At 38.9% G+C, this 109,085-nt stretch carries 103 protein-coding genes, 1 riboswitch and 2 other annotated features; of the genes, 67 read left to right on the top strand and 36 right to left on the bottom strand.

Going from position 1 to position 109,085, the window contains the following annotated elements; all coding sequences use genetic code 11:
* The first annotated feature begins 292 nt into the window (after positions 1 to 292).
* Entirely contained in the window at positions 293 to 841 is a 549-nt protein-coding gene (locus tag LQ50_RS13080; RefSeq protein ID WP_034630001.1) for a GNAT family N-acetyltransferase, read from the top strand.
* 41 nt (positions 842 to 882) lie between these two features.
* Here LQ50_RS13080 and LQ50_RS13075 read toward each other — a convergent pair whose 3' ends face one another.
* Positions 883 to 1,314, bottom strand: a complete 432-nt coding sequence (locus LQ50_RS13075) for a GNAT family N-acetyltransferase (protein WP_034629997.1) — start codon at positions 1,312 to 1,314, stop codon at positions 883 to 885.
* Between the two features lie 363 nt (positions 1,315 to 1,677).
* Positions 1,678 to 2,721 (bottom strand): lactonase family protein, encoded by a 1,044-nt coding sequence (locus LQ50_RS13070; RefSeq protein ID WP_034629995.1) that lies wholly within the window; start codon positions 2,719 to 2,721, stop codon positions 1,678 to 1,680.
* 182 nt (positions 2,722 to 2,903) lie between these two features.
* Here LQ50_RS13070 and LQ50_RS13065 point away from each other — a divergent pair, with 182 nt between their 5' ends.
* Positions 2,904 to 3,737 carry a tyrosine-type recombinase/integrase gene (locus tag LQ50_RS13065; RefSeq protein WP_084138780.1) on the top strand — a complete coding sequence of 278 codons (834 nt, stop codon included), beginning with the start codon at positions 2,904 to 2,906 and terminating at the stop codon, positions 3,735 to 3,737.
* Positions 3,738 to 3,811: 74 nt separating this feature from the next.
* Complete coding sequence (locus LQ50_RS13060) at positions 3,812 to 4,678, top strand: hypothetical protein (RefSeq protein WP_034629992.1); 867 nt, start codon at positions 3,812 to 3,814, stop codon at positions 4,676 to 4,678.
* 43 nt (positions 4,679 to 4,721) lie between these two features.
* Here LQ50_RS13060 and LQ50_RS24355 read toward each other — a convergent pair whose 3' ends face one another.
* The gene (locus tag LQ50_RS24355; RefSeq protein ID WP_052144739.1) at positions 4,722 to 5,351 is read right to left on the bottom strand and encodes a restriction endonuclease; all 630 of its coding nucleotides are present in this window, start codon (positions 5,349 to 5,351) and stop codon (positions 4,722 to 4,724) included.
* A 132-nt stretch (positions 5,352 to 5,483) separates the two neighbouring features.
* Between LQ50_RS24355 and LQ50_RS13050 the strand changes: the two genes are divergently transcribed.
* Both LQ50_RS13050 and LQ50_RS13045 read left to right on the top strand, forming a co-directional pair.
* Positions 5,484 to 6,941: a GAF domain-containing sensor histidine kinase gene (locus LQ50_RS13050; RefSeq protein WP_052144738.1), complete on the top strand. Its 1,458-nt coding sequence runs from the start codon at positions 5,484 to 5,486 to the stop codon at positions 6,939 to 6,941.
* Between the two features lie 9 nt (positions 6,942 to 6,950).
* A complete protein-coding gene (locus LQ50_RS13045; protein WP_034629989.1) occupies positions 6,951 to 7,595 on the top strand; it encodes a response regulator in 645 nt (214 codons plus the stop codon).
* A 50-nt stretch (positions 7,596 to 7,645) separates the two neighbouring features.
* Here the strand turns inward: LQ50_RS13045 and LQ50_RS13040 are convergent, their stop codons facing one another.
* The 3 genes from LQ50_RS13040 to LQ50_RS13030 are packed head-to-tail and all read right to left on the bottom strand — an operon-like array spanning position 7,646 to position 9,736.
* Positions 7,646 to 7,987 (bottom strand): VOC family protein, encoded by a 342-nt coding sequence (locus LQ50_RS13040; RefSeq protein WP_034629987.1) that lies wholly within the window; start codon positions 7,985 to 7,987, stop codon positions 7,646 to 7,648.
* Position 7,988: 1 nt separating this feature from the next.
* Positions 7,989 to 9,008, bottom strand: a complete 1,020-nt coding sequence (locus LQ50_RS13035; RefSeq protein WP_034629985.1) for an S-adenosylmethionine:tRNA ribosyltransferase-isomerase — start codon at positions 9,006 to 9,008, stop codon at positions 7,989 to 7,991.
* Positions 9,005 to 9,736, bottom strand: a complete 732-nt coding sequence (locus LQ50_RS13030; RefSeq protein ID WP_034629983.1) for an SDR family NAD(P)-dependent oxidoreductase — start codon at positions 9,734 to 9,736, stop codon at positions 9,005 to 9,007. Before LQ50_RS13030 ends, LQ50_RS13035 begins: the two co-directional genes overlap by 4 nt.
* A 440-nt stretch (positions 9,737 to 10,176) precedes the next feature.
* On the opposite strand from LQ50_RS13030, the gene LQ50_RS13025 reads away from it, so the two are divergent.
* Complete coding sequence (locus LQ50_RS13025; protein WP_034629981.1) at positions 10,177 to 10,818, top strand: restriction endonuclease; 642 nt, start codon at positions 10,177 to 10,179, stop codon at positions 10,816 to 10,818.
* A 53-nt stretch (positions 10,819 to 10,871) separates the two neighbouring features.
* Positions 10,872 to 11,015, top strand: coding sequence for a hypothetical protein (locus LQ50_RS25780; RefSeq protein ID WP_202595378.1), 144 nt, complete (start codon positions 10,872 to 10,874; stop codon positions 11,013 to 11,015).
* A 27-nt stretch (positions 11,016 to 11,042) separates the two neighbouring features.
* Here LQ50_RS25780 and LQ50_RS13020 read toward each other — a convergent pair whose 3' ends face one another.
* The 3 genes from LQ50_RS13020 to LQ50_RS13010 are packed head-to-tail and all read right to left on the bottom strand — an operon-like array spanning position 11,043 to position 13,956.
* Positions 11,043 to 11,705: a deoxynucleoside kinase gene (locus LQ50_RS13020; protein ID WP_034629978.1), complete on the bottom strand. Its 663-nt coding sequence runs from the start codon at positions 11,703 to 11,705 to the stop codon at positions 11,043 to 11,045.
* Positions 11,689 to 12,342 carry a deoxynucleoside kinase gene (locus LQ50_RS13015; RefSeq protein ID WP_034629977.1) on the bottom strand — a complete coding sequence of 218 codons (654 nt, stop codon included), beginning with the start codon at positions 12,340 to 12,342 and terminating at the stop codon, positions 11,689 to 11,691. The genes LQ50_RS13020 and LQ50_RS13015 overlap by 17 nt, the downstream gene beginning before the upstream one ends.
* Before the next feature lie 60 nt (positions 12,343 to 12,402).
* A complete protein-coding gene (locus tag LQ50_RS13010; protein ID WP_034629975.1) occupies positions 12,403 to 13,956 on the bottom strand; it encodes an ABC-F family ATP-binding cassette domain-containing protein in 1,554 nt (517 codons plus the stop codon).
* A gap of 271 nt (positions 13,957 to 14,227) precedes the next feature.
* Between LQ50_RS13010 and LQ50_RS13005 the strand changes: the two genes are divergently transcribed.
* The 5 genes from LQ50_RS13005 (at position 14,228) to ytkD (ending at position 18,340) form a co-directional block, all read left to right on the top strand.
* Entirely contained in the window at positions 14,228 to 15,406 is a 1,179-nt protein-coding gene (locus tag LQ50_RS13005; RefSeq protein WP_034629974.1) for a MalY/PatB family protein, read from the top strand.
* Positions 15,407 to 15,437: 31 nt separating this feature from the next.
* Positions 15,438 to 15,590, top strand: coding sequence for a sporulation histidine kinase inhibitor Sda (sda, locus tag LQ50_RS24955; protein WP_084138776.1), 153 nt, complete (start codon positions 15,438 to 15,440; stop codon positions 15,588 to 15,590).
* A 356-nt stretch (positions 15,591 to 15,946) separates the two neighbouring features.
* Complete coding sequence (locus LQ50_RS13000) at positions 15,947 to 16,438, top strand: YwpF-like family protein (protein WP_034629973.1); 492 nt, start codon at positions 15,947 to 15,949, stop codon at positions 16,436 to 16,438.
* 132 nt (positions 16,439 to 16,570) lie between these two features.
* The gene (gene bcbE / locus LQ50_RS12995) at positions 16,571 to 17,782 is read left to right on the top strand and encodes a bacillibactin exporter BcbE (RefSeq protein WP_034629971.1); all 1,212 of its coding nucleotides are present in this window, start codon (positions 16,571 to 16,573) and stop codon (positions 17,780 to 17,782) included.
* A gap of 90 nt (positions 17,783 to 17,872) precedes the next feature.
* Positions 17,873 to 18,340, top strand: a complete 468-nt coding sequence (gene ytkD, locus LQ50_RS12990; RefSeq protein ID WP_034629968.1) for an RNA deprotection pyrophosphohydrolase — start codon at positions 17,873 to 17,875, stop codon at positions 18,338 to 18,340.
* A gap of 398 nt (positions 18,341 to 18,738) precedes the next feature.
* Here ytkD and LQ50_RS12985 read toward each other — a convergent pair whose 3' ends face one another.
* Genes LQ50_RS12985 through LQ50_RS12975 form a run of 3 tightly spaced genes read right to left on the bottom strand, consistent with a single transcriptional unit; the run spans position 18,739 to position 21,302 of the window.
* Complete coding sequence (locus LQ50_RS12985) at positions 18,739 to 19,539, bottom strand: ABC transporter permease (RefSeq protein WP_034629966.1); 801 nt, start codon at positions 19,537 to 19,539, stop codon at positions 18,739 to 18,741.
* Positions 19,523 to 20,293: an ABC transporter ATP-binding protein gene (locus tag LQ50_RS12980; protein ID WP_237563707.1), complete on the bottom strand. Its 771-nt coding sequence runs from the start codon at positions 20,291 to 20,293 to the stop codon at positions 19,523 to 19,525. The genes LQ50_RS12985 and LQ50_RS12980 overlap by 17 nt, the downstream gene beginning before the upstream one ends.
* A 13-nt stretch (positions 20,294 to 20,306) precedes the next feature.
* On the bottom strand, positions 20,307 to 21,302 hold the full coding sequence (locus LQ50_RS12975) for an ABC transporter substrate-binding protein (RefSeq protein ID WP_034629964.1): 996 nt from the start codon (positions 21,300 to 21,302) through the stop codon (positions 20,307 to 20,309).
* A gap of 163 nt (positions 21,303 to 21,465) precedes the next feature.
* Between LQ50_RS12975 and LQ50_RS12970 the strand changes: the two genes are divergently transcribed.
* Positions 21,466 to 22,245, top strand: a complete 780-nt coding sequence (locus LQ50_RS12970; protein ID WP_034629963.1) for an alpha/beta hydrolase family protein — start codon at positions 21,466 to 21,468, stop codon at positions 22,243 to 22,245.
* 71 nt (positions 22,246 to 22,316) lie between these two features.
* Entirely contained in the window at positions 22,317 to 23,132 is an 816-nt protein-coding gene (locus LQ50_RS12965; RefSeq protein WP_034630030.1) for an alpha/beta fold hydrolase, read from the top strand.
* Positions 23,133 to 23,188: 56 nt separating this feature from the next.
* Here the strand turns inward: LQ50_RS12965 and LQ50_RS12960 are convergent, their stop codons facing one another.
* Positions 23,189 to 23,719 carry a phosphatase PAP2 family protein gene (locus LQ50_RS12960; protein WP_034629961.1) on the bottom strand — a complete coding sequence of 177 codons (531 nt, stop codon included), beginning with the start codon at positions 23,717 to 23,719 and terminating at the stop codon, positions 23,189 to 23,191.
* A gap of 187 nt (positions 23,720 to 23,906) precedes the next feature.
* Here LQ50_RS12960 and LQ50_RS12955 point away from each other — a divergent pair, with 187 nt between their 5' ends.
* The 3 genes from LQ50_RS12955 to LQ50_RS12945 all read left to right on the top strand — a co-directional run bounded on the left by LQ50_RS12955 (position 23,907) and on the right by LQ50_RS12945 (position 27,940).
* Positions 23,907 to 25,058 (top strand): glycosyltransferase family 4 protein, encoded by a 1,152-nt coding sequence (locus tag LQ50_RS12955; RefSeq protein ID WP_034629959.1) that lies wholly within the window; start codon positions 23,907 to 23,909, stop codon positions 25,056 to 25,058.
* 119 nt (positions 25,059 to 25,177) lie between these two features.
* Positions 25,178 to 27,130: a di-heme oxidoredictase family protein gene (locus LQ50_RS12950; RefSeq protein WP_237563706.1), complete on the top strand. Its 1,953-nt coding sequence runs from the start codon at positions 25,178 to 25,180 to the stop codon at positions 27,128 to 27,130.
* 210 nt (positions 27,131 to 27,340) lie between these two features.
* Entirely contained in the window at positions 27,341 to 27,940 is a 600-nt protein-coding gene (locus tag LQ50_RS12945; RefSeq protein ID WP_034629956.1) for a class I SAM-dependent methyltransferase, read from the top strand.
* Positions 27,941 to 28,113: 173 nt separating this feature from the next.
* On the opposite strand, the gene pckA is transcribed toward LQ50_RS12945, so the two are convergent.
* A complete protein-coding gene (pckA, locus tag LQ50_RS12940) occupies positions 28,114 to 29,694 on the bottom strand; it encodes a phosphoenolpyruvate carboxykinase (ATP) (RefSeq protein ID WP_034630028.1) in 1,581 nt (526 codons plus the stop codon).
* Positions 29,695 to 29,940: 246 nt separating this feature from the next.
* Here pckA and LQ50_RS24350 point away from each other — a divergent pair, with 246 nt between their 5' ends.
* From LQ50_RS24350 to LQ50_RS24660, 3 genes are all read left to right on the top strand, one after another.
* Positions 29,941 to 30,315, top strand: a complete 375-nt coding sequence (locus LQ50_RS24350) for a hypothetical protein (RefSeq protein ID WP_052144735.1) — start codon at positions 29,941 to 29,943, stop codon at positions 30,313 to 30,315.
* A 343-nt stretch (positions 30,316 to 30,658) separates the two neighbouring features.
* Positions 30,659 to 30,770: riboswitch (SAM riboswitch) on the top strand.
* 163 nt (positions 30,771 to 30,933) lie between these two features.
* Entirely contained in the window at positions 30,934 to 32,139 is a 1,206-nt protein-coding gene (gene metK / locus LQ50_RS12930) for a methionine adenosyltransferase (RefSeq protein WP_034629953.1), read from the top strand.
* Between the two features lie 287 nt (positions 32,140 to 32,426).
* Positions 32,427 to 32,582: a DUF1540 domain-containing protein gene (locus LQ50_RS24660; RefSeq protein ID WP_070808142.1), complete on the top strand. Its 156-nt coding sequence runs from the start codon at positions 32,427 to 32,429 to the stop codon at positions 32,580 to 32,582.
* 92 nt (positions 32,583 to 32,674) lie between these two features.
* Here the strand turns inward: LQ50_RS24660 and LQ50_RS12925 are convergent, their stop codons facing one another.
* Complete coding sequence (locus LQ50_RS12925) at positions 32,675 to 33,202, bottom strand: gamma carbonic anhydrase (RefSeq protein ID WP_034629950.1); 528 nt, start codon at positions 33,200 to 33,202, stop codon at positions 32,675 to 32,677.
* A gap of 153 nt (positions 33,203 to 33,355) precedes the next feature.
* On the opposite strand from LQ50_RS12925, the gene LQ50_RS12920 reads away from it, so the two are divergent.
* Both LQ50_RS12920 and LQ50_RS12915 read left to right on the top strand, forming a co-directional pair.
* Positions 33,356 to 34,138: an alpha/beta hydrolase gene (locus tag LQ50_RS12920; RefSeq protein WP_034629946.1), complete on the top strand. Its 783-nt coding sequence runs from the start codon at positions 33,356 to 33,358 to the stop codon at positions 34,136 to 34,138.
* A gap of 79 nt (positions 34,139 to 34,217) precedes the next feature.
* On the top strand, positions 34,218 to 35,273 hold the full coding sequence (locus tag LQ50_RS12915; protein ID WP_152608212.1) for a tetraprenyl-beta-curcumene synthase family protein: 1,056 nt from the start codon (positions 34,218 to 34,220) through the stop codon (positions 35,271 to 35,273).
* Between the two features lie 37 nt (positions 35,274 to 35,310).
* On the opposite strand, the gene LQ50_RS12910 is transcribed toward LQ50_RS12915, so the two are convergent.
* From LQ50_RS12910 to mnmL, 3 genes are all read right to left on the bottom strand, one after another.
* The gene (locus LQ50_RS12910; RefSeq protein ID WP_034629943.1) at positions 35,311 to 35,907 is read right to left on the bottom strand and encodes a beta-class carbonic anhydrase; all 597 of its coding nucleotides are present in this window, start codon (positions 35,905 to 35,907) and stop codon (positions 35,311 to 35,313) included.
* 64 nt (positions 35,908 to 35,971) lie between these two features.
* Positions 35,972 to 36,544, bottom strand: coding sequence for a tRNA 5-(aminomethyl)-2-thiouridylate-methyltransferase MnmM (mnmM, locus tag LQ50_RS12905; protein WP_034629942.1), 573 nt, complete (start codon positions 36,542 to 36,544; stop codon positions 35,972 to 35,974).
* Positions 36,544 to 37,491 (bottom strand): tRNA modification radical SAM protein MnmL/YtqA, encoded by a 948-nt coding sequence (mnmL, locus tag LQ50_RS12900; RefSeq protein ID WP_034629939.1) that lies wholly within the window; start codon positions 37,489 to 37,491, stop codon positions 36,544 to 36,546. The genes mnmM and mnmL overlap by 1 nt, the downstream gene beginning before the upstream one ends.
* A 165-nt stretch (positions 37,492 to 37,656) precedes the next feature.
* Between mnmL and LQ50_RS12895 the strand changes: the two genes are divergently transcribed.
* The 3 genes from LQ50_RS12895 to LQ50_RS24950 all read left to right on the top strand — a co-directional run bounded on the left by LQ50_RS12895 (position 37,657) and on the right by LQ50_RS24950 (position 42,289).
* A complete protein-coding gene (locus LQ50_RS12895; protein WP_034629936.1) occupies positions 37,657 to 38,865 on the top strand; it encodes an MDR family MFS transporter in 1,209 nt (402 codons plus the stop codon).
* Positions 38,866 to 38,921: 56 nt separating this feature from the next.
* Positions 38,922 to 39,146 (top strand) — a binding site (T-box leader).
* Between the two features lie 122 nt (positions 39,147 to 39,268).
* Positions 39,269 to 41,692, top strand: coding sequence for a leucine--tRNA ligase (leuS, locus tag LQ50_RS12890; protein WP_034629933.1), 2,424 nt, complete (start codon positions 39,269 to 39,271; stop codon positions 41,690 to 41,692).
* Between the two features lie 153 nt (positions 41,693 to 41,845).
* Positions 41,846 to 42,289 (top strand): hypothetical protein, encoded by a 444-nt coding sequence (locus LQ50_RS24950; RefSeq protein ID WP_052144734.1) that lies wholly within the window; start codon positions 41,846 to 41,848, stop codon positions 42,287 to 42,289.
* 279 nt (positions 42,290 to 42,568) lie between these two features.
* Here the strand turns inward: LQ50_RS24950 and LQ50_RS12880 are convergent, their stop codons facing one another.
* Together LQ50_RS12880 and LQ50_RS12875 are read right to left on the bottom strand one after the other, a co-directional pair.
* A complete protein-coding gene (locus tag LQ50_RS12880) occupies positions 42,569 to 42,745 on the bottom strand; it encodes an H-type small acid-soluble spore protein (protein WP_034629930.1) in 177 nt (58 codons plus the stop codon).
* Positions 42,746 to 43,083: 338 nt separating this feature from the next.
* Positions 43,084 to 44,355 (bottom strand): BaiN/RdsA family NAD(P)/FAD-dependent oxidoreductase, encoded by a 1,272-nt coding sequence (locus tag LQ50_RS12875; RefSeq protein WP_034629927.1) that lies wholly within the window; start codon positions 44,353 to 44,355, stop codon positions 43,084 to 43,086.
* Positions 44,356 to 44,512: 157 nt separating this feature from the next.
* Between LQ50_RS12875 and LQ50_RS12870 the strand changes: the two genes are divergently transcribed.
* From LQ50_RS12870 to LQ50_RS12850, 5 genes are all read left to right on the top strand, one after another.
* Entirely contained in the window at positions 44,513 to 46,153 is a 1,641-nt protein-coding gene (locus tag LQ50_RS12870) for a putative polysaccharide biosynthesis protein (protein WP_034629924.1), read from the top strand.
* 624 nt (positions 46,154 to 46,777) lie between these two features.
* On the top strand, positions 46,778 to 47,932 hold the full coding sequence (gene ftsW, locus LQ50_RS12865) for a putative lipid II flippase FtsW (RefSeq protein ID WP_034629920.1): 1,155 nt from the start codon (positions 46,778 to 46,780) through the stop codon (positions 47,930 to 47,932).
* A 39-nt stretch (positions 47,933 to 47,971) separates the two neighbouring features.
* Positions 47,972 to 49,156, top strand: coding sequence for a rod shape-determining protein RodA (gene rodA / locus LQ50_RS12860; RefSeq protein ID WP_034629917.1), 1,185 nt, complete (start codon positions 47,972 to 47,974; stop codon positions 49,154 to 49,156).
* Between the two features lie 73 nt (positions 49,157 to 49,229).
* Entirely contained in the window at positions 49,230 to 49,919 is a 690-nt protein-coding gene (locus tag LQ50_RS12855) for an NAD(P)-binding domain-containing protein (RefSeq protein ID WP_034629913.1), read from the top strand.
* Positions 49,906 to 50,616 (top strand): pseudouridine synthase, encoded by a 711-nt coding sequence (locus LQ50_RS12850; RefSeq protein ID WP_034629908.1) that lies wholly within the window; start codon positions 49,906 to 49,908, stop codon positions 50,614 to 50,616. The genes LQ50_RS12855 and LQ50_RS12850 overlap by 14 nt, the downstream gene beginning before the upstream one ends.
* A 109-nt stretch (positions 50,617 to 50,725) precedes the next feature.
* Here LQ50_RS12850 and LQ50_RS12845 read toward each other — a convergent pair whose 3' ends face one another.
* A complete protein-coding gene (locus LQ50_RS12845; protein WP_034629907.1) occupies positions 50,726 to 50,944 on the bottom strand; it encodes a DeoR family transcriptional regulator in 219 nt (72 codons plus the stop codon).
* 280 nt (positions 50,945 to 51,224) lie between these two features.
* Between LQ50_RS12845 and pepV the strand changes: the two genes are divergently transcribed.
* Complete coding sequence (pepV, locus tag LQ50_RS12840; protein ID WP_034629905.1) at positions 51,225 to 52,643, top strand: dipeptidase PepV; 1,419 nt, start codon at positions 51,225 to 51,227, stop codon at positions 52,641 to 52,643.
* 98 nt (positions 52,644 to 52,741) lie between these two features.
* Here the strand turns inward: pepV and cysK are convergent, their stop codons facing one another.
* Positions 52,742 to 53,677, bottom strand: coding sequence for a cysteine synthase A (cysK, locus tag LQ50_RS12835; RefSeq protein ID WP_034629904.1), 936 nt, complete (start codon positions 53,675 to 53,677; stop codon positions 52,742 to 52,744).
* Positions 53,678 to 53,833: 156 nt separating this feature from the next.
* Between cysK and thpR the strand changes: the two genes are divergently transcribed.
* From thpR to LQ50_RS12810, 5 genes are all read left to right on the top strand, one after another.
* The gene (gene thpR / locus LQ50_RS12830; RefSeq protein ID WP_034629903.1) at positions 53,834 to 54,379 is read left to right on the top strand and encodes an RNA 2',3'-cyclic phosphodiesterase; all 546 of its coding nucleotides are present in this window, start codon (positions 53,834 to 53,836) and stop codon (positions 54,377 to 54,379) included.
* Positions 54,376 to 54,747, top strand: a complete 372-nt coding sequence (locus tag LQ50_RS12825) for a CidA/LrgA family protein (RefSeq protein ID WP_034629902.1) — start codon at positions 54,376 to 54,378, stop codon at positions 54,745 to 54,747. Before thpR ends, LQ50_RS12825 begins: the two co-directional genes overlap by 4 nt.
* Complete coding sequence (locus LQ50_RS12820) at positions 54,744 to 55,430, top strand: LrgB family protein (RefSeq protein ID WP_034629901.1); 687 nt, start codon at positions 54,744 to 54,746, stop codon at positions 55,428 to 55,430. The genes LQ50_RS12825 and LQ50_RS12820 overlap by 4 nt, the downstream gene beginning before the upstream one ends.
* A 57-nt stretch (positions 55,431 to 55,487) precedes the next feature.
* Positions 55,488 to 56,432 carry a nuclease-related domain-containing protein gene (locus LQ50_RS12815; protein ID WP_034629900.1) on the top strand — a complete coding sequence of 315 codons (945 nt, stop codon included), beginning with the start codon at positions 55,488 to 55,490 and terminating at the stop codon, positions 56,430 to 56,432.
* 77 nt (positions 56,433 to 56,509) lie between these two features.
* Positions 56,510 to 56,848 carry a type II toxin-antitoxin system HicB family antitoxin gene (locus tag LQ50_RS12810; protein WP_034629899.1) on the top strand — a complete coding sequence of 113 codons (339 nt, stop codon included), beginning with the start codon at positions 56,510 to 56,512 and terminating at the stop codon, positions 56,846 to 56,848.
* A gap of 410 nt (positions 56,849 to 57,258) precedes the next feature.
* On the opposite strand, the gene purU is transcribed toward LQ50_RS12810, so the two are convergent.
* Entirely contained in the window at positions 57,259 to 58,128 is an 870-nt protein-coding gene (gene purU / locus LQ50_RS12805; protein WP_034629894.1) for a formyltetrahydrofolate deformylase, read from the bottom strand.
* A 187-nt stretch (positions 58,129 to 58,315) separates the two neighbouring features.
* Between purU and pulA the strand changes: the two genes are divergently transcribed.
* Both pulA and LQ50_RS12795 read left to right on the top strand, forming a co-directional pair.
* Positions 58,316 to 60,469, top strand: coding sequence for a type I pullulanase (gene pulA, locus LQ50_RS12800; protein WP_052144733.1), 2,154 nt, complete (start codon positions 58,316 to 58,318; stop codon positions 60,467 to 60,469).
* Between the two features lie 133 nt (positions 60,470 to 60,602).
* Positions 60,603 to 61,397, top strand: a complete 795-nt coding sequence (locus LQ50_RS12795) for a phosphotransferase family protein (RefSeq protein WP_034630014.1) — start codon at positions 60,603 to 60,605, stop codon at positions 61,395 to 61,397.
* 110 nt (positions 61,398 to 61,507) lie between these two features.
* Here the strand turns inward: LQ50_RS12795 and LQ50_RS12790 are convergent, their stop codons facing one another.
* Positions 61,508 to 61,759 (bottom strand): YtzH-like family protein, encoded by a 252-nt coding sequence (locus tag LQ50_RS12790; protein WP_034629893.1) that lies wholly within the window; start codon positions 61,757 to 61,759, stop codon positions 61,508 to 61,510.
* A 147-nt stretch (positions 61,760 to 61,906) separates the two neighbouring features.
* Here LQ50_RS12790 and trmB point away from each other — a divergent pair, with 147 nt between their 5' ends.
* A complete protein-coding gene (trmB, locus tag LQ50_RS12785) occupies positions 61,907 to 62,548 on the top strand; it encodes a tRNA (guanosine(46)-N7)-methyltransferase TrmB (protein ID WP_034629891.1) in 642 nt (213 codons plus the stop codon).
* Between the two features lie 120 nt (positions 62,549 to 62,668).
* Positions 62,669 to 63,520 (top strand): YtnP family quorum-quenching lactonase, encoded by an 852-nt coding sequence (locus LQ50_RS12780; protein WP_034629889.1) that lies wholly within the window; start codon positions 62,669 to 62,671, stop codon positions 63,518 to 63,520.
* Positions 63,521 to 63,674: 154 nt separating this feature from the next.
* Here the strand turns inward: LQ50_RS12780 and LQ50_RS12775 are convergent, their stop codons facing one another.
* A complete protein-coding gene (locus tag LQ50_RS12775; protein WP_034629887.1) occupies positions 63,675 to 63,980 on the bottom strand; it encodes a PepSY domain-containing protein in 306 nt (101 codons plus the stop codon).
* A gap of 179 nt (positions 63,981 to 64,159) precedes the next feature.
* On the opposite strand from LQ50_RS12775, the gene LQ50_RS12770 reads away from it, so the two are divergent.
* Together LQ50_RS12770 and LQ50_RS12765 are read left to right on the top strand one after the other, a co-directional pair.
* On the top strand, positions 64,160 to 65,233 hold the full coding sequence (locus tag LQ50_RS12770; protein ID WP_034629885.1) for a M42 family metallopeptidase: 1,074 nt from the start codon (positions 64,160 to 64,162) through the stop codon (positions 65,231 to 65,233).
* A gap of 105 nt (positions 65,234 to 65,338) precedes the next feature.
* A complete protein-coding gene (locus tag LQ50_RS12765) occupies positions 65,339 to 65,860 on the top strand; it encodes a DUF84 family protein (RefSeq protein ID WP_034629883.1) in 522 nt (173 codons plus the stop codon).
* 518 nt (positions 65,861 to 66,378) lie between these two features.
* Here LQ50_RS12765 and LQ50_RS12760 read toward each other — a convergent pair.
* Positions 66,379 to 66,819 carry a YtoQ family protein gene (locus LQ50_RS12760; protein WP_034629882.1) on the bottom strand — a complete coding sequence of 147 codons (441 nt, stop codon included), beginning with the start codon at positions 66,817 to 66,819 and terminating at the stop codon, positions 66,379 to 66,381.
* 133 nt (positions 66,820 to 66,952) lie between these two features.
* Between LQ50_RS12760 and LQ50_RS12755 the strand changes: the two genes are divergently transcribed.
* The 7 genes from LQ50_RS12755 (at position 66,953) to murC (ending at position 76,133) form a co-directional block, all read left to right on the top strand.
* Positions 66,953 to 67,462: a hypothetical protein gene (locus LQ50_RS12755; RefSeq protein ID WP_034629879.1), complete on the top strand. Its 510-nt coding sequence runs from the start codon at positions 66,953 to 66,955 to the stop codon at positions 67,460 to 67,462.
* 31 nt (positions 67,463 to 67,493) lie between these two features.
* Positions 67,494 to 68,525, top strand: coding sequence for a PTS sugar transporter subunit IIC (locus LQ50_RS12750; RefSeq protein WP_152608211.1), 1,032 nt, complete (start codon positions 67,494 to 67,496; stop codon positions 68,523 to 68,525).
* A 20-nt stretch (positions 68,526 to 68,545) separates the two neighbouring features.
* The gene (locus tag LQ50_RS12745) at positions 68,546 to 68,869 is read left to right on the top strand and encodes a thioredoxin family protein (protein WP_034629876.1); all 324 of its coding nucleotides are present in this window, start codon (positions 68,546 to 68,548) and stop codon (positions 68,867 to 68,869) included.
* 485 nt (positions 68,870 to 69,354) lie between these two features.
* Complete coding sequence (locus tag LQ50_RS12740) at positions 69,355 to 70,149, top strand: DUF1444 domain-containing protein (protein ID WP_034629871.1); 795 nt, start codon at positions 69,355 to 69,357, stop codon at positions 70,147 to 70,149.
* A 339-nt stretch (positions 70,150 to 70,488) separates the two neighbouring features.
* Positions 70,489 to 73,299, top strand: coding sequence for a DNA translocase FtsK (locus tag LQ50_RS12735; protein WP_034629869.1), 2,811 nt, complete (start codon positions 70,489 to 70,491; stop codon positions 73,297 to 73,299).
* A 112-nt stretch (positions 73,300 to 73,411) separates the two neighbouring features.
* Positions 73,412 to 74,509 (top strand): nicotinate phosphoribosyltransferase, encoded by a 1,098-nt coding sequence (locus tag LQ50_RS12730; protein WP_034629862.1) that lies wholly within the window; start codon positions 73,412 to 73,414, stop codon positions 74,507 to 74,509.
* A gap of 322 nt (positions 74,510 to 74,831) precedes the next feature.
* Positions 74,832 to 76,133 (top strand): UDP-N-acetylmuramate--L-alanine ligase, encoded by a 1,302-nt coding sequence (gene murC / locus LQ50_RS12725; protein WP_034629860.1) that lies wholly within the window; start codon positions 74,832 to 74,834, stop codon positions 76,131 to 76,133.
* Between the two features lie 45 nt (positions 76,134 to 76,178).
* Here murC and LQ50_RS12720 read toward each other — a convergent pair whose 3' ends face one another.
* Positions 76,179 to 77,294 (bottom strand): aminopeptidase, encoded by a 1,116-nt coding sequence (locus LQ50_RS12720; protein WP_034629859.1) that lies wholly within the window; start codon positions 77,292 to 77,294, stop codon positions 76,179 to 76,181.
* A 186-nt stretch (positions 77,295 to 77,480) separates the two neighbouring features.
* Between LQ50_RS12720 and LQ50_RS12715 the strand changes: the two genes are divergently transcribed.
* Together LQ50_RS12715 and LQ50_RS12710 are read left to right on the top strand one after the other, a co-directional pair.
* Entirely contained in the window at positions 77,481 to 77,930 is a 450-nt protein-coding gene (locus LQ50_RS12715) for a DUF948 domain-containing protein (protein WP_034629857.1), read from the top strand.
* Positions 77,920 to 78,384, top strand: coding sequence for a YtxH domain-containing protein (locus LQ50_RS12710; RefSeq protein ID WP_034629855.1), 465 nt, complete (start codon positions 77,920 to 77,922; stop codon positions 78,382 to 78,384). Before LQ50_RS12715 ends, LQ50_RS12710 begins: the two co-directional genes overlap by 11 nt.
* Before the next feature lie 555 nt (positions 78,385 to 78,939).
* Here the strand turns inward: LQ50_RS12710 and LQ50_RS12705 are convergent.
* Entirely contained in the window at positions 78,940 to 81,087 is a 2,148-nt protein-coding gene (locus tag LQ50_RS12705; protein ID WP_034629853.1) for a cell division protein FtsA, read from the bottom strand.
* Between the two features lie 237 nt (positions 81,088 to 81,324).
* On the opposite strand from LQ50_RS12705, the gene LQ50_RS12700 reads away from it, so the two are divergent.
* The 5 genes from LQ50_RS12700 (at position 81,325) to LQ50_RS12680 (ending at position 86,313) form a co-directional block, all read left to right on the top strand.
* On the top strand, positions 81,325 to 82,401 hold the full coding sequence (locus LQ50_RS12700) for a bifunctional 3-deoxy-7-phosphoheptulonate synthase/chorismate mutase (RefSeq protein ID WP_034629851.1): 1,077 nt from the start codon (positions 81,325 to 81,327) through the stop codon (positions 82,399 to 82,401).
* Between the two features lie 357 nt (positions 82,402 to 82,758).
* Positions 82,759 to 83,760: a catabolite control protein A gene (gene ccpA / locus LQ50_RS12695; RefSeq protein ID WP_034629849.1), complete on the top strand. Its 1,002-nt coding sequence runs from the start codon at positions 82,759 to 82,761 to the stop codon at positions 83,758 to 83,760.
* Positions 83,761 to 83,866: 106 nt separating this feature from the next.
* On the top strand, positions 83,867 to 84,679 hold the full coding sequence (gene motP / locus LQ50_RS12690; RefSeq protein WP_034629847.1) for a flagellar motor protein MotP: 813 nt from the start codon (positions 83,867 to 83,869) through the stop codon (positions 84,677 to 84,679).
* Complete coding sequence (motS, locus tag LQ50_RS12685; protein WP_034629846.1) at positions 84,666 to 85,433, top strand: flagellar motor protein MotS; 768 nt, start codon at positions 84,666 to 84,668, stop codon at positions 85,431 to 85,433. The genes motP and motS overlap by 14 nt, the downstream gene beginning before the upstream one ends.
* Before the next feature lie 178 nt (positions 85,434 to 85,611).
* Positions 85,612 to 86,313 (top strand): 5'-methylthioadenosine/adenosylhomocysteine nucleosidase, encoded by a 702-nt coding sequence (locus LQ50_RS12680; RefSeq protein ID WP_034629844.1) that lies wholly within the window; start codon positions 85,612 to 85,614, stop codon positions 86,311 to 86,313.
* Positions 86,314 to 86,375: 62 nt separating this feature from the next.
* Here the strand turns inward: LQ50_RS12680 and LQ50_RS12675 are convergent, their stop codons facing one another.
* The 3 genes from LQ50_RS12675 to LQ50_RS12665 are packed head-to-tail and all read right to left on the bottom strand — an operon-like array spanning position 86,376 to position 88,827.
* The gene (locus LQ50_RS12675; RefSeq protein WP_034629837.1) at positions 86,376 to 87,539 is read right to left on the bottom strand and encodes an acetoin utilization protein AcuC; all 1,164 of its coding nucleotides are present in this window, start codon (positions 87,537 to 87,539) and stop codon (positions 86,376 to 86,378) included.
* Positions 87,539 to 88,180 (bottom strand): acetoin utilization AcuB family protein, encoded by a 642-nt coding sequence (locus tag LQ50_RS12670; protein ID WP_034629835.1) that lies wholly within the window; start codon positions 88,178 to 88,180, stop codon positions 87,539 to 87,541. The genes LQ50_RS12675 and LQ50_RS12670 overlap by 1 nt, the downstream gene beginning before the upstream one ends.
* Before the next feature lie 14 nt (positions 88,181 to 88,194).
* The gene (locus LQ50_RS12665; protein WP_034629833.1) at positions 88,195 to 88,827 is read right to left on the bottom strand and encodes a GNAT family N-acetyltransferase; all 633 of its coding nucleotides are present in this window, start codon (positions 88,825 to 88,827) and stop codon (positions 88,195 to 88,197) included.
* Between the two features lie 208 nt (positions 88,828 to 89,035).
* Between LQ50_RS12665 and acsA the strand changes: the two genes are divergently transcribed.
* Positions 89,036 to 90,751: an acetate--CoA ligase gene (gene acsA / locus LQ50_RS12660; RefSeq protein WP_034629831.1), complete on the top strand. Its 1,716-nt coding sequence runs from the start codon at positions 89,036 to 89,038 to the stop codon at positions 90,749 to 90,751.
* Between the two features lie 45 nt (positions 90,752 to 90,796).
* Here acsA and LQ50_RS24340 read toward each other — a convergent pair whose 3' ends face one another.
* Positions 90,797 to 91,426, bottom strand: coding sequence for a hypothetical protein (locus LQ50_RS24340; RefSeq protein WP_052144732.1), 630 nt, complete (start codon positions 91,424 to 91,426; stop codon positions 90,797 to 90,799).
* A 147-nt stretch (positions 91,427 to 91,573) separates the two neighbouring features.
* On the bottom strand, positions 91,574 to 94,360 hold the full coding sequence (locus LQ50_RS12650; protein WP_052144731.1) for a transglycosylase domain-containing protein: 2,787 nt from the start codon (positions 94,358 to 94,360) through the stop codon (positions 91,574 to 91,576).
* A gap of 120 nt (positions 94,361 to 94,480) precedes the next feature.
* Positions 94,481 to 94,715: a binding site (T-box leader), on the top strand.
* Positions 94,716 to 94,765: 50 nt separating this feature from the next.
* Here LQ50_RS12650 and tyrS point away from each other — a divergent pair.
* The 7 genes from tyrS to LQ50_RS12615 all read left to right on the top strand — a co-directional run bounded on the left by tyrS (position 94,766) and on the right by LQ50_RS12615 (position 101,374).
* Positions 94,766 to 96,007: a tyrosine--tRNA ligase gene (gene tyrS / locus LQ50_RS12645; protein ID WP_034629830.1), complete on the top strand. Its 1,242-nt coding sequence runs from the start codon at positions 94,766 to 94,768 to the stop codon at positions 96,005 to 96,007.
* Positions 96,008 to 96,380: 373 nt separating this feature from the next.
* Positions 96,381 to 96,827 carry a DUF4181 domain-containing protein gene (locus LQ50_RS12640; RefSeq protein ID WP_034629827.1) on the top strand — a complete coding sequence of 149 codons (447 nt, stop codon included), beginning with the start codon at positions 96,381 to 96,383 and terminating at the stop codon, positions 96,825 to 96,827.
* Between the two features lie 32 nt (positions 96,828 to 96,859).
* Entirely contained in the window at positions 96,860 to 97,558 is a 699-nt protein-coding gene (locus tag LQ50_RS12635; protein WP_034629826.1) for a response regulator transcription factor, read from the top strand.
* Between the two features lie 4 nt (positions 97,559 to 97,562).
* Positions 97,563 to 98,582 (top strand): sensor histidine kinase, encoded by a 1,020-nt coding sequence (locus LQ50_RS12630; protein WP_034629825.1) that lies wholly within the window; start codon positions 97,563 to 97,565, stop codon positions 98,580 to 98,582.
* 68 nt (positions 98,583 to 98,650) lie between these two features.
* Positions 98,651 to 99,412, top strand: a complete 762-nt coding sequence (locus tag LQ50_RS12625) for an ABC transporter ATP-binding protein (RefSeq protein WP_034629824.1) — start codon at positions 98,651 to 98,653, stop codon at positions 99,410 to 99,412.
* Positions 99,402 to 100,271, top strand: a complete 870-nt coding sequence (locus LQ50_RS12620) for an FtsX-like permease family protein (RefSeq protein WP_034629821.1) — start codon at positions 99,402 to 99,404, stop codon at positions 100,269 to 100,271. Before LQ50_RS12625 ends, LQ50_RS12620 begins: the two co-directional genes overlap by 11 nt.
* Positions 100,272 to 100,276: 5 nt before the next feature.
* On the top strand, positions 100,277 to 101,374 hold the full coding sequence (locus tag LQ50_RS12615) for an ABC transporter permease (protein WP_034629816.1): 1,098 nt from the start codon (positions 100,277 to 100,279) through the stop codon (positions 101,372 to 101,374).
* 215 nt (positions 101,375 to 101,589) lie between these two features.
* On the opposite strand, the gene rpsD is transcribed toward LQ50_RS12615, so the two are convergent.
* A complete protein-coding gene (gene rpsD, locus LQ50_RS12610; protein ID WP_034629813.1) occupies positions 101,590 to 102,192 on the bottom strand; it encodes a 30S ribosomal protein S4 in 603 nt (200 codons plus the stop codon).
* 468 nt (positions 102,193 to 102,660) lie between these two features.
* Between rpsD and LQ50_RS24945 the strand changes: the two genes are divergently transcribed.
* Positions 102,661 to 104,892 carry a sensor domain-containing diguanylate cyclase gene (locus LQ50_RS24945; protein ID WP_052144729.1) on the top strand — a complete coding sequence of 744 codons (2,232 nt, stop codon included), beginning with the start codon at positions 102,661 to 102,663 and terminating at the stop codon, positions 104,890 to 104,892.
* Positions 104,893 to 104,950: 58 nt separating this feature from the next.
* On the opposite strand, the gene msrC is transcribed toward LQ50_RS24945, so the two are convergent.
* Positions 104,951 to 105,433, bottom strand: coding sequence for a free L-methionine (R)-S-oxide reductase MsrC (gene msrC, locus LQ50_RS12600; RefSeq protein ID WP_034630003.1), 483 nt, complete (start codon positions 105,431 to 105,433; stop codon positions 104,951 to 104,953).
* A gap of 210 nt (positions 105,434 to 105,643) precedes the next feature.
* Here msrC and refZ point away from each other — a divergent pair, with 210 nt between their 5' ends.
* Positions 105,644 to 106,297, top strand: a complete 654-nt coding sequence (refZ, locus tag LQ50_RS12595) for a forespore capture DNA-binding protein RefZ (RefSeq protein ID WP_034629806.1) — start codon at positions 105,644 to 105,646, stop codon at positions 106,295 to 106,297.
* On the opposite strand, the gene hisJ is transcribed toward refZ, so the two are convergent.
* Complete coding sequence (gene hisJ / locus LQ50_RS12590) at positions 106,292 to 107,116, bottom strand: histidinol-phosphatase HisJ (protein WP_034629797.1); 825 nt, start codon at positions 107,114 to 107,116, stop codon at positions 106,292 to 106,294. The two genes, refZ and hisJ, sit on opposite strands and share 6 nt — an antisense overlap.
* 234 nt (positions 107,117 to 107,350) lie before the next feature.
* On the opposite strand from hisJ, the gene ezrA reads away from it, so the two are divergent.
* On the top strand, positions 107,351 to 109,042 hold the full coding sequence (gene ezrA, locus LQ50_RS12585; protein ID WP_034629793.1) for a septation ring formation regulator EzrA: 1,692 nt from the start codon (positions 107,351 to 107,353) through the stop codon (positions 109,040 to 109,042).
* The last annotated feature ends 43 nt before the right edge of the window (positions 109,043 to 109,085 follow it).

Raw genomic sequence — 109,085 nt, 5'->3', positions numbered from 1 at the left:
TTTTTTTATGCGCATAAACAGAGTAAGGAAGGAGCAAAAGCTACTTCGAATGACCCGATGGTTACTAGGTGAGTAAGCTTCTAGAAAGACTCCATGTCCCCCTGTGATGTTCGGATAGCAAAAAGCCAAGTTTCGATTGAATGTCTCCAACTTTGGATAGCAAATCCCTCACTTTCGACAGAATGCCATCCAATTTGGACAGCAAGCATATGACATATTCTAAAAATATACAGCTGTATATATGGTAAGATGATTAATATAATCAAATCCCATAACTATTTGGGGGCGGGAAATGTTTACACATAAAATAAATGATGATTTATCGTTAAAATTAATAGAAATAAGAGACGCAGAAAAAATATTCGAACTAACGGATAAGTCAAGAGGCTATTTAAGAGAATGGTTACCTTGGTTGGATCATACAACCAAACTCGAAGATACCATAGAGTTTATCAAAATTTGTTTAAAAGATTTTGCAGAAAATAAGAGATTTAATACGGTTATCCTATATAAAGGAAAAATGGTTGGTATTGCAGGTTACAATCATATAAATTGGTCAAATAAAACAGCATATATTGGCTATTGGCTTGGTGAAGAATTCCAAGGCATAGGAATAATGACTGAGGTAGCAAAAGCATTGACCAATTATGCAATTCATGAGTTAAATCTAAATAAAGTAGAGATTAGAGCTGCGGTGGAGAATACAAAAAGCAGGAGTATTCCTGAGAGGCTAGGCTTTGTAAATGAAGGATGTATTAGGCAAGCTGAATGGTTATACGACCATTATGTAGACCACGTTGTATATGGAATATTAGCAGAGGAATGGAACAAAAGCCGTTAACGTAGATTAGTTCAATGAAACATCCCTTAATAGTAAGATTATTACGTTTTATTCCATTCCATCAGATATTCTTCTTGATTTGTATTTTCATCTAAAAGAGTTTCCTTTATAATAAAGTCATTTTTTTTATAAAACGCAACTGCTGATTTATTTTTCGTATAGACTTTTAAAGAAATATTTGATTTTTTCCTTTTTATGAAGTTTATTAGCTCTTTTCCATACCCATTTCTTTGATAAGGTGTATCGATAAAAAGGGCTGCTAAATAGTTATCTACCATAGAAACAAACCCAACTACTTTTGATTGATGGTAAATAACGTACGTCTCAGACATGGGAATGTATTTATTTCTCATTTCATATTTTTGAGAGTACCAATAGTGTTTACTAATAAAATGATGAGATTGAATAGAACCTTGATACCAAATGTCTATTAAGGCATCAATCTCATTGTGATTACATACCTCTATTTTCATTTGTTTCACCTTGTTTCATAATTTTTTTATGGATTATATAGGAAGCCTAACACAACGATTCACTAAAAATATTACAATAGTAGGTAAACTTCTTTTCGTTTCAGTTTACCATGATTATTACTATTGCATGAAATGAAGTATGAATGGAAGACGTGATTTCGCATGAATTATGAACAAGCATTATAGTGATATATAGAAGCAACAAATTCTCATGACTTTAACAATGTGAATGGCAGTTAATACATGAACACTTGAGTAATCTATAATTTCAGATCTGCACCTCCTGCATTCAGACTGAAGCTTAGAAAATATTAAAGCAGAAAAAAAGACTATCAAGCAAGCCGATAGCCCTTTTTTAAACCTTTAGTTAGTAAAAACCACACATACAGGATTAGGTACTGCAACAGAAATACCTGTAGGAGTTAGCTTACCAGTTGAAGAATCAATCATATATTGAACGATATTGCTTGTGTTTTGATTAGCGGCTAAAAGAAACGTTCCCGTAGGATCAATAGTAAAATCTCGTGGAAAAGAACCTTCCGTTGGTGTATGGTCAACTAGCGTAAGGTGACCTGTCTCTCCATCAATTTCAAAAACAGCAATGCTATCATGACCACGGTTTGATGCGTATAAAAATTTTCCATCAGCAGATAGCTTAATCGCACCCCCGATACTTTCTTCTTCAAAATCAGCAGGTAGAGAAGATATGTATTGAAGTTCGTTAAATGTACCTGTCTTAGAGTCATAACTTAAAGCAATCACTTCTGAACTAAGTTCACCATTAACGTATGCAAACTTTTCATTTGGATGGAATTGAATATGTCTAGGGCCTGTACCTGGTTTGAATGTTTGTGTGCAATGGTTCGTTAATGTACCATTATCAATAGAATAGACACCCATCTCATCTGTCCCTAAATCTACAACACATAGATAATTTTCATCAGGAGTTAATCCAGCATAGTGAGCATGAGGCTTTTCTTGTCTTTCGTGTGGCCCGCTTCCAGCATGTGTAACGGTTGATGTAACTGTTGCAATCTCTCCGTTATCAGTTAGCTTATAGGCGATTCCTGTACCTTGATGGTAGTTAGCTGAGAATAGCAAATCGTTATGATGATTAAGGCTAACGTGACAAGGTGGGCTTCCGGCAGCTACTTCATAATTTAATAACGATAATTGTCCATCTGATTTGATCGAATAGGCGCCAACACCACCTTCTTCTTCCACCTTCATAACCGAATATAAATATTTTTGATCATTACTAATGGCAAGATAAGTTGGATTTTCTAGCTCTGCAGCGACCTGAACATCATCAATTGCACCTGATGAAACATCCATTGATAGCTGATAAATCCCTTTGCTTTCTCCCTTTGTATATGTCCCAACATAGGCTGTTAACTTTTTAGTCATGATTCTTCCTCCTTATGAAAGTACTCCCATTAACTATATCACAGGAAAAAGAGACACGCATTTATGTAGGTTATAATACTAGAAACGGTAAACAGAATTAACAATTTAAACCAATATATTGCGCAGAACTTGACAAATTGTCAAAATCATTTTATAGTTGTGGAAGTTAGGGGGAATTCATTTTGGATAAAAAATGCGCTGGAACCACAAAAGACATCATAGATTCTTTTGCTGTCTATCTCTCTCAAAAAGGAAGGTCAGAAAATACAATAAAAACGTATTGTGGTGTAATCCATACATTTTCTAGTTGGTTAGAGACCAAAGACAAGAATTTACATGAACTTACGCAACAAAATGTACAAGAGTATATTGATTTTTTAGAGTCAGAAAAACGTAGTGTGTCAACGATTAATAAAATATTCAATACGATTAATACCTTTGCTAAATCACAAGATCGTATAGAAATAACTGAAAATATAAAAAGGTCAAAGATAAAAATTGATTACGTGGCCCCGGATTTTTTAACTGAAGAAGAAGTGAGTGCGCTTTTAAAGAAAGCCAAAGCGGATGCAAGTAAACGTAATACAGCAATTGTGTTTGCTCTGCTGTATACAGGTGTACGCGTTTCTGAATTGTGTTTGTTAAATCGAGATGATATTAAGTTAAATCACAAAAGCCAAACAGGACAAATGGTTGTGAGGAATGAACAGGAAAATGAACGAATCATTCCATTATCTAAAGAGCTTGTTCATAAGCTTCACGAATATCTTACGTCTAGAAACGACGAGCATGAAGCACTATTTGTATCAAATTATCAAAAACGAATTGCCGCTCGTACGGTTCAGCATATGTTAAAAGAAGAATACGGTGTTTATCCACATAAGCTCCGTCATACTTTTTGTTATGACTTAGTACGTAAAGGTGTGGACCTGTCAATTGTGGCCCAGCTATCAGGACACTCAGATGTAAATGTAACTAGACAATATTTACAAGCAATTGAAGATATCGTAAGTTAATCAATAGTTAACAACGCCTAGTCCTCACTCTGAATTATCAGAAGGAGGGCTAGGCGTTGTTGTAGGGGGACCATATGAGAAAGAGCGTGTACTTAATTATCTTGCTGGGGGTTATTAGTACCATTATGATGGCTTTTTATGAAAGAGAAACAAAGATTGAATCTACATGGATATGGGATACGCAACGATTTATAGATAATAAGGAGCCGTATTTTCAATTTCTTGAACAGAACAATATAACGAAATTATATGTTCAGATCGATCCTGGTATAGCCTATGAAAAATATGAGTCGATGATAGGTGAGGCAACAGCCAGAGGCATGGTTGTTTTTGCAATTGATGGAGCTAAGGATTGGGTTTATAGTACGGAAGAGCTTCGTTACAAACTGGGCTGGTTACATACGTATCACCTCCAAGTAGGTGAAGCTAGTCAATTTTCAGGGCTGTTAGTAGATGTCGAACCATACTTATTACCTGAATGGGAAAAAGAACAGCTTACATTATTAACAGGGTATGTAAAGCTTATAGATGAAGCAGCTGATTTTACGAGAAAACACAATCTTCCCTTTGAGGTAGCCATCCCTTTTTGGTTTCATGAGCTGGAATTAAGAGGACAACGATTTCTTGATGTGCTTGGCTCGTCTATAGATACATTCGTTATTATGTCATATCGAACGGATGTAGAAGGTGAAAATGGTTTATTTGCGCTCGTTTCTCCTTATTTTGAAAATGATATTGAGGTCGATATTGTTTTAACAGTTGAAACAGAACGATTACAAGGGGAAGAGAAGTATATTTCATTTTCAGAGAAAAGCGAGCAGGAAATGTTTCGTTTTATAAACCAATTAAACAAACATTACCGAGACGATAATCGATTTCAAGGAGTATCGGTGCATCATGTCGACTCATGGATGGATTTGAGTTTAAAAAATGAAGAATAGAAGGGGTCCCAAAAAAGGTCAAGGCACCCCTTTCATGTAAAGGTTACTCCTGTGCTTCTTTTTTTGTTTCCTCTTTAATAAGGAGGCTTCGAACACGTTGGATAAACCGATGTGTTCTTTTTTGCTCTAAGTACATATCACACATCGCATCGAGTGAATCTCGGTCAATAAGGGTTATTTTATTGGCGCGAGCAACGCGTTTTGCAGAGTTTGTAAAGTGGCTGTTTGTTACGATGATGACTTGTTTGGCTTGAAAATTTGGTTTTAGAGTAAGTACATCTTGGACAAAAGCTGCAGGCACTTGATTTGCCTGACGTTTGGCTACAACGATTGCTTTTAAGCCTTTTTTTCGCAAAATCAAATCTGGTTGTGCTTTACGATTCACTCTTGTTTTACTCACAGAGTAACCTTGTTTTTGAAAAAGTGGGACTAATAGTTGTTGAAATTCCTTGTCTGGTAGCTCATCAATATTTAATAGCTCAGAAGAGAGATGGCGAGAGATCCACTTTGATGTTTTTAATAAATGTGTGATTCCTAATGCAGAAAGAATCGCGGCTAATACAAATCCAAACACAGTAAAACTGTAATTATATAATTGAACGAGAATATATGTCGCTAAAAAAAGATAGATAGGTAACAGGGCATTTCGGTTATGTCCTTTAGGAGCTTTCATTGGTCTCACTTCCTTTGGATCGTTTTCTTCCTTAGTCTATCCAATGTTTGGATTTCTATGTCATAGATTTCTCTTCTCTGTTTCTATCTTGTACGGTACGATAAGAGTAACAAATGTAAGTGAGGGTTGAGGATGGAACAACAAAACGATTTCGTTCATGCTAAGTCAGTTGGGGAAACGTTACGGATCATTTCGATGACATTAAATGAAGGCAATGATCTAAGAGACATGTTGCAATCGGTATTAGAACGTTTACTTAAAGCAGTACAATTAGAATGTGGTTGGATCTTTCTCATTCAAGAGAAGGGTGAGCACTCTTTGTTTGCCTCATATGGATTGCCAAATGGGCTTACATACAAGGATTCGTTGCCCCTTTGTGAAGGTGGGTGCTGGTGCAAGGATAAATATTTAGATGGTCAGCTAAAGAAAGCTGTGAATATTATGGAATGTAGACGTCTTGAGCGTGTGAAAGTTGGCAACCTAGGTGAGACAAATGGAATAAGCCATCATGCGACGATTCCTATTTTTGCGGGGGAGGAATCGTTTGGCTTAATGAATGTTGCTTCTCCTAATAAGACACATTTTACCGAAGAAGAGTTAGACTTGCTTGAAACTGTGGCCTATCAAATTGGAGCAACGGTTAAGCGCTTTAAATTATTCGAACAGGAAAAGCGGCGCTCAAGGATGCTAGCAGCACTAGGTACATGTTTGTCCATGATCCAAAAAAATGAACAAGAACCTTCTGAAATAGCTGACATGATCTTACAGCTTTTTAACTGGAGTGGGCTTTCAATAATGCTCAATGGGCAATTGAGTGAAGTAGGGCAGTGTGAGGATATACAAGAGCTTGTACAAGAGGCTATTTTTGGCGAGACCAGTTTGAAAATAACAATCTATCATGAAGTGTGCAATGAAGTCGATCATTATCTTGTCGAACAGCTTACTCATTATCTTTGTTTGCACTTTGAGAAAGAACGATTGACCGAACAAAGAAAGGAACTGGCTCGAATCGATGAACGCAATCGGTTAGCTCGAGATTTGCATGACTCGGTAAACCAAATGCTCTTTTCATTGTCTCTCACAGCCAAAGGGGCACAATTACGGACAAAGGAAGAAAAGACGAAAGAAACACTAGGACAAATCCAAACGTTATCACAAGAAGCATTAAAAGAATTAAAGCAATTGATTTATCAGCTTAGGTCAGAAGAGTTACAAGAAGGAATGAATTCGGCCATTACGCGTTATGCTCATTTACTTGGTTTAACGGTCCAAGTAAGGTTAAATGGCATGTTGACTCTTTCTAAGAAGGGAGAGGAGTGCTTATGGAGAATTGCTCAAGAAGCGCTCAATAATGTGAAAAAGCATAGTGGTGTCCAGGAGGCAAGGGTTACAATTGAGGCAACAAAAGACACAGTGACAATGCAAATTGAAGATCATGGGATGGGGACTGTGGAGGGGGAATATATCCATCCAAGTTCGACCGGAATAAATGGAATGAGAGCTCGAGCTGAAGCATTAAATGGGTGGTTTACATTTCGGAGTATTAAAGGAAAAGGAACGACACTTCAAGTAGTCATTCCAAACCAGTAGGGGGATCTGATGGCTATACGAATAATGATTGTAGATGATCATCATGTTGTCAGAAGAGGGTTAGTCTACTTCCTTGAGACGATGGAAGATTTAAAAGTAGTTGCAGAAGCTTGTGACGGCATGGAAGCGATTGAATTATTTAAAAAAGAGCGGCCAGATGTCGTGATTATGGATTTAGATATGCCGAAAATGGATGGGATGGAATGTACAAAGAAGTTAAAAGAAATCGATGAAGAGGCAATCATCCTTGTATTAACTAGTTTTACAGATCAAGATCACGTTATTCCAGCATTAGAAGCTGGAGCTTCTGGCTACCAATTAAAAGATATCGAACCAGAGCAATTAGCAGAAACGATTCGAGCTGTGTTTCATGGAGAAAGTAGATTACATGAAAAAGTAACAAAGCATGTATTAACGCGTGTTTCAACGAGCTTTGTTAGTGAACAAGATCGATTGCAGAAATTGACGGGACGGGAACGCGATGTGTTAATAGAAGTGACAAAAGGGCGTAGCAATAAAGAAATTGCAAAGGAGCTTTTCATTTCGGAAAAGACGGTCAAAACACATATGTCTAACATTTTAGCTAAGCTCGAGCTAGCGGATCGTACACAGGCTGCTGTTTTTGCTATCAAGCATAAATTGAGAAAAAGATGAAAAGAACGGATCTAGTCGTTTCCTCTAGATCCGTTCTTTTCATATATGGCTTATGTTGCTTCAATAAATTCAATGTAATCTTCATGGTGGGAATAGAAAACGGTCTTCCAACCATTTTCCAAAACAAATGGTCCACAAGGTTTATAGGAAGCTGGCGGCTTCCATGTTTGCATGTGCGTTTCTAAGTTCGGCACTTGGTAGGCAATGTGAAAAGGATAGGGAGTGGGGTCTCCCTCTATAAATTCTATAATAAGCGAATGTGTCTGTACGAAAAGGAGTTTTTCCCCCATAAAAGAAAACTCTGATTCTACTTTCCACTCGGGCAGCAAGGGGATAAAAGCTTTAAGTGCTTCGATATTTGAAACAACTATTCCAATATGATGAATATCCATGCTAGTTCTCCATTGGTAATAGAAGGTTCACATCTCCAAACTCGTGCCATAAATACTCTTGTCTTATAGCCTCTTCATAAGCAGCAAGCAAATGGTTTTTATCAATAAAAGCTGAAAGCATATCAAGATGGCTCGCTTCAGGTTCATGAAACCCTGTAAGTAACCCATCAACAACTTGGAGAGCGGAGTTTGATTTTATATGAAGAGTCGTTTCTCCTGCAGTTGCTTGAAGGTTGTGGTTGGTATCGACGGCGCTTTCTAGTGCGCGGACTACCGTTGTTCCAACAGCGATGACATTTGAACGTTCGTTCTTAGCGGTCTGAATAAGCTTAACTGTTTCAACAGGAACAGAGAATGGCTCTGGCTGAAAGATCGGGTCGGGCCAGCGGTCATCTTCAAAGTAACTTAATCCGGAATGAAGAGAAACAAAGCCAATTTTTATCCCTTTATTCTGGAGTGCAGCAAGCATTCTCCAGGTTAAAGCACGACCAGCTGAAGGCATCTCAATAGAACCAGGTACTGAACTATAGACCGTTTGAAAGGCTTGTAGCGGCCAATGATCTTGTAAATATTCATAGTGAATGGGTGTGCCGTTAATATAAAGAAAGTTATAGAACTCATCCCCTTTAATCGAAAAACGTATGGAGATAAGAGGTGTCTTTTTACTTTTATCTATCACTGTGGCGCGCACGTTATTTGTAAAATGCAGAGTATCTCCTATCTCACTTTGATCAGAAGAAAGGACTTCCCAAATATCAGTTGAGCATTTCCGCGCAAGGCGAACTTCAATGTGATCAGTTGTATAAAGGACGGCAGGAATTGTACGGCTCTTATTTAAAATGAGTACATCTCCCTTTTTTAAATAATTGCTAAGGTGTGCAAATGTGTCGTGAGTCACGTGACCTGTTTGGCGATTTTGAACGAGCAGTCTTACGGCTTCTCTTTGATGAGAACGGACTTCTGCTGGCAAAGACGCATGTAAGTGTTGTGGGATGACAAATGGATAAGATGCTAATGTCATGTTCGTGTCTCCTTTCTTGAAAATGATTGAGCTTCGAAACGTTGACCTGTCACCATTTGTGATTCGCTTGACGCTAAATAATCAAATACATCTAGGACATCATGCGGATTAGCTAGTTCATAATCGCAAGTTGGTACGGCAATTTGATGCATCGTTGTATCCATTTCCCCTGGATCGACGAGGTTAATTCGAACGCCTGTATCGGTTAATTCATCAGCCCATATTTGAGTCATCCCTTCTACAGCAAATTTCGAGATTGAATAAGCTCCCCATTCGGCATACCCGGTCTTGCCTACTTCAGAGGTGAGGTTAATAATGCTGCCACTTTTACGAGCAAGCATGCCGGGTAATACTCGTTTCGTCATAAAGAATGGATTAAGAGTATTGACTTCGAGGACATCTTTAAAAGCTTGATCTGGATAATCCGCTAAATAAAGGGGACCAGGTCCAAAAATTGATGCGTTGTTAATCAGTGTATCGATTCGCCCAAAATGATTCTCTGTGATTGAAACTAATCGCTCAACATCATTGGGTACTGAAACATCGGCTGTAACAGCAACGATCTCACCCCCGTATTGCTTTAATTCATGTTGAACAGCATGTAGATCAGCTTCGCTTCTTGAGCATATCGCTAGATTCGCTCCCTTTTTAGCAAAGTGGTGAGCGAGTGCATAACCAAGACCGCGTGTGGCACCTGTTATCATAATCATTTGTTTTTGATTAAACATTTGTTTACTCCCTTCGTTCTTTGATTACTCTCATTTTATGAAAACTAGCGACAGCCAACATCGAGAAGAAGGCTGAAAAAACCTACAACTTTTGGAGTAGTTGGGGGCAGTCTTCCGATCAAACAAGTGTTTGCATTTTTTTATTTCACCGCTTAAGATAAGGGGAAGGCACTGAAGAAGTCCTTTTAGAAGTAAAGGCCACTGAAAATGGTGAGAACCCACTGAAAAAGCACTTGAAAGATATTCAAGGAAGCGCCAATGGCTTCACACGTTGCTCTCGTCAGTTGAGAGAACTCACTCTTATCAGGCTTAAAACAAAGCAACGGTTCCGCTCATTGCTTCGAGGGAACTGAAAAAATGAAAAACCGCCCTTATTCAGTTCCTCGAAAATCCTGCCTTTTTCAGTAGCCTCAGATAAGGACGAAGGGAGTTGGACGAGTATGATTGAAGTGCCAACGTGGTTTGGAGTAGCAACGTTTATTACTCTGTTATTGCTCATTGTAGTTATAGCAGGAATTGTACATAATCGAAAAAAGAAACGTTTTGATGTAACCAAGATTTCCATTTCTGATATTGATCGGATGTCTGGTCATGATTTTGAAGACTATTTATATGTTTTATTTGTAGCCCTTGGGTATGAGGAAACATTTTTAACGAAGAAGAGTCGTGATTTTGGGGCAGATTTGCTTTTTCGGGATCGTTTAGAGGCTCAAACGGTTGTCCAAGCGAAACGGATTGCCGATAAGATCGGGCTAGAAGCTGTACAGGAAATTTATGCGGCCCAAGCTTATTACGGTGCCGATCAAGCATTAATCGTTACATCTGCGGGTGATATTTCGGAGCCTTGTAGAAAACTAGCAACAGCTACGAAAGTAAGAATTGTAACAAGAGAGGACTTGATAGAGATCATTCGCTTGTTTAAAAAAGGAAAAAAAACAGAGGCGCAAGCGGTGATCGAGCTACCTTATGAAGAAGCTGACTATAATGCAGAAGATAGCATACATGATTTGGATCATCAGCGTGGGCTAGTTAAAGCGGGTGAATATTTCTATAAATTAACAAAATCAAGACAAAGCATGTAAGCGAATAAGACAACTTCCTCTCGGCATAAAGTTCGATATGGGGGGATGTGCTTATGTTAAAAGGCGTTGATTGGCAAATGATCGCATTTGTGGGAGGATCATTACTGCAAGATTATTTCCGCTTTCCATATGTACCACGTATTTATTATTTTTTAGAAAAAAAAGAAGATGACGAAGAGGATGACCGGGTGGCATAACAACTCGGTCATCCTCTTTCCTCAACATTAAATGGAAACTTTCGGATGAATTGTATGAGCAATCCGTTCGATAATCGATTCAACAGCTTGTTCATCGTTCAATAAATCATATTCATTAATATTTAACCGTAAGACAGGGCAAGACGTGAAGGTGTTAATCCATTCTTCATAACGTCCATGCATTTCTTCCCAATAGGATATTGGAGTCTTTTGTTCCATTTCACGACCACGTTGTTGAATTCGATTGATGATATCATCGAGGTCTCCCTCGAGGTAGATAAGCACGTTCGGATGTGGAAAATAAGGTGTCATCACCATCGCATCAAACAGACTTGTGTACGTTTCATAATCGACATTCGTCATGGTTCCTTTGTCTGAATGCATTTTTGCAAAAATGCCTGTATCCTCATAAATAGAACGGTCTTGGATAAAGCCGCCCCCTTGTTCGAACATTCTTTTTTGCTCTTTAAATCGTTCTGCAAGAAAATAAATTTGTAAATGAAAGCTCCAACGTTCAAAATCGGCATAAAACTTGTCTAAGTAAGGATTATGGTCCACATTTTCAAATGAAGTGTGAAAGCCAAGGGCTTTTGCGAGTGATTTTGTCATCGTTGATTTCCCGACCCCAACGGTACCAGCAATGGTAATAATGGCATTTTCGGGGATGTTGTATTTAGCGCGTAGGTTCAAAGCAAGTCGCTCCTTTTTGCAGTGCTTGATCTAGTTTCATAAGTATAGCCTGTAAATCTTCTGGATGATTGACAAAGTCGACCTCATCACCGTTAATGTCTATTATCGGTGTATCAGGGTAAAGAGAAGCCCAGTTTGCCATTGCTGTCTCATAATCCTCTGATAGTTGACGGAGGTACTGTGGATCCAATTTTTGTTCCATTTCTCTTCCTCTCCTTTCAATACGAGATAAAAGGGTGGGAAGGCTAGCGTGTAAGTATATGATTAAATTGGGCTTTGGCATGTCAGCTGTTAAAATGTCATAAATGCTTTTGTATTTCATGTATTGTTCTTTCGTTAATGTGCGTTTGGCAAATATAATATTTTTATAAATGTGATAATCAGCGACAACCGGGATGTTCTTTTCAATAAAGTTTTGTTTGATTTCTTCTAGTTGCTTGTAGCGATTGCAGAGGAAAAACATTTCCGTTTGAAAGCTCCACTCTTCAATATTTTCATAGAATTTGCTAAGAAATGGGTTTTCGTCAACAATCTCTTTTAATAAGTGATATTGATACCTGGCAGAAATGGCCTTTGCGAGCGAGGTTTTTCCAACTCCAATTGGCCCTTCAATCGCAATAAAGGGGATATGATTCATTACGAGCCTCCTCAATGGAGAGTCAGCCCCCTCTTTAGTGTGTAAAGAGGGGGCTGACCCCTATACTAATTTTGTTGTCCAGGATTCGCAGTTCCAAACATCTGTAGCGACATCTTGATAGAACTCTGGTTCATGGCTAATCAGCAAAATGCTTCCTTTATATGCTTTTAATGCGCGTTTTAACTCTTCTTTGGCGTCGACGTCTAAATGGTTAGTCGGCTCATCAAGAACGAGAATATTCGTTTCACGATTAATCAATTTACAAAGACGGACTTTTGCTTTTTCTCCACCACTTAACACGACTACCTTGCTTTCAATATGCTTTGTCGTTAATCCGCATTTGGCTAGAGCTGCCCGTACTTCAGCTTGTGTGAAAGAAGGGAAGTCCTGCCACACTTCATCAATACACGTTTTATCAGGGTCTTTTGCTTCTTGCTCAAAATAGCCAATTTCTTGGTAATCTCCACGCTCAACCTGACCAGAAACGGGTTTAATTAAGCCAAGGATACTTTTAAGCAGCGTCGTTTTCCCAATCCCATTCGCACCAACTAAAGCAACCTTTTGTCCACGTTCCATTTTTAGGTTAAGAGGGCGAGAAAGGGGTTCATCATATCCAATTACAAGATCCTTTGTCTCAAAGATTAGTTTGCTTGTTGTTCTGGCTTCTTTGAAGTTGAACTGTGGCTTAGGCTTTTCTTGAGCAAGTTCAATCATATCCATCTTATCAAGCTTCTTTTGACGGGACATCGCCATGTTTCGTGTAGAAACACGCGCTTTGTTTCTGGCAACAAAGTCTTTTAATTGAGCGACTTCTTGCTGCTGTCTCTTGTAAGCTGCCTCAAGCTGCTGTTTCTTCATTTCATGTACTTCTTTAAAATGCTCATAGTCTCCTACATAACGATTAAGTTCTTGATTTTCCATGTGATATATCAAATTAATAACGCTATTTAAAAATGGAATATCATGTGATATCAAAATAAACGCGTTTTCGTATTCCTGCAAGTAGCGTTTTAACCACTCGATATGCTGCTCATCTAAATAGTTGGTTGGCTCGTCCAATAGGAGAATATCAGGCTTCTCGAGTAGAAGCTTTGCAAGTAGTACCTTTGTTCGTTGCCCCCCACTAAGGTCAGTGACATCACGTTCTAAGCCGACATCATCAAGACCAAGCCCTCGAGCTATTTCTTCTACCTTCGCATCTATCGTATAAAAATCATTATTTGTTAACGTATCTTGAATAATACCGACTTCTTCAAGCATCTTCTCGAGCTGATCAGGAGTTGCTTCTCCCATTTTGTCATACATTTGATTCATTTCAGTTTCCATGTCAAACATATATTGGAACGCGCTTTTTAACACATCACGCATAGTCATACCACGTTCTAGTACCGAATGCTGATCCAAATAGCCGACGCGTACTTTTTTTGACCACTCAACTTTACCAGCGTCAGGCATAAGCTTTCCTGTGATGATATTCATAAACGTCGATTTACCTTCACCATTGGCACCAATTAAGCCAATATGCTCCCCCTTGAGTAAACGGAAGGACACATCATGAAAAATTGCGCGATCGCCAAATCCATGGCTTAAGTTTTTAACTGTTAACACACTCATTCAAAAACACCTATCCTTTAAGAAATACGTACTTTTTTGCTTTTACCATCTTATCATAAGAGAGGGTGAATGTCTGTTTGGAATTAGACTTTCTAACTGAATGTATTTACCAAAATAACCAGCCGTTTTGATAAGACGGTCCATGAAAATTTTAATAAATGAAAATTTTTAAAAGGAATTGGCTGAAATTCGTTGAATAGTAAATATTGACCTAATTGAAGAAAAAATATTTAATGGAGGTATGTGTGTTAATAGGAAGGAAGTGTCAGTTGTGAATATACAATTCGATGAAGTAATTGAACGTCGTGGAACTAATTCAATGAAGTGGGATATGACCAAGCAGCGTTTTGGTGAGGAGAATCTATTACCAATGTGGGTAGCTGATATGGATTTTCGAGCACCAAAAGAAGTGTTAGATGCCTTACATGCAACGGTTGAACATGGGATTTTTGGCTATCCGGCTCATTCAAAAACAGTAGATCAAGCTGTTCAAAGCTGGCTAAGTAGAAGGTATAATTGGTCGGTTGAAGCAGATTCGCTTATATATACATCAGGCATTGTGCCTACGATTAGTCACATTATTCAAGCGTTTACTGAACCTGGTGAAGACGTCATTATTCAAACACCTGTTTACTATCCGTTTTATGATGTGGTGAAAAAAAATAATCGTGAATTAATCAAAAATCCACTCTCTTTTGATGGAGATCACTATAATATCGATTTCAATCAATTGGAGTCGGTCATTACAGATCATACAAAAATGCTAGTACTTTGTCATCCACATAACCCAGTTGGGCGTGTTTGGAAAAGAGATGAACTAGAAAAGCTCGCTGAGATTTGTCAAAAGCATAACTTGTTCGTTGTCTCAGATGAGATCCATGCGGATTTACTCTTTAAAGGCCAAAAACATATTCCGTTTGCGTCCATTAGTGAAGATGCTGCAGCTCGAACGTTCACTTGTTTAGCTCCGAGTAAAACCTTTAACCTAGCTGGAATTCAAACGTCTTATGTAGTAGTAGAGAATCAACAATTGCGCCGTAAATTAACGAATCATTTAGCGAATTCGTTTGCCAATTCAGTTAATTCATTTGCGGAGGTAGCTACGGAAGCAGCCTATACTCATGGTGAACCGTGGTTAGAACAGTTAATGACATATGTTGAAGCGAATTATGATTTTGTCCGAGAGTATATCTCTTTAAACATGCCTAAATTGCGAGTAATGGATTCTGAAGGTACTTATTTACTATGGTTAGAGTGTTCGAACCTCCCATTATCCGCATCAGAAAGGAAAAAATGGCTCATTGAGGAAGCGAAAGTTGCCTTAAACCATGGTCCTATTTTTGGTGATGAAGGAAAAGATTTTGAGCGGATTAATTTAGCTTGCCCTAGAGGAACATTAAAACAAGGGTTAGATCAAATGAAAGAGGCCTATAATAAGCGTGGTTTTTAATTATAATTTTTTATAAGAGCGGTGAAAGGAAATGGATAGGTTAGAATATCGAGTATTATTAGAAGCTTATGAGCGTGCAATTCGCTTGGAATTAGAGGAAGATTTCATTGAGTTGTTGCGTGAGGAAATAAACGGTAGAAAAAAGAAAATGATTGTAAGCAAACAATCGAAAGTTTTCATTTGAAGTAGAGAAAATTGCATTTTTTTGTTGTAACACAGAAAAAGTTAACATATTTTGCGATTGTATGAATAAAATTGTCAGAGCGCACCATTGATATCAGTTTTAGAATATCGACAAAAGGAGACATTTGCTATATGTTACAAGAAAATCTTTACCAAGAACTGATCGACGATTGTAAGTGTAAGTTAAGGAGAGACCTCACTAAAGAAGAGGTTCAACTAATTAAGTGGATCCAAGAAAGGCAATATGAGTTGTGCTTTCATCGGTTAAAAAGTTCGTAATAGGGAAAGGGGCTTATGTTAGCCCCTTTGTTTGTCATAGCGATTTATGATTTAATGGAATGAAAGGAGGGAACGACCTTGAAAACATTTAAACTTTATTCGCTTAGCTTGCTTGAAGGTAAAGGTGAATGTGTTGACCAAAGATTAATTCCAATTCATGATGGGTTAATTATCAATATGGAAAACAGTAATCAGACTTGGTATATTGAAGCCGTGATTAGCAAGGATTATTGTGAATATTTTAAAGAAATAAAAGAGAATAAAGGCCACATCTTAGTAGATGTCATTATTACAAGCAAAGATAATCATCCGGCTGCTATGATAACAAACGTACAAACGATTACGGAATTATCGGAACACATTAGTGTTTTATTAGAGGCAAAGCTCGCATTAAAAAGAGATGTGATCATTGAAGACGTCCTGAAAGATCTTGTAAAAGAAGGCTACTCAGAAGAACAATTATTAACCGAATTTCGTAATAAAATGGAAAATCTAGCGGCGCATCCTCAAAGTGCTTTAAATACCATTTATCGTTCCATTAAAGAAAGTGGAGAATATAACCTTCAATAAAGACAAGCATCTATTCAGTCGAATGGGTGTTTTTTTTGCTTTTTCTTCCTGTACTGTAACGTGTATAGAACATTTCGTCTTCCTCATACTAACAAGGTAATTATTTTGAGTTAGGAACGGGGGAGCCTTGCGATGCAAGAAAAAGATAAATGGGCTATTTTCTCGATTTCATCAATCCCACTCGTCATGACATTAGGGAATTCAATGCTAATTCCAGTATTGCCTCAAATCGAGAAAGAACTTGGCATTAGTTCATTCCAAGTCAGTATGCTCATCACGGTCTACTCTATTGTGGCTATCGTTTGTATCCCTATAGCCGGGTATATATCAGATCACATTGGTAGAAAAAAGGTCATCATTCCTAGTTTAATTATTGCAGGGGTAGGTGGATTTATTTCAGGATTTGCAGGGTGGCAAATGGAAAATCCATACGGTATGTTGATTTTTGGTCGTTTCTTGCAAGGAATCGGAGCAGCAGGAGCAATGCCTATTGTGCTGCCATTAGTGGGTGATTTGTATACAAATCAAAAGGATGTAAGTAAAGGCTTAGGTATGATTGAAACAGCCAATACATTAGGGAAAGTGTTAAGCCCGATTTTAGGTGCGGCATTAGCACTAATTGTTTGGTACATGCCTCTCCTTTCCATTCCTGTGTTATGTTTTATTTCGATATTATCTATGATTTTTTTAGTGAAAGTCCCTCCAATGAGTGGGGAAGCTGTCGGTTTCAAGGCTTTTGTAAAAACAACAAAGGTCATTTTTAAGCGTGAAGGTCGATGGCTGTACGCTGTATTTGCCATTGGGGGAATTTTAATGTTTGTTATTTTTGGTGTTCTTTTTTATTTATCAACCATGCTTGAAGATGAGTTTCAAATAGATGGTATAAAAAAAGGGATTATTTTAGCCATTCCATTAGCAGCATTATGCTTTTCTTCTTTTGCAACGGGAAAAGTGATTGGACAAGATAAACAAAAAATGAAGTGGTTTACGGTCGCAGGTCTCATTATTTTGACCTTGGCTATTTTTACGGTTTCGTTTTCTAAAGATATTTATTTGTTGTTAACTTGTCTTTTCGCAAGTGGCGTGGGGATCGGTATTGCTCTTCCTTGTCTTGACGCTTTAGTGACAGAGGGCATTGAAATGGAACAAAGAGGAACGATTTCTTCATTGTATAGTAGCATGCGATTTGTTGGTGTTGCTCTTGGGCCACCGGTTTTCGCTGTACTGATGAAAACCTCACATTCCTTTATGTTTCTGTCGAATACGCTTTTATGTGTGATGACCGTTCTTATTGTTTTGTTTGCGATTAAGCCAGATGATCCTGTCAAACCAACATGGGGATAAGGGGAAAAAGGACGTAGACGTTTTTTCCCCTATCCTATCTCTTTTTTCATCTGTATACTTGAAGGAAGAATACAAAAAGAGGCGAGAGTTATGTATCAGTTTCAGGATCAAAATGGCTGTCAAGTCAGACTAACATTTGAAGAATCCGGTTTTGGAGAGAATGCTAAGCATATATGGGTTGTATGTCGTTACAAAGATAGTTGGTTGCTAACGAGACATCGGACTAGAGGTCTTGAGTTTCCAGGTGGGAAAGTGGAAATAGGGGAAACGTTAGTTGAAGCTGCCAAAAGAGAGGTACGTGAAGAGACAGGTGCAGAGGTAGATGCTTTGCACTATATTGGACAGTATGAGGTGAATTGTGAGCAATCGGTTATGTATAAAACGATCTTTTTTGCTGAGGTTTCTATAGTCATAAAAAAAGACCATTATTACGAAACAAATGGTCCAGTATTAGTAGGAGATCTGCCTGTAGAGTTATCTTCAGAGTTCAGTTTTATTATGAAGGACCAAGTACTTACGTATACGATGGAGCAAATTAAACATTTGCAATTGATTTAGAGCAACAGCAAAAAGGAAGTTCGCCTTTTTGCGATAATAGAGCGAAGAAGTGGCAATGGCTCCACGCGCCGTGCGCCTTTTGAGAAGTTCGCTCAAAAGGCTTAAAAGATAACGGCGGCTCCGCTATGAAACCTACTTTTATTCCATAATAGAGCGAACAAATGGCAATGGCTCCGCACGCCGTGCGCCTTTTGAGAAGTTCGCTCAAAAGGCTTAAAAGATAACGGCGGCTCCGCTATGAAACCTACTTTTATTCCATAATAGAGCGAACAAATGGCAATGGCTCCGCACGCCGTGCGCCTTTTGAGAAGTGCACTCAAAAGGCTTAAAAGATAACGGCGGCTCCGCTCATTGCTTAGAGCAACAGCAAAAAGGAAGTTCGCCTTTTTGCTGTTGCTCTAAAATTGTTTCATTAGTTTTTGTTCGATGAATTCGACGATTTTGTACATGATGGTTGCGAGGATGGCGATGATGAGTAGGCTCATGATGACGAGTGTAAAGTTGAATACTTGGAATCCGTAAATAATCAAATAGCCGAGTCCTTGTTTTGAGACTAAGAATTCTCCGACGATTACTCCGACCCAGGCTAGGCCTACGTTGACTTTTAATGTTGAGATAATGGTTGGGAGAGAGGCTGGGAAAATGACGTATCGAAATGTTTGGTGTTTGGATGCGCCAAACGTATTCATCACTTTTAAGTAATTGGCATCGACTTCACGAAAGGCAGTAAAGACGACCATAGTGGTGATGACGACAGAAACGAGTGCTCCCATGGCAATAATGGATGTGAAGCCTGGACCGAGTCCTACAATGAGAATAGGTCCTAGTGCGACTTTGGGCATTGAGTTTAAAACGACTAAATATGGATCGAGCACTTTTGAGATGAATCGTGACCACCAAAGAATTGCAGCAAGCAATGTGCCAATACCAGTACCAAGTACAAAGCCAAAGACTGTTTCAAACATCGTCACAGACGCATGAGTAAACAAAGAACCATCACTGACTCGTGTTACAAGTAAGTTCCAAATCCTTGACGGCATGCTAAACAGTAACGGGTCAATCCAGCGTTGTCTTGCTGCTACTTCCCAAAAAACAAAAAAGGAAATGAGAATACTCAGCTGGACCATGAGCACTTTTGTATTTTCCCTTTTTAGGGAGGCAAGATATTTCTTGTGTAAGGAATCAAGATGTTGATGCAAGGCTCTCCATCTCCTTCCAAATCATTTGGAATTGATCATTAAACGACTTATGCTGCCTTGCTTCAAATGGCAAAGCTTTGGCTATGTCGTTTGGGATATCAAAAATGTGATGAATGCGTCCGGGTCTTGGGGATAATAAGACAACTCGATCGGACATAGCAATGGCTTCGGCGATATCATGGGTTACTAGAACTGCTGTTTTTTTCTCTTTTTTCAGTGTTTGAAAAACTAAGTCCTCTAATTTGAGCTTAGTCTGATAATCAAGTGCTGAAAAAGGTTCATCTAATAGCATCATAGAAGGATTGGTCGCAAGCATTCGAACGAGAGCAACGCGCTGTCTCATGCCACCAGACAACTGATTAGGAAACAAATCCTTTTTATCTGCAAGACCTAGCTGTGATAACCAATTGAGTGCGGCAGCTTTGGTTGTTTCAGAATAAACGCCCTTGATTTTTAAGCCTAATGTAATGTTGTCTTCAATCGTGCGCCACGGAAAGAGATAGTCTTGTTGAAGCATATATCCAATATTGCTAGTGGCAGTGATCGTTTGATTGCCGAGAGTCACGTTACCTGTTGTTGGTGTAAGAAGACCAGCAATAATAGACAGTAAAGTCGTTTTTCCGCAGCCGCTGGGGCCGAGGATGGAAAGGAACTCTCCATCCTCTACTGAAAAGGTTATCGACTCAAGAGCTAAGGTTGCCTCGCGCTTTGTCAAATACCCTAAGGATACATCTTGTAATTGCAATGTCGCCACCTTCATCAGCCTCCTAATTTGTCACACTTTCGGCGATCGACGTATTCACTAACTCGGTATAGTCCACTTGTTGTGGAAGTTCACCCGCTTGATCCATAATCGTTTGTAAATTGTCCCAAGCTTCAGGTTGAACGAGTGGAGAGGTAGCATAGGAACCTTGTGAGCGATAGCGATCAACAACTTGTGCAACAAGTTCTACGTCTGTATCTTCAAAAAAGTCGACAATGGCTTCGGCAACGACTTCAACAGGTTGTTCCTCTACCCACGTTTGTGCTTTATAAAGGGCACGAGTGAAGGCTTCTAACTTTTCGACTTCAGATTCCATGTAGCTTTGTTTTGCCATAAAAACGGTATACGGCACACTGCCTGATTCAGTTCCGAACGATGCAACGATGTGGCCAATCCCTTCATTTTCAAATAATGTTGCTTGCGGTTCGAATAGCTGAACGAAATCCCCAGTTCCGGAGGCAAAGGCGCTTGGAATGTTGCCAAAGTCTATGTTTTGAATGAGGTTCAAATCATTGTGTGGGTCAATTCCATGTTGTCTTAACACGTGTTCCCCAACCATTTGTGGCATGCCACCGGTTCTTTGACCAAGGAACGTACTACCTTTTAAGTCATCCCATTCAAATGAATCTAGTTTTTCGCGTGATACAAGGAATGTCCCGTCAGCTTGAGTTAATTGGGCGAAGTTGATCGCTGGATCAGTAGCCCCTTGAGCGTAGACGTAAATCGATGTTTCAGCTCCAACCAAAGCAATATCGGCTCCATCTGATAACAAAGAGGTCATTGTATTATCGCCTCCCCAAGTTGTCGTGAGTTCAAGGTCAATCCCCTCGTCTTCAAAAAATCCTTGAGAAATCCCTGCATAAAGTGGAGCATAGAAGATGGATCTTGTTACCTCTGAAACACGGATTGTATCTTTATTTCCCCCAAACGAACAGGCAGAAATGGATAGAAACAGAACAAGAGATAAGAGCAATAGAGCTACTTTTTTTGTGACTTGCATGTCAGTCATCTCCTTAAAATGGAATACTAATTGTGATAGTCTATGTGAAGGTGAGAAAATGTGTGTTTGCCCATTTTTATTTTCTTTGTCACATTTTTTGACAGGAACGCAATAAAATATTGTGTGAATGGGTTTTCAATATAAAGGAGAAAGGATTTTACATATGGACGTCATCAATAAGATTCGTATTCCGTCTCCACACCCTAAAATAAAATTATATTTAATTACATATCTAAGCTCGGGATTAAAAGTTAAAGGATATGTCGCCATCCCAACATGGGACAAGCAATTCCCAGGGCTATTATACTTACGCGGTGGAATCAAAAACGTTGGTATGGTTCGAATTCAACGAATCATTCAGTGGGCAGCTGAAGGCATGGTTGTTGTTGCGCCTTTTTATCGTGGAAATAAGGGAGGGCAAGGACAAGAGGACTTTTGCGGGGAAGACCGAGAAGATGCTTTTTCTGCATTTGACTTAATGAAGAACATGTCCTGTGTTGACCCGCATTCCCTCCATATTCTTGGTTTTTCACGTGGGGGAGTGATGGCCTTGCTTACGGCGATTGAACGACCTGAGACGAGCTCGGTTGTGTGTTGGAATGGGGTATCGGACATGGTGCTCACTTATGAGGAACGAATTGATTTACGAAGAATGATGAAGCGAGTCATAGGGGGGACACCGAACAAATATCCAGAAAGGTATAAATGGCGTACACCCCTTTTTGAAATCAAGAAAATAAAAGGAAACGTGTTAGTCATTCATGGTGAAAAAGACGAGCATGTATCCATTGAGCATGCATATCGCCTAGAAGAAGCGTGCCACCTATCAGACGTAAACATTAATACATGGTATTACCCAACGTTTCCTCATCATTTTCCAGCATCTAGTCAACGAGTGATCTTAGCTGAGGCAGCGGCATGGATGAAAAACATTTCCTTTTAAAATAGGAATGATGAAAGTAAGATTTACAAATAATACCTTTAAAACACTAGTGGAGTGGTTTAAAGGTGACGATGGACAAAGTGAAAAAGGGCATGATCTGTATTGCAGGTGTTAATGTTTATTGTGAATACTTGTTAAATGAAAAACCGCCAATTCTTCTCATTCATGGCTTCGTATCATCTACCTATACATTTAATCGTCTCATCCCGCTTTTAAAAGAGAAATTCTCAGTAGTTGCTATTGATTTACCTGGGTTTGGGCGAAGTGAAAAATCAAAAACATTTGTCTATTCTTTTGAAAGTTATGCGGCCTTCATTGCCGAATGCATTGACCACTTTCAGCTTGATGGAGTGACGATTGTCGGACATTCTATGGGGGGACAAATTGCATTATATGCTGCAAAGAGAGCTCCTTCTAAAATTAAAAAGCTCATTTTAATATGTAGTTCAGGCTATTTAAAACGAGCAAGGAAATCGTTAATTTATTGCACGTATATTCCTTTTTTTCGTTTTTTTGTAGAGCGTTATATTCGAATGAAAGATGTCAAGAAAAGCTTAGAGAATGTTGTTTATAACCGAACGCTCATCAATAAAGAGATGATGGAGGAGTTTGCAAGGCCTTTATTGGAGAAAGATTTCTACCGCTCGTTAATCAGACTGTTGCGCTATCGTGAAGGAGATTTGTCGAGTGAGCAATTACGTGAAATTACGATTCCAACTTTATTAATTTGGGGTGAAGAAGATCAAGTGGTCCCACTATCAGTTGGGAAGCGGTTAGTAGAAGACTTGCCTAATGCAAATTTAATCACATATGAAAAGACCGGACATTTAGTGACTGAAGAAAGGACTGAAGAGCTCTATGATCAAATCCTGAGCTATACATCTTGAGAGTTGCCGTGAGAAAAAAGATCTTTTCTCACGGCATATATAATGTTTTTTATTATTTAGACATAGATAAAGTACACGGCCAATATGGAACTAATGGTTCCGAGAAATGCCCCAATCAAACAATCGGTTGGATAGTGAAGTCCTATATACATGCGTGAAATAGCAACAATCATCGCTAATGGCACAACTGTAAAAGCAAGAATCGGGGAGTGTAAGGCGAAAACAATAGCGATGGAAAAGGCTGCTGTTGTATGACCAGATGGGAACGAAAAATCTTTAAGGGGATTTGCCACGGTAATGACATCGGGTAATTTTAAATACGGACGTTTGCGGCCAAAAGCTTTTTTAATGATTTGAACAGCAATGAAACTGATCGTTAATGAAATTAACCCATCAATGGCCCAGTAACGCACATCGTTGGAGAAAATGAAAATTAATGTAAGTAGCATCGATAATGTAAACGTTGCTCCACCAAGATGGGTGATTTTCGGTAAAATAAGATCTAGAGGTTTGCAGCGCCACCTCTTGTTCACGACTAAAAATACTTTATCATCGTTTGTGGATAGCCAGTCAACAATTCGATTCATAAGAACAACTCCATAAGAAAATATCTGGTGACATTTTTATTATAATAGCATTTTTTTAAGGGATTGTTTGAGAAATATTGAGATTTTAGCTAGAAATTAAAAAGAAATTTACAGTATCTTTGTAAAATATTTCTACCTTGTCGAGTAAAGTAATAGTAACAAGACTTTTACTGCAGGGGGAGAGAGCATGGATGTACGCATTGCGATTTTCACTGATACGTATTCACCTGAAATCAATGGCGTTGCGAAAACATTGCAAAGGTTAACTGGTTACTTAGAAAGAAACCAGATTGAATTTAAAGTGTTTGCACCTGATGGCAAAACGTCCGTTCCTGCTGTTGGCCAAATTGAACGATTTGCAAGTCTTCCTTTTCTATTCTATCCAGAGTGTAGAATTGCACTTCCTAACCCCAGTCATATTAAACAATCGCTAGAACAATTTAAACCTACCTTGATTCATGTCGCTACCCCACTCAATTTGGGACTATATGGTCTTCATTATGGAAAGAAACATCATATTCCTATGGTTGCCTCATATCACACTCATTTTGATGATTACTTACACTATTATCATATACCGTTTCTTCAAAAGTGGCTTTGGAAATACATGATCTGGTTTCACCGATCTTTTGAAAGGATTTATGTACCATCAGAAAGTACAAGGGATAAGCTCAGCAACCATTCGTTTCATGAGGACTTGGAAATTTGGGGAAGAGGAATTGATCACACATATTATACTCCAATAAAGAAAACAGATGAAATCAGGCAAAAATATCAAATTTCACAAAGCAAGATCTTGTTATATGTAGGTCGAATTGCACCTGAAAAAGAAGTAGACATTGCTATAAGGACATTCCATTCCCTACCTCGACACATAAAAGACGATACGCATCTTTTGATTGTTGGTGACGGACCACAGCTTAAGTTGTGGTCTGGACATCAAAATGAACAAATGACATTTACAGGGTTCTTAGAAGGCGAACAACTAGCCAATGTCTATGCATCTAGTGATCTTTTTCTTTTTCCTTCGTCAACGGAGACGTTTGGAAATGTAGTGTTGGAAGCAATGGCTTCTGGATTGCCAGTAATCGGTGCAAATGCAGGTGGAGTCCAGCATCTAATTGACCATGGAAAAACGGGGTATTTATGTAAGACGCGAGATGTCAAAGATTTTACTAAACATACAGCGATGTTATTAGATGATCACAGCAGGCGTAATCAGTTTGCTAAAGCGGCACGACAATTCGCCTTGACGAAATCATGGGATGAAATATTTGCCCAACTGCTCATAAGTTATTATGAAGTAATTAAGCGCAATGTGAAATTGCATTCAGCTTAAACATGATAGGTCGTTTGTCCTTTTGTTCTTACTCCGGTAATAGTCCATGCTTTTAGAGTATGAATATGCCTAAAACGTAAATGGTAAAGAGGAGTATGGAAAAAAGGAGCACGAATGAAGTGAAGAAGTGGAACGTACTATTTTTAGTCAGCTCATTTGTAGCTATCTGTGCGCTTGGCCTTTCTCAAGCTGATTTTGAATATGGCTATGTCCCAGACACAGATCAAATACTTAATGAACATAAAACCAAATTTAGTGAAACCGTTTCTTATGATGTGATGGGGAAGTTTCTTACTGAGGAAGACATCAAGTCGTTTACGAAAGCGGAGCAGCGAAAAATGGTATCACCTGAAAATGGGGCTGTGAAAGTGGATCAGGAGTTAATTGATTTGGGGAAAGAGTTATTTTACAAAGAAACGTTTGGGAATGAGATATTTCTAACAGATATTCTTGGTTTTATAGATGGTCCGTTTGGAATTCCTAATATAATGAAGGCGATTATGGAGCTAAAAGGAGAAGCGACAACGAATCTTCGTGTTGAGCTTTCTGAGGATGTAACAATAGGGGAGCAATCGTGGAAAAAAGGAGATAAAATTGATACAGGACTTGATGTCGCAAAAGGGGCTGTTACCCCTTTAGGTATTCCGATTTCGTACTCTAATGGCAGAGTAAGAGCTGGTCTTAGCTGCGCAGCTTGCCATGCAACTGTTGACTTAGAAACTGGAAAAGTAATGGAAGGAGTGCCGAATTTAGATTTTGACAGTGGTCTGATTACAGCTTTGGCAACCAACTCCGCTGCTTTTTTCCCGACAGCAGAAATAGACTCTATAAGAGATTATATACGTGATACCAATCGAACAATCGAAAATACAAAGGGGGAAGAAGAAGAGCTACCAGACCCAGTTGCATTAGAGAAAGCAGTCGATAAAACATTTATTAAATGGCCCAAAGGCAATTTTGACACCACTCCAGATCTTGTTGCAAATCCAACACAAACACCTCATACCTTTACATTTGAAGCTCATCCATATGGGTGGAATGGCTTTTCGTTATTCGGACCTTTTAGGGGCTTGAGTACGTTTAATAATGAGGTGCATTCTTTTAATTCAGATTCATTATCGTTTCAAGAGCATAGTGAGGATTTGTTTGGTGTTGATAAAGAAGTGTATATGGGAACCATTTTACAAAATTCCGCGCATAAGAAATACAAGTATGATGTTACATCAAATCAAAAGCCGTCTGACTTTTTTCAGTCGGTTGACGACACGCCGAATGTTCCAGGAGTCAATGAAGGGGTGATCCCGCCCACATTTCCTAACTTAACTATGATTACACCGAATGCGACAATTGTTAGTTCGATCGGGACAGAGGTAGGAAGAGAAAATAATGCCCTCTCAGCTTATCAAAATACAATCGCACCACCTACGTATAGACGTAAGGTAAGCGAAGAGACAAAAGCAACGGGGCGAGAGGTGTTTGAAAGAGCAGGTTGCATAAGCTGCCATGCCGGGAGAACATTTACGAATCATCAAATTATTCCTGTGGAGGAAATAAAAACGGAGCCGACTCGTGCTTTATCTATGAAGCAGGTTGGAAAACAGCTGAGGGAGTCGTATATGTATGCCCCCAATACTCCTACTCCTCTTCCTGACAATCCAACTGTCCTTAAGGTTCCGACAGATCATATTAATCAAGAACAAAAAAAATTAGCCTTTAACATTAATTCAAAAGGGGGCTATAAGGTAAAAAGTTTAGTTGGATTAGCCTACACAGCCCCTTATTTACATGATGGCGCAGTTGCTGTTGGCCCCGATGAAATAGTTGATCTGGGGGTACCAGGTACACTAATGAAAGGACGCCTCCCAAATCCTTACAACAGTTTAAAAGCAATAATTGACAAGGAGTTACGTCAAAAAGTAATAGCTGCAAATGAATCTGTGCCACAGTTAAGAGATGTTCATGTTTTGGGAATCGGCCATGAATATTGGGTGGATGGATCAACGGGTTTTACCGAAGAAGAGCAAAAGGCGTTGATTGATTATCTATTATCAGGAACGAGTCCAAATGAATAAGGAAGAAATAGTAGGTCTAAGTTAGAGCAACCTCTGTTCCATAAGAAAAGCCGCATGTGCTGCTTTTCTTATGGAAGTAAAAAAGAGGTGAGAAGAAGAAATGGCGATTATTTCAAAATAGTGATGATAAACACGGGAGCAGTAGTCTTTTTACCAGCAGCCTGATTTCGTTAAATAAAAATGGTCTGAATGAACAAGGCGAGGGATGATATGGATCGTCAATCATTAATTAAAAAGTTTGATAAGCAAGCAAAAAAGTACAATAAACGACGAGAAAACGGTCAGGCTTATAAGTTTCGTCAACGAATTTTTCAAGAAGCCAAAGGAAAGGTTTTGGAAGTTGGCATTGGTTCAGGACTGAATTTTCCCTTCTATAGTAGTGATATTGAATTGACTGGATTGGATTTTAGTCCTGCAATGTTGAAAGCAGCACAGAATGCGGCTAAAGATTATCCTTTTAAAACAACACTTATTCAAGATGATGTAGAAACGGTTGAATTTAACGAAGACAGCTTTGACACTATTATCTCTTCCGGCAGCTTATGTGCCTATCAAGAACCTGTAAGTGTTTTAAATAGCTTTCAAAAGTGGTGTAAGCCAGAAGGGGAAATACTGATGTTGGAGCACGGCATTAGTACAAACAAACCGTTGGCATGGTTACAAAAATCTTTGAACCCTTTGGCACTAAAGGTTGTAGGGTGCCACCAGAACAGAGATATTTCTGAAATTGTAAAAGAGTCTAATTTAAAGTCTATTAGGGAGGAGCGTTACTTGGCTGGTTATTTATATTTGATATGGGCTAAACCATAAGCTTTTTCTTAAATCTTATAGGTACCTATATCTAACGACATGGTTCAATAGATAAAAGGTCTTCGACAACCGGATAAACCAAATTAAAACGCTTAGATTTGTAAGGTCATCTAAGCGTTGGTCAGTATAAACATATCTTGCTTTTAGATTACGTCGTAATACTTCATCTGCGTCTATTTTGGACCGGCATTCTTAATACGATGGCTAATGGAGTCAAACTTTTGAAAATTCTTTTTAAAGTTTGTAGCTAATTCTTTTGCTTTTTGATCATACGCCTGTTTATCTGTCCACGTATCGCGTGGTTTCAGTACAGAATCAGGTACTCCAGGGCAATGAAGGGGAATGTGTAGGCCAAATATGGAATCTGTGATCGTCTCTGCAGAACGTAACTCCCCTGATAAAGCAGCCTGAACCATAGCGCGCGTGTGTTTTAAATTCATTCGTTTTCCAACACCGTATTCCCCACCAGACCAGCCTGTATTAACTAAGTAAACATTCACATCGTGTTGGTCAATTTTTTCCCCAAGCATTTCAGCATAACGAACAGCTGGCAATGGTAAAAAAGGAGCTCCAAAACAAGTGGAGAAGGTAGCTTCAGGCGAAGTCACGCCACGTTCAGTTCCAGCAAGCTTACTCGTATATCCAGACAAGAAATGATACATCGCCTGTTCCTTTGTTAATTTACTAATCGGAGGTAACACACCAAATGCATCTGCTGTTAAGAAAATAATTGTTTTTGGATGTCCGGCAACACTTGGAACTAATGCATTAGGAATAGCTTCAATCGGATAAGCTGCTCGTGTATTTTCAGTTAATGATGTATCTTCATAATCGGCTTTGTCTGTTGTTGCATCAACAGCTACGTTTTCAAGAATCGTTCCAAAGCCAATGGCATTCCAAATTTCCGGTTCTTTTTCTTTGGAAAGGTTTACACATTTAGCGTAACAACCACCCTCAATATTAAATACGCCATTACTTGACCAACCATGCTCATCATCTCCTATTAATGAACGAAGAGGATCGGCTGATAGTGTAGTCTTACCGGTTCCGGAAAGACCAAAAAATAAGGCGACATCTCCTTCTCTACCAGCATTAGCAGAGCAATGCATGGAAAGGACATCTGCCTCAGGCAGAATAAAGTTCATGACGGAGAAGATGGATTTTTTCATTTCACCAGCGTATTCTGTTCCACCGATTAAAACCACTCGTTCTTCAAAGGAAATGATAACAAAGGCTTCTGAATTTGTTCCATCATTAAGTGGATCAGCTTTAAAAGATGGAGCTGAAATAATGGTGAATGGTTGCTTGGGTGAAGCCTCACTTTCTTCAGTTGGGCGAATAAACAACTGACGTGCAAAAATTTGATGCCATGCAAATTCGTTGATTACTTTTAATGGAATCTGATATTTGTGGTCCGCTCCTGCAAATCCATCAGATACGAAAATCTCTTCTTTGTTTTTAAGATGTTCCAACACTTTATAGTATAAAGACGTAAAAGTATCTTTAGCAATTGGTTGATTTACCGTTCCCCATTCAATCTTGTCTTTTACACTTGGTTCGTGGACAATGAATTTATCTTTAGGAGAACGCCCAGTATAGGCCCCTGTTTCCACACTAAGTGCGCCAGTTGTGGTAAGTTTCCCTTCACTGCGCCTTAACGACTTTTCAATTAGTGAAGAAATAGGAAGATTTTCTTGAACCGTGGTGGAGTTCACTAAGTTAATTAATTCGGAATGGAGGCTGATTGTATTCATTGTCGCAAAACCCTTTCTTTCAATTTTTTTTGATTGTTCCACATAGAAGTAAATCTTGTTAATTAGTATAACATATTAAGTTTAATAGTCTATACTATTATTTATAAAATGCAATTGTGCTATATCAAAGAGAAAATGTGTGTCTTATAAGAATTTTATCCGCTAAGTGGCAACATTGAGGAAAGGTTCCTAAATTTCTTTTATGTGCATACAATGTGATAAAGAGAAATGAAGGAGGCGTTCTATTTGCAGCAAGTTTCCATGATGGATCTCGCTACTGTTTCAGCAGTAGTAGCGGCGCTTGTAACGGTGATAGGAAATGCCTTTAGTATTGAGAAGCAATATCGAGCTCTTCTAGCGATTGGAATAGCTGGAATCCTTTGGTTTATCCCAAGGGAGTGGGGAGAACAGGTACTTATGGCACTCATTATCGGTTTAACAGCTAGTGGGGTTTATAGTCAAGTGAAGCCACGGGATAATGCAAATGAGTTAATGAGAATGCAGCTACGAGAAGAACTTCGAAAAGAACAAGAAATAGAGAGAGAAAGGGAGCTAAAGCAACAAGAGCGGGAAAGACAATTGGAAAACCGTCAGGAGAGACGAGATGATACACCATACTAATTGGAGCGGGATTGCCGCTCTTTTTTATGGCTCATTTCGTAAAGATTGTTGTTTTGCAATATCGTTTCCTTGTTTTTCTTAGCGAGATAGAACTCCAGTCACTCGCCACCTTCTTGCAGGTGCAGTGGCTGGAGAGAAATGGAACGAACATATTGTGTCCATCTAATCCCTAAAAACAAAAAATATGCGAAACAGTCTTTTTTTGAACGGTTTTCTGTAAGAAATCATCGTAGGACAAGCATATTATTAGAGCATGGGCACACAATATAGATAATTGTAAAACTGCAAGTGGTATTTGTTGACATTAAACGACTTGTGCGATATGATATGCGTCGAACGGATACTCTTATCCTGAGTAGGCGGAGGGACAGGCCCGAAGAAGCCCAGCAACCAACACTTTAAAGCCATGAGTGAAAAGGTGCTAACCTGCAAGGCTTTGCCTTGGACGATAAGAGGCTAAAGGTAAACATTCAACCCTTTTCCTCTATTGGAAAAGGGTTTTTATCGTTTATACGGTCTTTACAGGTAGGTATTTCCCATTCGGTGGGCATGAGTGCCGTCACAAAGAAAAACACATGCTAATAGCGTAGTAGCAGTGTTTAAAGGAGGAAATTGATAATGACAGAATTGAAAAGCAGACGTTTGTTTACGTCGGAATCAGTAACAGAAGGGCATCCAGATAAAATTTGTGATCAAATTTCAGATGCGATTCTAGATGCGATTTTAACCAATGACCCGAATGCTCGTGTCGCTTGCGAGACATCGGTAACAACTGGACTAGTGTTAGTTGCTGGTGAGATTACGACAAGTACGTATGTTGATATCCCTAAAATCGTTCGTGAAACGATTCAAGGAATTGGCTATACTCGCGCCAAATACGGTTTTGACTATGAAACGTGTGCGGTTCTTACATCCATTGATGAGCAGTCAGCTGATATTGCACAAGGTGTGGACCAGGCTCTAGAAGCGCGTGAAGGCCAAATGACGGATGAAGAAATTGAAGCAATTGGTGCCGGGGACCAAGGGCTTATGTTTGGCTATGCAAACAACGAAACGAAAGAGTTAATGCCTCTTCCTATTTCATTAAGCCATAAAATTGCACGTCGTTTAACGGAGGTTCGTAAAGATGAGGTTCTTCCTTATCTTCGTCCGGATGGGAAAACACAAGTAACAGTAGAGTATGATGAGAACGGTAATCCTGTTCGTATTGATACGATTGTTATTTCAACACAACATCATCCAGAAGTAACACTAGAACAAATTCAACGTAATTTAAAAGAATACGTTATTAATCCAGTTGTTCCTCAAGAATTAATTGATGAAGATACGAAATACTTTATTAATCCGACGGGGCGTTTTGTGATAGGTGGACCTCAAGGAGATGCTGGTTTGACAGGACGTAAAATCATCGTAGATACATACGGTGGGTACGCGCGTCATGGTGGTGGAGCGTTCTCTGGGAAAGATGCAACAAAAGTTGACCGATCAGGTGCCTATGCTGCTCGTTACGTAGCAAAAAACATTGTTGCGGCTGGCCTTGCGGATAAATGTGAAGTCCAGTTAGCTTATGCGATTGGCGTTGCACAACCTGTATCGATTTCAATTGATACATTCGGTACTGGAAAAGTATCGGAAGAGTCACTAGTAGCACTTGTGCGTGATAACTTTGACCTTCGCCCAGCAGGTATTATTAAAATGCTTGATCTGCGTCGCCCAATTTACAAACAAACGGCAGCATATGGACATTTTGGTCGTACAGATGTCGAATTACCATGGGAGCAAACAAATAAAGCAGCCGCGTTAAAGGAGCAAGCTGGTATTTAATAAGTAAATAGAAACGTACGAATACACGCGATCTTTCGATGAGAGGAATCGCGTGTATTTTTGTAATGAAGCTTTTAGATGAATGACCAAACCATGTGAGAAAGTCGCTGATAAGGAGGATGAGAGCCGGAATGAGGTTGAACAAGTAAAAAGTTCATTACAAGTAAGAGAGCCTAAACCTTAAAAAATCACCTTCTTCAATAGTATGAAGACCGATGATTGTCGGAGCATATCTGTATGCCTTGAGTCTTTATTGGTCAAAATGTAAGTAAGAGGGGGTGAGTGAAATGGCACAAGATGTTTTATGTGAAGTGAACAACTGTGTATACTGGGCTCAAGGAAACCAGTGTGAGGCTGACAGAATTTATGTTGTTAGTCATACCGGAAAAGAAGCAGAGAAGCAAGAAGAAACAGATTGCAAAACGTTTGAACCACAACATTGATCTTTTAGAGAAAAGAGCGATCGCCTTCGCTCTTTTCTTTCTTTATTATTGATAATAATAATCAATCTTATTCATAGAAAAAGAAAATCTTGCTATTTATGTCTTTCTTCCTGGAGAATTTGCTTATAATGCTGACCCTTTTCTACATATTCACGACGAATACGAGCCATATCAACTTTATCTTCCTCGGTCAGATCGCGAATGACTTTAGCAGGCCGACCGAATGCCATTGAGTTAGCAGGGATTTTCTTACCTGGAGGAACCAGGCTTCCAGCACCGATAAAGGCCCCTTCTCCAATTTCAGCACCATCTAATACAATGGAGCCCATGCCAATTAACGCTTCTTTACGAATCGTGCAACTATGTAGCATCACTTGGTGCCCAACCGTTACATCATCTTCAATGATTAATGGGTATTTTGGGCTTTGGTGAAGCATAGATTGGTCTTGTATATTGACTCTGTTCCCAATTTTTGTTGGAGAGACATCGCCTCTTATGACCGTTTGAAACCAGATACTTGAATCATCTCCAATTGTTACATCCCCAGTAATCGTTACTCCGTCTGCAATAAAAGCCGTGTCTGAAATTGTCGGAAATTTGTCTTGATATCGATAAATCATACGCTCACATCCTTTTCGTTTAATGAAAAAATCGCTATACTTATTTTAACGTAAAACGTAAAGCCTGAGTTACTAAAAAGCTGAATATTCATATTAATATTTGGTCCATAAGGTTATGGGTCTTTTAAAATTATATGTTAGGGGGATTGCGATATGTGGAAATGGGAAGTGGCTGAGCCAAGAGGAGTGGTCGTCATCGTTCACGGTGCGGGGGAGCATCATGGACGGTATTTGTGGCTAGCAAAAAAGTGGAATGATCATGGATTTGATGTTGTTATGGGAGATTTACCAGGCCAAGGGAAAACAAGGGGGAAGCGTGGCCATATTCAATCGTTTAATCAATATTTGGATTCAGTAGAAGAATGGGTAAATGAAGCTAGGGTGAAGGGATTACCGGTCTTTTTACTTGGGCATAGTATGGGAGGTCTTGTAGTCATTCGGACGTTGATGGAGCGAAGTACGGCAATGATACAGGGAGTGATCTTATCATCCCCATGTTTAGGTTTAAGTGAACCACCACCTAAAACAAAGGAATTTGCTTCGAAGCTTCTTCATCGTGTTGCACCTTCGTTTAGTCAACATTCAGGGATCCGTTCTGAGTTGACAACACGTAATGAAGAGGTGAGAGAAGCCTATTTAAAAGATGAACTTAGAGTTACAAAGGTTTCAGCCCGTTGGTATCAAGAATTATCTAAAGCCATGCGACTAGCTCATCGATACCCAGAAAAATTTCCGAATCTTCCACTCCTTGTTCTCCAAGCAGGTGAAGATTATCTTGTAAACAAATATGAAGTAAGGGATTGGTTTAATCACCTCTCATTACATGAGAAATATTACAAGGAATGGGAAGGCTTCTATCATGAAGTGTTCAATGAGCCTGAACGTGAAGAGGTATTCCGTCATGCTATTGGCTTTGTTAATTTGTTAACACCATAAAGTCCAGACAACTTAATTGTGTGAACACTTAGATTATGCTAAGGTTCTAAGTATGGAAAATGACTAGGAGGAATATCGGTTGAGCGCACCAACAAGACCCATCCCGTTACTAATGAACATATATAAAGAAGTCATCCCAACGGTTCATAAATACTTTGACCCATGGATAGAGAAGGCTTCCAACATACCAGATTCAAAGTTGCGTGCACAAGCACTAGACGCCCTTAAAAAGAAAAAATTCCACTGTGAAGGGGGCGGGGTGTACGGCCTCGTAGCAAAGGATCGTTTTGATGATCTACTGCAGTTTATCATCGCTTATCAAATTGCATGCGATTATTTAGATAACTTGTGTGACCAAAGCCCATCGTTTGACCCGAATGATTTCCGTTCGTTGCATCAAGCGTTGCTCGATGCGTTAACACCAGGAGCTAGCTTGAAAAATTATTACCAATATCGGGAGGAAAAGGAGGATGGTGGTTATTTACACGACATCGTGACCACGTGTCAAAACATCCTATCTACATTTCCTTCATTTGATAAAGTACAAGCAGCTATGTTGGAGTTAAGTGGGTATTATGGCGATTTACAAGTACATAAGCATGTCGTAAAAGAAGAACGGATTCCGCGTTTAGAAAAATGGTTTGCCGAGCACCGCCATAAAGTGCCTGATATGACGTGGTTTGAATTCTCAGCATGTGCAGGATCTACATTAGGAATTTATACACTTGCGACATACGCAACAAAAGCAGACTTAACAGAAGAAACGGCAGAAGTAATAAAAGAAGGATATTACCCATGGATGCAAGGTGTTCATCTACTTCTTGATTATTTTATTGATCAAGAGGAAGATATAGCTGATGATGAATTAAACTTCTTATTTTACTATAAAAATGAAGAAGAGATGATCGAGCGTTTCCGTTTTTTCGTCAACAAGGCCGAGGAGTTTATGTCAAAATTGCCTGATCCGAAATTTCATCGAATGATCATTCGTGGAGTTATTGCTATATATATTGCCGATGAAAAAGTTCAAAAAGACAAAGAGTTAAAAAAGAAATCGAAAAAAATGGTACAAACAGGCGGTCTCCCTGCAATGTTATTTTTAGTCAACAGCTGGATGTATCGGAGAGAACGGTAAGACATAAAAAGGTCTAAATCCTTTATATAGAGAGGATTTAGACCTTTTGATTTTCAACGATACTTGTGTTTAGATCCTCGTATCCATTAATAAGTAAATCGAGTTTGCCTGTCTCGGGGCAAATAACAAGACCATGAACGGCTACATCTTTAGGAAGCAAAGGATGTCGTTTTATCATGTGAACACTGTTTTCAACATTGTCTTCAACTTTTTCAAAGCCGGTTAAGAAACCTTGAACATCGACCCCTGAAAATTCAAGCATATCAATCGTTTCTAAGCTGACGCCTCTTTCTTGCGACTTCTCAAGAATACTCGATGCTTGCAATCCGGTCATTCCACACCCATGATGGCCAACGACCATTACTTCGTCCGCACCTAATTCATAAATGGCAACTAAAATGCTTCTCATAATACTCCCAAATGGATGAGAGATTACGGCTCCAGCATTTCTAATGAGCTTTGCATCCCCATTTTTTACATTCATTGCAAAAGGCAAAAGCTCTAAAAGTCTTGTATCCATACAAGTTAAGATGACAACTTTCTTATTAGGAAATTTCGTCGTTTGGAACTTTTCGTATTGTTTTTCCAGAACAAACTGCTTGTTATGAGCCAGTACTGAATCGAGTAATGTCATAAAACGCCTCTCCTCAAATTGTGTCTATCTATATTTTCAAACTATTATTACAAATTGTCAACTATTACCTCTTTTCAACGGCAACAACAAATGGTGGGTCGTTTGCTTGATTTATAAATTCATATTTGAGGACATGGGCAAGGCGTTGATCATATTGTTCGAGAAAAGAAAGCAGGGCATCTTTTTCCCTTTTTCCCCCTTCATGACCATGATAGATCACAAGAACAATCGTACCTCCTTTTGGCATGATATCAAGCAGTGCACTGATTGAAGCTATGGTAGTAGTTGCCTCCGTCACAATCGATTTATCGCCACCTGGAAGGTATCCGAGATTAAAAATAGCCCCTTTTATTTTTGTGTGTTCGGTTTCTGGAATAAGAGATCGAACCTCTTCATGTCCCTTTTGAAACAATGTCACTCTTTCAAGCAATTGATGCTCGATTACTCTCGCTGTGGCTTGTTCGATTGCTTGGGGTTGAATGTCAAAGCCGTAAACTCGTCCATTTTCTCCTACAAGGTTTGCTAAAAATACAGTATCATGCCCATTGCCAACTGTACCATCGACGGCATAGTCGCCCGGCTCTAAAGCATTTTCTAATAGAAATCGTGCAAATGGTAAGACTCCAAGTACATTCATCACAATGACATCCTCTCTGCCTGATAATATTTACCTTGCCAACTATTGCGCCGCACAAGTTCTGCTTCAATTCCGTTTAAGACACTCCACTTATTCATGCTCCACATTGGACCAATCATAATGTCACCAGGACCATCTCCTGTTAAGCGGTGGATAACCATGGAAGGTGGGAGAATTTCGAGTTGATCGACAACAAGGTTAATATAATCGTCTTGGCTCATAAATTGCAGCAAGCCTTTTTCATACTGCTTGACCATTGGGGTTTTTTTCAACAAGTGGAGGAGGTGAATTTTGATTCCTTGTACGTCAAGCTTTGCAACTTCTTGAGCGGTCTCCATCATCATGTTGCGGTCCTCAAGTGGCAGGCCGTTAATAATATGTGCACATACGTTAATACCGTGCTTTCGTAATTTTTGGACTCCATCTACATAGCATTGATAGTCATGGGCTCGATTAATTAATAATGCCGTTTTCTCATGAACCGTCTGAAGACCGAGTTCAACCCATAAAAATGTTCGCTCGTTTAATTCTGCTAGGTACTCAACAACATCATCAGGTAAGCAATCCGGCCTTGTTGCAATGGAGAGGCCGACTACTCCTTCTTGCTTAAGAATTTCTTCAAAGTATTCACGTAATGTTTCTACGGGAGCATAGGTGTTTGTGTAGGCTTGAAAGTAGCCAATGTATTTGCCGCTTTTCCATTTTGTATGCATCTTCTTTTTTATCGTGTTAAATTGAGTGACTATATCATCTTTACGATCACCTGCAAAATCCCCTGATCCACGTTCGCTGCAAAACGTACAGCCTCCATGGGCGACGTTTCCATCGCGATTTGGACAGTCGAAGCCAGCATCGAGAGGGATTTTAAACACCTTTTCGCCAAATTGGTTTCTTAAATAGTAATTCCATGAATAATATCGTTTATCTCCATAATGTTGAATGGTCATTTGTATCACCTTTCTTTTTAAGACAAGAAAGAACTTATCTAGGCGTATAGGTCCTATTGTAGCTTTAAATTTGTTCTAACAGCAAATGGTAGATAAAAAAGATTGCAATTGCTTGCTAGATCACCTAAGATGGCTAAGGGATTAAGAGGAAGGAGGGCTAATATTATGCCAAAATCACTTTGGTTATTAATAGTGGCCATGGCTATTAATGTAACTGGTGCCTCTTTTTTATGGCCGTTAAATGCAATTATTATTCATCAAGAATTAGGTCGGTCATTAACCGCAGCGGGGTTTGTACTCATGTTAAATGCTGGTGCGGGGGTATTAGGGAGTTTAATGGGAGGTCGTTTGTTTGATAAGATTGGTGCCTATCAAACGATGATATTTGGCCTTGTTGTTACAACGATTAGTGCAATGATTTTAGTATTTTACCATAGTTATTATTTTTATATGTTTTTGCTTATAGGATTAGGATTTGGAACGGGGATCATCTTTCCTGCCATGTATGCTTTAGCAGGGAGTCTATGGCCAGAAGGAGGACGAAAACCATTTAATGCGATGTATATAGCTCAAAATGTGGGAGTAGCCCTTGGGACAGCCTTAGTAGGCGTGGTGGCAACCGTGGAGCTAACAGCTGTTTTTTCTGCTAATGCACTTATGTATGCTTTTTTGACGGTTTTTGTTGCGATTGGTTTTAGAAACATTGGAGCAAAGGCTCAACATGCAAGCACTTCAAATGTTTTTGAACAAAAGACATCGTTACGAAGCAATTACAGAATGCAGTCGCTTGTCTTATTATCGGTTGCTTTTTTTATTTGCTGGGTGGCTTATACGCAGTGGCAAGCAAATGTGTCTGTTCATACACAGTCACTAGGTATAAGTTTGCAGCATTATAGCTTCTTATGGACCATTAATGGATTAATGATTGTATTTGCTCAGCCTCTTGTCTCGTGGTTAATTAAAAAGTGGGTACACACTTTAAAGCAGCAAATGATAGTTGGTGTTCTGATTTTTATTTTGTCCTACACCGTTCTTATGCAAGCGAGTGTTTTTTCAATGTTTCTTGTTGCGATGATCATATTAACAATTGGAGAAATGTTTGTATGGCCAGCTGTTCCAACAATTGCGAGCAAGTTAGCACCGAAGAATAAAGAGGGATTTTATCAAGGGATTATAAATAGTGTGGCAACAGGAGGAAGGATGATTGGACCTCTATTAGGAGGAGTAATGGTCGATTTCTTTTCGATGTCCATGCTCATTATGGTCCTCTTGATTATGTTTGTCTTTGCTATTTTGATTTTATTTATTTATGATGTTCCCCTAAAACGAGTAATAGAGAGTCAGCAACAAGAAAAAGCCCAAATTTCAAGTTGAGCTGAACGGTTGCTTGACATGAGTCGTTGGAATTCATACAATACAAGTAAGTTCATATGTTGACGTAGAAAAGGAGTAGTAGTCATAGTTGGGATTGTAGAGAGTTGACGGATGGTGCAAGTCAGCCGAACAAGTATGATGAACTCGCCTTCGAGTTTTGAAAGTGAATGAAAGTAACTTTCGACGGGTCACGACCGTTACTTGTGAAGAGCGAATGAAGGATTAGATATTCATTAATGTGGGTGGTACCGCGGGAAGTATAAACAACTCTCGTCCCTAACAACATGTTAGGGGTGGGGGTTTTTTCTATATGTACGGTGAAATTCCTTATGAATGATCTTACATACATGCTAGCTCAAACCATATCGCCATTTGAACAACATACATTTAGGAGGAGTACAAAATGTCGTTTTCACATGATCAAATTGAGAAGAAGTGGCAGCAATATTGGGAAGAAAATAAAACGTTTAAAACAACAGAGGAACCAGAAAAGCCTAAGTTCTATGCATTAGATATGTTCCCTTATCCTTCTGGGGCAGGCCTACATGTTGGGCATCCGGAAGGCTATACAGCGACGGATATTTTATCGCGTATGAAGAGAATGCAAGGATATAATGTACTTCATCCAATGGGGTGGGATGCGTTTGGTCTTCCGGCCGAACAATACGCTTTAGATACGGGAAATGACCCAGCGGTTTTTACGGAACAAAATATTAATACGTTTCGCCGTCAAATTAAATCGTTAGGATTTTCGTATGATTGGGATCGTGAAATCAATACAACAGATCCAAATTATTATAAATGGACACAATGGATATTTACGAAACTACATGAAAAAGGCTTAGCCTATATTGATGAAGTGGCAGTTAACTGGTGTCCGGCACTTGGGACAGTCCTTGCGAATGAGGAAGTGATTGATGGGAAAAGTGAGCGGGGAGACCACCCAGTTGAACGCCGACCTATGAAACAGTGGATGTTAAAAATTACAGCTTATGCTGATCGTTTACTTGAGGACTTAGAAGAGCTTGACTGGCCTGAAAGCATTAAGGATATGCAACGTAACTGGATTGGTCGTTCTGAAGGGGCCGAAGTTACGTTTAAAGTCGATGGACATGAAGGAGAAGAGGTGAAAGTCTTCACGACACGCCCTGATACGTTATTTGGTGCAACCTATATGGTGTTAGCACCTGAGCATAAGCTTGTTGATGTGATTACAACGGCTGAGCAACAAGAGCAAATTGATGCATATAAAGCTAAAGTTGCTGCTAAGAGCGATTTAGAGCGTACGGAGCTTTCAAAGGAAAAGACAGGGGTGTTCACGGGTGCTTTTGCTGTTAATCCAGTAAATGGGGAACGTATTCCTATATGGATTGCTGATTATGTGCTTGTTAGTTATGGAACAGGTGCCATTATGGCCGTTCCAGCTCATGACGAACGTGACTATGAGTTTGCAAAGACATTCGATTTAACCATTCGTGAAGTGGTTGCGGGTGGAAACGTTGAAGAAGAAGCCTATACAGGGGACGGAGAGCACGTGAACTCTGACTTTTTAAATGGCTTAGATAAAGATACTGCAATACGCAATATGATTGAGTGGCTAGAAGCGAATCAATATGGGAAAAAGCAAGTAACGTATCGCCTTCGTGATTGGCTATTTAGCCGTCAACGTTATTGGGGTGAGCCGATTCCAGTTATTCACTGGGAGGATGGAACGATGACGACAGTTCCTGAAAGTGAACTGCCACTTGAGCTTCCAAAAATGAAAGAAATTAGACCTTCTGGCACGGGAGAGTCTCCACTTGCCAATGCAAAGGAATGGCTTGAAGTCGTTGATCCAAAGACAGGGAAGAAAGGTCGTCGTGAAACCAATACCATGCCTCAATGGGCTGGTAGCTGCTGGTACTACCTTCGTTACATTGATCCTAACAATGCAGATGCTTTGGCAGATCCGGAAAAATTAAAGAGATGGCTTCCTGTCGACATATATATTGGTGGTGCAGAGCACGCCGTTCTTCACTTATTATATGCTCGCTTCTGGCATAAAGTCCTTTATGATATTGGAGTCGTCCAAACGAAAGAGCCATTCCAAAAGCTCTATAATCAAGGGATGATTCTTGGAGAAAACAATGAGAAGATGAGTAAATCAAAAGGAAATGTTGTAAATCCAGATGATGTCGTTGAAAGCCATGGCGCTGATACGCTGCGTTTATATGAAATGTTTATGGGACCACTTGATGGTTCAATCGCATGGTCAACAAATGGTTTAGATGGAGCTCGTCGTTTCTTAGATCGTGTATGGCGTCTTTTTGTTGATGAAGCTACAGGTGAATTAAATCGTGCAATTCAAGACGCAAAAGCAACTGAGAGCTTTACACGTGTATATCATCAATCGGTTAAGAAGATTACAGAGGATATGACGGAGTTGCGCTTTAATGTTGCCATTTCACAAATGATGGTATTTATTAATGAGGGATACAAACAAGAGGTGCTACCTCGTGAACTAATGGAAGGCTTTGTGAAGATGCTTTCTCCAATTGCTCCACATTTAGCCGAAGAGCTTTGGGAAAAACTAGGGCATGCGGGTACGATTAGTTATGAAGAATGGCCAACTTTTGATGAATCGTTGCTTGTTGAAAACGAAGTAGAAGTGGTCGTTCAAATTAATGGGAAAGTGAAAGCGAAGCTCTTGATTCCAACGGATGCAACACGTGAGCAAATGGAAGAGATTGCAAAGGACGATGAAAAGGTTCAAGCTGCCATTGGTGAAAAAACCGTTCGTAAGATCATTGCGGTACCAGGTAAATTAGTTAATATTGTTGTTGGATAACGTTAAATGATAACAAACAACCCTAATAGCTGCTGCTATATAGGGTTGTTTTGCCTTTTTCCCTAAGCTTCGCTAAGCATAGAAACAGCGATAATGAGCACGATAGTTAGTGGGTATAGATATACCTGATTATGAGGAGCGGAGGTTTATCATATGGGAGAAAAAAAGCAATTGTTACTGCCTGCTGGACAAGCAAACGTACAGAACATAGATCTAACGGAAACAAAGGCATTTCTTGAACAAGCTAAGCAGGAACTTGAAACGGGGAACGAGCAATACGTAAGTGCAGAGCTACAGGTTCAGCAAACTACGCAAGGGCAAAATCCATTGCAACAAGCGCAGCAACAATTGCAAATGGAGAATCAGCAGTTCCAAGATGCCCAGTACAAGTTGCAACAAGCGCAGCAACAAGTACAACAACAGAAAATCCAACTGCAAAACTTACATCAACAAGTAGAACAAGGGCAGCAATATCTACAATCACTTCAAGGACAAGTCGAAAAAGAGAAGCAACATGTCCAAGTGGAGAAACAACTAGTTCAACAAGCCCAACAACAAGTTTTTGATGCCATGCAACAACAGAACAACCTTCAGTAAAAGAAAGAGCCGAACCGGCTCTTTCTCATTGGTTTAAGGCTTCGCACGTCGCACGCCATCTGAAAAAACCGCTCAGAAGGCTAAAAAGCAAGCGACGGCTTCGCTCATTGCTTCTAAGTAAGCCGCATGCGCGGCTTTTTATAAAATCAGTTGAAAGAGTGTCGAAGAAGAGCAATGGCTTCGCACGTCGCACGCCATCTGAAAAAACCGCTCAGAAGGCTAAAAAGCAAAGCGACGGCTTCGCTCATTGCTTCTAAGTAAGCCGCATGCGCGGCTTACTTATTCTTTTAATTCTGAGATGTTTACTTCTGAACGTTCTTCTAGTGGGCCACGTAAGTGTACTGTCGCCGTTTTTCCATCCTCATGAAGTTGATCAATCCAAACAGATGTCCCATTATAAGTCACATCAATATCAGCAGATGAGGATAATATTTGTTTAACTCGCATTGCATCCATTTCTTTCACTCCTCTTTTAGATTCGTTTTATGATGTGTGGAAAAAGCTGAGATTATTCCACAATAAGAGAGATGTGGAATAATTCAATAAAGAAATGATAGACAAAAAGCAGTGGAATTTTGTTAATTTATAGAAAATTTCCACAAGTGAAGATGAGCAAAGGATGATAAATAGATTCATAAGTGGAAAAATGCAGGTCTTTATGACTTGTATAAATGTGAATAAAGATGTGGATAACCCAATATATCTATACGTGAATATATTGGGTTGATCTTGATTTCATCGGGGTCTAAAAGGAGTGGAAAGAATACCTCTTTAACTTGTGGGTAGTGTGGATATCATTTGTGAATGACTTGTTCTGCAGCGGATTTTCCAGCTGTATAACCTGTGGAAAAAGCTACAGTAATATTGTAACCGCCTGTATAGCCGTGAATATCCAGAACTTCTCCGCAAAAATATAACCCTTTTTTCTTTTTAGAATGCATCGTTTTCGGTTCGATTTCCTTAATAGAAATTCCTCCTCCGGTAACAAATGCTTTTTCAATCGACAGTGTGCCATTTACTTCGATTTCAAAGTGTTTACAAATGGTTACGAGTGATCGAAAGGTTTCATGTGTAACGGTAGAGGCTTGTGCTTGCGTATCTAAAGAGAGCTTATCATAAACGAATAATAAAAATCGTTCAGGGGCAAAGCCTTTTAATAAATTTTTCAGTGATTTTTTCGGATCGGCTTTTACTTTAGCGAGTAATTGTTGAAAGAGAGCTTCTTCAGATACAGAAGGGAATAAATCTACTTCCATTTTAATTGTTTTTGTTTCGAACTTTTTTAATGCCTTTACAACATATTGACTACAACGTAGAGCTGCTGGACCAGAAATACCAAAATGGGTGAAAATCATATCTCCATCGTGCGTTTTAATCTTCTTCCCTTTTGGATTAAATACGGTTAACTCAATATCTCTTAATGATAAGCCTTGCAACGTCTTTTTCCGGATGAAGTCTTCACTTGAAGTAATAGGAACTTCTGTTGGATATAGGTCAGTAATGGTATGTCCTGCTTTTTCGGCCCAAGGATAGCCATCGCCGGTACTCCCTGTGTGGGGAACCGACTTACCGCCAGTAGCCACGATGACTGTTGGGGTAGGGATGTGTTCACCATTATGTAATACCACTTCAGAAACGGATTCACCTGAATAATTGATCGTTTTAACAGTTGTATTTGTACGAATATCTACCCCTAACATACGAACTCGGTTTAAAAGGGTTTCAACTACGGTAGTTGCTTTATCATTTACTGGAAACATTCTTCCGCGATCTTCTTCTTTTAGTTGAATGCCCAGTCCCTCGAAAAAGGCAATAATATTTTCGTTATTAAAGACAGAGAATGGACTGTGCATAAAACGGCCGTTTCCCGGAATGTGAGCAATGAGATCTTGAATGTCCATGCGGTTTGTCACGTTGCACCGACCTCCGCCTGATATAGCTAGCTTACGGCCAAGTTTGTTTCCTTTATCTAATAGAAGGACGCGCACACCGTGTTCAGCAGCTGCAATGGAAGCCATCAAACCTGAAGGACCTCCTCCTATGACAATAACATCGTATTTGTTCATGCTTCTTCACCTCAATTTCTTTCATTACATTATCACTTTTTATAAAAAAAAGGAATTCGGTGTTAACTCGAGCAACACGGATAAGACTATGGTAAAATGCTAAAGGAGTAAAAACGATCAGTTTAAATAATGGGATTTGGGAAAGTAGGAATCAATGATGTCGGATTCAAAATTAATGCGCGGTACAATGGTATTAACAGCCGCTACGTTTGCTTCTAAAATATTTGGTCTTATTTATATTTTTCCTTTTACTGCTATTGTCGGCCAAACAGGGATTGCCCTATACTCTTATGGCTATTTACCATATACTGTTCTATTAAGCTTGGCGACGTTAGGTGTTCCCATCGCCGTATCTAAATTCGTCTCAAGGTATAACTCTTTGGGTGATTACAGGACGGGACACAGGTTGTTTAAATCAGGGTTACTTTTTATGTCGATAACCGGTTTAATTGCTTTTCTGGCTTTGTTTTTTGCGGCACCTCATATTGTACCTTGGATCATTGAAAATCCAACTGAACAGGGCAATACATTTGATGATATTGTTTTCACGATTCGAATGGTCAGTGTAGCATTACTAGTTGTACCGGTTATGTCTATCATTCGTGGTTATTTTCAGGGGTTTCAATCCATGGGGCCAACGGCTGTCTCACAAGTGATTGAACAAATTGTTCGGATTGTCTTTATTTTAGCTATTACATTCTCCATTGTGAATATTATGGAAGGTAGTACGGGGCTAGCAGTTGGATTTGCGACATTCGGTGCATTTGTTGGGGCGCTTGGCGGTTTAGCTGTCTTATTAACTTATTGGTTTAAACGGAAAAAATATATTCATGAACAAATTGAAAAAAGTACAATGGATCATCAGCTTTCGCTTAAATCTATGTATAAAGAGCTGATTGCTTATGCATTGCCACTTTCCTTTGTAGGTTTAGCGATTCCGCTTTATCAACTAATAGATTTATTTACATTTAATAATACGTTAATTGGTTCACATTTGACGCAGGATGAGTCAGAAGTTGCGTTTGCTGTGTTTTCTAACACGGCTCACAAAATTATTCTTATCCCAATGGCACTAGCCACAGCTTTATCAATTACCTTAATTCCGACAATTACTAAATCGTTTACAACAAACGACACGGACTTGTTGCAAAAACAAATTACACAAACGTACCAAGTGATTTTATTTTTAACGGTTCCAGCTGCTGTCGGAATGTCTGTGTTAGCGTATCCGGCTTTTGGTGCTCTATACGGGCTTAGTGATTACGAAGTTGGTGGGTATATACTTCAATATTACGCACCAATTACGTTGTTCTTTTCGCTCTTTGCAGTGACAGCAGCGATCTTACAAGGAATAAACAAACAAAAAATAGCCGTCATTGCATTGTTAGCAGGTCTTGTTTTAAAGATTGCAACAAATAGCGTATTCCTTTCCATGTTTGGACCACTTGGAGGAGTGTTAGCTACGTATGTAGGATATACGGCATCTATTGTCATTACTGTTTGGGCGATCGGAAAACATGCCGATTTCAGTTATAAACTGATTGCCAAACGAGCCATATTAATCATGGTTTTCACAGCTGTTATGGCAGTAGGTGTGATGATCGCCAATGTAGGAATGCAACATTTGCTTCCGATTACAACTCAAATTCGAGCATTTCCGAGTTTGGTGGTAGGTGTCATAGTTGGTGCTGCTATCTATTTGTACTTAAGCTATCGTTCCAATTTAGCTGGACAAGTGCTTGGAGCAAGATTTAAGTTTTTGAATAAGAAGAAACAACAACAGAGGGGCGAGGGTTAATATTATTGGAGTTTGGCTCTTTTCGTCTTTGGTTAGGTTGGGAGAAGTGTAGAGAAGATGGATGGTGAGTCCCCTTCATAGCTGAGTGGAAGAAGGATTGCATCTTCTTCCACTCAGTTATTCCTGGTGAGAGAGGGAGAAGGTTGGGGAGTAAGAAAAACTAAGGCTTCGTCCAAAATTGCGTCTTTGGTTAGGTGCGGGGAAATGAGGATAAGCTTGTTGTTTCGTTCCCTTCATAGCTGAGTGGAAGAAGGATTGCATCTTCTTCCACTCAGTTATTCCGGGTGAGAGAGGGAGAAGATTGGGGAGTAAGAAAAACTAAGGCTTCGTCCGAGTTTGCCTTCTTCGGTTGAAGTGTGAGAAATTGAGGGAAATTTTGTTTCTTTTTGGAGGGAGTCTGGACGAAGCCTAGTTTTTCTAACAAATTCGACATTCTTTGGCAATGAAAGCCTCTTTTGCTTGTATAGGTGGTTTGATATAATAGAGAATGTTCTAAAAGTCCGAGTCTGCAGGCATGTTATGCTCGAGTTCTTTCAAAAAGTCGGAATGTTAGTGTGTCTTTTCTTTCCTGCTTTTTGACTGCCGTTCTTGATGAACGAATTATTGCTAGAGCAGGGGGGCGCGATGAAGTATTCATTTCGAAAAGATAATGATTGGCTGTTAATCATCACTACGTTCCTTTTGGCTGGGTTCGGTTTGGTGATGGTATTTAGTGCAAGCTATCCTATAGGGTTAGGATATAACGATCCAAATCCGTATTCATTTATACAACGACAGCTCGTTTGGTTTGTACTGGCTGTACTTGCTTTTGTCGTTGTGATGCATTTTCCTTATCGACTGTATAGGAAGATGTCACCGATCATTATTATTATTTCAATCATTTCATTATTCCTAGTTTTGCTTCCTTTTATTGGTGTGACCATTGGAGGGGCTCAACGTTGGATTCAGTTGGGGCCACTTAGAGTTCAACCTTCTGAATATGTGAAGATTGGTATGATCATTTACTTGGCACAAGTGTATTCACAGAAGCAAGCGTATATTGATCAGTTTGTTAAAGGTGTCATGCCACCATTAGTAGTAGTTGGGTTTGTGTTTGGCTTAATTATGATGCAGCCAGATCTAGGGACAGCTACGTCCATTCTCCTCGTTACGTTTTTTCTAGTCTTTTTCTCTGGTGCCAAGTGGCGTCACTTAATTGGGCTAGGTGTCGTTGGAGTGACACTTTTTGCCGTATTTGCCATGTCAGCTCCTTACCGGGTAAGGCGCCTTACGTCGTATCAAGACCCGTTTGCTGATCCAATGGGGGATGGACACCAAGTCATTCAGTCCTACATCGCGATGGCACACGGAGGTTTAAGTGGGACAGGTCTAGGTCAAAGTGTACAAAAGCTATATTATTTGCCCGAGGCTCATACAGATTTTATTTTAGCGATCGTCGCTGAAGAATTAGGATTGCTAGGTGTGTTAATTGTATTAGGGTTACATGCGCTTATTTTAATCCGAGGAGTGATGATAGGAGCTAAGTGCAAAAGTCCATTTGGAAGTTTGTTGGCATTTGGAATCGTCTTTCAAATCGCCATACAAATTATCTTTAACATAGGGGCTGTGACTGGAATGCTGCCCATTACAGGTATTCCGTTGCCGTTAATAAGTAATGGTGGATCCTCGTTGTTTTTTACACTGGTCTCATTGGCGATTTTAGCAAATATATCTCGCAATACCATACGTCAAAAAAGAATAAAAGAATACAAGGAAGAAACACAGCTTTCTGCTTCATAAAGTAAGTCAGAGGGCTGTTTCTTATAGATGGAGGCTACAATGGAAGAAAGGAAAACGGGCTTTCAACAGATTGATTACACATTGTTATTTCTGTTGTTTGTGCTCATGTGTATTAGCTTGTTAGCTATTTATAGTGGATCTGGTCAGTATTTTAGCGAGGACCCGACCTACTATGTGAAACGCCAGGTCATATGGTTTGTTGTAGGAATCGTTGTGATGGTAGGCGTAATGTTAATTGATTATGACCTGTTTAAAAACTTTTCAATTCCTCTTTATGGGATTGGTCTTGTTCTTTTGTTACTAGTTGCATACTCTCCTCTTGGTGTCTTTCGGAATGGCTCTCAGCGTTGGCTAGATTTAGGTCCTGCTGAAATACAACCATCAGAGTTTATGAAGATCTTCTTAATTATCGCGCTTGCTCATATGCTGTATCGGGTAACGGCGAATCGAGCAACCAAAGATTTTAAATCAGACTTGATCATTGTCGGGCAGGTCATTGCGATTGGGCTTCCACCCTTTTTCTTAATACTGAAACAGCCTGACCTTGGAACTGCATTAGTTATTGCAAGTATTATGGGAACGATGCTGTTAATGTCAGGGGTTGCTTGGAGGATTCTTTTATTTTTAGCTCTTTCGGCGATAGCAGGAATCATATCACTTGTTTGGCTGCATAATCATAATTTTGAGCTGTTCTCAAAAGTTATTGCTTCCCATCAGCTTGATCGTATTTATGGCTGGCTCGACCCATATGAGCATCAGGGCTCGTTTGGATACCAGCTTGTGAACGCGATGAGAGGAATTGGGTCAGGGCAACTACATGGTAGTGGGTTTATGCAAGGAATTCAAACGCAGAGTGACCGCATTCCTGAGATTCATACAGATTTTATTTTTACGGTTATTGGCGAGGAGTTTGGATTTATCGGCGCAACGATTTTAATCGTCACGTATTTCCTTTTATTTTATCGAATGATCATTATTGCGCTAACATGTAACAATTTATTTGGAACCTATTTAGTTTCAGGGGTTATCGGCCTTCTTGTATTCCAAGTATTTCAAAATATCGCAATGACGATTGGGCTCATGCCTATAACTGGTTTGGCTCTTCCGTTTATCAGCTACGGAGGAAGTGCCCTCTTAACGAATATGCTGGCAATGGGGATCATCCTCAATGTGAATATACGAACCCGGCATTATATGTTTGAAACAGAAGAGTCTAGTATGTAAGAGTTGATAATCCCTGGATTTCAGCTCTTTCTTTTTTAGTAAGAGAGTATAACGCAATTAGGAGGTAGAGAACATGAAAGTGATTGTTGGTTCAGGCCGTCTAGCTAGTATGCTCTTAACCGTGTTGAAGAAAGATGAAACGACGTATGTGTATGGTCGAAATGAGCAAACTGTGAATAGCTTAATTAGGCAGTTTCCTTATGCCAAAAAGGCAAATGAAGGGACCTTACAGCAGGCAAATGTACTCTTTCTTTGTTTACCAAAGAATGGTTATGAGGACTTCCTCGTGAAATATGAAAATCATCTCCAAAAAGAAGTAACGATTTATCATATGGCTACAGCTGTCACAGAAGCTGAAGTGAAGAAGCTTTGTAAGGGTAAGAAAGTAGTTCCCCTTAAGCTAGCAGGGCATGCGAAAGTAGTGAAACATGAACAAAAGGGCTTATTAGCATTGCCTGCAAATCATCAAGAAGAAGTATACCAATTGAAGCAATGGTTCCCAACAATGAAAGTAACCATAGCAGAAGAAGAAGATGTCCTGCGTGCCAATCAATTAGGGACAGAGGCAGCAATAAAAATGAGTGTAGACTTAAATCAAGCATTGCAGTCAAATGAAATACCTGAAGCGATAATTAAACAAACGTTTGATCAAACTGTCCATGGAGTGATTGATGCCTATCAATCAAACGATTTAGGAGGGTTTGCTAAAAAAATTGCCAGTAGATTGCAGCAGAAAGGGGAAGACATAAATGAGGATGGATAAATTGCTCGCCAACATGGGCTTTGGAACAAGGAAAGATGTGAAAAAGCTGATGAAGTCAGGGAGTGTCCATGTGAATGGGGCAGTAATAAAAGAAGGAAAAACCCATATCGACCCTGATAAGGATTTGGTGACGGTTTTTGGAGAAGAGGTTAAATATAAACCACATATTTACCTCATGCTTAACAAGCCTCAAGGAGTCATTTCCGCTACAGAGGACCAGGAGCATGAGACGGTTATTGACTTATTGCTATATGAACATGCGATGTATGAACCATTTCCCGTTGGGCGATTAGATAAAGATACAGAAGGATTTCTCTTAATTACAAACGACGGTCAATTTTCGCATGCACTCATGTCTCCTAGAAAGCATGTACCAAAAACTTATGCAGCCACTGTCCGGGGCAAAGTGACCGAAGAGGATGTAGAGCTTTTTAAACAAGGTGTGACATTAGATGACGGTTATGTAACAAAGCCAGCAGAGTTAGTCATTAAGAATCATGGAACTGTTTCGGAAATAGAATTAACCATTACAGAAGGAAAATATCATCAAGTGAAGCGAATGTTTGAGGCTGTCGGGAAAAAGGTCCTGACACTTAAACGTTTGAAAATAGCGGATCTTGAGCTTGATCCAAAATTAGAATTAGGTACATATCGTGAACTTACACAAAAAGAAATAGACTTACTTTTATCAAGATAAAAGTAAGTCTAAATTTAATTGAGAATGCGGCTTCATTGCTTAGGGGTTATCCCAAACTGGGATAACCCCTCTCTGTCTACCTATCACATATGGCTAGAGGCCATATTTATTACGAAACTTGAGTTTTCTTTTTTCTTGCACTCCACTTACCACGTGTAGGACTTTCAACAAGGTTGTTGTATTCCAGTACATTAAGGTCACGTTGAATCGTCCGTTGGGTTATACCGAATTCTTCAACTAGTTCATTCGTTGTGACGGTCCCCCTTTGTTTGATGTAAAGGTAGATAGACTTAATACGAGTCAGCATACGATCAGTTGAAGTTTTCAAAAAACCACTCCTTATTCATAATCATGACTTGTTCTTACGTAGAGTCTATGTAATAACATGGTTTTACATGCATGTTATTACAGCTGTCAAATGTCTTTAACATTTTTACAGGGATGACCGTTCTCCTCTCCTAGTTGCAATTAGATAATAAGAGAGGTAATGTTGTAAGTGGTTCAGATGAAGCATGGTTCATTCCGTTTGTCTACATTTTACAATAATTCTAACAACTATGCAAAATTGGTGTGCGAAAATGTTCCGTACTAAATGGAAGGTGAGGAAAATGGAAAAAATAAATTGGCTTGCTGAAGTTGAAAAAAGAAAAGAAAAAATCATAAATGAAACTCAGGATTTTCTACGTATTGCAAGTGTTTTAGACGAATCTACAGCAAATATTGAAGCTCCCTTTGGAATGGGAGTGGCACAAGCTTTAGCGCATTTATTACAAAAAGGTGAACAATATGATTTTTTTGTGAAAAATGTTGATGGGTATGCAGGAATCATTGAACACGGAAGTGGCAAGGAAAGTGTAGGAATATTATGCCATCTAGATGTCGTGCCGCCAGGAGGAGGATGGACATCGCCCCCATTTTCAGCTGACATTCGAGACGGGCGCATTTATGCAAGGGGAGCCATTGACAATAAAGGGCCGACGATGGCAGCTTTCTTTGCTCTTTTGATCGTAAAAGAGTTAAATTTATCATTACATAAAAGAGTGAGAATGATTTTAGGTACGGATGAAGAAAGCAATTGGAGATGTGTCGAACATTACTTTAAACATGAAGAGATGCCGACAATCGGTTTTGCACCAGATGCCGATTTTCCAATTATTCATGCGGAAAAAGGAATTACAGATGTTAGTTTTCTGTGGGAAACAAAGATAGATGATGAAGGGTCTCCTCTTGTTCTTTCAACATTTGAAGCGGGAGAAAGATTCAATATGGTACCTGAGCTTGCACGTGCAACAATTAAGGGAGAAAGCCGCCTTCTAGCAAATTTAGAAAAGAATTTTCAAGCGTATTTGCTTGAGCAAGGACACACGGGAGAGGCAAATCTAAAGGCAGATCAATTAGTTTTGAGCTATGATGGGGTATCCGCGCATGGATCCACTCCTGAAAATGGAGTAAATGCTGGGGTATATCTTGCTCTTTTCTTAGCAAAGGAAACCTATCAGCAAGCGGCAAACGACTATCTAAAGTTTGTCGTTGCTAATTGTGACTTCGATGGGAAAGGATTACACCTTGCTGTGAGTGATGAAGTGTCGGGTCCGTTAACGCTTAATGCTGGATTGTTTCAATTTCACGAAACCGGAGAAAGAAAAGTAGGATTAAATATTCGTTACCCAGTAACAGCTTCGGGCGAAGATTGTATTAACAGATTAAAAGAAGTCGCTAAAAATCAGAAGGCAGTACTAACCATACATGATCATATGAAACCAAATTATGTGGAAGAAGATCATCCGCTTATTCAAACGTTGCAACAAGTTTACAAGCGTCAAATGAATGAGGAGCCTAAGCTGTTAGCTATAGGTGGAGGGACGTATGCGCGCGCTCTTAAAACAGGGGTTGCATTTGGACCAATGTTTCCAGGGCGAGTGGATGTAGCACATAAAAAGGATGAGTATATCGAAATCGACGATCTCTTGAAAATGACAGCCATATACGCTGAAGCGATATATGAGTTGGCGAAAACGGATAGTTAAAAAGAGGACACTGAAACGAGAAAACGTTTCAGTGTCCTCTTAAAAAGGAAAGTTAATCCGAAAAGATCGAAATCAAACTTTTGGAAATGAAACGTAATTTACTTCTCAAATTGAAACAAATCTGTTGAAAGGTATCGTTCGCCGGTATCACAAGCAATCGCAACAACAACATCATCTGGAGTGAGGCGTTTGGCCACTTCCATTGCAGCAAAACAAGCAGCACCAGATGATGGTCCAACAAGGATGGCTTCCTTCCGTGCTAAATCTCGTGTAACACGATAGGCATCTTCATCTTCAATTTTAAAAATTTCATTGTACACATCTTCATTTAAAATAGGTGGGATAAATCCTGGGCTAGTTCCAACTAGTTTATGTGGACCTGGTTGCCCGCCTGATAAAACAGGGGATCCTGCTGGTTCAACAACATGGATCGTTGCATCTGGGTAAAATTTTAGTAATTCTTCGCCCGTTCCGGTAATCGTTCCGCCAGTACCTGAGGCAGCGACAAAGGCTGATAGTGATTTGCCGATGGAATCAAGTGATTGCTTAATTTCTGCCGCCGTTGTATGACGATGAGCGTCAGGATTCGCATCGTTTTCAAATTGCATAGGAATAAAGCTATTAGGAATCGTTTTAGCTAGTTCATGAGCCTTCTCAATCGCACCAGGCATTTTTTTATCTCCAGGTGTAAGTACAACTTCGGCACCATATGCTTTTAAAATATTAATTCGTTCAGCTGACATCGTATCAGGCATTGTTAATATAGCGCGATAGCCTCTTGCTGCAGCATTCATAGCTATGCCGATCCCTGTATTTCCACTTGTAGGTTCAATAATCGTTGAACCAGGTTTTAAGTGACCATCTTTCTCGGCTTGGATCATCATGTTATACGCTGCGCGGTCTTTAACGCTCCCGCTTGGATTTTGCATCTCCATTTTTAAATAAACGGCCGCCCCATTTGGATCAGGAATTCGATTAAGACGGACAAGTGGGGTGCGACCAATCAATTCTGCAATATTATTTACAACAGTCATAGATACACTTCCTCTTTCATATGTAGTACATTCATTTTATCATATAAAAAATGTGATTTCCTAGTTGCTATAGAGTTAGAGTAAAATGAAATAAAGAGGTCATCATAAAATGAATGACGTGGTCATTAGATGTTTTTTAGAAGGGAGTATTCATCTATGCAAACTCATTATTTTTTAGCGGTTCCTTTACCAGCAGAATTAAAGACAAAAATGGTTCAGTCTGTCTCTCGTAAGGACTTTCCTTTTAAGCGCTGGGTTCATGAACAAGATCTTCATTTAACCCTCGTATTTTTAGGGGCATGTACAGAGATACAATTACAGCAAATTCAACAACGATGTCAAGCATTGGCATCACTGGAACGTTTTACGTTGGAGCTCTCTACATATGGAACATTTGGATCAGTGAAAAAGCCGAGAATCTTTTGGATGGGTGTGAAAGAAGAACCGAAATTGTATCATTTGCAAAAAGAAGTGTTCAAGCTTTGTGAAGAAGTGGGATTCTCATTAGATCAAAGGACATTTTCGCCTCATATTACTTTAGCAAGACAATGGGTCTCAGAGCAAGACTATGAGCAGAAGGTAGAAAATCTCATGCAAGGACAACACTGGGATGTTAATGAGATCATACTATACAAAAGTGTTCTTACAGAAACGCCCAAATACAAAACGGTGCAAACTTTCCGGTTTGGAGAAGGAAAATGATGACCATGCTAAGAATAATGATTCATATTGCTATTTTGACAGTCTTTTATTTTATCGGTTCATGGATTCAACAGAAGTTAGGATTAGCCATACCAGGCAGCATCATCGGTATGCTGCTTTTGTTTCTAGCTCTTCTGACAAAAATGTTGCCCGTTCGTTATATTGAAGAAGGTTCTTCATTTATTTTACGTCATATGCCACTGTTATTTTTGCCAGTAACAGTTGGTATTTTGCAATTTCTTGATGTCTTTAGTGGTAGAGGATTTCTATTAATCTTAATAACATTAATTAGTACGATGATGGTCATGGCTGTTTCTGGTTTGATCGGACAAAATCTAGTAAAGAAAAAGGAGATTACGAAAAAATGAGAGTCATGCTAGCCCTTATCTTTTTGTTAGTAACGATTGGTGTTTATATCGGTACTAAAAAGCTTTATACACGATATCCCTATCCCTTTATGCTGCCACTGCTCATTTCAACAATCGTCCTGATCATCTTATTATTAGTTTTTCAAATTCCTTATGAAACCTATGCTCTTGGTGGAAAATGGTTAGAAATGCTTCTTGGTCCGGCCGTCGTCGCACTAGCCTATCCTTTGTATCGGCAGTTGTCTATGTTAAAAAGTAATTTTATTCCAATTGTGACAAGTGTGAGCATTGGTGCGATTATTGGGATTGGAAGCGGATTGATGCTTTCAAAATGGGCGGGGTTAGAACAGGAGCTTATTTATTCGCTCGTTCCTAAGTCTGTAACGACACCAGTAGCCATGGACATTGCTACAACGATTGGAGGAATTCCCCCTCTATCAGCCGTGTTAGTTATGGTTGCCGGAATAGGTGGTGTGGTGTTGGCACCTTATTTATTTAAATGGTGTAAAATCGTTCAGGAGATTGGCAAGGGAATTGGGACGGGAAGTGCCGCTCATGCCATCGGTACGGCAAAAGCGCTGGAAAATAGTGAGAAAGAAGGAGCTGCTAGTTCAGTTGCGATGACGTTAAGTGCGATTATTGTCTCAATTATTGGACCATTTATTGTCTTTCTTTTTTACTAAAGGACATGGTAGGATTTAAAAGAGAAGAAACTTGTAGATGAAGCTGGAGGTACGAGCGTGGCCCATTTAGTCAAACTTGAAGATTATATCTCTCGTTACCAATTTGATTTGAACCGTTATTTAAGTCAATTTACTCGAATGAAAAAAGAGCGCTGGTATTATGTGAAATCAGAGTGGGAACAACTACAGCACGATTTGGCCTCTACTGAGGGGGGAACTGAAGATACCCTCGAGGATGAAAAAGGGCGTTTATTTGGAATGTTACAAAAAGTAAGAAGTTGGTCTACCCATTCAAAAAATAAGCTATACGAAGAAATAGATGAAAGTGATCAAAGGGTACAGCAAATGACGTTAGAACAAGTGAAAGAAGAGTTCTTACATGATTTGTACCATGCGCAATTGCGCTGGGCAAGCTCATCTTTGCTAGAAGAGTCGAGACTTCATCCAAAATACAAACACGATGACTGGCTACAATTTTTCGCCCAACAACTCCCTGATAATTATTTTCTACTGTATAAGCCTGTTTTTTCTGTAAAACAAGCGCCGATTGAATTAGACATTGTCATCATTAGTCCAACTGAAATTTTTTGTATCTCGATGTTAGAAGGAGAAGAACATAGTGTTTTCGAAGCGAGCTCAGGCCGTTTCTGGACTGAATATGTCAATGAATCTCGTACGAAAAGGTTAAGTCCTCTTGTATCGCTGTCGCGTATGACAGGAGTGATAAAACCGATTCTTGAAGAGGCTGGACACACGTTTCCCATTAGAAACATCGTTGTTTCAAAAAATAGCATCATAGATAATAAAGTACAAGGAGCAAGAGTTGAGTTTGTCGATCGTAGAGCATTTGCCAATTGGCATGAAAAACTAAAAAAGCACCCTTCGCCGATTAAAAGTCAGCAAATGAAAGTGACATCACTCCTTCTTTCCCATTGTCATACAAATGCAACTAAACGAGATTTAAATCAAGTAGAAGAACATTTTGAGGGTGATTTGAATTAGAGTTAAATAGAGCGTATAATAACGAGTGCGTTTTGGTTAAAAAAGGTAGGGGGAAAAAGAAAGAAAGGAGCGGTAGGTTGGCAGAGATAGAGAAACCATATGGCATCATATGTAAGCCGGAAGACTTTAATTGGAGAGTTAGGAAAGTGTATAATTGGCAAGGTGGGTTAGAAGTGATGATTGAACTAGATCAACTTGATGGTTGTGTTAGTTTTGGTGAGACGGTGAAGGAAGCGAAACAAGGACTGCGAGAATCCTTGTACTTGTGGATTCGTACGTATGGTGAGCAGCAGCTTCCGGACATTCATAACGAAGCGCAGCTAATCTTTCTCGATCCACCAATGGAAGTAGCGGAGTTTGAATACATAAACAATGAACTGCAATGGTTAAAGAATTTATATGGAGGTACTGAATAGGGGAAACCTTATTCGGTCCTTTTTGTTTATGCAACAAATTGGAGTGCTATGGAAAAGGCCACTGAAAAAGGTGAAAGTCGCAAGGGCACTGAAAAAGTCGTTTTTTTCTTTTTCAGTGCCTTCGTTGCGCTATTTCCCCTAGTTTCTTTTGATGGTTGAAATGTAGGGAATTTCTATCTTTCCTCTCAACAAGCGGACGGGATGGGGGGCCGACTCCTGCAGGAGGGAAGGGCAGGTTGAAATCCACCGGCGCAGCCGGTTAGTTCAACGCCCGCCTGCGGAAAGCGTGCCCCCCATCCCGGGAGCGAGATCAAAGCTCCTTTTCAAGTCCTAAATAAACGAGCACTTTTTCAGTGGCTCGTTAAAAGGGCGTTTTTTTATTCACCTATGCAGCTTTTAGATAAATGTCGTTAAAAGACAACCGTTTTATTGCCATGAACAATAATTTGGTCGTTTATATGCCAAGCTACCGCTCGAGCAAGGGCAATGCGTTCCACGTTTCGACCTGCGACACGTAACTTTTCGGTCGTATAACGATGATTTACCCTTAAAACGTCTTGTTCAATGATAGGTCCTTCATCTAGATCATCTGTAACATAATGGGCTGTTGCACCAATTAATTTTACCCCTCTTTCAAATGCTTTTGCATAAGGGTTTGCACCGATAAAAGCTGGTAAGAATGAATGATGGATATTGATAATTCGTTTAGGGAAAGTTCCGACAAAATCAGGTGAAAGGATCTGCATGTATCTAGCTAAAACAATAAAATCAATGCTGTGTTCATGAAGCTTTTGAATCGCTTCTTGCTCAGCTTGCTGTTTCGTTGCTTTCGTTACAGGAATATGGATAAAAGGAATTCCATATGATTCAACTTGATCTTTTAGGTCGGGATGGTTGCTTATAACAAGTGGGATATCAACATCAATCTCTCCTGCTCGCCATCTCCATAATAATTCAAGGAGACAGTGGTCTTCTTTTGATACAAAGATAGCCATCTTTTTCTTGCGAGAGGCAAGTTCTATACGCCAATCCATGTCAAAAGAGCGACCAATCTCTGTAAAGGCAGTACGAATCATTTTAATATCAAATTCAGGGTCTAACATTTCAAACTCAATCCGCATAAAGAACATACCACCAGAAGGGTCTGTGGAATATTGATCTGATTGAACGATGTTCGCTTTATATTGGTGTAGGAATGTTGAAACGGCAGAAACAATTCCAGGTTGGTCATGACAAGAAATTAACAATCGGACACTAGTGTTATTAGTATTGTATTTCATTTCGATCCTCCAAATTCACTCAATGCCTTTTCAAAAATAAAAAGAAGTATGTAATAGTAAGAGTAAATGAATCGTTTAAGCTCATCCCTCATAATGTTATACAATAGTACTACAAATAGATGACGAGAAAAAGTCCAAAACCGTTCTTACAATATTCTTTAGACTTTAGAAAAGGGGGCTTTCATCATTGAAGCAAAAGAAGGAGCCATTTGTCAATCATCCAATCCAATTTGCAACGCTAGTTACTATTGACATGATACGCGTCAAAGTGAAAAGTTCCACTGAATACAATGAAAATAAATGGTTTATTAGGAATGAAGCAGGTAGATGGCCGCTTTTGTTAAAGGCGACAACTACTCATGAGATTGAACTTCAATTAATAGAGCCCTTTCGGTTTGATAAAGATAACTATGTTGAGTACGGTGAAACGGACTGCTATGTTCAAATAGAGGATGTAGTTAGGACAGAAGCATTTGATGATTTGTTTTATTATGCCGGTCGGGATCTTGGTGTGACCTATACAAAAAAAAGAACAAATGTAGCTGTTTGGGCCCCTATTGCAACAAAGGTGAATATCATTCTTTATCAAAAATGGCATGATGAAGACGGAGAGAAGAGAGCGTGTTTTCGTGATGAGAAAGGTGTTTGGCGAATAGAGCTGCAAGGGGATTGGGAGGGGACTTGGTATTTACTAGAAGTCTATGTGAACGAATCTTGGCGTAAAGTAGTAGACCCGTACGCGACATTTTTATCTGTTAATGGACAAAAGGCAATGGTGGGTGACCTAAATAAAACAGCCCCGACGCATTGGCCAACGTTAAATCAGCTACAAGCTAAAAATGATGTGATCATCTATGAATTACATATAAGAGATTTTACAATTGGGAGATTAAATGGCATTAAGCAAAAAGGGCAGTATCTAGGAATGACGGAAACACAAACCCTAGATAAAAACAACTTGGTTACTGGAATTGACTATTTAGAGAGGTTAGGGGTTACGCATGTTGAACTGCTACCAGTTCAAGAGTTTGGGAGTGTGGATGAAAGTGACAGACAAAATCCCTCGCATTACAATTGGGGGTACGATACGACTCATTTCTTTGTGCCAGAAGGTAGCTATGCAACCGATCCGTATGATGGGTATTCTAGAATTAAGGAGCTAAAGTCACTCATAGCCAGCCTGCATGAGAAGCAGCTTAGGGTGATAATGGATGTCGTTTTTAACCATGTGTATATTTGGGAGGAATCGCCTTTAGAAAGAATCGTTCCAGGTTATTTCTTTCGTTATACAGAAGAAAAAGAACTTAGCAATGGAACAGGAGTAGGAAATGATTTTGCATCTGAGCGAAAAATGGCTAGAAAACTTATCGTTGATTCTGTTTCATATTGGTTAAAAGAATTTCGGGTTGATGGGTTTCGTTTTGATCTTATGGGAATTTTGGATATTGAGACGATGAAACAGGTAATAGATGAAACGAAAAAGAGTAGCAAAGATATATTTGTTCTTGGAGAGGGCTGGGATCTTCCGACGTCCTATCCGAGTGAAAGACGGGCGATTACTGATCAAGCTCGAGAATTAAAAGAAATTGGTTTTTTTCAAGATAAATTTCGTGATGGAATTAAAGGAAGTACATTTGAAACGATTCAACCAGGTTTTATTAGTGGAAATGTTTTTTCAATAGATGAAATCGTAAGTGGTGTAAAAGGAAGCATCGAGCTGTTTTCACATCCAATTCAGGCAATAAATTATATAGAAGCACATGATAATCATACGCTTTGGGATAAGTTAAAAAGAATTCATCCATACGAAGAAAGAAGTCTTTTAGAAAAGCGGCATCGTCTTGCGACTTCCATCGTCTTGCTTTCTCAAGGCATTCCATTTTTGCATGCAGGGCAAGAGTGGTTTCGAACGAAACATGGCATAGAGAATAGTTACAATCAACCTGATTGGGTGAATCAGTTCGACTGGGGACAACGAGCGCATTTTGAAAAGACAGTAAATTATGTTCGTGGCCTAATTAAAATAAGACGTTTCCATCCGGCTTTTCGATTAGAAAGTTACAAGTTAATTAAAGAGCATTTTCATTTGCTTCTCGTTGAAGCAGACTGCATTGCTTATCATTTGCGAAATCTAGGGGAGCTTGACCGCTGGGATGATATTATTGTTATTCATAACGCAAGTCTTCAATCGAAGCGTGTTTTGCTCCCAAAAGACAATGATTGGTACGTAGTCGTTGACGATCAGGCTGCTTCTCTGATACCATTAAGCAAAATAGGGGAAGACTGTGTAATCGTTCTTCCTATCTCAACTTTCGTTTGTGTGAATTATAAAACCAAATAGAGGCTATTAAGGTTTCAGAGGTAAAATGAACAGATTGTCTCACTTTTTTATGTTTTTACAAAAATGAAATAGGTAAAAGTCATCAAATAAGATATACTACTAATATAAAGTAAGTGTTCGATAGTTTATGAAATTGAGGGTGAATTGGGTGGAACAATTTTTAGGAGATGGCTGGAAAGTTCATCCAGCTGGTGGTGCAACAGGAGAAGCATATATAGCCCAGCAAGGTGAACAGACAGTTTTTTTGAAAAGAAATTCGTCGCCTTTTCTTGCTGTTCTTTCAGCCGAAGGAATTGTTCCGAAGTTACTCTGGACCAGGCGCTTAGAAAATGGCGATGTCGTTACAGCTCAAAAGTGGGTGCAAGGTCGGGAGTTGAAGGCATATGAAATGAAAGAAAGTCGAGTTGCTGCCTTACTGGCAAAAATTCATGGATCAAGTGAATTGCTTGATATGTTTAAACGGATTGGGAATGAACCATTGACACCATATGTCATCGTTGAGAATTTGCGTAGGCAGCTTCAAGCATTTCAAATAGAAGATGAAACGATTGAGCAAGGAATGGGCTATTTGTTGAATAAGCTTGAAACAGTCCTGCATGAACATTTTGTTGTTTGTCATTGCGATATTAACCATAATAACTGGATGCTTGATGAAGAAGAGCACTTATACTTAATTGATTGGGACGGGGCAACCGTATCAGATCCAGCGCTAGACCTTGGCCTATTGTTGTATTCCTATATTCCACGGCATGAGTGGGAATACTGGTTACGTCAATATGGGGTAGAGCTTGAAGATTCTTTAATAAATCGCATGCATTGGTATGTTGTTTCACAATCAATATCTGTTTTATTATGGCATTTTGGTCGAGGACAGTTTGAACAGGCGGAACAATTAAAAGATTATATTAAAAGCCTGCTAGACGATTAGAAGAGACTCACCGTTTCTGATATATGGTGAGTCTCTTCGTTTGTCTTTTACATATCATTTCCTCGGTTCATGTAGATATTTCCTGAGGAATAAATAAAGATGCTGTCGAATTATTCAAGTGTAAGAGCGTTTAACCATTGTTCGACATCATTTTGTTGAAACGGCTCATGATTTAGCTGGTGTTTTTCCTGAATCATACTTAACGTTTGTGTGACGATCGGTTGTAAAGAAGGATCATCCGTAAGAGAGGATAGCAACCGCTTAATTTGCTCAGCTTCATCTGTGGTCATATAATTTTCAGCAGCTTGATTTTCTAATAAGTCTTTTAGCAATCGTAATTTATCTTGATTAGTAATGGGCATAGATTTGACACTCCTTTTATGTACTTCCTTACGCATTATTTTGTACGATGGAAGCGAAAGCTATTCGAAACTACGTTATACTTACTAAATATTGATGAAGTAATGAATAAAACAACTAAACAAATAATATAACTAGAGGTGATTTTGTTGCGATTACGTAATATACCAGGAGCTAAGGATGAGTTAAAGCAATATCCAACTATCGTTGTTCAAGACCCTAGTCAATATAAGGGGAGCTGGAATAAGCTTTTTAACAACGATAACCCGATTCATGTTGAAGTAGGAACGGGAAAAGGACAATTTTTAGTTGGGATGAGTGAACTCCATCCAGATGTTAACTTTATTGGGATTGAGAAATATGACAGTGTTTTACTTAGAGCACTAGAGCAAGTGAAAGAGCTAGATCGACCGAACCTTAAGTTCTTAAATGAAGATGTAGAAGACATTTTAAATTTCTTTCAAAAGGGTGAAATTGAACGTCTATTTATTAATTTTACTGATCCGTGGCCAAAAAACCGTCATGAAAAACGTCGTCTGACGTATAAGGGCTTCTTAGAAATGTATGAGCAAGTTTTAGTTGACGGAGGGGAGATTCATTTTAAGACGGATAACCAGGGGTTATTTGAATACTCTTTGGAAAGCTTTGCTGGTTACGGAATGACTTTACACAATGTTAGCTTAGATTTGCACCGTAGTGGAATAAAAGGAAATGTAATGACAGAATATGAACGAAAATTTTCAAGCAAAGGAATGAGAATTTACCGTTGTGAGTCGAAATTTCGCTCATAATCGTTAGGCTTCTTCTAAGAGATCGTTTCTCAAAGAAGAAGCTTTTTGTATTTTATTTAGAATACTAGGAAAGGAATCCTATAAAATAGAGTAGAATAACTAAAAAAGGGGGGCGATAAAATGGAACGACTTGAACGTAATGGAATGTCCATCACATGGTTAAATGGAGGCGTTACCCATATGGATGGTGGAGCAATGTTTGGAGTGGTCCCAAAGCCATTATGGAGTAAAACATATCCACATAATGAAAAGAATCAAATTGAACTGAGGACAGATCCGTTTTTAATTGAAAAAGATGGCTATCGGATTTTGGTTGAAAGTGGTATTGGAAGAGGACGCTTATCAGAAAAACAAAAAAGAAATTTCGGGGTGACAGAAGAGTCAGAGATTGAGAAAGATTTAGAAGCTCTCTATCTTAGCCGAAAGGATATTGACTTTGTTTTAATGACGCATATGCACTTTGATCATGCGACTGGTCTCGTGATGAAAGAAGACGGGAAAGATGTTCCTGTATTTGATAACGCTATCATCGTTACCTCTGAAGTGGAATGGAATGAAATGAGGCAACCAAATATTAGATCTCGTAATACATACTGGGAACAGAATTGGAAGGCGATTGAATCTAAGGTCCAAACCTTTCAAGGTGAGATTGAAATTATTCCAGGTATCCGCCTAATCCATACGGGAGGTCATAGTGAAGGACATAGCATCCTTCAGATTGAGCATGAAGGAGAAACATTCCTTCACTTAGCTGATATTATGCCAACAGTAGCGCACTCCAATGTATTATGGGTGCTCGCTTATGACGATTACCCAATCACGTCCATTGAGCAAAAAGGAAGATGGCAAAACATCGCAAAAGAAAAAGAAGCCTACTTTTTGTTTTATCATGATTACAAATATCGAGCGGTCAAATGGAATAAAAATGGGGAGATTATTGATTCGTTAATTAGGAAAGAAAAAAAGGGATAGGGAAAAGGGAGAATTGTAGACCGCTGAAAAAGGTACGATTTTTACCTTTTTCAGTGATCTTTAAGCTTGCTATGAGTTTCTCGTAGCAGGCGCGCAACATGTGGAGCCATTGCAGCTTCCTCGAATCTTCTTAAAGGACTTTTTCCTTATCCTCTTATGATGATTGTAGTTCAAGTAGTGTGCCCGCTTTTGTATCGACCAAAAATTCAAATTGTGTCGTTCCTTGCTCATTCGTCGTTGAAAGGCCACCGCGATAAACGGTATAGGAGATATCATTCCGTTCAACAGTTTCTGGTATCATGTGGATCCATGAACCAGAAATCGCATATGTTTTTGAAACAGCCTTTTTTACTTCTTTTAAGGCTTTTTCTGGAGAGATTTTCTCGCCTTTTAATGATGGACCAAGTAGGTATCCAGCAGCTAAACCAATTCCCAATCCGGCAATGAAGCGTTTCACCATCAGTTTTCACCCTTTCACATCTAGATTACTCTCACTTTGTAGTATATCCAAAATAGAATAACGGTTTCAATCTATATATGATGTCTTTAGATTATAGGTTACGGTGGAAATCAAAAAGTGTTTCATATAAGATAAAGATGATACATAATTATTCGGGAATCGAAGGGAGTTTCATAAAAATGAATCAAGATACAATGCAATTGTTTAAAACATTAACAGAACTTCAAGGTGCCCCAGGATTTGAGCATGATGTGCGTAAATTTGTTCGCTCCGAGTTGGAAAAATATACAACAGAAATCATTCAAGACAGATTAGGCAGTATTTTTGGTGTGAAGCGTGGGTCGGAAAATGGTCCAAAGGTAATGGTTGCAGGACATATGGACGAAGTGGGCTTCATGGTTACATCCATTAGTAAAAACGGATTAATTCGCTTTCAAACATTGGGAGGTTGGTGGAGTCAGGTTCTTCTTGCACAACGTGTACAAATTATGACAGATAATGGTCCAGTCATTGGTGTCATTGGTTCAACACCACCTCATTTATTAGAAGAAGCTCAGCGTAAGAAACCAATGGATATAAAGCAAATGTATATTGATATTGGTGCTGATGATAAGGATGATGCGCTACAAATTGGTGTGAAACCAGGTCAACAAATTGTGCCTGTTTGTCCATTTACTCCAATGGCAAATAACAAAAAGATTTTAGCTAAAGCTTGGGACAACCGCTATGGTGTAGGTCTTGCGGTTGAATTGCTAAAAGAGTTACAACACGAAGAGACTCCAAACATTTTATATTCAGGTGCAACTGTGCAAGAAGAGGTTGGTCTTAGAGGAGCCCAAACGGCGGCAAATATGATTCAGCCTGATATATTTTTTGCATTGGATGCAAGTCCAGCTAATGATGCAACAGGAGGTAAAGACGCATTTGGTCAGCTAGGAAAAGGTGCATTGCTTCGAATCTATGACCGCTCGATGATCACACATCGCGGCATGCGTGACTTTGTGTTAGATACGGCTGAATCAAATGAAATTCCATATCAATATTTCATTTCTCAAGGCGGCACAGATGCAGGTCGAGTTCATATGTCCGGTGACGGTGTGCCTTCAGCGGTTGTAGGGATCTGTTCTCGATACATTCACACAGCAGCGTCCATTGTCCATATTGATGATTATGCAGCAGCAAAGGAATTGATTGTCAAGTTAGTGAAAGCGACTGACAGCAGCACAGTTAAGTCTATCACTGAAGGGGTATAAAACCAAAAAGCGTTGAGATAAAAAGACAAAAATGAGGTTGACAGCTTGGGTTTATTCCTTGTACGTCAACCTTGTTTTTGTTGGATAAAAGAAAGGAGTTAACTAATGATTATTGCTATTGGTACCAAAAATCCAGCAAAGGTACATGCTGTTCAAGACTCACTTATCCGGGAAGGACATACGTTTGTTTGTGTAAAAGCCAAATCTGGCGTCAGTCCACAACCATTCTCTGATTTGGAAACACTAGAAGGAGCTAAAAACCGTGCTAGACATGCTCTTGCAATGACAGATGCTGATTTAGCTTTTGGTTTAGAAGGTGGAGTTCAAGAAACAGATTCGGGGCTATTACTTTGTAACTGGGGTGTACTGGTCCACAAAGACGGCGCAGAATGGATCGCAAGTGGAGCCAAGTTTCCATTGCCAGATCAAGTAGCAAAAAGATTACGTCAAGGAGAAGAACTAGGTACAGTAATGGCTGAGGTCACCGGTGATATCGATACTAGAAAAAAGGAAGGAGCCATCGGAATCTATACAGGAGGTTGGGTCAGTAGAAAAGAATTGTTTGCTCACTTAGTTAAATTGTTATATGGACAATATATTTCTTCCTTAGACCAACTGCAACATTAAACCTCTTTTTCTAATGGCTGTTAGCACTTGTTTTCCGCTCCATTCCACTAGTTTTATCGAGAATGAATAGCAACAATTCTTGAGCAAAGAACCTTTCTAATTTATACATAGTGTCAATAATGTTATTTCCATTAATTGTAAAAACATAGACACAACTAGCTTCTTCAATGTTGATTTCTTCTTATTATAATAAAAGTGGGAGTAAGAAATTGATGTAAGAAGGAGTGGTGATGATGTCTGGAGCTACTGTTGCTATTGTATTAGCTTTTACGGGGGCGATTTATGTAACAAGCATTGCGATGGCAATTGGCATGTATAAATTGGCAGAAGGAACGAAATAAGGGGAACGAAGAGTAATAACGACTAAGGAGCATTTTCTTTAGCCGTTATTTTTTTAGGTTGTTTTATAATCAAAGCTACATGCGCGTTTTATTTAACCCCCTTATGGGAGTACTCGAAGGAGGCTTGGAAGAATAGTCGAAGAAGTGCAATGGCTCCGCACGTCGCGCGCCTTTTTCTTATTCAAATACGTAGGTGAGGGCTTGGAGGGCTTGTTCGGGTGTTTCAACGACTAATTGGGCTTTGTTTGCTAGTTCTTTAAGTGGATGGTGAAGTTTCTCATCACGAATAAGAATTACAGGTTTATTTAACGTAATGGCGGTAGCTGCATCCATCGCACTGTTCCATTGCTTGTATTTTTCCCCGAAATAAGCAATCACGACATCTGATTTAGAAAGGAGAATTTGTGTTCGTAAGTTGTTAATGCTCGATGCCGTTTCATCTTTTAACACCTTATTTGGTTGTTCCCCTAAAATTTCCTCGCCAATTTGGTCTGAACGATCATGATCTTCCATTGGACCAGTAAAGATAAGAGGTAGATTATGTTCGTTAGCTTGCTTTTTAAAATACTCACGCCAAGGACTATGAATTTCTCCTGCTAAATAGACGGTTAATGTCATGAACGATCTCTCCTTTATTGTAATGAGTTAGCTCCATTGTAACAGGAATAGTGGAAAGTTGTCTTGTCAGCTTGAGTCTACAAGGGTATTATTAGGTAGAATTGTGTAAGATAAGAAAAAAGGAGTGTAACAATTGATTACGAAATGGTGGAAAGTAGGTTTGTTCTTTACGTTCCTATTACTAGCTACGGGTTGCCAAGTCACAGAAGAAGAAGCATTAGAATTAGGCCAGCAAGCCTTTGTTCATAATCTTGAAGAAGACGCACTAGAACCAAATACTGAATTATCGATGTTTCATATTTATTTACCAAGAGGTTTTGAAGTGATTGAAGATATTGAATATAATGCTTTATTTCAAAGTGGGGAGCAATTATTTGTTTTATTCCATCAACCAACAGAGCCCAAATCAAGTAATATTCATCTTCAACGCGATTTAGAAGCAGCAGGTGGGGCTTTGCTTTACGAATTGGTCGAAACACAAGACCAGTTAGCATATGTAATAGTAAACGAAGAAGATGAAGATCAATTATTTGTCATTGTTACGGTTGGAGGAGCTAAGCTGTCAACGCTGACAACTTATCAAGACCTTGAGGATAGCATAGAAGCGATGTCTCAAATGGTTCAGTCATATCAAGCAAAATAACCGATTTCTTTAGATGGAGGGGGGCTTATTCGTGACGACATTTTTGCAGAAAAAAGGCATAGACCTTTCGTGGCGTACATATTTCATTACCGCGTTAAGCCATATGGCATTAGGGCTATTTGCGTCGCTTATTATTGGCCTAATTATCCGAACGATAGGAGAGCAAATTGCTCTTCATACAGCCATGACGGGCATTGGTACATGGCTACAAGACGTTGGCACCTTAGCGATGGGTCTAATGGGACCGGCTATTGGTGTTGCGGTCGCGTATGGATTGAAGGCGCCAAAACTCGTTGCTTTTGCAGCGATTGTAAGTGGAGCAGCTGGTGCTCAGTTAGGTGGGCCGGCCGGTGCTTTTGTGGCTGCAGTTCTATCAACGGAATTAGGAAAGCTCGTTTCGGGTGAAACAAAGCTTGATATCATATTAACTCCTCTTGTAACCATTATGACAGGATTTCTATCAGCTTCTGTTATCGGACCGTGGATTCAAACGGGAATGCAGCAATTTGGATCCCTTATTATGTGGGGGACCGAGCAACAGCCTATTTTGATGGGAATCATTGTTGCCACTCTAATGGGATTAGCTTTAACGGCACCCATATCAAGTGCTGCCCTTGCAATCATGTTAGAGCTTGAAGGGGTTGCAGCTGGAGCTGCAACGGTCGGGTGTGCAGCGCAAATGGTCGGTTTTGCTGTAAGCAGCTATCGTGAGAATGGTTGGTCTGGACTTGTTTCGTTAGGAATAGGAACATCCATGCTCCAAGTGCCAAATGTTGTTAAGAACCCATATATCCTCATCCCACCTACAGTTGCTGGGGCTCTATTAGCACCGATTGCGACAGTCGGGTTTGGTATGACGAACAATGCAGCAGGAGCAGGGATGGGGACTAGTGGGCTCGTTGGTCCAATCATGACATTTACCCATATGGGGTTCTCCGTAGATGTGCTGATAGGTGTTGTTTTACTGTATTTTGTCGGACCTGCTATAATAAGTTTACTCATAGCTGAATGGATGAGAAAAAGAGGAACCATTCGTTTAGGAGATATGAAGATTGAGCAATAATCAATGTAGAGGTGTTGTAAATGGAAAAACTTCAAAGTGTAGAGCAATTTAAAGAAATCTCTAGTCAGGAAGCTGCTGTTTTCATGTTTTCAGCAGATTGGTGTCCAGACTGCCGCGTCATTGAGCAGATTTTGCCAAGGATAGAAGCTGATTTTCCTAGTTTCTCATTCTACTATGTTGACCGCGATCAATTTATTGATTTGTGTGGAGAACTAGAGATCTTTGGAATTCCGAGCTTTTTAGCTTTTGTAAACGGACAAGAAGTAGAACGTTTTGTCAGCAAAGATCGCAAATCACAAGAAGAAATTGAAGCATTTCTAACGAAAGCAGAATCCCATTTTTAAGAGTTTTTCGCAAAAGGTCGCCTTTTACCTTTTTCGAAAAACTCGAAGCGATGAGCGGAGCCGCCGTAATGTTTTAAGCCTTTATGAGTGGTTTTCTCATAAAGGCGTACGGCGAGTGAAGCCATCGCAGTATGCTCGCACTTTCTCAGAAAGTGCGATTTTTTTATTTTTCATCAACTTTGATAATGTATATAGATTTCATCCTGTTTCGAGTTTTTCAAAAAAGGTCGCCTTTTACCTTTTTCGAAAAACTCGAAGCGATGAGCGGAGCCGCCGTAATGTTTTAAGCCTTTATGAGTGGTTTTCTCATAAAGGCGCACGGCGAGTGAAGCCATCGCAGTATGCTCGCACTTTCTCAGAAAGTGCGATTTTTTTATTTTTCATTAATTTTTAAATGTATAGCTTTCATCCTATTCAATCAATCAATTTGGTTCGTCTTTTCCTTTCTGATAAAATAGAAAAGATAGAAGGAGAGGGATCAGTTTATGGAAATGAGACAATTTCGAAAAGAGATCGAGCAAAGACTAATAAGAGATGGGTGGACCATCATTTATGATCATAAGGAATCGACTTTACGCATAGAAGATGATGAAATAAAAAAAGGAGTAACACTTTCCTTAAAGCCATTGCTTGCTAAGTGGGAGCGAAAAGAGTTTGGATCGATTGATGAAGTCGTTCGCTATGTTGAGGTTGGTTTAGAAGCTATGAAACATAAGCCCGTGATTACAGGAAATGAAAAACGTATTTTTCCGGTTATTCGTTCTACGTCTTTTCCAACAGAATCAAATGATGGAGAAGCATTGTTATTTGACGAACATACGGCTGAAACGCGGGTTTATTACGTCATTGATCAAGGCGAATCTTACACTCTTATTCAAGAAAGCATGTTAAAAGATACGCCCTTTACAAAGGCAAAAATTCGTGAGGTAGCGATGTTTAACGTGAGGTCGCTGCCACAACCGTTAAAAGAAGATACCGTGGCTGGAAATCGCTTCTTTTTCCTCCGAGCAAAAGATGGATTTGATGCGAGTCGAATTCTTGATCAATCATTGCTAGAGAAAATGGAAAAAAAGGCATCGGGGCAATTAGCTGTTGCTATTCCTCATCAAGATGTGCTGATTTTTGCTGACATTGTGAACGAACGTGGTTATGATGTGCTAGCCCAGCTTGCTCTTCAGTTTTTTGGTGAGGGGAGAGTACCAGTTACGGCACTTCCTTTCCTTTATGAAGATGGGGAATTAGAACCAACATTTATTTTGGCACAAAGAAAACCAAAATAGAATTAGGACGATAAGCCCCGTCACAATAAACTTTTATATGGTACAATAAAAAAGTTAAGGGAATAAAAAAATTGTAATAACAAAATGTCTGATTACAATGAAATGATATGGCTGTGATGTACATTTAATATATGACACATGTCAACAGACGTTTTGCTAGAGACGATTGATATAGATTGGTGCCGTGTTCAAATAACTGTGATGATATAAGGTTGTCTCAAATCCAATGCTTCTGTTCGGGTGCTCGGAACAGATCAATTCTAACATTGATTAGATTGGTATGAGTCAGCCTTTTTCTATCGTTACAAAAGAATTGATTGAAGAAAGAGAGTGATCACAATGGGAACATTGCATCGCTGGATGAGGAGACTCCAACAATTTTTTAACGGAGATTCTGCAGATGATCAGGAAGTAGAGACGAATCAAGAAAGAACGCATACGAAGAGCAAGTCGTTTCAAGTAGAAAATAAAAAAAGTGAATCTAAAGTCGTCTATCAATACCCGAAAAAAGGAAATTTTCGCTTTCCGTTAATTGACGATCCGCCGCAAGAAAGTGTTCAAAGGAAAAGTAGGCAGACATTAACAAAAAAAACAAATGCACCAACGATGAAAAAAGGAAAAGAAGTTGAGCAGATCGACAAGAAATGGAACCAAAATTCAAAATCAGAGTTTAAGTTATCTGAAATACCATCGCCGATTTATGGCTTCAAAGGGAGAGAAACAGCAAAAAGTAAGCTAGGAGATAGCGTATCGGTTCTCCCATTTGAGGACAAAAGCAAAAAGGAAGTAAGCCCTCTTTCCATTGGTGAGGTAGGCTCCCAGGTAGAAGAAACGGTCAAGAGTGTACAAGCTAAAATGAAGTCGAAAATGAATCTAGATCATGGGGGGCAGTCTCTGGAGACACCCCCAGAAGTACTCGATGCAATGCTAGACTCCATCGAGGAAGTAGAGTCATTCTCCCCAAAAGATCCGGGGAGGCCTTACGGTGTACCTACCATTTTAGAAGAGGCCTTAGCAAGGGCGACATCTCAACAAGAGGAAGAACGAATGGAAGAGGAATCAGATATAGCTCAAGCTTTAGATTCTGTTGTTGAGGAAAGAGAGGAAAAAACGGAAGAATCAAGCGTAGTTGTTGAAGTAGAACAACTTCAGTCAGTAATGGAAGAACAAATCGAAGAAATAAGGTTAGAGAAGGAAGTAGAAGAAGTACAGGAAGAGCAAGAGGAGCAAGAAGAGCAAGAAGAGCAAGAAGAGCAAGAAGAGCAAGAAGAGCAAGAAGAGCAAGAAGAGCAAGAAGAGCAAGAAGAGCAAGAGGAGCAAGAAGAGCAAGAAGAGCAAGAAGAGCAAGAGGAGCAGGAAGAGCAAGAGGAGCAGGAAGAGCAAGAAGTTCAGGAAGAACAAGCCAGACAGGAATTGCAAGAACTACAGGTAGCAAACGAATTAAAAGAAAGAAAAGTAGAAGAGGTACCCTCTGTAAAGTATGAAAATCGCCAAGAACACACTGAAAAAACAGATGAGCATTCTCAAGAACAGATCTTGGATGAAGGCGAACAAATTTTTTCTGCTGAATCTAGTAAACTAGCAAAGGAAAAACAAGATCAAAAGTCTACGGATGAGCTTAAAGCTAAAAAAGCAGCAATTCCGTTTAATGTGATGATGCTCCCGCAGGATAGAAAGAAGAAGCAGACCCAAGTTTCATCCCCTTCCCCTGCACCTGTAAAGAGTGAACCAGATTACTCATATCCAGGTATTCAACTGCTAAATTACCCTGAGATACAGGAAGAGGATGAATCTGAATGGCTGAACGAACAAGGTACGATCTTGGAAGAAACTCTATTAAGCTTTCATGTGGATGCAAAAGTTGTTCATGTGACGAAAGGGCCTTCTGTTACTAGGTTTGAAATTCAACCTGGCAGAGGGGTAAAAGTAACAAAGATTACCGGATTGACTGATGATATGAAACTGGCGTTAGCTGCTAAAGACATTCGAATTGAAGCGCCAATTCCAGGGAAAAACACAATTGGTATTGAAGTTCCGAATCGAGCGTCGACTCCAGTCTTTTTACGTGAAATTTTGCGTAGGAAGGATTTTATTCGCTCAGAATCACCGCTAACGGTTGCACTTGGTCTAGATATTTCCGGACAGCCTATCGTAACAGATTTAAAGAAAATGCCTCATGGGCTTGTAGCAGGTGCTACCGGTTCTGGAAAAAGTGTTTGTATTAACTCAGTGCTCATTAGCTTATTATTTAAAGCGACTCCTGATGAAGTGAAGCTTATGTTAATTGACCCGAAAATGGTTGAATTAGCTCCATATAACGGACTCCCACATCTTGTTACTCCTGTTATTACAGATGCTAAACAGGCGACAGCTGCCCTAAAATGGGTTGTTCAAGAGATGGAGCGAAGGTATGAACTGTTTAGTCAACAAGGCGTACGTGATGTAGGTAGATATAATGAGATTTATTCTGAAACACCTGAAAAACCTGCACTTCCATTAATGTTGGTCGTTATTGACGAATTAGCTGATTTAATGATGGTTTCCCCTCAAGAGGTGGAAGATTCCATTTGTCGTATTGCACAGAAGGCAAGAGCATGTGGAATTCATTTGTTGCTTGCAACTCAAAGACCATCCGTCGATGTTATTACAGGGTTGATTAAGGCAAATATTCCTACAAGAATTGCTTTCTCGGTATCCTCTCAAACCGATTCCAGAACCATATTAGATATGGGAGGAGCGGAGAGGCTGCTTGGTAAGGGAGATATGCTTTTTCATGAAAATGGTTCACCGAAACCGGTCCGTGTCCAAGGAACATTCGTATCTGATCAAGAAATTGAAGATGTCGTTGCTCATGTGAAGAAGCAAAGAGAACCAGAGTACTTATTAGAAATGGAGCAATTAAAACACGTCGCCCACGGCGAAGTTGACGATGAGCATTTTGAAGAAGCATGTTACTTTGTGATTGAACAAGGATCAGCCTCCGCCTCAAGCTTACAGAGACGTTTTCGTGTTGGGTATAACCGTGCAGCTAGGCTGATTGATATGATGGAGGAAAGAGGCATCGTATCTGAAGCGATGGGGAGTAAGCCAAGACATGTTCTCGTAGATGAGATCGAGCTTGAAGAAGTCCTCTATCATAAAGAGGGGTAACGACGCTCTACTATTTTTTACCTTGTCTTAATGGAAAAGGTTATATATGATAGTAAGATAAAAACGTTACCTATTCTACTGCTGAATGGTTTATTACAAGGAGTTTAGATGGATGAAAGAGATTACACGGAAATTAAATGGAGAAATAAAACGTTTAACAAACGAAACTTTTAAATTTGATGAACGTGTTCAAGAGGGCTGGTTCTCTGCCGTTTATTTCTTGAAAACAAGAGAGATTGTTGAAAAATATCGTCCAAATAATATAGTTACGATGCAATTTTTTCAAAAGGAACATGCGGTTTTATGTGGGACAGATGAAGTCATTGCATTAATAAAAACATTTGCTAGAAATGCGAATGAGCTTGAAATTAGATCATTAGAAGATGGAGATAAAATCAAACCTTTTGAAACGGTTTTAACGATAACAGGTAAATATGAAGATTTCGGTTACTTAGAGGGGATCATTGATGGGATCTTTGCTAGGCGCACATCTGTAGCAACAAACGTCTATAATGTAGCTAAGGCGGCTAGACAATCAGGGATTCAAAAGCCGATCATTTTTATGGGAGACCGTGATGATCATTTTACACAGCAATCTGGGGATGGCTATGCCGCCTTTATAGGAGGATCTAAAGCACAAGCAACTCATGCTATGAACGAATGGTGGGGGAAAATGGGAATGGGGACAATGCCACATGCCCTGATTCAGCTGTTCCGAGGAGATGTTGTTGCGGCAACTCGTGCATATAAAGAAACCTATCCAGAGGATGAACTGATGGCCCTTGTTGATTACAATAATGATGTCATAACGGATTCATTAAAAGTCGCTCGTGAATTTGGTACAGAACTTAAAGGAGTAAGGGTTGATACATCAAGAACGATGGTTGACCAGTACTTCTGCCGGAAGCCAGAGGTCATGGGGGCTTTTGACCCTCGTGGTGCAAATCCTACTTTGATTTTTGCTTTAAGAGAAGCGTTAGATCAAGAAGGATTTGAGCATATTAAGATTATTGCTACTGGTGGCTTTACGGCTAGAAGAATAAGAGAGTATGAAGAAGCTGGAGTCCCCGTTGACATTTATGGCGTGGGAGGAAGCTTATTGAAACTTAATATTGGTTTTACAGGAGACAATGTGCTGTTAAATGGCGAACATGAAGCCAAGGCTGGTAGGCGCTTCCGTGATAATCCAAGACTGCAAGTAGTAGAGTAAAGCAACAATGGATCCGTGTGTTTGACCTCACAATGATGAAAAAGGTACAACATCGGCTCCTTTTATTAGCGTAGAGGCTACAGAAACGCAAAAAATCTGTAGCCTCTACTTCAGAGGGTCTTTTCTTCATGTTATATCATATACTATGGGGTGAATACAGAAGAACGGCTCAAATTGGTGATAGCGTCGTTTTCTGATATAATGGGTCAATGCAAATGATAAAAAAGCTCGCATGTTCAAATTGGCTTAGTCGAAACTTTTATAACAGCAGTACTGACACCATTGGACGCAAGAAAACCATGTGAATTTTGGAGGTCCAACTATGACAAATTTCCACTTTATCGGTATAAAAGGTTCTGGTATGAGCGCACTTGCTCAAGTTTTACATGATATGAATAAACAAGTTCAAGGCTCAGATGTTGAGAAACAATTCTTTACACAACGTCCACTTGAGCAAAAAGGAATTAATTTATTGCCTTTTGAGCGTAACAATATTAAAAACGATCAACAAGTGATTGTATCTGCGGCTTACGGAGATGACCACGAGGAAGTACAAAGAGCTCATGAATTAGGGCTTGAAGTAAAGAAATATCCAACCTTCTTAGGTGAGTTCATTCAAAATTTTACAAGCATTGCGGTAACGGGAGCTCACGGAAAGACATCAACAACGGGTCTACTGGCTCATGTCTTAGGTTCCGCATTTCCTACTTCATACTTAATTGGTGATGGTACAGGAAAAGGAGAAGAGGATTCAACCTATTTTGCGTTTGAGGCTTGTGAATATCGTCGGCACTTCTTGAACTACAAACCTGACTATTGCATTATGACTAATATTGATTTTGATCACCCTGATTACTTTAAGGATGTTCAAGATGTCTTTTCGGCTTTTCAGGAGATGGCTATGCAAGTCAAGAAAGCAATCGTAGCTTGTGGTGATGATGAACATTTACAAGGAATTCATGCAAATGTTCCTGTTGTCTATTATGGGTTCGGCGAACATAATGATTTCCAAGCTAGAAATGTCGAGACAATTAGCGAAGGAACACAATTTGATGTTTATGTACGAAATAGCTTATATGGAACGTTTACGATTCCAGGATACGGAAAGCATAATGTACTAAATGCATTAGCAGTTATTGCCCTGTGTCATTATGAAAATGTGCCGGCTGATGTTGTGGCAACTCATTTAAAGACATTTAAAGGGGTAAAACGCCGCTTTACAGAAAAAGTGGTTGATAAACAAGTCCTCATTGATGATTATGCCCATCATCCAACGGAAATCGCGGTGACAATCGAGGGAACGAAACAAAAATATCCAAATAAAGAGGTTGTAGCGATTTTTCAGCCACATACCTTTACAAGAACAAAAACATTTATTAATGAATTTGCTGAGTCCTTAAAGCAGGCAGACTTTGTTTATTTATGTGATATTTTCGGTTCGGCGAGAGAGCAGAAAGGTTCTTTAACGATCGATGACTTGAAAGACTTAATCCCAAATGCACAGTTAATCACTGAAGAATCTATAGATATGTTAAAACAACATGAAGATAGCGTGCTTCTATTTATGGGAGCTGGAGATATTCAGAAGTTTCAGCAAGCTTATGAAAGAGCTATTTCCAATTAATACAAGGGTGACTCAAAATGATATGAGTCACCCTTTTTTGATGGTTTACTTTAAATTTTCCGGATTTAATGCTTCTAATTCTGAAATGACAAACCGTCCGTCTTTACGAATAAGAACATCGTCAAAATAAATCTCACCGCCACCATATTCTGGACGTTGAATCATAACGATATCCCAATGAATGCTGGATGAATTGCCATTTGATGCCTCTTCATAACATTGTCCTGGAGTGAAATGGAAACTTCCATCAATCTTCTCATCGAAAAGGATGTCTTTCATTGGATGTTGAATATACGGATTGACACCAATCGCGAATTCACCAATGAACCTAGCTCCCTCATCTGTATCTAATATATTGTTAATTCTCTTAGTGTCGTTTGCTGTTGCATCCACAATCTTTCCATTTTCAAATGTGAAAGAAATATTTTCAAACGTGAACCCTTGATATGGTGAAGGAGTATTGTATGTAATGGTTCCGTTGATGGAATCGCGAACTGGTGCAGTGTATACTTCTCCATCAGGGATGTTGCGTTTTCCTGCACATTTAATGGACGGGATATCTTTCACGGAAAAAGTTAGATCTGTGCCAGGACCTTTTAAATGTACTTTGTCTGTGCGGTCTAATAAGGCAACTAATGAATCCATTGCCCCGTCCATTTTGCTGTAATCTAAGTTACAAACGTTAAAATAAAAATCTTCAAATGCTTCTGTACTCGTGTTAGCCAACTGAGCCATAGACGAGCTTGGGTATCTGAGCACAACCCATTTTGTTTTTGGAACACGAATTTCTCTATGTACCTTTGTTCCAACAGTTTTGCCGTGTAAGGCCATTTTGTCGCTAGGGACATCGGACAGTTCGGAAATATTATCACCTGCACGCAGACCAATATATGCATCCATCTCGCTCATGACTTGAGCTTCAAAGCTAGCCATCATTTCAAGCTGCTCCTCATGTGCCCCCATTAACAATGAACGATCAACTTGATGATCCTTTAATAAGACAAAAGGAAATCCTCCAGCTTGGTAGGCTTCTTGTACAAGTGCAGTTACAAGCTCACGTTGAAGTCCAAAATTTTCTATTAATACTTTTTCTCCTTTTTGTAATTCAACAGAATACGTAATTAAATTTTTGGCCAATGTTTGAATTCTTGGATCTCTCATTCAAATTCCTCCTTAAACGTTCCTTCTTATTGTATACGATATTAGGAAAACATAACAGTAATTGCGAAAAGATGCAGGAGATTTACAGATAACCACGAATTAATGTTAAGAGCAATGTTTAACATGGCTTTAGATTGGGTATTACGAATGATAGAAATGCAAAAGTCAAGGAGGTGAAGATCTCTAATGGAAAGTCTACTGTACATAAGTGCGCTAGTAGCTGCAATCGCCTTTGCAGTTTTAGTCATATATTTAGTTCGAACATTGAAGTCAGCAAATCGAACGCTGGATCATGTTGCAAATACAATGGCTGGTTTAGAGAAGCAAGTATCAGGAATTACAAAAGAGACTGAGGAATTGTTGCACCGTACAAATCGTTTGGCTGATGATCTTCAAGAGAAATCGGAATCATTGAATACAGTTTTTGCTTCTGTAAAAGATCTTGGTGATTCAGTCGGGCAAGTCAACCAGTCAATCAGACATGTTTCTGATACGGTCTCGTTTCAAGTTGTTAAACAATCGGATCAAATTGCAAAAGCCGTTCAATGGGGCAATGTCGCAATTGATTTATATTCAAAGTTCAAACAAAAAAAAGAACAGAATGAGTTGAAGGAGGAGAAAGGTTATGAGCGATAAGAATAGCATGAACACAAAGGACTTCTTAATTGGATCATTAATTGGTGGGATTGTAGGTGCTTCAGCAGCCTTATTTTTAGCACCTAAATCAGGGAAAGAACTCCGTAATGATATTAATGAGCAAGCACAAATTGCTCGTGATAAAACAACTCAATTTACATCAACTGCCTATGATAAAGGAAATGAATGGGCTACTTACGCAAAAGAGAAGTCTTCAAATATTGCTAAAGTCGTTTCTGACCAATCAGCACAAGTTGTTGATAAGGTGAAGGAAGCTACGTCCAATTTGAAAACAGAAGCACAAGAAACAGCCAATTCAACTGAAGAGCTTGTTGGTGATCTTGCAGGTGAAGTTCAAGAATCTGGGGAAGAAATAGCTGAAACTGTCAAACAAGAAGTAAATGATATTCAAGCAAAGATAGAAGAAGAAGCAGCGACAGCACAATCAAAATAATGTAACTAACTAAGAGGCATGGAGAAAACATGCCTCTTTGCCTGCTATGGGGAAATTCTCATAGCAGGCTTTTTTAGCTTTTTTAGGGCTCTATAAGGAATGTTTACTTGGGAGAGTCGTATTAGCACTGGGCATTGGAGCCTTGTCGCGGTTTGGGTAGCCAAAGGAAGGGAATGGCTCCCGTGCAGAAGGACCGAACGGAATTTGGGTAGTCAAAGGAAGGGAATGGCTCCCGTGCAGAAGGACCGAACCGGATTTGGGTAGTCAAAGGAAGGGAATGGCTCCCGTGCAGAAGGACCGAACCGGATTTGGGTAGTCAAAGGAAGGGAATGGCTCCCGTGCAGAAGGACCGAACGGAATTTGGGTAGTCAAAGGAAGGGGTTGGCTCCCGTGCAGAGGGACTGAACATGATTTGGGTAGTCAAAGGAAGGGAATGGCTCCCGTACGAAAGGAAAACGCGTATTCTGGGTAGCCAAATCTTCCTGTCCTTAAGTCTCTAATGTTCCTTTATAAAGAAAAAGCCGCATACACACATGCAGCGGCTTTTCTTATGTATTAAAATTCAACGGTGGAGATAATAACGGAATCGTTATGTGATAACGGGCTACTAAAACTGGCCTCTTCATCATTAATTTTTATAGACAGCCTTTTTCCTGATAAAGATGAAATCGAAAGGTCTATGTAGGCAAAAAGGTCTTGTAAAATAAAGGAATGGTCCGTATGCGATACATAAGTTAAGCAATCATTTGGAAGAAAGGCATCTTCTAAATGTAGTTTTGTTTTATCTCGGAACACGTCAACTAAATCCTTTGATAGACTGACTTGATGATCATTATACAACACAGAAATGGAATGCTGTGTTTTAATGCCTACTGAGTGCAGCAAATTCTCTATGGAACATTGCTTTAAAGCATGGTTTGCGTTGAAGTCGATGTTATCAAAACGATTCAATACATAATCTAGCGTTTGTTCATTGCCATTCACATAAGGTTTACATAGGTGACTTGCAAACTCAACTCTCTCATCATTCAACGTAACAATTATAGGTGAAGCATAGGAAAGATGTCCAAAGGAAGCCAACAATTCTCTAATTGTTTTAGATGGTTTTGTCGTAATCACATCTCGGTCATTTACGTAAGTGACAGGAGAAACCTCTTTCCCATTGACGAATATGGTAATAGGTAACACCAATTCTTCATTGTTAAATGTAATAGGTAATCCGGGAATATCCCCAAGTAGTTCGCCAATCGTAATAGTGGATGATGCCCCATCTGCACCTCTTTTTGCGATTAATTGATCATTCGCAAAAAGAGGCGTATCTAAAGATGTTGGTTGATCATTTTGTAACAAAGTGGGTGGAGATCCATGTTCGCCTGGGATGGAGATTAATTGATCACAAACGGTAACCATTAACGCAAGGCCAGGTCTTCCATAAAGTTTTGCGATATCAATCCCAGCAGCTAATAGACCATCACCAACCGTTAGTTTCTTCACGTCAAAGAGGCGAAGTGTTCGCTCATTCACCGTCACACTAATATATTCAATAGGATTCTCCTTAGCGGCAATAGCGATCCCAATAGGTGTTACGAGCTCTGGTCCATAACTTTGACTTTCTTGTATTTGCAATAGTTTAATGGCATCGGCTCCACGAATGGCAACTCGATTTTCTGCTAATCCGAGGATTTCTTGTAAATATTGAGGAAGTCTCGGTGTCAAACTTCCACCACCTACTAGCATAACAGCTTGAGGAGCACGGCCATTTAGTTGTAAAATCTCTGTCGCTATCGATTGAGCAAGATCTTGAATGGAACTTTTAACAGCATTAATGATTGTCTCTCTTTCATTAGTTACTTCATTACCTAATATATCTGTCATTTGAATATGTTCTTGTTCATTAAGTTCTCTTTTTACCCTTTCGGCATCAGGGAAATCCAATAAAAATTGGTCGCTGATGGCTTCGGTGATCTCATCTCCGGCTATTGGAACCATTCCGTAGGCGATGACGGTATTCTGATCAGTCAATGCAATGTCTGACGTACCGGCTCCAATATCGACTAATGCGACGTTTAATCGACGCATAGAAGGAGGGATTAACACATTTATTGCAGCGATCGGTTCAAGGGTTAGTGCCTCTAGCTCTAAATCGGCTCTTGTAAGGGCAGCGAGTAGGGACTCAACTACAACTTTCGGTAAAAAGGTTGCAATAACTTCGACTGAAGCCTCTTTTCCGCTTTGATCTAGCAAACTCCCAATCGTTTCTCCATCAAGTTGATAGGCAAGCACAGAGTAACCAACACAATAGTATTCTAAAGCGTCTTGTCCTTCTTTCTCATTAGCTAGCTGAAATTGAGCATTTTGGACCGCGCTTAATTCCAGATGGAGAAGGTCTTCTCGTGTAAGCATCGGTTTTGTTTCTATATGTATTGAATAGCGTGAACGTTTTGTTTTTAAAGAACGTCCAGCTGCTGCTACACATACTTTATGTAATGGACCATGTTTCTTTTCAAGAGACTCCTTAATATGTAGAATCACTTTTGCAACAGCAGGGACGTCATGGATTTGTCCATCAAGCATCGCCCGTTCATCATGTTCTTTTACTAGTTTATCAATTAATTCAAACTTTCCTTGATTCGGTTTAAGTAATAGACCAACAACAGAACGTGTTCCAATATCAAGGGCAAAAAGTGGTAATTCAGAGGACATGATTATAGCTCCTTCATGTGGGATTCGACCGCTAGATGACCACCGGTTTCCCAATTTTACTATCTACAGTGTACTAAAATTTAAATTGAAACGTAAGTACAAAGTATTTATTTTGCTTTATCGCTTAGAAGCATAAAAGCTTAAAAGCGTTAAAGAAAAAGTTCGTGACATTCTCTGAATTTTCATATATAATGAATTTTAAATACAAAGAGGCAAAGTAAAAGGGAGTGGAGAATAGTGAGCAACGATAAATTAGATGTGTTGAGAACAGAATTAGACGAGGTGAACTTAAAGCTTCTTGAAACAATCAATGAGCGAGCTCGTCTTGTTCAAGAGATTGGAAAAGTAAAAAGTACGCAAGGTGTTAATCGATTTGATCCTGTAAGAGAGCGTAGCATGCTTGACCATATTGCTGCAAATAATAAAGGTCCATTCGAAACATCAACATTACAACATTTATTTAAACAAATTTTCAAAGCGAGCCTCGAATTACAAGAAGAGGATAACAGTAAGGCATTGCTAGTTTCTCGTAAAAAACATCCTGAAAATACAGTAGTAGATTTAAAAGGTGTTATGATGGGCGATGGTCAGCAACGTCTTGTGATGGGGCCATGTGCAGTGGAGAGCTATGAGCAAGTATTAACGGTCGCAAAAGCTCTTAAAGAAAGAGGAATTAAATTGTTACGTGGAGGGGCATTTAAACCTCGTACGTCTCCATATGATTTCCAAGGCTTAGGTTTAGAAGGGCTAAAGATCTTAAAGCAGGTAGCTGATGAACTTGATATGGTCGTTATTAGTGAAATTGTCAATCCATCTGATATAGAAACTGCAGTGGAATATCTTGATGTAATTCAAATTGGTGCTCGCAACATGCAGAATTTTGAATTGTTAAAAGCTGCTGGTGCAGTAGATAAGCCAGTATTATTAAAACGAGGACTATCGGCAACCATTCAAGAGTTCATTCATGCGGCTGAATACATCGTAGCAAAAGGGAACAGCAATTTGATGTTATGTGAGCGTGGGATCCGCACGTACGAGACAGCGACTAGAAACACATTAGATATTTCAGCTGTTCCAATTTTAAAACAAGAGACTCACTTACCTGTGTTAGTTGATGTAACGCATTCTACAGGACGTCGTGATTTGCTTCTACCTACAGCTAAGGCTGCATTAGCGATCGGTGCAGATGCGGTCATGGCAGAGGTACATCCAGATCCTGCAGTTGCGTTATCTGATTCAGCACAGCAAATGGATATTCCTCAATTCAATAAATTTATTGATGATTTGCAAGCTTCGGGTTTGTATAAGGCGTAATAAAAGAGAAGTTTCTCAAATTCTGAATTAACAAAGGTGCAATAGCTCAGTCGTTATGCTCTTAGAGAGGAGAAACTAGCTCCTCTCAAAACTTGTAAAAGATGTAGCGGCTCTGCAAATTGCTTCGAGGATGTCCTAAAAGGTCAAAAGTAGACCTTTTAGGACATCCTCTCTTTTTGTCGATAAAAAGTGAAAAATGAAGAATGAACAGAGGTTTTTTTGAAAATACTATGAAAAATTTTTGAAGGTTGTCGATATAAATAGTGTAGAACATTGCGGACCTCTTCATAGTATCGTATGATATCTATACAATCATGAAAACGAAAAGTTTATTTTCAAAAATTAAGGAGGATCCTAGTGAATACAACAATTTATGATGTAGCAAGAGAAGCAGGTGTTTCAATGGCGACCGTTTCGCGTGTCGTTAACGGAAACCCTAATGTAAAACCAGCAACAAGAAAGAAAGTGTTAGAAGCGATTGAGAGACTTGGATATCGTCCCAATGCTGTAGCAAGAGGACTTGCTAGTAAAAGAACGACTACTGTTGGAGTAATTATTCCTGATATCTCTAGTATCTTTTTTGCCGAATTGGCTCGAGGAATAGAAGATATTGCCACGATGTATAAATACAACATTATTCTTTGTAACTCTGACCAAAACCAAGATAAGGAAATTCATTTAATTAATACGTTACTTGAAAAGCAAGTAGACGGAATTGTATTTATGGGTGGTCACATTACAGAAGAACATGTGGAACAATTTAAACGTTCACCAGTACCTGTTGTATTAGCGGCTACACTTGATGCTAATAGCGAAATTGCCTCAGTAAACATCGATTATAGACAAGCTGTATATGATGCGATTTCTAATTTAATCGAAAAGGGTCATAGTCGAATTGGGATGCTTTCTGGTACGCTTGATGACCCAGTCAACGGCTATCAGAAGTTCTTAGGCTATCGTGAAGCCATTGAAGGAGCGGGTCTTTCTTTTGATGAAGAATTAGTCGTCATAGGAGATTACACCTATGATTCAGGTATTGATGCAATGGAGTCATTTTTGAAGCTAGAAAACAAACCGTCTGTCATTTTTGCTTCAACAGATGAAATGGCATTAGGGGTTATTCATGGAGCACAGGATCACGGATTATCAATTCCGGATGACATAGAAGTGTTAGGGTTTGATAACACACGTTTAGCTACAATGGTTCGTCCGACCTTGTCTACAGTTGTTCAACCAATGTATGATATTGGCGCCGTTTCGATGCGATTATTAACGAAGCTAATGAACAAAGAAGAAGTAACGGAACATGTAGTAGTGCTCCCGCACCGAATTGAATTTAGACAATCAACGAAATCATAAGGGTAGCTGAGTTTGATTCTGGCAAACGAACTACGTTTGTATTCTTTCATACTTGCGTAGAATAGACGTACTCAGAACGGAATGAAGCGCCCACTGGGAGAGGATTATGAAAAAATTTGATATTATGACGCCAATAGGGATCTTGTTAGGTATGATTGTACTTCTATTGGCTGTCTTCTCAAACTCTGGACCATCTGGATTTATTTTCTTTATTCAGATCGCTTCAGTTCTTATTGTAATTGGAGGACTTGTATCAGCAATTATAATTACGTTTTCTTTGGCAGAATTAAAATTGGTTCCTAAAGTATTGGGCGAAGCGTTTCGTACTGAAAATCATGATTTAAACCATTTAATTGATACGTTTGTTGATCTTTCTTCGAAAGCGAGACGTGAAGGGTTATTAGCTTTAGAAGCAGGGTTGGATGAGGTTGATGATCCCTTTATTAAAAAAGGGGTTTTGCTTGCTGTAGATGGAATTGAGCCAGATGTCATTAAAGATATAATGATGGCAGAAGTGGTTGCAATGGAAGAAAGACATCGAAAAGGGCGGGCAATCATTGAAAAGGCAGGAGAATATGCACCAGCTTGGGGAATGATTGGAACGCTAGTTGGTCTTGTTCTGATGCTTCAAAATTTAAATGACCCTGCAACACTTGGACCGAATATGGCTGTAGCATTATTAACGACACTTTATGGAACAGTTTTAGCCAATTTAGTCTTTTTGCCTATGTCAACAAAATTAGCGAACAAAACCGATGAAGAAGTGTTTATAAAGCAAATCATTATTGAGGGTGTCATTGGTGTTCAATCTGGACAAAATCCAAAAGTTTTACAAGAGAAATTAAGTGCTTTTTCAGTTAGCAATAAAAAAGCAAAAAATGAAGAAGATCTTCTAGGTGAAGAAAATGTTGCCTCGTAAGCGTCAGCGTCAACAGGAAAAAGGTGCTCCAAAGTGGATGGTAACATTTTCAGATCTTATGACCCTCATATTAGTCTTTTTCATTTTGCTATTTTCGATGTCAGTTGTTGACGCGCAGAAGTTTAGAGCGATTGCAGATTCTTTTAATCAAAGGCAAATCTTTGAGTACATGCCATCAGCGATTGAATTTGACAATCCAAGTGATGAACGCATGGAAGAGATAAAAGACCCGTTTGATGAAGAAGAGTTTGATGTGGAATCAGAGTCTGATGCATCCAATGCTGCAATGGACGAGCTGTTAAAAGAAGTGAATGAATTTCTAGAGGAAAATGAGTTAACTGAATTGATTTCTGCAACAAGAGATGACCGTGGTGTCGTGTTAGTATTACAAGAACGAACACTGTTTGAAACAGCCGAAGCTGAATTACTTCCTGAAGCGGAACCATTTTTAAGTAAAGTTGGCACTTTGCTAAGAGCAATTCCAAATAGTGTAAAGGTTGAAGGACACACTGATAGCAGGCCGATTTCAACTTACCGTTATCCGTCTAACTGGGAACTCTCAGGTGCTAGAGCAAGTAGTGTGATTCGCTTTTTAATCGAGACACATAATCTAGAGCCTGACCGTTTTATCGCTACAGGTTATGGAGATACGCGCCCCGTTGTTCCTAATACCACTGTTGAAAATTTACAATTAAATCGTCGAGTAGTGATCGTGATTTCTGACCCTACTCATGATGACGGTGACACATATTAAAGTGACTAAACAAGTAATCACTAGATAATAATGATCGTAAGATGCTTTGATCTTGGTGCTTCTTTACGGTATATTGTGTATGCTAGGTAGGATTACAGTGGAGATATGAAAAGCTGCAATTTAACTTTTTATGATCTCCCTATTAGTCACTTTTTTTCTGTTCTCATAGGAGGGTAAAATGAAAATTGGAATTATTGGTGCAATGAATGAAGAAATTGAAAGAATGAAATCAGAAATGAATGTTACGGCTACACATACAATTGCTACGGTCACGTTCTATGAAGGAACGATGCATGAGCAGGATATTGTTTTATGTAAGAGCGGAGTGGGGAAAGTAAATGCTGCTTTGACAACTCAAATCCTTATTGATAAATTTGCGATTTCTTATCTTCTTTTTACGGGAGTTGCAGGAGCTGTCGATGAGTCGTTAGATGTAGGAGATTTAGTTATATCAACGAGTGCGATGCAGCATGATCTTGATGTTACAGCATTAGGCTTTAAAAAAGGACAGATTCCGTATTTCGAGGGGACATCTGACTTTCAGGCTGATAAGAAACTTGTAAAAATCGCAGTACGTGCAGCAGAGGATGCAATGAAACGACATATTGTGCAAGGTAGAATTGTTAGTGGAGATCAATTTATTGCTGATCATGAATATGTAAAAGGCTTGCGTGAGGAATTTACTGCAACCTGTGTTGAAATGGAAGGAGCAGCGGTAGCTCAAGCAGCCGTGATGAATGGCGTACCTTTTGTCATTATTCGCTCAATGTCAGACAAAGCAAATGGTGAAGCATCACTTAGCTTTCAAGAGTTCACAGAGCTTGCAAGTGAGCAATCGCATCTTCTTGTTTCAAACATGGTGAAGATGTTAAACGAATAACGAACAAAGACTGAAAAGGGAAAAAGGAGGCGCCCTTTTCAGTCTTCTTTCATATGCTAGGGTCATCTTTTTTTCTCATTTCTAATATGAAATAAGGCTTTTTCTAAAGTTTTTTTGTTTTTATCTGTAATTTCAGGTTTGCGAGGAATAGTTGGTACGATATTATTATCGATCCATGATCTAGGTAGCGGATCTTCTGATTGTTCGGACCATTGTTGAATCCAAGATAATGGAAGTTCTTTTTCCGTAAGGTTCAGTTGGTTCGTCATTGTAAGCCAAATATAGGCCCAAGCTCTAGGCACGACTCTCCAAATATCATACCCACCACCGCCTACGGCAATCCATCTGCCATCACAATATTCATGAGCTAATTCATGTGCTAGTTTAGGTATAAATTTATACGTTTCGATTGTTGAGCAAAGATGTGTTAATGGATCATAGTGATGCGCATCTGCACCATTTTGTGTCAGGATGACATCGGGCTGAAAAAACTCAACTACCTCACGAAAAGCAGTTTCATAAACCTCTAGAAAGGACTCGTCTTCTGTAAAGGCATCGACAGGTACATTAATCGAGAAGCCATAGCCTTTTCCCGAGCCTTTTTCGTGTACTTGTCCTGTTCCAGGAAAGAGGTAGCGGCCTGTTTCGTGAATACTAAGTGTACAAACATCTGGATCATCATAAAAGGACCACTGGACGCCATCTCCATGGTGGGCATCCGTATCCACATATAATACTCGTGCGCCATATTTTTGTTTCATATATTCAATGGCGATTGAACTATCGTTGTAAATACAAAAGCCCGATGCTTTTCCTTTAAACCCATGATGCAAACCGCCACCAAGATGCAGCGCATGATTAGCCCTTCCCGACATGACTTCATCAACCGCTTGCAATGTACCACCGACAAGTAAGGCTGCCGCTTCATGCATATGTGGAAAAATCGGAGTATCCTCCGTTCCAAGTCCATAATTTGCAGCAATCGCTTCGTCCAACAGTCCTTTACTAGCAGATTGAACGGCTTCTATAAATGCTTCATCATGAATTAAGGCAATCTCACTATCTGTAGCTAGCCGTGGAGGGAGAATTACGTTTGCATCCAATGCTTGTAAACTTGTTAACAAATCATATGTAAGTTGAAGCCGTAAGTGGTTAAAGGGATGTTTTTCATTAAAACGGTAAGCAAGTTGTTCATTCGAGAAAATAAATACCGCATCTTTTTTCATCATAGAATCCTCGGCTCACTAGGCCAAATGACATCATACCCTTTTTCCTCAATCACTTTAACCACTTTTCTTGGATCCATTGTTTGGATTCTAAATACAAGTATTTTAAAAGCTGGATCTGGATGAGGATAAACTAAAACACTTGTAATGTTCATATTTAATTCTTTAAAAATAGCAGCAATATCAGAGAGTTTTCCGGTTATATTTTCAACTTTTACTTCAATGTGAGAGCTAGGTTGATGGGCTCCCATTAACTCTACTAAAGTATGGAGCATGTCGGTTTCTGTAACGATTCCAACTAATTTTTCATCATCTAAAATAGGTAAACATCCTATGTGATGTTCATAGAAAAGGGTTGATACTTCCTCAACAAAATCAAGTGGATGGGCTGTAATAACGTTTTGTTTCATGATAGATGAGATAGGCTTTAAAAAATCTTCTAGGTGATCGGTAAAATGAAAAATTGATGGACTTGCATCTCGAATATCACTATCCGATACGATTCCGACAAGCTTCTTTTTGTCATCTACAATAGGAATGTGCCGAAATTGGTGGAGCTCAAGCAGTTGCATTGCTTCTTTAATCGTTGATGTTTCAGTAAGAGTGATAACATTACGTTTCATAATATGTTCTATAATCATTGATAGACACCACCTTAGTACATAAATCGATTTTGAAAGCGAAGTTGATCAAATTGCTGAATGGAGTTTGTATCCACTCTTTTTCCAATTCGTGCCATTAAACAATTTGCTGGGTGGGAACAAATTTCAGGATCATCCGTTGCAAACCATTCTAAGCCGCCCGCATTCATCATTTTTTCCATTACTTTTCGATAATCCCAAACGTCTAGACCACTGCCTTTTAAATCCCAATGCCAATAATATTCAGTTGTAATAATAATATAATCTTCCATCGCATCATCTAGGACGGATAATCTCAGGAGATTTTTACCAATTTGAACTCCGCGATATTCTGGCGCAATTTCAATGGCACCAAGTTCGATTAAATTATCCATCTTTCCTTCAGACCAACGTTCCATAGGGTCAGGGTATACAAATGTAACGTAACCAACAATCATATTGCCATCTCGAACAACATTAATTCGACCTTCTGGCAAATCAGCAATTTCTACTAATGCTTCTTTTTGTTGAGCGGGGGGGCGAAAAGCAACAAGACCTGAATGGAAGCCATAAGATTGTAAAGATTTAGAAGAAATGGGGCCTTCTAATATAAGTGTTCGATCTTCAAACGGAACTTCCAATGAGTAATATGTCTTTTGATGAATCATGATTATGTAACCACCTTTACAAAGCCTATTCCGTTATATTATACATGATGTTGGCACACTAGTGACAAAACGTCATTGATTTGTCAAGAAAACGCTTAATAATACTTTTTTCCTAAAAAATGGCTAATTCTAAAATTTGAAATTGATATAATATTCTGGATGTATTATACTATAAAGTGAAACTACATAAAAGAGAGGAAGAGGTATTATGAATGTGCAAGCGCTTCCATCTGTAAGGGGAAATCACAATTTAGAAAGCTATGAACAGACTGCACAGTCTTTCGACTGGAAGACAACAGAAGCACAGTTTACATGGAGTAAAACAGGAAATGTAAATCTAGCTTACGAAGCGATTGACCGTCATGTTGAAGAAGGCAAATCTAGTAAAGTAGCTCTTTACTATAGTGATGCAAAACGAGATGAGCAATATACATTTGCTGACATGAAAACATATTCAAATAAAGCTGGTAATGTCTTGCGAGAGGCAGGGGTTGAAAAAGGCGATCGCGTTTTTATCTTTATGCCGCGTTCACCTGAGCTATACTTCTCTGTTCTTGGTGCAATCAAATTAGGAGCCATTGTTGGGCCTTTGTTTGAAGCATTTATGGAAGGAGCTGTTCGCGATCGTTTAGAAGATAGTGAGGCGAAGGTGCTCATTACAACGCCAGCTTTATTAGAGCGCGTTCCTGTTGACGATCTTCCTCATCTAGAAACGGTTTTTATTGTGGATGAATCACATGAAGAGAATGGCTGCTATTTAAACTTATTAACTCGCTTAAATGCTGCAAGTGAGGAACTTGATATTGAGTGGGTTGATCGTGAAGATGGCCTAATTTTACACTACACATCCGGATCAACTGGAAAGCCAAAAGGTGTCTTGCATGTGCATAATGCCATGCTACAGCACTATCAAACAGCAAAATGGGTATTAGATTTAAAGGATGATGACGTATATTGGTGTACGGCTGATCCAGGTTGGGTAACAGGAACATCTTATGGGATTTTCGGTCCTTGGTTAGTTGGAGTGACAAATGTCATTCGTGGTGGACGATTTAGTCCGCAAGATTGGTATGAAACGTTAGAAAAATATAAAGTGTCGGTTTGGTATAGTGCACCAACAGCATTTAGAATGTTAATGAGTGCTGGGGATGAGGTCGTAAAGAAATATGACCTTTCAAACCTACGCCACATGTTAAGTGTGGGTGAGCCACTTAACCCAGAAGTTGTCCGTTGGGGTAAGAAAGTATTTGACCTTCGTATTCATGATACGTGGTGGATGACAGAAACAGGGGCACAAGTCATTTGTAACTATCCATCAATGGACGTCCGTCCTGGCTCAATGGGGAAACCTATTCCAGGAGTGAAAGCGGCGATTATTGATGATAAAGGCAATGAGCTGCCACCTAATCGCATGGGAAATCTTGCTATTAAAAAGGGCTGGCCATCGATGATGCGAGCAGTTTGGAAAAACGAAGAGAAATACAACAGTTACTTTGAAATTGACGGTTGGTATGTCTCTGGAGACTCGGCATATATGGACGAAGATGGCTACTTCTGGTTCCAAGGTAGAATTGATGATGTTATCATGACTTCTGGTGAAAGAGTAGGACCATTTGAAGTTGAAAGTAAACTTGTCGAACACCCTGCCGTTGCAGAAGCTGGTGTTATTGGTAAGCCTGATCCTGTGCGAGGAGAAATTATTAAAGCGTTTGTTGCCCTAAGAGATGGTTATGAAGTAACAGATGAGCTAAAAGAAGATATCCGTAACTTTGTTAAAAAAGGTCTCGCTGCACATGCAGCTCCACGTGAAATTGAATTTAGAGCTAAATTACCGAAGACACGTAGTGGTAAGATCATGAGACGTGTGCTTAAAGCATGGGAATTAGATTTACCAACTGGTGACTTATCAACAATGGAAGATTAATAATGCAAAAGCCTACACCAATTCTGGTGTAGGCCTTTACTAGTTTTATTCATCAAGCACGATAATCATATGTGGTGTTGTTTGAGCTGGAATGCTTCGAGTTGTGATTGTATATGAAACAACTAAGGTCTTATCGATAATGTCAGCTTCGTCTAACGCCTCTCCATTGCTATTAACAATAACCGTATCGCTACTAATGTGTAACTTAAGTTCATTGTCTTCACTTACTAAATGTTGATCAAATTTGCTAACTTTTGATTGCTTCATTAAAGACTCTTCTCCAACAATAATTATTTCTGGTGTGATTGTTGGCGGATAAATCATTGGAATTGGTTTGTCCTTGTCATAATAGATGGTTACGAATTGCCCTTCAATTATTTCTGAATTAAGTTGGTCTGTTTCTGTTGAAGCGATAACCGTTTCATCGTCAATAGGAAAAATCATTTCTGATGAATCATCTTCCACAATAATAGTTGTAGAGCTTTCAGTGTTCTCCACCTTTGCAATGACTCCAGTAAATGAGAGGAATTTGGCTTCCGAACCATTCTCTTCGATACTTGTACTTTGATATTCATTCCCTTCAGTTGGTCCGGTGGCATTTGCTACTACTAGATAGCCGGTGAATACGCCACCAATTATTAGGGAACTGACTGCTAGTAATTTTATCTTTCTCATAATATCACTCCTTATATCTACTTATAGAACGATAAAAACGAGAGAATCGTTTCAGCTTTAACGTTTTATATAAAAAAATGCACCACCAATAGTTTGGGGTGCATGTGAAAATTTGAGATAGACGTTTGTTGTCGGATACAATGAGGATTAATCGTCATCCTCTTCGTCTTTTTCGTCCTCTTTGTCCTCTTTATCTTCTTTATCCTCATCCTCTTCTTTTTCTTCTGGTTCCGGTTCAGGAGAATAATTCTTTCCTTCTACGATTGAAGAAGCAGAAGATTCACGTCCGGCTGCATCAACTGCCGTAACGTAATAAGAGTAGTTTTTCCCGTTCACATTAAAAGTGGTAGATTCATTTCCTCTAACGTGATTGTATAAACGGTAATCTGTACTTTCGTTTTCAGCTCTGTAAATTCGGTACCCAACAATATCACTATCTGAGTGTTTAGACCATGATAGTTTATCACTGCTTAACTTGACTCCACTTACAGCACCGGGAGTGTTTCCATTGTCTGGAGCTTTTTTATCTGGAATTAAGTTCTTCATATTGTCTGGTAGGTACTTCGAAATGTCGCCAATCCCTGAAATGTCATCTGAAACCATTACGCCTTCTTGGGTAAATTCAGAAGGAGTGTTCGATAGGGCTAAAAAGTTCTTTCCGTTAATTGTTACATAGCGGGCACTTTCTAAACTATCATCTGTTTTACTTGGAACAAATCTCGCATCAAATAAATCGGTTGTTACAAGTCCTGCTTGTTGACAGATAGATGATGGGAGAAGCCCAGTTAAACTACAAATCGAACGAGATACAATCCCATCAGGGCGTGCAAAGCGTTCACCTGGAGCCATTAGCTCTGGATTTTGACTGTGGGCTGCATTAGCGATATTAGCCCAAATTTGTTGTGTTCTTGGTCCATATCGTAATCCGTTAACCGTAGTAGAGATTTGTTCTCCTCTGTCGTACCCAATCCAGACTCCTAATGTCACATTTGGATTTGTACCAACGAACCACGAATCACGCGTATTACTAGTCGTACCTGTTTTTCCAGCCCAATCAGCAGAGAAGTTTAGTCTTCTTGGTAAAGTACTTGCCGTTCCTCCTGATTTTAATACGTCTCTAAGCATATCTAACGTAAGGTAAGAGGCTTGAGGGCTGAACACATCTACTTCAGAAGGTTCATGCTCATAAATTACTTCTCCGTCTGCTGTTTCAATCTTTTCAATCATATAGGATTTGACGAATTTTCCACCATTAGCAAAAGTAGCATACGCATTCGTGTTTTGTTCAACGGTTACGTTGTTATCTGTTGAACCAAGTGGAGCTGATGGATAAGGCTCAGCACTATTAAGTTCAAATCCTAGCTTTTGTAAAATATCTCGAGATTGGTCATGTGGTACCATTAAGAATGAACGAACAGCTGGGATGTTTCGTGATCTTGCAAGAGATTGTCTAACCGAAACCAATCCTTGATGTCCGTTATCAAAGTTTGTAATAGGTCGACCACCATTAGGATAATTTGTTGGAATATCTGGAACGACAATTCCTGGTTGAATAGCTCCAATATCCAAGGCTGGAGCATAGGCTAGTAATGGCTTCATGGTAGAGCCATTTTGTCTATATGCACCAGTAGCTCGGTTAAATTCTCTTCCGTATACTTCCTCACGACCACCAACAAAGCCTTTAATGGCTCCGGTGTGATTTTCAATTAATACAGCACCGACTTCTTCTTGTTGACCGTTTTTCTCAGGTCCAAAAAGGTTATCTGTTTTAACAGCATCTTGCATGGCATTATAAATATCTTCGTCAATAGTTGTGTGAATATGATAACCATTATTTCTTAATGCCGTTCTAGCTTCCTGTTTATACGTTTCTTCCACTTCAAGAAGCTCTTCTGTACTCAGTTCTGCAAGATCTTGTTCACTGTCATTTAACATTTGCTCTGCTAATACATCTGCTGCACGGCTTAACACTTCATTCGTTAAATACGGATATTTCTCGATTGGAGCCGGTGTTCTTTCCGTGAAATCACCTGCGATGTCATAACTAAGGGCATCTTCTAGTTCTTCTTCTGATATAAAACCAGACTCATGCATTCTTGAAAGAACCGTTCTCATTCGGTTCATGCTTGGGTCTAGGTTTTCTTTTACTTCGCCACCAGGTAAGAAAGGGGTATACCCAAACGGACTTTGTGGCAAACCAGCAATATAGGCTGCTTGCGGAATAGACAAATCACTGGCATCTACCCCAAATATGCCATTTGCTGCTGCTTGAACTCCAGCAATTTGACGGCCAGAAGAATTTCGTCCAAATGGAACGATGTTTAGGTACGCTTCTAGAATTTCATCTTTTTCTAAAAAGTGTTCCAAGCGCATAGCAAGTAAGATTTCGGTAGCTTTACGATCGAAAGAAACCTCGCTGGTTAAAATCTGATTTTTGACTAGCTGTTGAGTTAGTGTACTTCCGCCTGTTTGTAAGGAGGAGTTAGCGAATTCTTGGAATGTTGCACGCATAATTGCTTTAGGCACAACACCTTCGTGTTCGTAAAAATACTCATCTTCTGTTGCGATAATGGCATTTTTTAGATGTGAAGATATGTCCTCTAATGCAACTTGGTAACGTTCAATGTCAGAAGGCAATTCACCTAAGTACCGATCATCAGCAAAGTAGGCGACACTTGTTTCTTCATAATCATAAATTTGTGTTCGCATTTCATCGGCTGATTGCAATGGTTCATCTTTGACTAATGCTGCGAAATAACCAGCTGCAGTTCCGCCAATAAAGAAGAGCGTCATACATCCGACAAGTAAGAATACTAAAAATAAGTTCCAAAACACTTGGTATGTAATGCCGATCTTACGAAATACTTTTAACTCATGTAATGTTCGCGGAAGCCTTTTAAGCTTCTCTATAAATGATGATTCGTTATTATTCATAGCAAACCTCCCATATATCCGTAAATATTATATCATACGGTGTCGAATGTCGATATGGTATAAATAGGATTGACAATATCATTTTGTTATGATAAAAAAGAAACATTGAAATTAAATATAAAAAAAGCGAAGAATGATCGAAGTAGTCCTTATCTTCCCTGTACAAGAGAGCTAATGGATGGTGTGAATTAGCACATAAGGTTAGGATGAATTACAATCAGGAGCTTTCTTTGTGATAAGCAAAGAACGGGTACACCGTTAAATAAATGAAGTGGGATAGAAAATTATGCATATAAAGAGAACTATGCATGGTTCTATTCAACAAGGGTGGTAACGCGAAGACCTCGTCCCTTATTTAGGGATGAGGTCTTTTTTTATATAAAAAAATAGAATGGGGTATGAATGATGGAAAAAGAATTTACATTAACAGAAGCCGAGCAAGCCGAAGTAGAGCGACAACTGGCATATTTACAACGTGGTGTTGTTGAAATCGTTCCAGAAGCTGATTTTAGAAAGAAGATTGAAAAGTCCGTCGTAACAAGAAAGCCTCTAAAAATTAAGTTAGGAATGGATCCTTCAGCACCAGATGTCCATATTGGGCATACGGTTCCCCTTCATAAATTGCGTCAGTTTCAAGAACTAGGACATGAGATTCAAATGTTGATTGGGGATTTTACTGGTCGAATTGGCGACCCAACAGGGAAATCTGAGACGCGTAAGCAGTTAACAGATGAAGAAGTAAAGAAAAATGCAGAGACTTATGTCGAGCAATACGGCAAAATTCTCGATATGAACAAAGTAACAATCTATTACAACTCAGAATGGTTAAAGCCATTACAGTTTGAAGATGTTGTAAAGCTTGCTGCGAATATGACAGTTGCTAGAATGTTAGAGCGTGATGATTTTGAAAAACGTTACAAGTCAGGTCAGCCTATTTCTGTCCATGAATTTTTCTATCCACTCATGCAAGGCTATGATTCCGTTGCACTAGATACAGATATTGAAGTCGGAGGAACGGACCAGAAGTTTAACCTTCTCATGGGAAGAACGTTGCAAGAAGCTTATGGAAAAGAGAAACAAGTAGCGTTGACATTGCCTTTAATTGAAGGGCTTGATGGAGAACGAAAGATGTCTAAGTCATTAAATAACTATATTGGGATCGATGAAGCACCGAATGAAATTTTTGGTAAATCTATGTCCATTCCAGATGAGTTAATGATTAAATACTACAAACTAGCAACAGACTTATCAATGGATGAAATTGATAAGCTAGAAGCTGGATTAGCAGATGGCAGTGTACACCCGAGAGATGCGAAAATGAATCTAGGAGCGCTTTTTGTGGAGATGTATCATGGAAAAGAAGCAGCTGAAGAGGCAAAAAGCTATTTCCAGACAGTTTTCCAGAAGCGCTCGCTTCCAACAGATATTCCCGAAACAAAGTGGGAAGGGGACTCTCCTATTTGGATCGTTGATTTACTAGTTGAATTAAAAATGCAAGCTTCGAAAGGAGAAGCGCGTAGAATGATTCAAAATGGCGGTGTAAAAATCAACGAAGAGAAAGTTGAAGATGTTCAACTCCAAGTGGAAATTGAAGATGGGCTCATTCTTCAAGTAGGAAAACGCAAATTTATGAAACTGACTAAATAAATAGACAAGGTTGAGAGAGGAGCGGTCCTTCATTGCAAGGGTGTGAAGGACCAATTGTCGCGAGAAGAGAGAGAAGGGCACTCATAGGCGAGTTGAAGACTCAAAAGGGTGGAGAAGAGCAAGGAAGGCACTTATAAGAAAAAGCCCAACCTGTTTACAAAAAACAAATACGTTTAATCCAGGGCCAAATCACACATGTGATTTGGTCTTTTACATTGGACTGATCCCAAACAAGGTCGAATACTTATGTAAAAGCTAAAATTAGCTCGCATTTTCCGAAACAATAATGGGATTTTATGTATAATTACAAGGGAGTGTTATTCAAAAATGTAAGGATACTATAAAGCTAAGATTGAATTTGGTAGGGAAGTGAATGAGCTTGAACATATTATGGTATGGTGTAGAACCAATGTTTTGGTATAAGTTAATTATTTTGATATTGTTTGTTATTCTGTTAATTATTGTATTTCGTGTAGTTATTAGAACTATATTGAGATTGGAGAAAGGGGAGTTAAACGCATATGATTTCATTAATGGAAATCATAAAAAGATTCATAGGATCATAACAAGTGTAACTATTCTCTGGTTGATCCTAGGATATATGATTAACATTCAGAAAGACTATATGGACGAGCTTTTGCTATTTAAACCTGGTTACATATTGATGATTTCAACTGGACTGTTAGGGTTGACTCGAGTATATATGGAGTGGAAATATGTAGAAAATAAAAAACTATATGTATTTACTTTGAGCCAATTAGTGTTTTATATAATCTTATTCGTTTCTATTATAATGACTAATTTCTTTGGATGGTTCTGATTAATACACGAATAAGGATGGGGGAATGCTCAATGTATAAAATTATGCTTATTGAAGATGACAAGGAATTAAGCAATCTAATAAAAGAGTGTCTTGAACGGTATGAATACGATATAGTTCAACAGCAAGACTTTAAAACCATTCTAGATGACTTTATTAGTGTAAAACCAGATCTTGTTTTACTTGATATTAATTTGCCCTACTATGATGGCTATTTTCTATGTAAAAGTATACGAAAGCTATCAATGGTTCCCATCATCATTATGTCAGCAAGGAGTGCAGAAATGGACCAAATTATGGCTATTGAATTAGGGGCAGATGATTATATAACGAAACCATTGACTTTTGATCTATTACATTCGAAAATAAAAGCGACTATTCGAAGAGTTTACGGAGAATATTCATTAAATGAGTCTTCGTTGGTCTTTTCAATAGGTGATCTTAAGCTTGATGAAACAACATTAACAATAACATATCGAAGCAATTCTATAGAACTTAGTAAAAACGAATGTAAGCTGCTGAAGAAATTTATTGAAAATAAAGATAGATATGTAACTAGAGAGGAACTGATCGAAGAAGTTTGGGATGACATTACATTTGTAGATGATAATACTTTAACAGTTAATATTACAAGGATTAAACAGAAATTAGCTAACCTTGGTTTGTCAGATATGATTAAAAGCAAACGTGGGGTCGGATATAAACTACAGTATCAATCATTGTTAGGGTGATTAAATGTACAAAAGGATCTTAATCAACTTTTTAAAAGATAAGTTATTACTAATTACTATTTATTCAGTAAGCATAATCTTTATCATTTTATTTTTTCATCTAAGTCAACCTGCAAACAGCGAACTCCTATATCCAATCTTTATTGGCTTATTTCTCCTTATTGTTCTTTTACTGATTGAATGGTCACGGTATTATCCATTCAATAAAAAGGTATTGCTATTATTAGATGGCGAAAATCTAGAGCTTAAACCAATTACAGAAGAGCAAATAGTAATAAAGAAGCTTGTTACAAAATTTAACTTTGGTTTTAACCAAGAGATAAATGAATTAAAGGAAAATAATAAAGAAAGAATCTATCTCCTATCTCATTTGATGCACAATTTAAAAGCACCCGTTTCTGTAATTGAGTTAATAGTAGAGCAGCATACAAAGGTAAATGAAGAAGGGCGTTTCACTGAAGCATTTTCACGTATTAAACAAGAAAATAAACGATTACATAATAGTATAGAGCAAGGATTAACAATGATACGCATGGAGAGTTTTGAGAATGACTTTGAACCTCAACAAGTAAACTTACTTTCTTCTCTAAGAAAGGTTATTAACTCCAGAAAAAGTGAATTTATTTATAATCGGGTTTTTCCTGTAATCGAAAATGAAAAGAATGTACAAGTCATTACGGATGGTAAGTGGAATGAAGCAATACTTGAACAAGTAATCTCAAATGCGATTAAATATTCAAGCAGTCGTAAAGGAAATAAAAAAATATACTTTAAAATTGAGGAAGAAGGCGACTATATAAATCTAGTGTTAAAAGACGAGGGAATTGGTATTCCAACATACGATTTAGATAGAGTTTTTGAACCTTTTTTCACTGGTGATAACGGAAGGGCCTATTATAATTCATCAGGGATTGGTCTGTATCTTTGTAAGCAAATAGCGACTAAACTTGGACAAAAAATAACGATACATTCAGAAGCGACAAAAGGAACAGAAGTGACCATTAGATACCTTACAAAACTGTAAGGTATTTTAAGGTTTAACGATGGTTAAAGAATGGATAAACGATTAACTTAGAGAAAGGGGGGATTGTTATGAATATCTTAGAAGCCAACCATTTGCATAAAGTATATGGGGATGGAGGACAAGGAGCATCTCTTGGTTTGGATAGAGTGAGTCTTAATGTAAAAAAAGGTGAATTCCTTGCAATTATGGGACCATCCGGAAGTGGTAAAACGACATTATTAAACATATTGAGCGGAATCGATAAACCGACCTCTGGTTCTGTTCAAATCAACGGAGATGGAATCAGTAAAATGAGCGGGGACGAATTAGCGCTTTTCCGGCGAAAGCAACTTGGTTTTGTATTTCAAGAATTTAATTTACTAGACAGTTTAACAGTAAAAGAAAACATTATAGTGCCAATGGTATTAGAGAAAAAATCTAGTGATTACATGGACCAAAAGGCTAGCGAAATCATGTCTGTTTTTGGGATAGAGGGACTAGCCGATAAATATCCCTACAACATCTCAGGAGGTCAACAGCAAAGGGCAGCGGTAAGTAGAGCGTTAGTAAACGATCCGAGTATTATTTTTGCAGATGAGCCGACGGGGAATTTAGACTCAAAGTCCTCAAAAATAATCATGGAATGCTTCGAAAAAGTAGTCGATAATTTTCAAACAACCATATTAATCGTCACTCATGATGTGTTTGCTGCAAGCTATTGTCATAACGTCATGTTCATTAAAGACGGAAGGATTCATTCAAAAATTGTGAGAAAAGGAAGCAGAGAAGAATTCTTGGAACAGATCATGGATAGCCTTGCTTTATTAGGAGGAAGTAGCCATGACTTTTAATCAACTAGTGTGGAAAATGGCGAAACAAAACAAACGAAAATACATCTTTTATTTATTATCGAACAGTTTCTCGGTTATGATTTACTTTATTTTTTGTTCACTACTATTCAATGAAAAGATATCGGAGTCAGGACAACTGGCTGAAGGGATTCAAGAGGTAATGATCGTTCCGGCAGTAGCACTTATTGTGTTCTCAGTTTTCTTCATTAGTTTTGCTCATTCCTTATTTATTAAAAGAAGAAAAAAAGAGTTTGGGCTGTTTATGACACTTGGAATGTCATTTCGTGATATCACTAAAATTTTATTGCTTGAAAATGCTATTATAGCAGTTACATCTATTATAATTGGTGTAATTTCAGGTATGGTATTTTCTAGGCTATTCTTCTTAATTATTATGAATAGCATTGATGTGAAAGGTATTTTGTTTCAGCTAAATGTCAACGTGTTTCTCATTTCAATAGGGGCTTTTCTTTTAGTATTCAGTTTTGCGGTCGGAAAAACACTTTTCGTTACAAGAAATAAAGAAATTACTCGAATTTTAAAAGAGGACCGAGTGTGTGACCATCATAAAGCAGGTAGCCCCATATTAGGATCGGTCGGATTTATAATAGTGATCGGATCTCTTCTTTTTCTTTATGTTATGGCTTTCGAAAACACTCCTCATTTAGATGGTTATATTCTTCTTGTAGGAACTGTATTATTGTTAGTTGGTTTATATATAATGGTGTCTCATTTAGGAAGTTTTTTGATTCACATTCTAAAAAGAAGATCAACAACCTATTATCGAAATCTTTTGCTGTTCTCGAATCTTAATTATAAATTTAAACAATTAAAAAATATTTTTTCATTATTATTATGATGACAATGGTTACGATTTTTTATAGCTCTTTTATGTTGCAGCTTTTATCTACTGCAGAGCAAGGTGCAAATGAAAGGCATCCATTCGATATTGGATTTATTCAAACAGAAGAAAAGAATAACATATCAATCGAAGAGCTATATCATATCATTGATACAACAGACCATCCGATCACAGAACATTACATGATTGAAACATTTGATTACTTTGAGCCTCATTCAGGATATGACCTAGATTATCGCTATACTTTTGTCCCAATTAAAGAATTTAACAAACTACATACGGGACAACTTCATATTCCGGAAGGTCACTATATTTATTTTATTAATCAAAATGCTGAATATGCTTTTGGAAACAGTGATTATGAAAATGGAATTGCCATAAATACAAGTCAAAATCCTATAACTTTATCCCTTGAGAAAACGATAAATGGCCAACTTTTCAATAATTTAAATTACCACAACTTTGATTTTATTATTTTAAATGACGCAGATTATGAACTTATTAAAAATACAGTTGAAGTTTATGATGCAAAAATTCACTTACTAAATGTAACGGATTGGAAAAGAACAACAATTGCTGTACAGGGACTTATAGAAAAATTGCAATCCAAGAACACAGTGACCGAACCATTATTTGAAAGAATTGAATTCACTTCAGAACAAGAATTATTAATGCCTTCAGCTAAAGTTGAAGATTATACCTATAATAGGCAGGGAGCAGGTTTACTTCTCTTTTTATCAACCTTTTTAGGAGTATTATTTTTCTTTGCAACCTTTATGATTTTGTTTTTACGGTTATATTCTGATATTGATCAAGAAAAGAAAAGAGTGAATAAACTATATAAGATTGGTGTGACAAAAGTAGAAATTAGTAAGCTGGTTTCTAGGGAGCTACAAATATTGTTTATATCTGCTCCGATAGTAGGTATTCTTATTGCATTTGTATACCTAACAATATTTTTTAAAGATGTAGGTGGGTTAACTCATAGCATACTAGTGAGCTTTTCAATAATAAGTGGCTTGTATCTATTTTTGCAATTAATATATTATTTCTACGCAAGAACAAGGTTTTATAATGAGATTACGGATGAGCTGGTTTAAAGAACGAAAAACAATGATGAGATCTCCCTTTTGAAAATATAACGTAATTTTTATGGAGGAACTTACAAAAAAGAAAGTTGTGTATATGTTTGAGAGAATTAAAATTATCTAAGAAAAAGGTGCAAAAGTAACTGTGGAAAGTAGATGAAAATAAAAAACCCCTTAAAAAGTTGATAAAACAACATTTTAAGGGGTTTTGTGTGTAATCTAAAAGATTAACGAGAGTAGAACTCAACGATAAGAGCTTCTGTGATTTCAGCAGGAAGTTCAGAACGTTCTGGAAGACGGCTGTAAGTTCCTTGTAAGCTATCAGCATCAAAAGTTACGTAAGCTGGAACGAAGTCGTTTCCTTCAAGAGCTTCCTTAATTACATCAAGGTTGCGTGACTTTTCACGAACGCCAATTGTTTGACCAGGCTTAACGCGGTAAGATGGGATATCTACGCGGCTTCCATCAACTAAGATGTGGCCATGGTTAACTAATTGACGAGCAGCACGACGAGTACGAGCAAGACCCATGCGGTAAACTAGGTTATCAAGACGAGACTCAAGAAGAATCATGAAGTTCTCACCGTGAATTCCTGTCATTTTACCAGCATCATCAAAGATGCGACGGAATTGACGCTCATTTACTCCGTACATGTGACGAAGCTTTTGCTTTTCTTGAAGTTGTAAACCATATTCAGAAAGCTTTTTGCGTTGGTTTGGACCGTGTTGCCCTGGAGCATACGGACGTTTTGCTAATTCTTTACCCGTACCGCTTAGTGAAATTCCTAAACGACGAGATAATTTCCAAGATGGACCTGTATAACGAGCCATAATTTGACTCCTCCTTGTTATTTTGATGTTGCAAAATAACAACCGGCTGGTAATCTCTAACAACGTTCATTTTGCTTTCATGCATCTTCGCTTCGACAGCTAGAAGTTACACGATGCACCTCGTTCATATGCAGCCGCATCGAGGAACAAAATGAAGGAACATTGTATGTTTACCGTGGCTGTCTTATTTCACACAAAGAATATTATATGAAAATCAAATATAAATGTCAATAAGGGAACGTCTAAGAGAATAAGTTTTTATATAAAATAACTTTTTTATGATCACAGATTAGGTTGGACATAGTATAATTAGATGTAGATAGTCCTGCGATTATTTGCATATTCTTAGAAGATCATAGTGAGAAAATCTCATTTAAATGGAATTTATTAGAATTAAAACGAATTAAAATACATAGTATGCTGGGTTGAATTACCTAGTTGTACACGATTGTGTGGTGTTGAAAGGAAATGAATAACAATTTGGAACTTGACCATTCCTATAAAAAATATAAACAGATCTTGGACAATGTTGTCTCAAGGATTATAGGAAATGAGAGTATATTTAAACCTGCTGTATTTTTTGTGGCGTCAGAACATACTATCCTTTTTGTACATGAGGTAGGCTATATACCTAAGAGTTTAGAAGAGGCTCAATCATACTTTCAACAATCGTTCATTCCCAAAACAGCTCCAATCCAATATGGTGAGATCAGGCAATTTGTAGCGCCAATATGTTGTGAAGGATCTCAAAGTCTTTACTTAGGTGTCATTGTAAAATGCTTGAATGAAGAGATCAAAATCATTAGTCAATACATTGAAGCTATATCAAATGGGATTGCTTCGTATTCTGATTTTTCAAAACCTTGGCACTTTGTAACTGCTGAGGAACTGCTTGTAGCAGCAGACTACGACGTCACGTTTACGAGATTAACTGAAGTGTTGGTTGACTGTTGGAGCCAACGAGAGAACAAGCAACACTTGACTATATATGAAATGAAGCATAGGTCTTTGACTGCAACCTGTTCCTCAAAGGAGAAAACCTTTCCGGACACTGAGATGTCGGATTCACTGATGACAAAGTTGCTTGCATCAGGCAAGGCTCCATTGGTGGTGAAAGGGGACCTATACAGTATAAATGATCAAAATACATATCTTTTCTTTCCGATTATCATAGAAAAGAAAATGATTGCAGCTATTGCTTTCACTTTTCAAATAGAGGAAGAAGCTTGGCGTGAGAAAGGCAATTATATTGAATGGATAGATAGCTTACTTCCGCTTTTTGAAAAAGGATACGACCAAGAGAAAGCAAAAGAAGTTGAAAAGCGCAAAGATATATTAATGCAAGTAACAAAAAAGTTTTATTCAACGATGGATGTTGCTAAAGTCCTTGATGGAATCGTTGAAGCAATTAAGCAGGCCTACCCAAATTTCATCGTGCATTTACTTATCTCACAAGAATGGAAAGTAAATGATGAGCTACCGATTAAACCGTTCATATATGGAACTGAAAAAAGCAATCCATTAGTGGAACAGGCCTATTTATCGGGTCAAGTTCAAATGGCTCAACCATTAGGCAAAGACAATATATTTTTAATTGCCCCACTTAAAGGAAAGCAAGGGGTATATGGGGTCATGGAAATTGAAATCGTTGGATATTCTCATATTCCGAAAGAAGAACTTGATTTTATAAAAATGTTAGCAGACATAGGGGGTGTCGCCCTAGAAAATGCTGAATTGTTCCAACAAAGCCATAAGCTGATTCATGATTTACAACTAATAAATGAAACGTCGCATCAATTGAATCTGAATTTGCGCCTAGCAGACACGATCAATTTTATGACACGTCAAATAAAGGATTCCTTTGGGGCTGAACATGTTGGCTTTCTAATCTTTCAAACAAACGGAGAATCGATTGTTCTTGAAGGGAGCTCATCGCTTTTTTTAGAAGAAATGATTATTGAGGAGTTAGATTCCTTTTTGCAGACGGTGAAAAGAGATAAAGACTCTGTATTTATTGGAGATACCAGTCTGCAAAACGTCAAAGTACTAGAAGGATTTCGATCTGTACTTGCAGTCCCAATGATTCAAAATAAGCAGCTAAAAGGAGTTGTCCTTGCTGTTCATCGAAATAAGAACCATTTTAGCTTCGATAACTTTAAACTGCTCCAGTCCCTTGTTCATCATTCTACCTTGGCATTTACAAATTCGATGTTACATGAAGAGTTGGAGAAGTTAGTGATTACCGATCACCTCACCCGACTTCATTCGCGTGGCTACCTCGATGAGTGTATCCAAGAGTCTCTGACACAAGATGGAAAGGGTTCATTCCTTTTATTAGATATTGATAATTTCAAATATGTGAATGATACCTTTGGTCATCAAGTAGGCGATGACATTATCATTCAGGTTGCTAATGTCTTAAAAAGAAATATTCGTGATGGCGATATCGCAGCTAGGTGGGGGGGAGAAGAGTTGGCCATTTATTTTCCCCGAGTGGATGTGGAAATTGGCTTGAATATAGCTAACAGAATTCTTCGAGCGGTTGAAATTGAGACAAGTCCCCGTGTAACGGTGTCTATTGGATTAGCTAGTTGGAGTTCCAAAGACCCTGATATCACCTTACAAAAGCTATTAAAATTAGCAGATCAAGGCTTGTATGCTGCTAAAGAAACAGGGAAGAACCGAGTTGTGGTGAAGTAGAAATAGTAAAGGAGGTTGTCAATCGACAGATTAGACAACCTCCTTACTTTCTAAACAATCAAATGAGATGTTTCTCAAGCACGGCGACAAAGTCCTCTAGATAACCTTGCTCTTCTTCTGTAAATCTTGCTAGAAGAGGGCTATCAATATCTAAAATGCCAACAATCGCTTCGTCCTTACGAATAGGGATGACAATTTCAGAACGAGACGCAGCATCACATGCGATATGACCAGGAAATTGGTGTACATCATCAACGAGCATGGTTTCATTTTTGGCTACAGCTGTACCGCATACGCCTTTTCCAATTGGTATTTTCACACATGCCGGTAACCCTTGAAACGGTCCTAATACTAGGCCCTCTTCCTTTAATAGGTAAAATCCTACCCAATTCACATCGTCTAGGAATTGAGAAAGTAGTGCGCTGGCATTTGCTAGGTTAGCAATTAGATCTGTTTCACCAGTTAGCAGGGCATCAAGTTGTTTTGATAAGGTGTTATATTGCTCTTCCAGTGTCCCTTTATATGCTTCTTTCGTGAACATGTTCATCCTACCCTTCTTATGAAAATCTATTTTGCCATTTTACATGAAATGACTCAAAAAGGATACATAAAAGCAATTTTAGGGAGGACAAAGAGGAAAAAAACAAGAATATTGTTGAAAAGTCAATGATTTTTGTCGAGCGATTAATAGAGGAAATTGGCTCACTGGCACGAAAAAATAAAGTAAGGATATAAAGGAGGGCTACCAATTATGAAGGAAACAAAAAAAGATAGAATAATTGATGCTGCTGTTCGACTTTTTCATACACAAGGTTTTGATGGTACCTCAGTTCGAGATATCGCTAGTAAGGCTAACGTCAATGTCGCTCTTGTCTCCTATCATTTTGGTGGAAAAAAAGGCCTCTATGAAGAGCTGATGACTCAGTTTCTCGAAGGGCATCTGCAAATCATTAAAAACGAATTAGAAATGTCACTTACTACGACAAAAGAGCAATTACTGTCACTTATAAAGTCACTTCTTCAGTATCAATCTGAGAATCACTTTGTTGCTCGGATGGTTCATCGAGAAATGACGATGGACTCAGTTTTAGTGCGCGAACTCATGTCGACCTATTTAAGAAAAGAAAAGCATGACATAGAAGAGCTGATTCGCTCTGGTATAAAAAGGGGAGAATTTCGAAAGCAACCACTTGACTTCGCGGTAATCCATCTACGTACGATGATTATTATGCCTTTCCAATCTCCCCATTACTTGAGCGAACTCTATCAAATAACGACAACAGAACCTTACTTTATTGAAAGATATATGAAACATATTAGACATTGGGTTGATCTGTGGCTATGTAAGAATCAACAAGAATATACGACTACAGCTACGTATTTATTACCAAGATCTATTTCATAACAAGGACTGTGGTTTAGTTACGTTTGCTTTTGGATATAATTGGTCCACACCAGACAGTAAGCTTTTGGCCTGATGAGCATCTGACCCATACACGAGTGGTATGCCAAGCTCGATGGCCTTTTTAATAATTAACTCATAAGGGTAAGGCTCTTTACATAATGGTTTGATACAGCCCGCGCCATTATAATCGAGTTCATACCCTTTTTTCTTCATTTCGTGAAGGATTCGATCTATTTCAACCGCAAATAAATCAGAAACTGGGAATGTTCGGTTGAATTTGCGAGCGAGCGTGATATGCCCAATTCGTTTAGGCTTATAACGGCCTAAGTGTGTTTCAATGGACTTACTCACTGTCTCGTAGTATAGCTTATGCACAGCTTCAACGGATCCTAATTGCGTAATGGCATTGGAAAAGACATCTGGGCTGTAATCAATACAAACAAATTCGTCTTTTATTTTTAAAAAATGAACGGATAGAATGCTGTCATCTAACATTGGGCCAATTTCATTTAAAAAGTCCAATGTTTCTTTTTCAAACCCTTCGATAAAGTCAATTTCTAAACCGGTGCAAATAGTCAAATGTCCTTCATACTCGCTTTTTAGCGCTTCGATTTCTTTGAAATAGTCATGCAAATTCTCTCCATCCATCCCGCTATCCTTTAAAGGAGTTGGATCTTGAAAACCAGGGGGGAGAGGCGCGTGCTCAGTGAAGGTAATCCCTTGGATGTTTAGTTGAATCGCCAACTCACAATACTTCTCAAATGAATCTTTTGTACCATGAGGGCAATAAGGACTATGAACGTGACCATCATGTATCATTCAATTACCTCCTCACCAAATCTTATAATAAAATCCGTAAAGTATGATATTTTGCAGATTTGAACGTATAAATTGGATACAAACTAGCCATTTCATGGTATCATAGAAACTATCAAAATCGTAAAAATCTTAGACAAATTTGTCAAAAATAGAGGATTTTTGTATTATTTGCCGAAACAACAAGAAGCTATATTGAATATGTACAGACTAATGAGCAAAAGAAGGGAGTCCCCTATGTTTTATTATTTACTATATACAGTCATAGCCATCGTTGCTATTTTTATAATTATGAGTTCCATTATGCGGAAGAAAGTGTATAGGGAAGTGGATCGATTAGAAGAATGGAAAAATGGCATATTAAATCGAGATATTCCTGATGAAATTGGCAAAGTAAAACATTTACATATGTCAGGTCAGACAGAAGAGAAATTTGAAACATGGCGTAATGAATGGGATGAAATTGTTGGAGGGATTTTACCCGATATTGAAGAGAAGTTATTTGATATTGAGGATCTTGCCGCCAAAAATCGTTTTAATAAAGCTAAGCAGTTGTTAGAATTTACGGAAAAGCGTCTCGTTAGCATTGAGGAGCAAATAAAGACATTATTAGAAGATGTACAGAGTCTTGTTCAAAGTGAAGAGCAAAACAGAAGCGAAATTGATGAAGTACGTACTGCTTACAAAGAACTTTTTACAACGATCACGAAGAAGCGTGGATCGTTAGGACCGGGGCTGGCATCTTTTGATGAGAAAATGGATAGCATCAATGAACAGCTTGATTTATTTGATCAAGCGACGGCTGATGGTAGTTATTTAAAAGCTAGAGAACATCTCGTTTCTGCTCATGAAAACGTTGCTCTTTTAGAAACGTTAATAGAGCAGTATCCTAAGCTGCTTGTTCAAGTTGAAACAAGAATCCCTGCTGAAATGAAAGAAATAAGAGATGGAATGCAGGAGATGGAGTCAGCTGGCTATGAGCTAGAACCATTTGCACTTGATTCAAGATTAGAGCTAATAGAGCAAGAGCTTGAAAAAGTAAAAGAGGACTTAGTTGTATTAAAGTGTGATGGAGCAGAAGAAAAGCTTTTCGAACTTTCTAATAAAATTGAGCAACTTTATGATACGTTAGAAATAGAAGTTGAATCAAAACAGTATGTGATAGAACAGCTAGACCAATTAAAAGCTCAAATCATAGAGAGTGAAGAAAAAGTCGATGCATTGGCAGATGAGACAGCTGATGTTCAAAAAAGTTATTTTGTATCGAAACAACAACTAAGTGCTCAAAAGCAAATAAAAGAAAATGTTCATGATTTAACGAACCAGTTATACGTATTAACGGATTTAGCAGAACACCAAAAGCAGACCTATACATCGATTCGAGAAATGGTAGATGGATGGCAGAATGAAATGAACAAGCTCTCCTCAGCAATCGAAGAAGAGAAAGCGACGTTATATGCTCTAAGAGAAGATGAACGAACGGCGAAAGAAACCGTGCAGTCTCTTCAGGAGGTTATGGTCGAAACGTATCGCGTCTTAAAAAAGAGCAATATACCAGGAATGCCACAACATGCCATCGATCTTCTAGACAGTGCGGATGAAACGTTGGTCCGTGCAACCAATCAACTATCTCAAGTTCCGCTTGAATTAGGACGTGTGACTGCGCTAGTAGAAGAAGCAGAAACGATTGTCAAGAAGAATCAAGAAATGGTCAATGAGATGGTTGAGCTCGCTGACTTAGCAGAAAAAGTTATTCAGTACGGCAATCGTTACCGAAGTCGTTCAGAACAAGTTGCAGCAGGCTTGCTAGAGGCCGAAATGTTATTTAGGCAATATGAATACGAAGAAGCTTTAAATCGTGCTGTTTCGGTTATAGAGGAATATGAACCAAATGTGTTAGATGTTGTCAAAGGATACATGCCTGTATAGTAAGTACGTGTAAGCTAGCTCCGCCGATAAGGTCGGGGCTAGC

The organism is Halalkalibacter okhensis (genome assembly GCF_000787375.1).
GTDB lineage: Bacteria > Bacillota > Bacilli > Bacillales > Bacillaceae_D > Halalkalibacter > Halalkalibacter okhensis.
The sequence above is the reverse complement of the archived record's forward strand: the minus strand, read 5'-3'. Positions and strand labels throughout refer to the sequence as shown.

Bases quoted from the DNA above. Each gene is read 5' to 3' on its own strand.
- LQ50_RS12635 (WP_034629826.1), top strand. From the start codon at position 96,860: ATGTATAAAATTATGCTTATTGAAGATGACAAGGAATTAAGCAATCTA.
- LQ50_RS12740 (WP_034629871.1), top strand. From the start codon at position 69,355: ATGGAAATGAGACAATTTCGAAAAGAGATCGAGCAAAGACTAATAAGA.
- LQ50_RS12790 (WP_034629893.1), bottom strand. From the start codon at position 61,759: ATGCCCATTACTAATCAAGATAAATTACGATTGCTAAAAGACTTATTA.
- LQ50_RS13080 (WP_034630001.1), top strand. From the start codon at position 293: ATGTTTACACATAAAATAAATGATGATTTATCGTTAAAATTAATAGAA.
- mnmL (WP_034629939.1), bottom strand. From the start codon at position 37,491: ATGACCATTCAACATTATGGAGATAAACGATATTATTCATGGAATTAC.
- LQ50_RS12820 (WP_034629901.1), top strand. From the start codon at position 54,744: ATGAGAGTCATGCTAGCCCTTATCTTTTTGTTAGTAACGATTGGTGTT.
- LQ50_RS12730 (WP_034629862.1), top strand. From the start codon at position 73,412: ATGAAAGAGATTACACGGAAATTAAATGGAGAAATAAAACGTTTAACA.
- LQ50_RS12880 (WP_034629930.1), bottom strand. From the start codon at position 42,745: ATGGATGCAATGCGAGTTAAACAAATATTATCCTCATCTGCTGATATT.
- ezrA (WP_034629793.1), top strand. From the start codon at position 107,351: ATGTTTTATTATTTACTATATACAGTCATAGCCATCGTTGCTATTTTT.
- LQ50_RS12675 (WP_034629837.1), bottom strand. From the start codon at position 87,539: ATGAAAAAAGATGCGGTATTTATTTTCTCGAATGAACAACTTGCTTAC.
- LQ50_RS13045 (WP_034629989.1), top strand. From the start codon at position 6,951: ATGGCTATACGAATAATGATTGTAGATGATCATCATGTTGTCAGAAGA.
- LQ50_RS12650 (WP_052144731.1), bottom strand. From the start codon at position 94,360: ATGAATAATAACGAATCATCATTTATAGAGAAGCTTAAAAGGCTTCCG.
- LQ50_RS12875 (WP_034629927.1), bottom strand. From the start codon at position 44,355: ATGAACAAATACGATGTTATTGTCATAGGAGGAGGTCCTTCAGGTTTG.
- LQ50_RS12960 (WP_034629961.1), bottom strand. From the start codon at position 23,719: ATGAATCGAATTGTTGACTGGCTATCCACAAACGATGATAAAGTATTT.
- LQ50_RS12855 (WP_034629913.1), top strand. From the start codon at position 49,230: ATGAAAGTGATTGTTGGTTCAGGCCGTCTAGCTAGTATGCTCTTAACC.
- LQ50_RS12850 (WP_034629908.1), top strand. From the start codon at position 49,906: ATGAGGATGGATAAATTGCTCGCCAACATGGGCTTTGGAACAAGGAAA.
- motS (WP_034629846.1), top strand. From the start codon at position 84,666: ATGTTGCCTCGTAAGCGTCAGCGTCAACAGGAAAAAGGTGCTCCAAAG.
- LQ50_RS12970 (WP_034629963.1), top strand. From the start codon at position 21,466: ATGGACGTCATCAATAAGATTCGTATTCCGTCTCCACACCCTAAAATA.
- LQ50_RS12945 (WP_034629956.1), top strand. From the start codon at position 27,341: ATGGATCGTCAATCATTAATTAAAAAGTTTGATAAGCAAGCAAAAAAG.
- rodA (WP_034629917.1), top strand. From the start codon at position 47,972: ATGGAAGAAAGGAAAACGGGCTTTCAACAGATTGATTACACATTGTTA.
- LQ50_RS12620 (WP_034629821.1), top strand. From the start codon at position 99,402: ATGACTTTTAATCAACTAGTGTGGAAAATGGCGAAACAAAACAAACGA.
- sda (WP_084138776.1), top strand. From the start codon at position 15,438: ATGGATAGGTTAGAATATCGAGTATTATTAGAAGCTTATGAGCGTGCA.
- LQ50_RS13030 (WP_034629983.1), bottom strand. From the start codon at position 9,736: ATGTTTAATCAAAAACAAATGATTATGATAACAGGTGCCACACGCGGT.
- LQ50_RS12735 (WP_034629869.1), top strand. From the start codon at position 70,489: ATGGGAACATTGCATCGCTGGATGAGGAGACTCCAACAATTTTTTAAC.
- LQ50_RS12975 (WP_034629964.1), bottom strand. From the start codon at position 21,302: ATGCAAGTCACAAAAAAAGTAGCTCTATTGCTCTTATCTCTTGTTCTG.
- LQ50_RS12680 (WP_034629844.1), top strand. From the start codon at position 85,612: ATGAAAATTGGAATTATTGGTGCAATGAATGAAGAAATTGAAAGAATG.
- purU (WP_034629894.1), bottom strand. From the start codon at position 58,128: ATGAAATACAATACTAATAACACTAGTGTCCGATTGTTAATTTCTTGT.
- LQ50_RS12910 (WP_034629943.1), bottom strand. From the start codon at position 35,907: ATGACATTACTCGATTCAGTACTGGCTCATAACAAGCAGTTTGTTCTG.
- LQ50_RS12665 (WP_034629833.1), bottom strand. From the start codon at position 88,827: ATGATTCATCAAAAGACATATTACTCATTGGAAGTTCCGTTTGAAGAT.
- LQ50_RS24355 (WP_052144739.1), bottom strand. From the start codon at position 5,351: ATGAAAGCTCCTAAAGGACATAACCGAAATGCCCTGTTACCTATCTAT.
- leuS (WP_034629933.1), top strand. From the start codon at position 39,269: ATGTCGTTTTCACATGATCAAATTGAGAAGAAGTGGCAGCAATATTGG.
- LQ50_RS24950 (WP_052144734.1), top strand. From the start codon at position 41,846: ATGGGAGAAAAAAAGCAATTGTTACTGCCTGCTGGACAAGCAAACGTA.
- LQ50_RS12780 (WP_034629889.1), top strand. From the start codon at position 62,669: ATGGAACGACTTGAACGTAATGGAATGTCCATCACATGGTTAAATGGA.
- LQ50_RS12630 (WP_034629825.1), top strand. From the start codon at position 97,563: ATGTACAAAAGGATCTTAATCAACTTTTTAAAAGATAAGTTATTACTA.
- LQ50_RS12670 (WP_034629835.1), bottom strand. From the start codon at position 88,180: ATGATTATAGAACATATTATGAAACGTAATGTTATCACTCTTACTGAA.
- LQ50_RS24660 (WP_070808142.1), top strand. From the start codon at position 32,427: ATGGCACAAGATGTTTTATGTGAAGTGAACAACTGTGTATACTGGGCT.
- ftsW (WP_034629920.1), top strand. From the start codon at position 46,778: ATGAAGTATTCATTTCGAAAAGATAATGATTGGCTGTTAATCATCACT.
- LQ50_RS12920 (WP_034629946.1), top strand. From the start codon at position 33,356: ATGTGGAAATGGGAAGTGGCTGAGCCAAGAGGAGTGGTCGTCATCGTT.
- LQ50_RS12615 (WP_034629816.1), top strand. From the start codon at position 100,277: ATGGTTACGATTTTTTATAGCTCTTTTATGTTGCAGCTTTTATCTACT.
- cysK (WP_034629904.1), bottom strand. From the start codon at position 53,677: ATGACTGTTGTAAATAATATTGCAGAATTGATTGGTCGCACCCCACTT.
- metK (WP_034629953.1), top strand. From the start codon at position 30,934: ATGACAGAATTGAAAAGCAGACGTTTGTTTACGTCGGAATCAGTAACA.
- LQ50_RS13025 (WP_034629981.1), top strand. From the start codon at position 10,177: ATGATTGAAGTGCCAACGTGGTTTGGAGTAGCAACGTTTATTACTCTG.
- LQ50_RS12955 (WP_034629959.1), top strand. From the start codon at position 23,907: ATGGATGTACGCATTGCGATTTTCACTGATACGTATTCACCTGAAATC.
- LQ50_RS12870 (WP_034629924.1), top strand. From the start codon at position 44,513: ATGTCGGATTCAAAATTAATGCGCGGTACAATGGTATTAACAGCCGCT.
- LQ50_RS12705 (WP_034629853.1), bottom strand. From the start codon at position 81,087: ATGTCCTCTGAATTACCACTTTTTGCCCTTGATATTGGAACACGTTCT.
- LQ50_RS12745 (WP_034629876.1), top strand. From the start codon at position 68,546: ATGGAAAAACTTCAAAGTGTAGAGCAATTTAAAGAAATCTCTAGTCAG.
- LQ50_RS13075 (WP_034629997.1), bottom strand. From the start codon at position 1,314: ATGAAAATAGAGGTATGTAATCACAATGAGATTGATGCCTTAATAGAC.
- LQ50_RS24340 (WP_052144732.1), bottom strand. From the start codon at position 91,426: ATGAGAAAGATAAAATTACTAGCAGTCAGTTCCCTAATAATTGGTGGC.
- motP (WP_034629847.1), top strand. From the start codon at position 83,867: ATGAAAAAATTTGATATTATGACGCCAATAGGGATCTTGTTAGGTATG.
- murC (WP_034629860.1), top strand. From the start codon at position 74,832: ATGACAAATTTCCACTTTATCGGTATAAAAGGTTCTGGTATGAGCGCA.
- LQ50_RS12765 (WP_034629883.1), top strand. From the start codon at position 65,339: ATGATTATTGCTATTGGTACCAAAAATCCAGCAAAGGTACATGCTGTT.
- LQ50_RS12965 (WP_034630030.1), top strand. From the start codon at position 22,317: ATGGACAAAGTGAAAAAGGGCATGATCTGTATTGCAGGTGTTAATGTT.
- LQ50_RS12775 (WP_034629887.1), bottom strand. From the start codon at position 63,980: ATGGTGAAACGCTTCATTGCCGGATTGGGAATTGGTTTAGCTGCTGGA.
- LQ50_RS12710 (WP_034629855.1), top strand. From the start codon at position 77,920: ATGAGCGATAAGAATAGCATGAACACAAAGGACTTCTTAATTGGATCA.
- LQ50_RS12760 (WP_034629882.1), bottom strand. From the start codon at position 66,819: ATGACATTAACCGTCTATTTAGCAGGAGAAATTCATAGTCCTTGGCGT.
- LQ50_RS12640 (WP_034629827.1), top strand. From the start codon at position 96,381: ATGAGCTTGAACATATTATGGTATGGTGTAGAACCAATGTTTTGGTAT.
- LQ50_RS25780 (WP_202595378.1), top strand. From the start codon at position 10,872: ATGTTAAAAGGCGTTGATTGGCAAATGATCGCATTTGTGGGAGGATCA.
- acsA (WP_034629831.1), top strand. From the start codon at position 89,036: ATGAATGTGCAAGCGCTTCCATCTGTAAGGGGAAATCACAATTTAGAA.
- LQ50_RS12895 (WP_034629936.1), top strand. From the start codon at position 37,657: ATGCCAAAATCACTTTGGTTATTAATAGTGGCCATGGCTATTAATGTA.
- thpR (WP_034629903.1), top strand. From the start codon at position 53,834: ATGCAAACTCATTATTTTTTAGCGGTTCCTTTACCAGCAGAATTAAAG.
- LQ50_RS12925 (WP_034629950.1), bottom strand. From the start codon at position 33,202: ATGATTTATCGATATCAAGACAAATTTCCGACAATTTCAGACACGGCT.
- tyrS (WP_034629830.1), top strand. From the start codon at position 94,766: ATGGAAAAAGAATTTACATTAACAGAAGCCGAGCAAGCCGAAGTAGAG.
- LQ50_RS24945 (WP_052144729.1), top strand. From the start codon at position 102,661: ATGAATAACAATTTGGAACTTGACCATTCCTATAAAAAATATAAACAG.
- hisJ (WP_034629797.1), bottom strand. From the start codon at position 107,116: ATGATACATGATGGTCACGTTCATAGTCCTTATTGCCCTCATGGTACA.
- LQ50_RS13035 (WP_034629985.1), bottom strand. From the start codon at position 9,008: ATGACATTAGCATCTTATCCATTTGTCATCCCACAACACTTACATGCG.
- pepV (WP_034629905.1), top strand. From the start codon at position 51,225: ATGGAAAAAATAAATTGGCTTGCTGAAGTTGAAAAAAGAAAAGAAAAA.
- LQ50_RS13050 (WP_052144738.1), top strand. From the start codon at position 5,484: ATGGAACAACAAAACGATTTCGTTCATGCTAAGTCAGTTGGGGAAACG.
- mnmM (WP_034629942.1), bottom strand. From the start codon at position 36,544: ATGAATGTACTTGGAGTCTTACCATTTGCACGATTTCTATTAGAAAAT.
- refZ (WP_034629806.1), top strand. From the start codon at position 105,644: ATGAAGGAAACAAAAAAAGATAGAATAATTGATGCTGCTGTTCGACTT.
- LQ50_RS12625 (WP_034629824.1), top strand. From the start codon at position 98,651: ATGAATATCTTAGAAGCCAACCATTTGCATAAAGTATATGGGGATGGA.
- LQ50_RS12770 (WP_034629885.1), top strand. From the start codon at position 64,160: ATGAATCAAGATACAATGCAATTGTTTAAAACATTAACAGAACTTCAA.
- rpsD (WP_034629813.1), bottom strand. From the start codon at position 102,192: ATGGCTCGTTATACAGGTCCATCTTGGAAATTATCTCGTCGTTTAGGA.
- ytkD (WP_034629968.1), top strand. From the start codon at position 17,873: ATGTATCAGTTTCAGGATCAAAATGGCTGTCAAGTCAGACTAACATTT.
- pckA (WP_034630028.1), bottom strand. From the start codon at position 29,694: ATGAATACAATCAGCCTCCATTCCGAATTAATTAACTTAGTGAACTCC.
- LQ50_RS12720 (WP_034629859.1), bottom strand. From the start codon at position 77,294: ATGAGAGATCCAAGAATTCAAACATTGGCCAAAAATTTAATTACGTAT.
- LQ50_RS13040 (WP_034629987.1), bottom strand. From the start codon at position 7,987: ATGGATATTCATCATATTGGAATAGTTGTTTCAAATATCGAAGCACTT.
- LQ50_RS13010 (WP_034629975.1), bottom strand. From the start codon at position 13,956: ATGAGTGTGTTAACAGTTAAAAACTTAAGCCATGGATTTGGCGATCGC.
- LQ50_RS12715 (WP_034629857.1), top strand. From the start codon at position 77,481: ATGGAAAGTCTACTGTACATAAGTGCGCTAGTAGCTGCAATCGCCTTT.
- LQ50_RS13070 (WP_034629995.1), bottom strand. From the start codon at position 2,721: ATGACTAAAAAGTTAACAGCCTATGTTGGGACATATACAAAGGGAGAA.
- LQ50_RS13015 (WP_034629977.1), bottom strand. From the start codon at position 12,342: ATGAATCATATCCCCTTTATTGCGATTGAAGGGCCAATTGGAGTTGGA.
- msrC (WP_034630003.1), bottom strand. From the start codon at position 105,433: ATGTTCACGAAAGAAGCATATAAAGGGACACTGGAAGAGCAATATAAC.
- LQ50_RS12825 (WP_034629902.1), top strand. From the start codon at position 54,376: ATGATGACCATGCTAAGAATAATGATTCATATTGCTATTTTGACAGTC.
- LQ50_RS13060 (WP_034629992.1), top strand. From the start codon at position 3,812: ATGAGAAAGAGCGTGTACTTAATTATCTTGCTGGGGGTTATTAGTACC.
- bcbE (WP_034629971.1), top strand. From the start codon at position 16,571: ATGCAAGAAAAAGATAAATGGGCTATTTTCTCGATTTCATCAATCCCA.